General features: G+C 33.2%; 86 protein-coding genes (2 of these 86 cut by a window edge). 60 read left to right on the forward strand and 26 right to left on the reverse strand.

Annotated elements, in window-relative coordinates; translation table 11 throughout:
- The 19 genes from ABID42_RS12055 to ABID42_RS12145 all read left to right on the forward strand — a co-directional run.
- Positions 1 to 1,130: the 3' portion of a hypothetical protein gene (locus tag ABID42_RS12055; protein ID WP_367283866.1), read on the forward strand. The gene continues 151 nt to the left of window position 1, outside the view; the window shows 1,130 of its 1,281 coding nt (coding positions 152–1,281); its start codon lies beyond the left edge, outside the window; it ends in the stop codon at positions 1,128 to 1,130.
- A gap of 26 nt (positions 1,131 to 1,156) precedes the next feature.
- A complete protein-coding gene (locus ABID42_RS12060) occupies positions 1,157 to 1,741 on the forward strand; it encodes an acyltransferase (protein ID WP_367283867.1) in 585 nt (194 codons plus the stop codon).
- A gap of 72 nt (positions 1,742 to 1,813) precedes the next feature.
- Positions 1,814 to 3,091, forward strand: a complete 1,278-nt coding sequence (locus ABID42_RS12065; RefSeq protein ID WP_367283868.1) for a hypothetical protein — start codon at positions 1,814 to 1,816, stop codon at positions 3,089 to 3,091.
- Between the two features lie 45 nt (positions 3,092 to 3,136).
- Positions 3,137 to 4,639, forward strand: coding sequence for a lipopolysaccharide biosynthesis protein (locus ABID42_RS12070; protein ID WP_367283869.1), 1,503 nt, complete (start codon positions 3,137 to 3,139; stop codon positions 4,637 to 4,639).
- Between the two features lie 160 nt (positions 4,640 to 4,799).
- Complete coding sequence (locus tag ABID42_RS12075; RefSeq protein WP_367283870.1) at positions 4,800 to 6,119, forward strand: O-antigen ligase family protein; 1,320 nt, start codon at positions 4,800 to 4,802, stop codon at positions 6,117 to 6,119.
- 79 nt (positions 6,120 to 6,198) lie between these two features.
- Complete coding sequence (locus ABID42_RS12080; RefSeq protein WP_367283871.1) at positions 6,199 to 7,188, forward strand: glycosyltransferase family A protein; 990 nt, start codon at positions 6,199 to 6,201, stop codon at positions 7,186 to 7,188.
- Between the two features lie 9 nt (positions 7,189 to 7,197).
- Entirely contained in the window at positions 7,198 to 8,349 is a 1,152-nt protein-coding gene (locus ABID42_RS12085) for a glycosyltransferase family 4 protein (RefSeq protein WP_367283872.1), read from the forward strand.
- Positions 8,350 to 8,373: 24 nt separating this feature from the next.
- The gene (locus tag ABID42_RS12090; protein ID WP_367283873.1) at positions 8,374 to 9,489 is read left to right on the forward strand and encodes a glycosyltransferase family 4 protein; all 1,116 of its coding nucleotides are present in this window, start codon (positions 8,374 to 8,376) and stop codon (positions 9,487 to 9,489) included.
- Positions 9,490 to 9,524: 35 nt separating this feature from the next.
- Positions 9,525 to 10,181, forward strand: coding sequence for a DUF1919 domain-containing protein (locus ABID42_RS12095; protein WP_367283874.1), 657 nt, complete (start codon positions 9,525 to 9,527; stop codon positions 10,179 to 10,181).
- Positions 10,168 to 11,229: a glycosyltransferase gene (locus ABID42_RS12100; RefSeq protein ID WP_367283875.1), complete on the forward strand. Its 1,062-nt coding sequence runs from the start codon at positions 10,168 to 10,170 to the stop codon at positions 11,227 to 11,229. The genes ABID42_RS12095 and ABID42_RS12100 overlap by 14 nt, the downstream gene beginning before the upstream one ends.
- A 57-nt stretch (positions 11,230 to 11,286) precedes the next feature.
- Entirely contained in the window at positions 11,287 to 12,024 is a 738-nt protein-coding gene (locus ABID42_RS12105) for a WecB/TagA/CpsF family glycosyltransferase (RefSeq protein ID WP_367283876.1), read from the forward strand.
- Between the two features lie 83 nt (positions 12,025 to 12,107).
- Positions 12,108 to 13,421, forward strand: a complete 1,314-nt coding sequence (locus tag ABID42_RS12110; protein WP_367283877.1) for a UDP-glucose dehydrogenase family protein — start codon at positions 12,108 to 12,110, stop codon at positions 13,419 to 13,421.
- 82 nt (positions 13,422 to 13,503) lie between these two features.
- Positions 13,504 to 14,484 carry a UDP-glucuronic acid decarboxylase family protein gene (locus ABID42_RS12115; RefSeq protein ID WP_323699444.1) on the forward strand — a complete coding sequence of 327 codons (981 nt, stop codon included), beginning with the start codon at positions 13,504 to 13,506 and terminating at the stop codon, positions 14,482 to 14,484.
- Between the two features lie 29 nt (positions 14,485 to 14,513).
- Entirely contained in the window at positions 14,514 to 15,572 is a 1,059-nt protein-coding gene (gene rfbB / locus ABID42_RS12120; protein ID WP_367283878.1) for a dTDP-glucose 4,6-dehydratase, read from the forward strand.
- Between the two features lie 11 nt (positions 15,573 to 15,583).
- Entirely contained in the window at positions 15,584 to 16,444 is an 861-nt protein-coding gene (gene rfbA / locus ABID42_RS12125; RefSeq protein WP_367283879.1) for a glucose-1-phosphate thymidylyltransferase RfbA, read from the forward strand.
- A 41-nt stretch (positions 16,445 to 16,485) separates the two neighbouring features.
- Positions 16,486 to 17,019 carry a dTDP-4-dehydrorhamnose 3,5-epimerase gene (gene rfbC, locus ABID42_RS12130; RefSeq protein WP_323261043.1) on the forward strand — a complete coding sequence of 178 codons (534 nt, stop codon included), beginning with the start codon at positions 16,486 to 16,488 and terminating at the stop codon, positions 17,017 to 17,019.
- A gap of 11 nt (positions 17,020 to 17,030) precedes the next feature.
- Positions 17,031 to 17,885, forward strand: coding sequence for a dTDP-4-dehydrorhamnose reductase (gene rfbD / locus ABID42_RS12135; RefSeq protein ID WP_367283880.1), 855 nt, complete (start codon positions 17,031 to 17,033; stop codon positions 17,883 to 17,885).
- A gap of 444 nt (positions 17,886 to 18,329) precedes the next feature.
- Positions 18,330 to 19,724: an undecaprenyl-phosphate glucose phosphotransferase gene (locus ABID42_RS12140; RefSeq protein ID WP_367283881.1), complete on the forward strand. Its 1,395-nt coding sequence runs from the start codon at positions 18,330 to 18,332 to the stop codon at positions 19,722 to 19,724.
- Between the two features lie 350 nt (positions 19,725 to 20,074).
- On the forward strand, positions 20,075 to 21,466 hold the full coding sequence (locus tag ABID42_RS12145) for an undecaprenyl-phosphate glucose phosphotransferase (protein WP_367283882.1): 1,392 nt from the start codon (positions 20,075 to 20,077) through the stop codon (positions 21,464 to 21,466).
- A 47-nt stretch (positions 21,467 to 21,513) separates the two neighbouring features.
- Here the strand turns inward: ABID42_RS12145 and ABID42_RS12150 are convergent, their stop codons facing one another.
- The gene (locus ABID42_RS12150; RefSeq protein ID WP_367283883.1) at positions 21,514 to 22,254 is read right to left on the reverse strand and encodes a tyrosine-protein phosphatase; all 741 of its coding nucleotides are present in this window, start codon (positions 22,252 to 22,254) and stop codon (positions 21,514 to 21,516) included.
- A gap of 300 nt (positions 22,255 to 22,554) precedes the next feature.
- Between ABID42_RS12150 and fucP the strand changes: the two genes are divergently transcribed.
- Both fucP and ABID42_RS12160 read left to right on the forward strand, forming a co-directional pair.
- Positions 22,555 to 23,790, forward strand: coding sequence for an L-fucose:H+ symporter permease (gene fucP, locus ABID42_RS12155; protein ID WP_367283884.1), 1,236 nt, complete (start codon positions 22,555 to 22,557; stop codon positions 23,788 to 23,790).
- A 173-nt stretch (positions 23,791 to 23,963) separates the two neighbouring features.
- Entirely contained in the window at positions 23,964 to 24,989 is a 1,026-nt protein-coding gene (locus ABID42_RS12160; protein ID WP_367283885.1) for a zinc-binding alcohol dehydrogenase family protein, read from the forward strand.
- A gap of 89 nt (positions 24,990 to 25,078) precedes the next feature.
- On the opposite strand, the gene ABID42_RS12165 is transcribed toward ABID42_RS12160, so the two are convergent.
- Positions 25,079 to 26,101: a LacI family DNA-binding transcriptional regulator gene (locus tag ABID42_RS12165; protein WP_323261028.1), complete on the reverse strand. Its 1,023-nt coding sequence runs from the start codon at positions 26,099 to 26,101 to the stop codon at positions 25,079 to 25,081.
- A 274-nt stretch (positions 26,102 to 26,375) separates the two neighbouring features.
- Between ABID42_RS12165 and kduD the strand changes: the two genes are divergently transcribed.
- The 16 genes from kduD (at position 26,376) to ABID42_RS12245 (ending at position 46,067) form a co-directional block, all read left to right on the forward strand.
- Positions 26,376 to 27,146: a 2-dehydro-3-deoxy-D-gluconate 5-dehydrogenase KduD gene (gene kduD, locus ABID42_RS12170; protein WP_367283886.1), complete on the forward strand. Its 771-nt coding sequence runs from the start codon at positions 26,376 to 26,378 to the stop codon at positions 27,144 to 27,146.
- A gap of 42 nt (positions 27,147 to 27,188) precedes the next feature.
- Complete coding sequence (gene kduI, locus ABID42_RS12175; protein ID WP_367283887.1) at positions 27,189 to 28,019, forward strand: 5-dehydro-4-deoxy-D-glucuronate isomerase; 831 nt, start codon at positions 27,189 to 27,191, stop codon at positions 28,017 to 28,019.
- A 100-nt stretch (positions 28,020 to 28,119) separates the two neighbouring features.
- On the forward strand, positions 28,120 to 30,465 hold the full coding sequence (locus tag ABID42_RS12180) for a glycosyl hydrolase family 28 protein (protein ID WP_367283888.1): 2,346 nt from the start codon (positions 28,120 to 28,122) through the stop codon (positions 30,463 to 30,465).
- Position 30,466: 1 nt separating this feature from the next.
- On the forward strand, positions 30,467 to 30,808 hold the full coding sequence (locus ABID42_RS12185; RefSeq protein WP_323698012.1) for a cupin domain-containing protein: 342 nt from the start codon (positions 30,467 to 30,469) through the stop codon (positions 30,806 to 30,808).
- Positions 30,809 to 31,033: 225 nt separating this feature from the next.
- A complete protein-coding gene (locus ABID42_RS12190; RefSeq protein WP_367283889.1) occupies positions 31,034 to 32,560 on the forward strand; it encodes a tagaturonate reductase in 1,527 nt (508 codons plus the stop codon).
- Between the two features lie 71 nt (positions 32,561 to 32,631).
- Positions 32,632 to 34,284 carry a UxaA family hydrolase gene (locus ABID42_RS12195; RefSeq protein WP_367283890.1) on the forward strand — a complete coding sequence of 551 codons (1,653 nt, stop codon included), beginning with the start codon at positions 32,632 to 32,634 and terminating at the stop codon, positions 34,282 to 34,284.
- Positions 34,285 to 34,384: 100 nt separating this feature from the next.
- Positions 34,385 to 35,794 carry a glucuronate isomerase gene (gene uxaC, locus ABID42_RS12200; RefSeq protein ID WP_367283891.1) on the forward strand — a complete coding sequence of 470 codons (1,410 nt, stop codon included), beginning with the start codon at positions 34,385 to 34,387 and terminating at the stop codon, positions 35,792 to 35,794.
- Positions 35,795 to 35,886: 92 nt separating this feature from the next.
- Positions 35,887 to 36,915, forward strand: coding sequence for a sugar kinase (locus ABID42_RS12205; RefSeq protein WP_323261011.1), 1,029 nt, complete (start codon positions 35,887 to 35,889; stop codon positions 36,913 to 36,915).
- Between the two features lie 85 nt (positions 36,916 to 37,000).
- Positions 37,001 to 38,014 carry a class 1 fructose-bisphosphatase gene (gene fbp, locus ABID42_RS12210; protein ID WP_323261010.1) on the forward strand — a complete coding sequence of 338 codons (1,014 nt, stop codon included), beginning with the start codon at positions 37,001 to 37,003 and terminating at the stop codon, positions 38,012 to 38,014.
- A 17-nt stretch (positions 38,015 to 38,031) separates the two neighbouring features.
- Positions 38,032 to 38,706: a bifunctional 4-hydroxy-2-oxoglutarate aldolase/2-dehydro-3-deoxy-phosphogluconate aldolase gene (locus ABID42_RS12215; protein WP_367283892.1), complete on the forward strand. Its 675-nt coding sequence runs from the start codon at positions 38,032 to 38,034 to the stop codon at positions 38,704 to 38,706.
- A gap of 131 nt (positions 38,707 to 38,837) precedes the next feature.
- Entirely contained in the window at positions 38,838 to 40,118 is a 1,281-nt protein-coding gene (locus ABID42_RS12220) for an MFS transporter (protein ID WP_323261006.1), read from the forward strand.
- Positions 40,119 to 40,346: 228 nt separating this feature from the next.
- Positions 40,347 to 41,996, forward strand: coding sequence for a M14 family metallopeptidase (locus ABID42_RS12225; RefSeq protein WP_367283893.1), 1,650 nt, complete (start codon positions 40,347 to 40,349; stop codon positions 41,994 to 41,996).
- Between the two features lie 43 nt (positions 41,997 to 42,039).
- The gene (locus tag ABID42_RS12230) at positions 42,040 to 43,785 is read left to right on the forward strand and encodes a M14 family metallopeptidase (protein ID WP_323261002.1); all 1,746 of its coding nucleotides are present in this window, start codon (positions 42,040 to 42,042) and stop codon (positions 43,783 to 43,785) included.
- A 14-nt stretch (positions 43,786 to 43,799) separates the two neighbouring features.
- Positions 43,800 to 44,339: an ATP-dependent protease subunit HslV gene (hslV, locus tag ABID42_RS12235; protein ID WP_367283894.1), complete on the forward strand. Its 540-nt coding sequence runs from the start codon at positions 43,800 to 43,802 to the stop codon at positions 44,337 to 44,339.
- Between the two features lie 224 nt (positions 44,340 to 44,563).
- Positions 44,564 to 45,199 carry a peroxiredoxin gene (locus tag ABID42_RS12240; RefSeq protein WP_323260999.1) on the forward strand — a complete coding sequence of 212 codons (636 nt, stop codon included), beginning with the start codon at positions 44,564 to 44,566 and terminating at the stop codon, positions 45,197 to 45,199.
- 79 nt (positions 45,200 to 45,278) lie between these two features.
- Complete coding sequence (locus tag ABID42_RS12245; protein WP_323260997.1) at positions 45,279 to 46,067, forward strand: glycoside hydrolase family 25 protein; 789 nt, start codon at positions 45,279 to 45,281, stop codon at positions 46,065 to 46,067.
- Positions 46,068 to 46,152: 85 nt separating this feature from the next.
- On the opposite strand, the gene ABID42_RS12250 is transcribed toward ABID42_RS12245, so the two are convergent.
- The 5 genes from ABID42_RS12250 to ABID42_RS12270 form a co-directional block, all read right to left on the reverse strand.
- The gene (locus tag ABID42_RS12250; RefSeq protein ID WP_367283895.1) at positions 46,153 to 47,346 is read right to left on the reverse strand and encodes a glycosyltransferase; all 1,194 of its coding nucleotides are present in this window, start codon (positions 47,344 to 47,346) and stop codon (positions 46,153 to 46,155) included.
- A 20-nt stretch (positions 47,347 to 47,366) separates the two neighbouring features.
- A complete protein-coding gene (locus tag ABID42_RS12255; protein WP_367283896.1) occupies positions 47,367 to 48,467 on the reverse strand; it encodes a glycosyltransferase family 4 protein in 1,101 nt (366 codons plus the stop codon).
- 111 nt (positions 48,468 to 48,578) lie between these two features.
- Positions 48,579 to 49,871, reverse strand: a complete 1,293-nt coding sequence (locus ABID42_RS12260) for an aminopeptidase P N-terminal domain-containing protein (RefSeq protein WP_367283897.1) — start codon at positions 49,869 to 49,871, stop codon at positions 48,579 to 48,581.
- Between the two features lie 13 nt (positions 49,872 to 49,884).
- Positions 49,885 to 50,649 (reverse strand): class I SAM-dependent methyltransferase, encoded by a 765-nt coding sequence (locus ABID42_RS12265; protein WP_367283898.1) that lies wholly within the window; start codon positions 50,647 to 50,649, stop codon positions 49,885 to 49,887.
- A gap of 134 nt (positions 50,650 to 50,783) precedes the next feature.
- Positions 50,784 to 51,551, reverse strand: coding sequence for a 3-keto-disaccharide hydrolase (locus ABID42_RS12270; RefSeq protein ID WP_323260987.1), 768 nt, complete (start codon positions 51,549 to 51,551; stop codon positions 50,784 to 50,786).
- A 131-nt stretch (positions 51,552 to 51,682) separates the two neighbouring features.
- Between ABID42_RS12270 and ABID42_RS12275 the strand changes: the two genes are divergently transcribed.
- Together ABID42_RS12275 and ABID42_RS12280 are read left to right on the forward strand one after the other, a co-directional pair.
- Positions 51,683 to 52,207, forward strand: coding sequence for a hypothetical protein (locus tag ABID42_RS12275; RefSeq protein WP_367283899.1), 525 nt, complete (start codon positions 51,683 to 51,685; stop codon positions 52,205 to 52,207).
- A gap of 28 nt (positions 52,208 to 52,235) precedes the next feature.
- Positions 52,236 to 52,643, forward strand: coding sequence for a hypothetical protein (locus ABID42_RS12280; RefSeq protein ID WP_323260983.1), 408 nt, complete (start codon positions 52,236 to 52,238; stop codon positions 52,641 to 52,643).
- A gap of 58 nt (positions 52,644 to 52,701) precedes the next feature.
- On the opposite strand, the gene ABID42_RS12285 is transcribed toward ABID42_RS12280, so the two are convergent.
- Positions 52,702 to 52,914: a hypothetical protein gene (locus tag ABID42_RS12285; protein ID WP_367284007.1), complete on the reverse strand. Its 213-nt coding sequence runs from the start codon at positions 52,912 to 52,914 to the stop codon at positions 52,702 to 52,704.
- A gap of 229 nt (positions 52,915 to 53,143) precedes the next feature.
- Between ABID42_RS12285 and hisS the strand changes: the two genes are divergently transcribed.
- From hisS to ABID42_RS12300, 3 genes are all read left to right on the forward strand, one after another.
- Complete coding sequence (hisS, locus tag ABID42_RS12290; RefSeq protein WP_367283900.1) at positions 53,144 to 54,499, forward strand: histidine--tRNA ligase; 1,356 nt, start codon at positions 53,144 to 53,146, stop codon at positions 54,497 to 54,499.
- A 125-nt stretch (positions 54,500 to 54,624) separates the two neighbouring features.
- The gene (locus ABID42_RS12295) at positions 54,625 to 56,028 is read left to right on the forward strand and encodes an energy transducer TonB (RefSeq protein ID WP_367283901.1); all 1,404 of its coding nucleotides are present in this window, start codon (positions 54,625 to 54,627) and stop codon (positions 56,026 to 56,028) included.
- A 54-nt stretch (positions 56,029 to 56,082) separates the two neighbouring features.
- Positions 56,083 to 57,504, forward strand: a complete 1,422-nt coding sequence (locus ABID42_RS12300; RefSeq protein ID WP_367283902.1) for an energy transducer TonB — start codon at positions 56,083 to 56,085, stop codon at positions 57,502 to 57,504.
- Between the two features lie 87 nt (positions 57,505 to 57,591).
- Here the strand turns inward: ABID42_RS12300 and pgi are convergent, their stop codons facing one another.
- Entirely contained in the window at positions 57,592 to 59,238 is a 1,647-nt protein-coding gene (pgi, locus tag ABID42_RS12305; RefSeq protein ID WP_367283903.1) for a glucose-6-phosphate isomerase, read from the reverse strand.
- A gap of 427 nt (positions 59,239 to 59,665) precedes the next feature.
- Between pgi and pyrG the strand changes: the two genes are divergently transcribed.
- The 3 genes from pyrG (at position 59,666) to ABID42_RS12320 (ending at position 65,903) form a co-directional block, all read left to right on the forward strand.
- Positions 59,666 to 61,318, forward strand: coding sequence for a CTP synthase (gene pyrG / locus ABID42_RS12310; protein WP_367283904.1), 1,653 nt, complete (start codon positions 59,666 to 59,668; stop codon positions 61,316 to 61,318).
- Positions 61,319 to 61,538: 220 nt separating this feature from the next.
- Positions 61,539 to 63,389 carry a membrane protein insertase YidC gene (yidC, locus tag ABID42_RS12315; RefSeq protein WP_367283905.1) on the forward strand — a complete coding sequence of 617 codons (1,851 nt, stop codon included), beginning with the start codon at positions 61,539 to 61,541 and terminating at the stop codon, positions 63,387 to 63,389.
- A 528-nt stretch (positions 63,390 to 63,917) separates the two neighbouring features.
- The gene (locus tag ABID42_RS12320; protein ID WP_367283906.1) at positions 63,918 to 65,903 is read left to right on the forward strand and encodes a tetratricopeptide repeat-containing sensor histidine kinase; all 1,986 of its coding nucleotides are present in this window, start codon (positions 63,918 to 63,920) and stop codon (positions 65,901 to 65,903) included.
- 405 nt (positions 65,904 to 66,308) lie between these two features.
- Here ABID42_RS12320 and ABID42_RS12325 read toward each other — a convergent pair whose 3' ends face one another.
- Positions 66,309 to 67,484: a class I SAM-dependent rRNA methyltransferase gene (locus tag ABID42_RS12325; RefSeq protein WP_323260965.1), complete on the reverse strand. Its 1,176-nt coding sequence runs from the start codon at positions 67,482 to 67,484 to the stop codon at positions 66,309 to 66,311.
- Between the two features lie 60 nt (positions 67,485 to 67,544).
- Positions 67,545 to 68,561, reverse strand: coding sequence for a zinc dependent phospholipase C family protein (locus ABID42_RS12330; protein ID WP_367283907.1), 1,017 nt, complete (start codon positions 68,559 to 68,561; stop codon positions 67,545 to 67,547).
- Positions 68,562 to 68,713: 152 nt separating this feature from the next.
- On the opposite strand from ABID42_RS12330, the gene rpsT reads away from it, so the two are divergent.
- On the forward strand, positions 68,714 to 68,968 hold the full coding sequence (rpsT, locus tag ABID42_RS12335) for a 30S ribosomal protein S20 (RefSeq protein ID WP_184131519.1): 255 nt from the start codon (positions 68,714 to 68,716) through the stop codon (positions 68,966 to 68,968).
- Between the two features lie 148 nt (positions 68,969 to 69,116).
- Positions 69,117 to 69,818 (forward strand): RadC family protein, encoded by a 702-nt coding sequence (gene radC, locus ABID42_RS12340; protein WP_367283908.1) that lies wholly within the window; start codon positions 69,117 to 69,119, stop codon positions 69,816 to 69,818.
- A gap of 72 nt (positions 69,819 to 69,890) precedes the next feature.
- Here radC and ABID42_RS12345 read toward each other — a convergent pair whose 3' ends face one another.
- Entirely contained in the window at positions 69,891 to 71,447 is a 1,557-nt protein-coding gene (locus tag ABID42_RS12345) for a DUF5723 family protein (protein WP_367283909.1), read from the reverse strand.
- A 357-nt stretch (positions 71,448 to 71,804) separates the two neighbouring features.
- Here ABID42_RS12345 and pfkA point away from each other — a divergent pair, with 357 nt between their 5' ends.
- Positions 71,805 to 72,779 (forward strand): 6-phosphofructokinase, encoded by a 975-nt coding sequence (gene pfkA, locus ABID42_RS12350; RefSeq protein ID WP_323260954.1) that lies wholly within the window; start codon positions 71,805 to 71,807, stop codon positions 72,777 to 72,779.
- 77 nt (positions 72,780 to 72,856) lie between these two features.
- Here the strand turns inward: pfkA and ABID42_RS12355 are convergent, their stop codons facing one another.
- Together ABID42_RS12355 and ABID42_RS12360 are read right to left on the reverse strand one after the other, a co-directional pair.
- Entirely contained in the window at positions 72,857 to 77,659 is a 4,803-nt protein-coding gene (locus ABID42_RS12355; RefSeq protein ID WP_367283910.1) for a T9SS type A sorting domain-containing protein, read from the reverse strand.
- A gap of 247 nt (positions 77,660 to 77,906) precedes the next feature.
- A complete protein-coding gene (locus tag ABID42_RS12360) occupies positions 77,907 to 82,766 on the reverse strand; it encodes a T9SS type A sorting domain-containing protein (RefSeq protein ID WP_367283911.1) in 4,860 nt (1,619 codons plus the stop codon).
- A 1,015-nt stretch (positions 82,767 to 83,781) separates the two neighbouring features.
- On the opposite strand from ABID42_RS12360, the gene ABID42_RS12365 reads away from it, so the two are divergent.
- Both ABID42_RS12365 and bla read left to right on the forward strand, forming a co-directional pair.
- Complete coding sequence (locus tag ABID42_RS12365) at positions 83,782 to 84,105, forward strand: hypothetical protein (RefSeq protein ID WP_367283912.1); 324 nt, start codon at positions 83,782 to 83,784, stop codon at positions 84,103 to 84,105.
- Between the two features lie 55 nt (positions 84,106 to 84,160).
- A complete protein-coding gene (bla, locus tag ABID42_RS12370) occupies positions 84,161 to 84,916 on the forward strand; it encodes a subclass B1 metallo-beta-lactamase (RefSeq protein ID WP_367283913.1) in 756 nt (251 codons plus the stop codon).
- Here the strand turns inward: bla and ABID42_RS12375 are convergent.
- Positions 84,913 to 85,695 (reverse strand): YdcF family protein, encoded by a 783-nt coding sequence (locus ABID42_RS12375; RefSeq protein WP_367283914.1) that lies wholly within the window; start codon positions 85,693 to 85,695, stop codon positions 84,913 to 84,915. The genes bla and ABID42_RS12375 overlap by 4 nt on opposite strands.
- A 212-nt stretch (positions 85,696 to 85,907) precedes the next feature.
- Here ABID42_RS12375 and ABID42_RS12380 point away from each other — a divergent pair, with 212 nt between their 5' ends.
- Complete coding sequence (locus ABID42_RS12380) at positions 85,908 to 87,356, forward strand: DUF4369 domain-containing protein (protein ID WP_367283915.1); 1,449 nt, start codon at positions 85,908 to 85,910, stop codon at positions 87,354 to 87,356.
- Between the two features lie 302 nt (positions 87,357 to 87,658).
- Here the strand turns inward: ABID42_RS12380 and ABID42_RS12385 are convergent, their stop codons facing one another.
- Positions 87,659 to 90,127, reverse strand: a complete 2,469-nt coding sequence (locus tag ABID42_RS12385; RefSeq protein ID WP_367283916.1) for a hybrid sensor histidine kinase/response regulator — start codon at positions 90,125 to 90,127, stop codon at positions 87,659 to 87,661.
- A 5-nt stretch (positions 90,128 to 90,132) separates the two neighbouring features.
- Positions 90,133 to 90,927 carry an alpha/beta fold hydrolase gene (locus tag ABID42_RS12390; protein ID WP_367283917.1) on the reverse strand — a complete coding sequence of 265 codons (795 nt, stop codon included), beginning with the start codon at positions 90,925 to 90,927 and terminating at the stop codon, positions 90,133 to 90,135.
- Positions 90,928 to 91,190: 263 nt separating this feature from the next.
- On the opposite strand from ABID42_RS12390, the gene ABID42_RS12395 reads away from it, so the two are divergent.
- From ABID42_RS12395 to ABID42_RS12405, 3 genes are all read left to right on the forward strand, one after another.
- Positions 91,191 to 91,508, forward strand: coding sequence for a cupin domain-containing protein (locus tag ABID42_RS12395; protein ID WP_367283918.1), 318 nt, complete (start codon positions 91,191 to 91,193; stop codon positions 91,506 to 91,508).
- A 92-nt stretch (positions 91,509 to 91,600) separates the two neighbouring features.
- The gene (locus ABID42_RS12400; protein WP_367283919.1) at positions 91,601 to 92,098 is read left to right on the forward strand and encodes a hypothetical protein; all 498 of its coding nucleotides are present in this window, start codon (positions 91,601 to 91,603) and stop codon (positions 92,096 to 92,098) included.
- A 294-nt stretch (positions 92,099 to 92,392) separates the two neighbouring features.
- Positions 92,393 to 92,779 (forward strand): VOC family protein, encoded by a 387-nt coding sequence (locus ABID42_RS12405; RefSeq protein ID WP_367283920.1) that lies wholly within the window; start codon positions 92,393 to 92,395, stop codon positions 92,777 to 92,779.
- Between the two features lie 62 nt (positions 92,780 to 92,841).
- On the opposite strand, the gene ABID42_RS12410 is transcribed toward ABID42_RS12405, so the two are convergent.
- Positions 92,842 to 93,795 carry an MBL fold metallo-hydrolase gene (locus ABID42_RS12410; protein ID WP_367283921.1) on the reverse strand — a complete coding sequence of 318 codons (954 nt, stop codon included), beginning with the start codon at positions 93,793 to 93,795 and terminating at the stop codon, positions 92,842 to 92,844.
- A 98-nt stretch (positions 93,796 to 93,893) separates the two neighbouring features.
- A complete protein-coding gene (locus ABID42_RS12415; RefSeq protein ID WP_367283922.1) occupies positions 93,894 to 95,117 on the reverse strand; it encodes a hypothetical protein in 1,224 nt (407 codons plus the stop codon).
- A 630-nt stretch (positions 95,118 to 95,747) separates the two neighbouring features.
- Here ABID42_RS12415 and ABID42_RS12420 point away from each other — a divergent pair.
- From ABID42_RS12420 to ABID42_RS12430, 3 genes are all read left to right on the forward strand, one after another.
- Complete coding sequence (locus tag ABID42_RS12420) at positions 95,748 to 97,568, forward strand: DEAD/DEAH box helicase (RefSeq protein WP_323260924.1); 1,821 nt, start codon at positions 95,748 to 95,750, stop codon at positions 97,566 to 97,568.
- 501 nt (positions 97,569 to 98,069) lie between these two features.
- Positions 98,070 to 101,174 (forward strand): SusC/RagA family TonB-linked outer membrane protein, encoded by a 3,105-nt coding sequence (locus ABID42_RS12425; protein WP_367283923.1) that lies wholly within the window; start codon positions 98,070 to 98,072, stop codon positions 101,172 to 101,174.
- 19 nt (positions 101,175 to 101,193) lie between these two features.
- Positions 101,194 to 102,690 carry a RagB/SusD family nutrient uptake outer membrane protein gene (locus ABID42_RS12430; RefSeq protein WP_367283924.1) on the forward strand — a complete coding sequence of 499 codons (1,497 nt, stop codon included), beginning with the start codon at positions 101,194 to 101,196 and terminating at the stop codon, positions 102,688 to 102,690.
- 103 nt (positions 102,691 to 102,793) lie between these two features.
- Here ABID42_RS12430 and ABID42_RS12435 read toward each other — a convergent pair whose 3' ends face one another.
- The 3 genes from ABID42_RS12435 to ABID42_RS12445 form a co-directional block, all read right to left on the reverse strand.
- Positions 102,794 to 103,813 carry a nucleoside hydrolase gene (locus ABID42_RS12435; protein WP_367283925.1) on the reverse strand — a complete coding sequence of 340 codons (1,020 nt, stop codon included), beginning with the start codon at positions 103,811 to 103,813 and terminating at the stop codon, positions 102,794 to 102,796.
- 156 nt (positions 103,814 to 103,969) lie between these two features.
- Positions 103,970 to 104,713, reverse strand: a complete 744-nt coding sequence (locus ABID42_RS12440) for an ankyrin repeat domain-containing protein (protein WP_367283926.1) — start codon at positions 104,711 to 104,713, stop codon at positions 103,970 to 103,972.
- A gap of 123 nt (positions 104,714 to 104,836) precedes the next feature.
- The gene (locus tag ABID42_RS12445; protein WP_367283927.1) at positions 104,837 to 105,517 is read right to left on the reverse strand and encodes a hypothetical protein; all 681 of its coding nucleotides are present in this window, start codon (positions 105,515 to 105,517) and stop codon (positions 104,837 to 104,839) included.
- Positions 105,518 to 106,032: 515 nt separating this feature from the next.
- On the opposite strand from ABID42_RS12445, the gene ABID42_RS12450 reads away from it, so the two are divergent.
- Together ABID42_RS12450 and ABID42_RS12455 are read left to right on the forward strand one after the other, a co-directional pair.
- Entirely contained in the window at positions 106,033 to 106,710 is a 678-nt protein-coding gene (locus ABID42_RS12450) for a pseudouridine synthase (protein ID WP_367283928.1), read from the forward strand.
- A gap of 328 nt (positions 106,711 to 107,038) precedes the next feature.
- A complete protein-coding gene (locus tag ABID42_RS12455) occupies positions 107,039 to 109,213 on the forward strand; it encodes a S9 family peptidase (protein ID WP_367283929.1) in 2,175 nt (724 codons plus the stop codon).
- A gap of 135 nt (positions 109,214 to 109,348) precedes the next feature.
- Here the strand turns inward: ABID42_RS12455 and ABID42_RS12460 are convergent, their stop codons facing one another.
- Positions 109,349 to 111,013 (reverse strand): hypothetical protein, encoded by a 1,665-nt coding sequence (locus ABID42_RS12460; protein ID WP_367283930.1) that lies wholly within the window; start codon positions 111,011 to 111,013, stop codon positions 109,349 to 109,351.
- Positions 111,014 to 111,271: 258 nt separating this feature from the next.
- On the opposite strand from ABID42_RS12460, the gene ggt reads away from it, so the two are divergent.
- Entirely contained in the window at positions 111,272 to 113,068 is a 1,797-nt protein-coding gene (gene ggt / locus ABID42_RS12465; RefSeq protein ID WP_367283931.1) for a gamma-glutamyltransferase, read from the forward strand.
- A 128-nt stretch (positions 113,069 to 113,196) separates the two neighbouring features.
- On the opposite strand, the gene ABID42_RS12470 is transcribed toward ggt, so the two are convergent.
- The 3 genes from ABID42_RS12470 to ABID42_RS12480 form a co-directional block, all read right to left on the reverse strand.
- A complete protein-coding gene (locus ABID42_RS12470; protein ID WP_367283932.1) occupies positions 113,197 to 113,568 on the reverse strand; it encodes a VOC family protein in 372 nt (123 codons plus the stop codon).
- A 171-nt stretch (positions 113,569 to 113,739) separates the two neighbouring features.
- Positions 113,740 to 115,128: a SulP family inorganic anion transporter gene (locus ABID42_RS12475; protein ID WP_367283933.1), complete on the reverse strand. Its 1,389-nt coding sequence runs from the start codon at positions 115,126 to 115,128 to the stop codon at positions 113,740 to 113,742.
- Positions 115,129 to 115,136: 8 nt separating this feature from the next.
- Positions 115,137 to 115,343 carry the final stretch of an adenine nucleotide alpha hydrolase family protein gene (locus ABID42_RS12480; RefSeq protein ID WP_367283934.1) on the reverse strand. 270 nt of this gene lie beyond the right edge of the window, so 207 of the gene's 477 nt are visible here — the last part of the coding sequence; its start codon lies beyond the right edge, outside the window; its stop codon occupies positions 115,137 to 115,139.

Genomic DNA, 115,343 nt, shown 5'->3' on the forward strand with positions numbered 1-115,343 from the left:
TGGGTAAACAAGTAGCCGTTTCTAAATATGATGGTGAAATTTACGCCCACGATTCTAAAATTTTAATTAGCGATGGAATTGGATATTGTGTATACAATGGTAATGATTTGAGTACTCAGGAAGGAGTAGCAGGACAAACCATTCGATTATCTGTCTTTAATATTGATGATCCACATAAAAAAAAGATTTTTGATGTTTTCAAAGAAAATGTAGAATACAAAACTCTAAAGCTTGATAAAAACTATCCTTGTTATACTCCTGTATGCTTTTTAACAGAAGAAAAAAAAATAAGAGTTCTTTGTAAAGTATATGTTAATCTTGTCCAAAAATGTTATTTCAGAGATTTTGACCCAAAGACAGAAACTTTTTCAGATCCTCAAGTAAGCAAAATTAAGATTAACAGTACAAATGAATTAATAGATTTCGATATTTTAAATGTTAGAAAACATTTAAAATATCTGTTTGGTGAAAAATATCAATTGAGTACCGATTTTATGTTTTTAAGTGCAGAACCACTAAATAAGGGAAATACAAGTTATATGGGTTTAACAATTGGTGTTTTTTCTACAAACTGGATTAAAGATTCAGGTACAACTATTCTTCTTAAGACTAATGATGCAGGTAAGACCTTTGATTTGATAGGTGCTCCAGATGGAAGTAGTATCAAATCAAAATATAACAGCCAATTTGTTGAAGGAGCATTTATATTTAATTCAGAAAATGAACTAATTGCCCTTGGCAGAAATAGTTTAGGTGGCATAATGTATACTAAAAGTACTGATGGTGGATATAAATTTGAAACGCCTTATGCTTTAAATGAAGAATGTAATTTCAATACATTAGCTTCTAAAATGAATTTCATTAAAATTAATAATGGGTATTTATCTGTGTGGAATACAAGAGAAAATTTTGGGAACACTAACAGTAGAACTGTTTTGGAGATTAGATATGGAAGTAATCCTAAAGTTTGTAATAATCCTGTTAAAATCGTTATTAAAAATGAATTTGGATGCCATTACCCTTCTATCTATAAATACAATAATAAATATTATTTAACATATACAACAGATTCACGTAGGTTTAATAGGAATAGTACCGGTGAGATTGCATTTGTGAAATTACCATTCTAGAAAAAATACTTGTTTTGTTCATTACTATGAAAAAATTATTGAAAACAATTATTCCCAAAAGTTTTTTTAAGTGGCTTTATTTATGGAAAGATTCTATTGAATGGTTTTTTCTTAATTCTATAATTTCTTCATTTCCATCTCAAACAATTCGCATAATCATATTGAATTTTATGGGAGCCAAAATACCAAAATCTGTAGCAGTCTATGCCGGTAATGAGTATAGGAATCCATGCGGCTTAGTTATTGGAGAGGGGACAGCTCTTGGGCATAGAGGAATTTTAGATGCTCGTATGGGACTAGAAATTGGGAAAAATGTTTGTTTTGGAACTGAAGTAATGATTTGGTCTTTACATCATGATTATAATGACATAGGGTTTAAAGCTGTTGGAGGAAAAGTTATTATAGAGGATTATGTTTGGCTAGGATCTAGGTGTATAGTTTTACCTGGGGTAATAATTGGAAAAGGAGCTGTTGTTGCTGCTGGAGCAGTAGTTACAAAAGATGTAGCAGAATACACTGTTGTAGGAGGAATACCTGCGAAAGTTATTTCACTAAGAGAAAAAAAAGCTTATAACTACTCTCCAAGTGATTACAAACTACATTTGGTATAATAAAACACAAGTGATATAAATTAGAAATTCTTCTATTGAGAGTTATATTACTTTTTTGAAAAAAATAATTATATGAGTATCATCAAAGATCATAACTACGATTATTATTTAATGTTAAGAAAGAAGTTGAGAATTTCTATTAATGACATTGAATATGATAAAGTAATAGCTCATGATTTAGGTAGAATTGCTTTTCGGCAAAATTATACACAATTAACACGTGAAACAGTAAATCATTTTATCTTTACTATTGATATAAAGCAGTTATTACAGTTAATGACTGAAAATAAACTAGTTATTGTTTATTCAGTAGATAGGAGTGACTATGAATACCAGATAAAGCAAACCCTAGAAGATATTAGCTCCGCAAATGCTTTGTTATTAAGTAGCCTACCACGGAAAATAACTTTTAAGCCGTTTAGAGCCATGTTTTTTTTTATCTACTTCCTATTTAAATTAGGATTTAAAAAGCATGGGTTTAACGTTTTATTTTTTTTAACAAGTAAAATGCTATTTTATAGAAGTGTTCATGAGCAACTTGATAAGTACTTCTCTAACTTTGATTTTTCACAAAAAAAATATGTTTCATTCAATAGTGTTTACACAGTTGAGAACCTATTAACTCAGTTTTTTAATAAAAAAGGTTGTTCAACTTTTTCTCTTTCACATGGTTTTTTTGTCAACTTTAAAAGATTTATACCTTTAGATATCATTAATGGCGAAAATATAGTAGCTGAAAATATATTAGTCTGGGGAGATTCATCTAGAAATGATTTGATTCAGAATTTTGGTGTGCCAATAGAAAGAATTAGTGTAGCTGGAAATCCCAAATATAAATATAAATCAATACATATCAAGCAAGAATTCAGAAAATGTATAGTCTTATTGGGTAGGGTTATTTATCAAGAAGAAAATATTGAAATAATTAATATTATTAAAGATTATGTTAAACAAAATCCTAATATACAATTTGAATTAAAGTTACATCTTTCATTAAATACAGATTATTATAGAAACCTTTGTGAAGGTACTTCTATCTCTGTTGTTGATGGTAAAGAATCACTAACAGAAATATTTACTAATCAAAACTATGATTTTGCCATAGTAAACAATTCTACAGCATATTATGAGGCCATGTATTACGATTTAATTTGCTTTAGATACGAAAAAGCTGAGAACGAAGATTTCTTAGGACTAAATGATAAGTTCAGTGATGTTGAAAGCTTGCAAACTAAAATTAAGTACTTTAAAGAACTAAACACTCAGATTTTGAATAGCTCTGTAGAGTCACTTTTATTATCTACAATAGGTATGGGGATAAATAAATATAAAGAAATTTTGGGAAGCTAAGTATAATGAAGGTATAAAATTATTAATAAAGATATAATGAGTGGAATGAAAAATATTTTTGGAGGAGTAGCATGGAGTTTAATTTGTAATGTGACTAATGCTGTTTATGGTTTTTTATCAGTCCCATTACTACTAAATTATTATGGTAAAGAAAAATACGGATTGATTGGAATCGCTATCTCTGTAAATATCTATTTACGTATTTTAGATATGGGTTTTTCCTCTGGAAATGTCAAATTTTTTTCTTCTTATTTAGTGAAGAACGATTACGAAGGGTTAAAGAAATTGTTTCAATCTAGTTTGTTTTTTTATCTTGTTATAGCACTAGTGAACGGTACAATATTGCTTGGGCTGAGTATCTTTTCCCATGATATTTTTCATTTAGATACAGTTAATGATGCAGTTTTTAAAAAATTATTACTTATTCTGATTATTACCTCGTTCCCAGTTTGGATAGGGAATGTTATGGAACAATTGTTACGATCCAATGAGTTAATAGCTTGGCAACAGCGTATATTGTTAATTACAAAGTTAGCTCAGTTAGTTGTCTTATTTATTACTATATATTTTAAATTAAGTATTCTTGAATTTTTTGCTCTAAATACTCTTTGTTCTGTTATAAATATACCATTTTATATAGTACGTATAAAAAAACTTTCACTAGGAATATCCTTCATTCCAAAGTACTATAAAGAGACTATGGAAGAAGTAATACCATACTGTCTTAGTATTTTCTCATTCGGAATTTTTCAATTCTCTGCTAATTATTTAAGACCAGTATTTTTAGGGATAAAACTAGGATTGACGAGTGTTAGTGATTTTAGAATGATTGAAGGTATTGCTAATTTAATATTGATTTTAGGTTCTAGTTTTGTTGGAGTTATTTTGCCTTATGCAACAAAATCTAAAGAATTAGGTGATAAAGAAAGTGAAATGGAAATAGCTTTTGATGGGACAAGATATATAAGTATTTTTTTAGCGTTAGTAGTTTTTGGTTTTGTTTTGTCATCTAAGGAATTAATAATATTATATGTTGGAGAGAAGAATGTTTATCTTGTGTTTTGGCTTAATTTTTGGATTTTCTCATTACTAGGGCTACATAATTCTGCTTTATCAAGTTTGGTACTGGTAGGTAATTCATTAAGACCAATTGTCTATATGTCTGCATTTTCTACTTTCGTCTCTTTAACCCTTGCTTGGTTTTTAATGGATTATTTTGGAATGGGAGGGGTAATAATTTCTTATGGTTTTTATGTGATATTTCAAATAGGGTACTATTACATCTATTATTATCCTATTAAATTAAAATATGACTCTTTTAAAATTTTCACGAAATCGTTTTTATACCCTGTTTTTGTAATCGGTATCATAAGTTTATTTGTACGGTACTTTTTTACTTTGTATAGCATAACAAACATCTATATACTTATTTTACTTAAAGAAATAATATTCACTTTATTCGCTTTGGTTGTAATTTATTATTTCCTTTTAACAAAAAAAGATACGGCCTATATTAATGCTTTTTTTCTTAAGTTTTTTAATCAGTGATATTTTTTTATTTTACATGCCCTAGTGTGAGTAACCTATATGCGTGTCACACACTATTTGTATATATACTTTGTATGTTCATTCAAAGAACAATTTTAAACGAATTTAAGTAATGCAAGCATTGGTAATTATATTTATATCTTTTTTTATTGTCTATAAAATGTTTACCAAAGAATATGTTGATACATTTATTTGGTTTATGATAGGGATATTATTTATTCCTGATCACTTTATCATGTTTGATTCTCCACCAACAATTTCATCTCGTTTTTTTATTCTATTTTTTTTACTTTTCACTTTAATCAAAACCGAAAATCTAAAAAAGCAATTAGCACTTTACCCACTAAAATATAGTACAATATTTATTTTAATTTGTTTTTTACTAATCGGTTTTTTTGATTCAAGACTTAACTTAAACTTAGCTAAAATATTAAATAGAAGTTTAGGCTTTTTTCTTGATAATTTCATGATTTTATTATTGTCTTTTTTGATGATTAGAAATTTTAGAGATGTTATTAAAACTTATGAAATTTTGCTTTATATATTTTTGATTTTCTCAATTTATGGAGTTATCAATTACATTACGAGGTTGAATCCATACATGACTTTTATTTGTCAAGCCTTTAATGCAAGAGACTTTGCTTTAGATTATATGACGGGTTTAGATGGTCGTTATAGAATCTCATCATTTTCATGGCATCCAATATATTATGGATTTTTATTGAATTTGATATTCTTAATGGGTTTACTTCTTTATAGTATTCTCGAATTAAAACCAATAAGAAAGAGGGTTTATATAGGAATATCAGCATTAGTATTGTTCAATTTATTAATGGTTAATTCAAGAACACCTTTATTTGCTTTTTTAGGAGGTGTTGCTGTATTTTTTATTTGGGGGACTAATTTGAGGAAAAAAATTCAATTTTTTTTTATAGGTAGCATATTTACAATATTTATACTGTCATTTGTGCCTAAAGTTGGAGACTTTATAGACGACTCTCTCAACACATTTTCAAGTAAAGGATCAAGTCTTGAAGGTAGCTCAGTTGAAATGAGAAATGTTCAATTAGCATCATCAATATTTATTTTTAATAGAAATCCTATCACTGGAAATGGGTTTTATTATATAACAGAAAATTTAGGTTTTAAAGGAAGATCGGATGAACGTTCAAGTGATTCATCTTTTGCAGGGTTTGAAAGTTATTTATATAAACTTTTAATTGAACAAGGTATAATAGGTATTGTTGGTCACTTAGTGTTTTTCGGAAGCTTAATATTATATTTTTTATCACATGCTATCTATGCTAAAAATAAAGTTAGAAAACAGTTTGCAGTACTAAATATTGCTATGGTTTGTAGTTTTTTCCTTTTTATTTTTGGAACAGGCGACTTAGGAACATTTAAGTTTTTTATGCCAATAATGGGAATTAATTTAAAAGGATTAGAATATTTAAAATTTTATGAAAAGGATATTATTTAAAGAGATAAAGTTTTAATAGTAAGGGGTCATTTTTGTTTAAAATTTTAATATTAACTGGATAACTTTTTAGAACAATAGCATGGTAGAAAATACTTATAATGGTGGTTTAGCAATAGTTATACCTGCTTACAAATTAGATTATTTAAGAGATACTTTGGATTCTCTTAAAATGCAGACCAATCATAATTTTTCAGTGTATATTGGGGATGATAATAGTCCTTCTGACCTTTGGAATATTGTAAAAGAATTTACATCAGATTTGAATATCATCTACAAAAAATTTGGAAATAATTTAGGAGGAACAGATTTAGTAGCACATTGGAATAGGTGTATTAGTTTAGTAGGAAATGAAGAATGGATTTGGCTTTTTTCTGACGATGATTTGCTTGAACCAAACTGTATAGAATGTTTCTATAATTATATTTCACTGAATCCAAAAGTAGAATTAGTTCATTTTGATGTTAAAGTAATAGATAAGAAAGGTGTTGAAATATTAGATATTCCGGTCAATCGTTTCCCTAAAGTACTTTCAAGTGTTCTTTTTTTTGAAGAAAAAATAAGGGGCAATTTACAGAGTTTTGTTGTAGAATATATATTTAAACGATCTCTTTTTGATAGAGAAGGAGGGTTTGCTAATTTTGATTTGGCTTGGTGTGCAGATGATGCAACTTGGATAAAATTTGCAGCTAAAAGTGGTATATATACTATTGATGAAGCTTTTGTGTACTGGAGATATAGTGGGATTAACATATCTTCACTTACTAATAATCTTACTGTTTTAGAACGAAAGTTAAAAGCTAAGTTAGATTACTTAATTTGGGTCAAGAACTTTCTTCATAAAAATAATATTCAATCGAACTTGGGATATACTGAACTTATTAGGTGGTTTCTGCTTGAGGTTACAGAGAATCGTCAGATTAATTTAGATTATAGAATAAAGTTATCCTTTATACATTCTTATAAATTATTAGGTTTTTTTGGAGGAATTTTCTCCCTGTACTATATTATTTATTTTGAATTTAAAAAAAAGCTGGCAAAGCATATAAAGCAATATTTAAAAAACAAATGATATTTAGATATGAAAAAACAGGTTCTTTATTATACACAAGTTTTTTATTTAGATTGTGCTTTAGAGTATATTAAATTGGCTTCATTTGACTACAGTATAAGTTTGTATATTGAAATATCTCCTGAAGCATTACATGCAAATATTTTTGATTTAACAATAGATTTAGAGCAATACCCCTCAATTGTTAAATATGATGATGTTAAATATGATTGGAAAATAAATTCTTTAGAAAGCTATTTTATAAAATGTGAGGAAGTTTTTTTTGTAGTTCATCCACACAAAAGGAGCTTGAGCTTAAATTCATTCTTCCGTTCATTAAGTTTAAGTTATAAGATACAAAAAACTAAATTTGATTATATTCACTTAGAGGATATTTCATTGAGAACTGTTGGACTATTATTATATTTATTTCTAAATAGAAATAAATTAATTTTAAATGTTCATGATCCCAAAGCACATTCTGGTGAATTTCTTTTTAAAAAAGAACTTTTCAAATTCATTTATTATGCTATGGTAAAGAAATTTATATGTTTTTCTAATTATAGCCAAAGACTATTAAAGAGTCAACTTAAAGACAAACAAATTGAGCATATCAATTTGTTACCTTATAGTTACTATCAAAATTTTGTTAACATTCAAAATAGTAATATTAGAGATAAAATTTCTTTTGTTGGAAGAATATCTAAATATAAAGGTATTGAGTTATTTATAGAAGCGATTAAGATAATAAATGAACAATATCCTAACCAAGAGTATCAAATTGCAGGTAAATTATTAGAAGGCTATAATTTAGATTTTGAAGCTATAAATTTGAAAAATGTAAAAGTGTTAAATCAACACTTATCAAATAATATTTTAGTCGATATAATACAAACTTCAAAATTAGTTGTACTTCCATACTTAGATGCAACTCAAAGTGGAGTTATTATGACAGCTTATGCTCTAAATTGTCCTGTCGTTGTTACACCAGTTGGAGGATTGCCAGAATATGTGATTAATAAAGTAACAGGAATAGTTGCAAATGAAGTTACAGCTCAAGCAGTTGCTGATGCCTTAATTTTATTTTTTAAAAATGAGTTAAGTAAGAATAAAAATGAATTTCAAATGAATGATTTAAAAAACTATAATATAAAACAAATGAAATTGATTTATTCTAGATAATATGTTTATTGTAATTTTTAATATATGAAAAAAATTTTATTCGTTACTTCGAATTTAGGTGTAGGTGGTGCTCAGCAACATTTAATACTTTTTGCTAATTTTTTACTTGATAAAGGATATCAAATACTTGTTCTGAATACAAATACCAATAATGAATTTGCTTACAGATTTAAGGAAGGAGTTGAAGTTATTAATATACCTAGAAAATACAATTTTGATATAAACCCAGCTTTTGAGATTTATAAAATTGCTAATCAAAGACAGATTCACCATATATTCTGCGACAGTTTATTTTCATACATTTATGCTTATAAACTTGCATTGGAAAACGATAATAAAGTATCAGTGATTTTTCATACAACTAATTATGTTGATAATTGGAATTATCTGAAAGATTTATTTGTCAGAATATTTCTCAACAGAAGAGTAAGATTAATTGGAGTATCTGCAAATCAAATTAAGAGACTGTCAAAGGTTTTATTTATTTCATCCAAAAGATTTAAATTAATTTATAATGGTATTGATAAAGAATATTTCAACTTCAATATCAGAGAAGAATTAAGAGTACTGAATCTTCGTAGACAGTTAGAAATACCTCAAGACGCATTTGTTATAGTAAAAACAGCAAGGCTTTATGCTGAAAAAAATCATGAACTTGCTATAAAAGCTCTAAGAATATTAAGAGATGATTATAAACTCAATGCCTACATGATTTTTGTGGGTAATTCTGATGGTAATAGGAAGCAAGTTATTGAGAAATTAATTTTTGAAAATAATTTAAACGACTACATTAAACTTGTAGGTGCTAAAAAAGACGTTAGACCTTATCTAGCAGTTTCTGATATGTTTATATTATCTTCAAAATCCGTAGAAACTTTTTCAATTGCTGCACTTGAAGCAATGGCAATGGGGTTACCTGCTGTTCTGACGAATTTAGGAGGAGCTAATGAGATGATTATGGAAGGACAAAATGGGTATGTTGCAACATTTGAGAATAAAAATGAATATGCTAAAGCTATTGCAAGAGTTATAAAAGGTGAAAATAAACTTAGTAATAAAGAAATAAGTGCATATGTCATTGAAAAATTTGAACTAAATATGACAAACGAAAATTTAGAAGCATTTGTAATGGGTAATTAGCTTGATTTATTTTGGGGACTTAATATCATAATTATATGTGGTTAAAAAAAATTTACAAAAAGAAAAGGGACTCTTTTTATCAACAAAAAAGATCAAAATATTTTGATAAGTTAAATTATTTTATAAATGAAGAAACGACAATTATTTCAAATAATTGTCTAGCAGGATTTATCTATCAAGACTTAAATCGTGCTTACTCTAGTCCAACAGCAGGGTTATATTTTTTTTTCCCAGATTATATTGAATTTTTATCAGACTTAGAATCTAATCTAAAATTACCATTAGTATTTGTTGAATCTTCAAAATATCAAATAGGAAATGATAGATTAAAAAAATCTAAACATTATTATCCAGTTGCTTTATTAGGAGGGAAATTTGAGATACATTTTCTTCACTATGAAACAATTCAAGAAGCTAAATCCAAATGGGAAAGACGTGTTTCAAGAGTTAATTTAAACAACTTACTTGTATTAGGTACAGAATTAGACCTTTGTACTGAAAATGACATTCTTGCCTTTGAAAAATTACCTTTTAAGAAAAAGTTTTTTTTTACAAAAGAAACCTTTCCAACACTCAAATCAACTATAACTATAGAGAGTTTTAGAGAAAATCCGAAGATAGGAGACCCCCTTAGAAATGGAGATATTTTATACAAACACCTATTAACTAAATTTGAAAATGAGGGACTGTAATTTAAAACAAAATTCAATTGCCTTAATTATTCCAGATTTTGATTTTGGTGGAGAAGAGAAACGTGTTCTTTTTTTCGCTAATAGTTATGTAGATTATTTTAAAGATGTTTATTTATTTGCTCCTGAAGGTAAAAGTGTCTCATTATTGGATAATAGGGTAAAGCACATAGTTACAGAAACTCGACACTATAAAAGCATTTTTAAAGTATTACAAATATTAAAAATAAATAAGGTAACTTTTTTACAAGGACACAAAAGAGCAACACTCCCTTATTTAGTAGCAGCAGAAAAGCTATTAGGAATAAAAAGCTGTTTTAACTTTGATAATATTTACTTGGATAATGGCATTAGTAACTTCTTGATGCCTAAAACCATAATTTATCTTTCTGATGTTTTAATGGAACATTATCAGCCTTTTTTTAAAAGACATGACAATACAGTCATTAACATGGGAGGTGATTTTTTAAAGTCTATTGATGACAATGAAAAAAATAAGTTAAAGGAGTTATTTAATATAACTAATAAGTTTACTATCTTAAGTTTAGGACGTTTGTCCAAGCAGAAAAATCAACATCTATTAATCGAAGCTTTAGCTAGAATTTCTGATATAGATTTTGCTGTATTATTCGTTGGAGAAGGACCTTTAGAAAATGAGTTAAAAGAAATGTGTATTTCAAATAATATTATTGATAAAGTTCATTTTCTAGGGCATAGAACTGATGTAAATGCTTTATTATCTATAGCTGATGTATTAGTTCAATCTTCTATTTTTGAAGGGTTTCCTAATGTTTTTATTGAAGCGAGCTCCTTGTCTGTTCCTATAATCGCTACAAATGTAGGATCATCAAAATCTCTTGTTAAAGATAATGGTATTTTGATTCAGTCTCAAGATGCAATAGGCTTATCCAATGCTATTCGAACGATGGCTCAGAATATCTCTGTGTATAAAACAAATGCTGAGCTTCTAAAAGGGAGTACATTTTTTAAGCAATTTCATAAGTCAGAAATGTTAAATGGATATATTGAACATTATAAATTAAGGTGTTAGTATATTATCTGAATTAATTGGATATAATACTCTACTTCATTTAGTAAACCTAAAGAAATGAAATCAATCCAAATTTTAAAAGCCAAAGTAAATATTTTGTCTGTTGAAGAGCTTCATGAAGAAATTAAAGGATTAATTAGAAGCAACAAACAGTCTGTTATAGATTACCTCAACATATACTCTGCAAATATTGCCTATGAGGAAGAATGGTTCGCTAATTTTTTAAACACTTGTTCTATTGTATTATGTGATGGTAAGGGTATTCAATTAGGAGCCTATTTTTTAGGACAGGAGATTCCGCCTCAGATTGCATATAATAGATGGCTTTGGGAATTCTTTTCTTTCTGTCAGTCAGAAAGTTACTCTATTTTTTTATTAGGGGCTAAACCTGGTATATTCTCGAAATCTATTGATGTTATACATTCTAAAGGTTATCAATTATCTATTGATGGTTACCATGGCTATTTTAACAGATCAAATGAAGAAAATGACGAAGTCATAAAGATTATAAATAAATTTTCCCCTGATATTTTATTAGTAGGTTTTGGTATGCCACTTCAGGAAAAATGGGTTATTGAAAATAGAGATAAACTCAATGCCAAAGTTATTATTTTAGGAGGAGCTTTTTTGGATTGGATAAGTGGCTCTGTTAAATTACCCCCCAAAATTGTCACTAAATTAGGATTTGAGTGGTTATACCGTCTTTTTTTAGAACCAAGAAGACTTGCACATAGGTACTTAGTAGGTATCCCTTTATTTTTTTATAGAGTTTTTTTCAATAGGATATTTCATTAATCATTAAAATGCAATTATTATCCTTATATACATTAAACTAACACAATCTAATTATTAGATATTTATACAAAAAAACAAATTTTATGAAAATAGCAGTAGTCGGCACAGGATATGTAGGATTAGTAACTGGTACTTGTTTTGCAGAGACTGGTAATCAAGTAGTTTGCGTAGATATTGATGCAAAGAAGGTTGATAAGATGAAGAATGGTATCATACCTATTTATGAACCAGGTCTTGATGTTTTATTTAACAGAAATACAGCAGAGGGTCGTTTGAAATTCACGACAGATTTAGCTGAGGGGATTAAGGATGCTAAAGTAATTTTCTTAGCCTTGCCAACACCTCCTGGGGAAGACGGTTCAGCCGATTTAAAATATATATTGAAGGTTGCGAATGATTTAGGACCAATTTTAGATCAATATGTAGTCATCATCGACAAGAGTACCGTACCAGTTGGTACAGCAGAGAAAGTTCATGCTGCCATTGCTAAGAATGCTTCAACAGAATTATTCGATGTAGTATCGAATCCAGAATTTTTAAGAGAAGGAGTTGCTGTAGAAGATTTCATGAAACCCGACCGAGTAGTAATTGGTACGAGTTCAGAGAAAGCTAAAGGAGTAATGACGAAATTATATGCACCTTTGGTACGCCAAGGGAATCCTGTTATTTTCATGGACGAACGTTCAGCAGAAATGACGAAATATGCTGCGAATGCTTTCTTGGCGACTAAGATTACTTTCATGAACGAAATTGCGAATCTTTGTGAAATGGTTGGAGCGAATGTAGATGATATTCGTAGAGGAATCGGAACAGATTCACGTATCGGCAAGCGTTTCTTATTTGCAGGAATTGGTTACGGTGGAAGTTGTTTTCCCAAAGATGTTCAAGCATTAGAGAAGACTTCAAAAGATTCTGGCTATGAGTTTCAGATATTGAAAGCAGTAATGACTGTTAATGAAGATCAAAAGACTAGATTAATTCCACATATCAAAGCACATTTTGGCGGAGATTTGAAAGGAAAAGTATTTGGAATGTGGGGCTTGGCCTTCAAACCTTATACAGATGATATTCGTGAAGCACCAGCTTTGTACAATATCAAAGAATTGTTGGCGGAAGGAGCTATCATCAAAGCCTTCGACCCAGAGGCGATGGAGAATGTGAAAGGAGTGATTGGAGATGCAATTACTTATACCAAAGGTCCTTACGAAGCCATTAAAGATGCAGATGCAGTATTAATAATGACTGAATGGCCACAATTCCGTACTCCAGAGTTTGAGGTGATGGAAGTGTTATTGAAAGATAAAGTAATCTTCGATGGACGTAATTTGTATGAATTAGAACAAATGAAGGAATTGGGATATACTTATTATTCAATTGGTAGAGAAACGGTAAAATAATTGTGAGCTTTAAGCTATGAGCTTTGAGATTAGGGAAATAAATAATAAAAAAGCTGATAGCTTAAAGCTTGCTGCTAAAAATATGAAACGAGTATTAATAACAGGTGGAGCGGGTTTCTTGGGTTCCCACCTTTGTGACAGATTTATCAAAGAAGGCTATCATGTGATAGCGATGGATAATTTGATTACTGGTGATTTGAAGAATATCGAACACCTTTTCAAATTACCGAACTTTGAATTTTATCATCATGATGTATCTAAGTTTATCCATGTACCAGGAGAATTAGATTATATTCTTCATTTTGCATCTCCAGCTTCTCCGATTGACTATTTGAAGATTCCAATCCAAACGTTAAAAGTTGGTTCATTGGGTATTCATAACTGTCTTGGCTTGGCAAGAGTAAAAGGAGCAAGAGTATTGATTGCTTCAACCTCAGAAGTTTATGGAGACCCAACAGTTCATCCACAACCAGAAGAGTATTGGGGTAATGTAAATCCAGTAGGGCCAAGAGGCGTTTATGATGAGGCGAAACGCTTCCAAGAGGCGATGACGATGGCTTATCATACTTTCCACGGTTTAGAGACAAGAATTGTTAGAATCTTTAATACTTATGGACCAAGAATGCGCCTGAATGACGGTAGAGTATTGCCTGCATTTATCGGTCAAGCTTTAAGAGGTGAAGACTTAACGATGTTTGGTGATGGTTCACAGACAAGAGCCTTCTGTTATGTAGATGACTTGGTCGAAGGAATTTATCGTTTGTTATTGAGTGATTATGCCCAACCAGTAAATATTGGTAATCCAGATGAGATAACGATTAAGGAATTTGGCGAAGAAATCATCAAATTGACAGGAACAGAACAGAAGTTGATATCATTACCATTACCAACAGATGACCCTAAGCAACGTAAACCAGATATTACGAAGGCGAAAGCAATACTAGGTTGGGAACCAAAAGTGAGTCGTTCAGAAGGCTTGAAGATTACTTATGAATACTTCAAATCCTTATCGAAGGATGAATTATTCAAGATGGCTAATCATAGAGAGTTTGAAAAGAAATAAAAGTATTTAGATTAACGACAGACTTGTTTATGAAGAAACTATTAATCACAGGCGGAGCAGGTTTTATTGGCTCACATGTTGTCAGACTATTTGTTACTAAGTATCACGATTATCAGATTTTCAATTTGGACAAATTGACTTATGCTGGAAATTTGGAAAATTTAAGGGATATTGAAAATGAACCGAATTATACTTTTGTAAAAGGTGATATTGTGGATGCCGGTTTCATTGATGCTTTATTTGCTGAACATCAGTTTGATGGGGTTATTCACTTAGCTGCTGAATCTCATGTTGACCGTTCTATCTCTGAACCAATGGCTTTTGTCATGACCAATGTTGTAGGTACTTGTAATTTATTGAACGCTGCTAAAAATACTTGGAAGGCATCTGGTTATGAAGGAAAGCGTTTTTACCATGTTTCTACGGATGAGGTTTATGGAGAATTACACAATCCAGAAGATTTCTTTACAGAAACAACTCCTTATGACCCTCGCTCTCCTTATTCTGCTTCAAAGGCTTCTTCTGACCACTTTGTAAGAGCTTATGGTAATACTTATAAATTACCAGTTGTGATTACTAACTGCTCTAATAACTATGGTCCAAATCATTTCCCAGAGAAATTATTGCCATTGATGATTCACAACATCTTGAACAATAAACCATTGCCTGTTTATGGAAAAGGTGAAAATGTAAGAGATTGGTTATTTGTGGTTGACCATGCTAGAGCAATTGATACAGTTTTTCATAACGGAGTACTAGGCGAAACTTATAATATTGGTGGCTTTAACGAATGGAAAAATATAGACATCGTTATGTTAGTTTGTAAAACGATGGACAGTAAACTTGGAAGACCAGAAGGTACTTCTGAACAGTTAATCACTTATGTTACTGACCGTGCTGGACATGATTTGAGATATGCCATTGATGCTACAAAAATCATGAATGAATTAGGTTGGAAACCATCTTTGCAATTTGAAGAAGGACTTGAGAAAACAGTAGATTGGTTTTTAAATAACCAAGAATGGCTTGATAATGTTACTTCAGGAAATTATCAAAACTATTACGATTCAATGTACACAAACCGATAAACCAAGAAAAAATGAAAGGAATTATTCTAGCTGGTGGTTCGGGAACCCGTCTTCATCCACTAACATTAGCAGTAAGTAAACAATTAATGCCTGTTTACGACAAACCAATGATTTATTATCCGCTTTCAATTCTGATGTTGGCGGGCATCAAAGAAATCTTAATTATTTCTACTCCTCACGATTTACCACATTTCAAAAAGCTTTTGGGAGATGGTTCGCAAGTGGGTTGTAGATTTGAATATGCAGAACAACCTTTACCAAACGGATTAGCTCAGGCTTTTGTAATTGGAGAAGAGTTTATCGGTGATGATAAAGTAGCCTTAGTTTTAGGAGATAATATTTTCTACGGAAGTGGATTAAGTAAATTACTTCAAGCCAACAACGACCCAGAAGGTGGCGTAGTGTATGCCTACCAAGTCCATGACCCAGAAAGATATGGAGTAGTAGAATTTGATGATGATTTCAATGTACTTTCAATTGAAGAAAAGCCAGTTGAACCAAAATCTAATTATGCAGTACCAGGTTTATATTTCTATGATAACTCAGTGGTTGAAATTGCTAAAAACATAGCACCTTCACCAAGAGGAGAATATGAAATTACGGATGTGAACAAGGAGTACTTGAAACAAGGGAAACTAAAAGTTGGTGTATTGAACAGAGGAACAGCTTGGTTAGATACTGGAACATTTGTATCCTTAATGCAAGCAGGACAATTTGTACAAGTGATTGAAGAAAGACAAGGACTCAAAGTAGGTTGTATTGAAGAAGTAGCTTACAGAATGGGATTCATTGATAAAGAACAACTCAGAAAAGTAGCAGAACCACTGGTGAAAAGTGGATATGGTAAGTATTTACTAGGTTTGTTAGATTAAAAAGATAATCATTTTATAACCAAACACACTAAATTAATTCAATGAAAGTTACTGAAGCTAGTTTAAAAGACGTTTTGATTTTAGAACCTCCTGTGTTTGAAGATGCTAGGGGAGTGTTTTTTGAATCATTCAACAGCATTACATGGGCTAAACAAGGTTTGCCATCAGAATTTGTTCAAGACAATCAGTCTTTCTCTGTAAAGGGTGTCTTAAGAGGTTTGCATTTTCAGCAAGGAGAGTTTGCCCAAGGGAAACTTGTTAGAGTAATTACAGGAAGAGTACTGGATGTGGCAGTTGATATTAGACCTGATTCTCCAACTTTTGGGAAATGGGAATTTTTTGAATTAGATGGAAAATCTAACAAAATGGTTTATATCCCAGTTGGTTTTGCTCATGGTTTTTTAGCTTTAGAAGATAGTATATTCTCTTATAAATGTACCGCAGGATATAATAAAGCATCAGAAGGTGGAATCATTTGGAATGACCCTGTTCTGAAGATAGAATGGCCAGTTGAAAATCCTAATATATCTGATAAGGACTTGATATTGCCAACATTTGAATCGTACTTTATTTAATTGAAGATAATATGAATATTTTAGTTTTTGGAGGTGTTGGACAGTTAGGTCAATGTCTAAAGAAAGTAGCAGATACTCGTGGAATAGAAGGGTTGATTTATTTAGATGAAATTCAAGGTAATATACTTGATAAAGAGTTGCTAAAAGGTCTATTTGAGCAATATCAACCTAAATATGCTATTAATTGTGCTGCATATACAGCTGTGGATAAAGCAGAGGATGAAATAGATTTATCAAGGCTAATTAACAAAACAGGGGCTGAAAATGTTGCTAAAGCTTGTGCTCAATTTCATACAACCTTAATCCATATTTCTACAGATTTCGTTTTTGAAGGAAATCTTGCAAAAGCTTTGAATGAGGAAGATATTGCCGAACCTATCAACGTATATGGCTTGACAAAATTAGAAGGGGAACAAGGGATTTCACAGATTACTAGTCAATATTTTACATTAAGAACTAGTTGGTTGTATTCTGAGTTTGCTAATAATTTCGTCAAAACGATGTTACGATTAGGCAAAGAAAGAGATGAATTAGGGGTTATTATTGATCAAGTAGGTTCGCCAACTTATGCAGTTGATTTAGCTGGTTGTATTTTGGAAATAATTACTTCTAAAAGTGATGCTTATGGTTTATACCATTATAGTAATGAAGGAGTGACTTCTTGGTATGATTTTGCTAAAGCGATTTTTGAATTGGCAAACTGCCCAGTTAAAGTAAAGCCTCTAAAAACAATAGAATATCCTACAAAAGCAACAAGACCTACTTATTCTGTAATGGATAAAAGTAAGATTAAAAGTTCATTAGGAATTCAAATTCCTTATTGGAGAGATAGTTTAACAGTTTGTTTAAAAGAACTTAAATCCTAAACAAGATTGGTGAGTAGGATTATTTAATCTATTCTTTTTATATAAAGGTAAAAATAAAAAAGAAAGCCACCAATCTCTAAAGATGGTGGCTTTTTTAATACTTATTTTATTCTTTAAAAATTAATAAAATAAGTCAGTGCTGCCAAAAGGATGATTAAAGTAATTCGTCCCCATATTTGAAGTGTGTATTTTGATTCATTGTTCATAATGTAAAGAAGGTTAAGATGTGTAAATGATAAACAATATTAAATAGTATTCGAATTTACGATTATTTAAGTTAAATTTATTAGAAATCCCTCATCTATTTATTAAACGGTAACGATTGTGCCATTTTTGTAAATATTCTAAGAAATAATTGTTTTTCATTTTGAGCTAAAAGTTTAAATTCAATTATTGTCATTCAGCATTTATAATTCGCTAACATCCAAATAAATATTTTCTATTATGCCTCAAAGTATAAGTAAAGTGAGCTATTTCAGGTTGTTGTCTGATATCATCGCTATCGTATGTGTTTTTGTATTTTCCTCGTTTATCACTAAACCTGAATTTGAAAAAAGTGATAGCATATTATTAATATTACTTATTATAGGTTGGTACTTTTCTACTAAAATTTCTAGTACTTATGATGATTTTAGAACAGAAAGGTATATAGGAGAATTGTTGTTGATTTTTCAGAATGTGCTAATACAGTCTATTGTTGCTGGACAGGTTTTATTTATTTTGAATAGACATGAATATACTAGACGATTTGTTCTGGCTTACATTATCATTCTATCAATCGTCTTAATTATTAAAAACTACATTATTAAAAAAATACTATTAAAGTACCGTCAAAAAGGTGGGAATATAAAAAATGTAGTTTTTGTTGGTTATAATGAAATTACTTCAAATCTAATATCACAAATTCAAGATAACCCTCATTATGGATTTAAAGTAATTGGTATTATCGCTAAAGAGGAAGAGGGTTATGATTTTGGTGGAAACACTTATTTAGGAGATTTACAGAAATTTCTAACAATGAATGAGGACTATAAAATTGATGAAATCATTATCACTACAGAAGAGATTTCCAATCATTTGATGCAAAAGATATTTGTATTATCAGAAAGAAGGGCGATTAGAACTAAAATTGTTCCAAGTTATATTACTTATTATCCAAGTAGATTACAATTCAAGTTTTTTGGTAATTATCCATTAATCACTTTTAGAAGTGAACCTCTACAAGAATATCATTGGAGATTAGTAAAAAGAGTTTTTGATATTGTATTCTCATTATTTGTCTTTGTATTTATTTTCTCATGGTTATTTCCAATCGTTGCTATCTTAATTAAGTTGGATTCTAAAGGACCTGTATTTTTTAGACAATATCGTTGGGGTAAGGATAATAGGAAATTCAAATGTTTTAAGTTTAGGTCGATGAAAGCTGAAAGTAAGGATGTTACTGAGAAAGGTACATTTAATCAAGCTCAGATGAATGACCCAAGAATTACTAGATTAGGGCAGTTTTTGAGATCATCAAGCTTAGATGAATTACCTCAGTTTATAAATGTTTTATTAGGTGATATGTCAATAGTTGGACCAAGACCACATGCGCATGAACATAATATTCGTACTAAGGATGAAGTAGATAGCTATTTGGTAAGACATTGGATTAAGCCGGGAATCACAGGGTGGGCTCAAGTAAATGGATATAGAGGAGAAACTAAAACTATTGAGCAGATGGAACAAAGAGTAAAATATGATATTTGGTATATCGAAAATTGGTCTCTAGGGTTAGACTTCAAAATTATATTCATGACAGTTTATAATGTAATTAAAGGAGAAGAAATGGCATATTAATTTATTGAGAATTATGGGTTTCAATCATAACAAAAAGCAATACGATATTATGTTGTATTGCTTTTTGTCATTTAAATCAAAATATTGTAATATTTTGATTTTTATTGTGTTTATTTTGTAAATATTTTATTTTCAATGTAAATTGAAATTTAAGGAAAAATAATTCTTTATGGAGTTGTTTATCAGATACTTATAAATTATGCTTTCTTTTTTACATGCTTAAACTCAGTTTTTTAAAACTGTAACACTCTTATAAATATACCGTTTAATAGATTTTTTTGTGACTATCCAACATAGATTGTAAATTTGCCTCATGAGAAATCAATCAATAGCACATTAAATATAAATTTATGATGAAAGACTACTTTGGAAGAGAAAATTATTATTTACGATTACTCACTGATATTTTAGTGTTGTCACTTTCTTTTTATCTGACTTCAGTAGTTAGTAATCGTAATAATTTTATTCACGATAGAGAGGTTTTTGTGATTTTAGTAATAGTTTGGTACTTTTCTAGTAAAATTATTCATGTTTATGATGATTTTAGAACGCTTAAATTTATTGATGAATTTCTACTATTAGTACCAGTTATTGCTATTCAAGCATTAGTTATAATCCTCTTTTTATTTTTTCTTAATGATAGGGATAATGCTCGTAGGTTTGTTGTGGAATATTGCGGAATGCTTTTTTTGTTTCTTGCTATCAAAAAATATTTACTAAAAAAGTTTTTCCAATTCCTTAGAAAAAAAGGTAGAAATACTAGGAATTTGTTAATTGTAGGTAGCTCAGAAATGGGTATTTCGTTTTTTGATTTTGTAAAGAATAATACTCAATTCGGTTATAATCCAGTAGGTTTTATAGATGAAACAAAGTCTGTGTATCTCAACGGTTTGTATAAAGGCAATTTTGAGGAAGTTGATAAAATTATAATTGAAAATAGCATTGATGAAATTGTTGTTGCAATGCCTCAGTTCAATAAACAACAGTTAGATAAAATTATAGCTGCTGGTGAACGAAATGCTATTAGAACTAGAATTATTCCTGATTACTTCAGATTTAGCTCGAATAAATTTAAAATGGGAATGTTCGGTAATTTTCCGATGATTACAGTAAGAGACGAACCTCTGAATCAATTGCATTGGAGACTCATTAAAAGAGCCATTGACTTGATTTTTAGTTTATTGCTGTCGATATTTATTTTTTCTTGGTTGTTCCCAATAATTGCCATACTGATTAGACTTGAATCAAAAGGAAGTATTTTCTTTATTCAAGAAAGATGGGGAAGAAATAGAGAAATCATTCGTTGTTTGAAGTTTAGGACTATGTATAGCGAAAGCAAAGTAATAGTCGATGGTAAATTTCAACAAACTACTGAAAATGACCCAAGGATTACTAAAATCGGTAGATTCCTGAGAAAAACTAATTTAGATGAACTTCCACAGTTTTTAAATGTAATAGGTGGTTCAATGTCAGTTGTTGGACCTAGACCACATGCAGTACAACATAACATTGAAAGTCAGGCTTTGATAAATAATTATGCTTTACGTAACTGGGTAAAACCAGGAGTAACTGGCTGGGCACAAGTAAATGGTTTGAGAGGTGAAACAAAAGATTTCAGTTTGATGAGAAAAAGAGTTGTATTTGATATTTGGTATATCGAAAACTGGACGCCTTGGCTTGATTTTAAGATAGTAATAATGACTGTCTATAATATGTTCAGAGGTGAAGACATGGCATATTAATAGAAATAAAAAAGGCTTGAGAACTAAATTCTCAAGCCTTTTTTATTTTATACTTTTTGATTTAAATGTTTCAATTTTGATATTTTACTGAGAATACTTTTGGACTGTAATACTTTATTTAATATTCTCAAATCTTCTGGTCTGTGTAAATCTGTTCCAAAAAACTCATAGACATTCATATCTAATAATTTATTAGCTACTTCATTGGCTTTGCCTCCATACTGATTTACTAAAGACATTAAGTTTAGCTGTAAATGACAGCCTAATGCTTTTAATTCTTCAAATTTACTAAGGTTTTCACTCAGGTATAAATACCTTTCAGGGTGTGCAATGATTGGTCGATATCCTTTTGTCCGTAAATTAAAAATAGTTGTTTCTAAATTGATTGGGGCTGCCACAAATGAAAACTCTACTAGAATATATTTATCTCCAAAGGTTAATAAATTATCGTTCTCTAATAATCCTGTAAATTGCTCATCAATTTTATATTCTGCTGCTACTTCAATTTCAATGTCAATATTAGCTTCAATGAGTGCTTCTTTTAAGGTTTTTAATCCGTCTTTAATCACTTCAGGCGTATTAGGATATACTTCAGCCATTATATGTGGCGTAGTAACGATTTTAGAGAAGCCTAATTCTTTTAATTTTTGAATACAAATAATTGAGTTCTCAATATTTGTACAGCCATCATCAATTCCAGGAATGAGATGAGAATGAATATCTGTACCAATAAATGAAAAATCTGTGACTTTAGGAGTATCTGATGATTTTTTTAAAAATGAAAACATATCTTTAATTTAAGCTAAGAGCTGCTAGCTTTGAGCCATGAGCTTTTTTGACCTATTGGTTTTGTACTTTGACCTACTATCTTAATTTTTATACAAAAATCTTAATTTAAGAGGCAAAGCTGAAAGAATCATGCTAAAATACCATAAATCTTTGATAATAATGTGAATGATATATGTTTGTAAATGTTTTTTCTTTGTATTATCAAATTATTAATGAAAAAGAAGAGTAGTTTATGATTTTTTCTACTTGTTATAGACGATTCAACATGTATCAATCTTAAACTATTAAAATATTTATTTATGAAAAACAGATATTTAGTACCTTTTATTTTATTGACTACCTTGTTTTTCCTTTGGGGATTTGCACATAATTTAAATCCAATTCTAATTCCACACCTTAAAAAAGCTTGTCAGTTATCTGATTTTCAATCTTCATTAATTGATGGCTCTTTTTTTATTGCTTATTTCATCATGGCTATACCAGCAGGTATGGTAATGAAACGATTTGGTTATAAAACTGGTATCATTGCTGGCTTACTTTTATTTGCTATTGGTGCTTTCTTATTTATTCCTGCGGCTAATACAAGAGTTTTTGGACTTTTCTTGACAGCTTTATTTGTGATTGCTAGTGGGTTAACATTTTTAGAAACAGCTGCTAATCCTTATATGACTGTGTTAGGTGAACCAGAAGGGGCAGCTCAAAGATTAAACCTTGCTCAATCTTTCAATGGTTTGGCAGCTACGATTGCTCCGTTATTAGGAGGACTTTTTATTTTATCTGGCAATACTTTAACCAGTGCTGAAACGGCTTCAATGACGACAGAGCAAATGAGTGTATTTTTAGATGGCGAAGCAGCAACTGTAAAATTGCCTTATTTAATCATCGGTATTATCGTATTATTGGTTGCTGTTTTATTGTACAAAAGTAAATTGCCTGAAATTACTGAAGCTGGGCATGATATTGAGTTACCAACAGGAAGTCAGTCGATTATGCGTCATAAACATTTAATTTGGGGAATTGCTGCTCAGTTTTTTTATGTGGGCGCACAAGTATGTGTATCTAGCTTCTTTATTCGCTATTTAGGGAAAACGGCTGGTATTGATGAAAAAACAGCTGCCAATTATTTATCGGCTGCGCTATTATGTTTTATGGTTGGACGATTCATAGGTACTTTCTTAATGAAATACATCAGTCCAAATATACTTCTAGCCATATACGCTTTAGCAAATATTGTTTTGTTGACTGTAGTAGTTATTTATGGCGGAATGATTTCGGTATATGGCTTGATTGGAGTAGAGTTCTTTATGTCAATCATGTTTCCAACAATTTTCTCTTTAAGTATTCAATCGTTAGGGAAAGAAACTAAAATTGGCTCATCATTAGTAATTATGTCAATTGTTGGGGGAGCAATTTTTCCACTTATCATGGGTAGAATTTCAGATTTGATGAGCATTCAAGTGGCTTATTCTGTTCCATTGCTTTGCTTCTTTGTTGTTTTTTACTTCGGTTGGAAAGGTTCGAAAGTAAAAGCATAAACTTGATTTTTATAAGATAATTACGAAAAACCATATAGGTCTAATCAAATAGTTATTTGTAATGTTTAGTTAAAATCACTGCGAACTCATTTGTTCGCAGTTGAGAGACTAACGTCTTTACAAATGATTTCGGTATAGTTTTTAATCAAGCATAATTAAATATATTAAAATTAGTGAAAACAATTATTCTAAATCAACCTGGTGAGTTTCAGTTAATCTCAAGGGAAATTGATGATAAGTTGGCCGATAACGAAGCGCTTATCAAAATTCATAAAATTGGTATTTGTGGAACGGATTATCATGCTTATCGAGGAAAACAACCTTTTTTTTCGTATCCAAGAGTACTAGGTCATGAATTAGGAGCAGAAGTTATTGCTTTAGGAAAAGCTGTTGATACAAGTGAATTAAGTATTGGTGATAAAGTATCCGTTGAACCTTATCTAAACTGTGGAAAATGCCAAGCTTGTTTGAATAACAAACAAAACTGTTGTGAGAACATCAAAGTAATGGGTGTGCATACCGACGGTGGAATGACTGAGTACGTGAAAATTCCTGCTCATAAATTACACCGTTCAAAGATTTTAGGTTATGAACAATTGGCTTTGGTAGAAACTTTGGGTATTGGCGCACATGCTGTACAAAGAGCAAGTGTTAGGCAGAATGATATTGTGTTGGTGATTGGTGCTGGTCCGATTGGTTTATCTGTCATTCAGTTTGCAAAATTGCATGGTGCTAAAATTGTCGTGATGGATTTTAATGTACAAAGACTTGATTTTGCGAAGGAATTATTTGATACTGATGTTTCCGTTTTGGCAAAAGAAGGTTTCACTGCTGATGATTTAAAAGCTACTTTGAATGGAGTATTACCAACGGTGGTTTTTGATGCTACGGGTAATCCACAGTCGATGATGAAATCATTTTCATATTTAGCTTTTGGTGGAAAATTAGTTTTCGTTGGTTTATTTCAAGGCGATGTTACTTTCTTTGATCCAGATTTTCACCGCAAGGAAATGACACTTTTTGCTAGTAGAAATTCACTTCCTGCTGATTTTAAAATGATTATTAAAAATATGGAAGAAGGAAATATTCAAACACAGGCTTGGCTTACGCATGAAGCAGCGTTTGAAGAATTACCTGATGTTTTTGAATCATGGCTTGATCCAAGTTCAAGAGTGATTAAGGCGATGGTGACGGTTTAGGGGTGAGTTTTGAGCTATGAGCTTTGAGTTGTCAGTTTTGAGCTAAGCTTTAACTCAAGGCTTAAAGCTCACAGCCCAAGCTAAACAACTTATCCAACCACCGACGATTCTCTAATAATCAATTCTGTATAAAGTTTGAATGTTTGATAAGTCGTAGGAATACTTGAAGTCTTTCGCTCAATTAAATCCAACAGTAATTCCGCAGAACGTTGACCCATCTGTAATGAAGGTTGAACGACGGTCGTCAAGGCTGGTTCTAGCATAGAGGCAGCCTTGAGATTTGTAAAGCCAACAATTGAGATTTGTTCAGGAATCGTAATTTTTTTCGTCTTTAAAGTAGCCAAACAACCTAAAGCGAGTCTATCACTTACCGTTAAAATTCCGTCTGGAGGATTCGTTTCAGATAAAAGTTCATCAATGATTAATTCCATATTTTCTGAAGAATAATTGGAGTATTTAATCATGGCTTCATCGACTGGAATTTCATATTTATTAAGCGCAGCGATATAACCTTTTACTCTTTCTTTAGTAATCGATAAATAAGGCGAAGCTGTAATGTGCGCAATTCTTCTTCTTCCTTCACGAATAAGATGTTCCGTAGCAGTAAATGCTCCTTCAAAATTGTCAGAGATTACTTTATGGGTGTTAATTTCATCCGAAACCCTATCAAACAAAACAATTGGCATTCCTTTTTCATGAAGTTCTTTGAGCTGAGAAACATCATTCGTTTCGCCAGCTAAAGAAATCAGCAAACCATCAACTCTTCTTGAAGCAATATGCTTTAGATTGATACTTTCTCTTTCAAAAGATTCATGACTTTGAAAAATTACAACGTGATAACCTCGATTGTATGAAATTGCTTCGATTCCATTAATTACTTGCGAGAAAAAAGGATTGTCAATTTCAGGAACAATTACTCCGATTGACCTGCTTTTGTTCTCTTTTAAGCTCAGTGCAATTGGGTTTGGGCGGTAGTTATACTTTTCAGCATATTCAATAACCAGCTTTTTAGTATCAGGATTAATTTCATAGCTTCCACGCAAAGCTCTTGACACTGTGGAAGTGGATAAATTCAATGCTTTAGCAATATCTTTGATTGTAATCAGTTCCAATGTTTTGTTCTTTGATTTGTACAATTACAAAAGTATGAGTTTTTTATGAGCTAAAAATACCTAAAATAATGATATTCTACTAAAAGTATCAAAATCTATTGAATAAGTATAAAAATGTTTCTGAATGAGAACGTTCCCGATAACGTTTGCATAAAAATATTCCAATATTTACTTGAACGCTGTATTTATTAAGTATAGGTTTGTTCAGGGCTTAGTAGGACTAATTTCTTACTAATTTTTTAAAATCTTGGAATAATTAAAAAAAACGGAACTTATGAGTTTATCATCATTATTTAGTTTAGAAGGTAAAGTGGCTTTGGTTACTGGTTGTGACAGAGGTATCGGAATGGGAATGGCATTAGCTTTGGCAGAGGCAGGAGCAGACATCGTAGGTGCAGCCCTTACCATTGAACCAGAAAATAGTGAAATTGAAAAAGGAGTGAGAAGTTTTGGTAGAAATTTTACAGGTTATAATGTAGATTTAAGTGAGAGAGAAACACTTTATGCTTTTATTAATGAAGTAAAAACTAAACATGGTAATATTGATATTTTGATTAATAATGCCGGAATGATTTTAAGAAATCCAGCAGCTGAACATTCTGACGAATATTGGGATAAAGTTTTATCAATCAATTTGGATGCTCAGTTTATTTTAGCTCGTGAATTCGGTCGTGACATGGTAGCTAGAGGTTCAGGTAAAATTATTTTTACGGCTTCTTTATTAAGTTTTCAAGGTGGTATTAACGTTCCTAGTTATGCAGCTTCAAAAGGTGCAATTAGCAGTGTTGTAAAAGCTTTGGCAAATGAGTGGGCTTCAAAAGGAGTTAATGTAAATGCGATTGCTCCAGGTTATATCGCTACAGATAATACTGCTGCTTTAAGAGCTGATGCTGAAAGAAGTAAATCAATTTTAGATCGTATTCCTGCTGGTCGTTGGGGCGAGCCTACAGATTTCATGGGTCCAGTAGTATTCTTGGCTTCAGAAGCTGGTGCTTATGTAAACGGAACGATTTTAGTTGTAGATGGTGGTTGGATGGGACGCTAATCATCTTATATTTTTATTATTCAATTATTTATATTTAATCCTATGCAAAGTAGATACGAAAGTAGCCCAAAAGAAGTGGCTGGAATGAATACGGAAAGCCTAAGAGCTAATTTTTTAATCGAAAAATTGTTTGAAGCGAACCAAGTAAGTTTAACTTATACTCATTACGATAGAGTAATTACTGGTGGTGTAATGCCAGTTGGTGAAGCGGTAAGTTTACCAAATTATGACGCTTTGAAAAGTGAATACTTTTTGGAAAGAAGAGAATTAGGTATTATCAATGTTGGTGGTGATGGCAAAATTACTGCTGATGGTGAAGCTTTTTTGGTTAATAAATTAGATTGTTTGTATTTAGGAAAAGGCGTTCAGTCTGTTTCATTCGAAAGTATAGATGCCAATAATCCAGCTCAGTACTTTTTGATTTCTTCTCCAGCTCATCAAGCTTATCCAACACGTTTGATGAAAAAAGAAGAGGCTTCGCCAGTGAATTTGGGAAGTAATCTTACTTCTAATGAAAGAACGATTTATAAATACATTCATTTAGATGGTATTCGTAGTTGTCAATTAGTAATGGGTTTAACGGTATTGGCAAATGGTAGTGTTTGGAATACAATGCCTGCACATACACATGACCGTAGAATGGAAGTATATTGTTACTTTGATGTTCCTCAAAATCAAGCAGTATTGCATTTGATGGGACAACCTCAAGAAACACGTCATTTGTTTGTTTCAAATCACCAAGCTATTATTTCACCACCTTGGTCTGTTCACTCAGGTTGTGGCACGGCAAATTACTCATTTATTTGGGCGATGGCTGGTGAAAATCAACTATTTACAGATATGGATTTTGTAGAAATTCCATCTTTAAGATAAGAATATTTAATTTGCTTACCTGTCGGTTTTGTTTAACTATCGAAACCGACAGTTTATTTCACTCTCAAGATTTTATGAAAAATTACAATCTCTATTAACAATGAAAAAAATATTAGGTATCATATTTTGTGTTATCCTGATGGCTTTCAAAAGCGCAGATGATAAAGTAACTGTATTTCTCATTGGAGATTCAACTTGTGCCAATAAAGCTCCAGCAGATAGTCCAGAAACGGGTTGGGGAATGGTTTTTCCAAATTATTTTAATGAGGCTGTTCAAGTGCAGAATCATGCTGTAAATGGCAGAAGTACTAAAAGTTTTATCACTGAAAAACGTTGGGATGCAGTAAGCCAACAATTGAAAAAAGGAGATTGGGTTTTAATTCAGTTTGGTCACAACGACCAGAAGATTAACGACAGTACTCGTTATGCTGCTCCGCAAACAACTTATAGAAATAACCTTATTAAATTTATCAATGAAACTAGAGCTAAAGGGGCAAATCCTGTTTTGATTACACCCGTAATGCGTAGAAAGTTTGATAGTAATGGACAGTTCGTCGATCAGCATGGAGAGTATCCTGCTGTGGTAAAAGCTGTAGCAAAAGAATTTGGAGTAGCCTTTATTGACCTTCATGCTAAAAGTAAGGCAGTGATTGAACAACATGGCGTAGAAGGTTCAAAGAAATTATTCATGCACTACATTGGTGGCGTTTTCGGTAAATTTCCAAAAGGCGTTACCGACGATACACACTTTTCAAAATATGGTGCATCGGTCATGGCTAGTTTAGTAGCCGAAGGAATTGTTGAAGCAAATGTTGGCTTGAAGAGTTTTTTAAAGAAATCAGAATTTCATGAAAAGTATGAATTTGAATTGCCAAAGTATTACACGCCAGTATTCAAAAAAGATACGTTTAATATCATCCGTTATGGAGCAAAGTCAAATGGAATTACTTTAAATACTGAGGCCATCAATCACGCAATTACAATTTGTGCGGAGTCGGGCGGAGGTACAGTTTTAATTCCGAGTGGCTTATGGTTGACAGGCCCAGTTGTGTTGAAATCGAATGTGAATTTACATGTTGCCAAAGGAGCAATATTACAATTCAGTAGAAATATTGATGATTATCCAATCATAGCGACAACTTGGGAAGGCGAAGAAGCTTATCGTTGCCAAGCACCTATTTCAGGTGTTGATTTAATCGATATTGGTTTAACTGGTGAAGGCGTAATTGATGGTGGCGGAGATGTTTGGAGAGCTATCCAAAAACGTAAACAAACAGAACCTCAATGGAAAAAATTGATAAAATCTGGAGGTGTTTTAGATGAAGAACAAAATACTTGGTATCCAAACGAACAATCAAGAAAAGGAGCTAAAGTTGTTGGTGGAACTAAACTTACAAATGGAAAAACGGCTAAAGATTATGAAGATATTAAAGGTTTCTTGAGACCAAACATGTTGAGTCTTACTCGTTGTAAGTTTATTTTATTAGAAAGTATTCATCTGCAAAATTCACCAGCTTGGACAATCCATCCATTACTTTGTGACCATATCACGATGAGAAACGTAGATGTTAAAAACTATTGGTATGCTCAAAATAGCGACGGTGTTGATTTAGAATCTTGCAGAAATGGTATCATGGAAAATTGTACTTTCGATACTGGTGATGATGGCATTACAATTAAATCTGGAAGAGATGAGCAAGGTAGAAAAAGAGGAGTACCCACAGAAAACTTTATCATTAAAGATTGCAAAGTATATCATGCACATGGAGGTTTTGTAATTGGTTCGGAGATGTCGGGCGGAGTAAGAAATATGTATGTTTCTAATTGTTCTTTTTTGGGAACTGATGTTGGTTTACGTTTTAAAACAGCAAGAGGAAGAGGTGGAATCGTAGAAAACATCTACGTTAACAATATTCAAATGACAGAAATTGTTGGTGATGCGGTGTTATTTGATATGTATTACGCTAAAAAAGACCCTATTGCTTTAAATGGAGAATCAGATGAGTTGCCAGAAATGGACGCTCAACCTTTATCAGAAGCAACCCCACAATTCAGAGATTTTTATGTAACTAATATTAATTGTTTAGGTGCAGAAACTGGTATTAAAGTGAGAGGTTTACCTGAAATGAGTGTGAAGAATGTCTTGATTGAAAATGCTGTTTTACAAGTCAATACTGGTTTACTTTGTATTGAAGCGGAAAATATTTCATTGAAAAATGTTACGTTGATAACAAAAGATAAAACGACCATGCAGGTACAGAACAGTAAAAACATAAGTCTTGACGATATTCGCTATGAAAATACTGAGGTACTGTTAAAAATCTCTGGTGAGCGTTCACAAGGCATTAAATTATCGAATACTAATACTTCAAAAGCGAAGAAGGAAGTAGAGTTCGGTAAAAAAGTATCCAAAAACATATATAGCAATTATAGCAATCAAAAATAATATGTTGTCAGTAAAAGAATTAACCTTAGTGACTGATGAACAAGTAGCTTGGGAGGAACTCGGAGGAGGCATTAAAAGAAAAGTAATGTCTTATAACGATGACATTATGCTGGTGAAGGTAGCTTTTGAAAAAGGTGGAGTCGGAGCGATTCATTCTCATCCACATTTGCAAATAAGTTATGTTTCAGCAGGTGCTTTTGAAATCACCATTGGCGACGACAAAAAAGTACTGAAAGAAGGCGATGTTTACTTTGTTCCATCAGAAGTATTACACGGGGCAGTTTGCTTAGAAGCGGGAGAATTGATAGATGTATTTTCACCGATGCGAGCAGACTTTGTGTAAGGAATTAGTGAATTGTGAGTTAGTGATTGTTTTTCTAACACTAGAAATCTCTTCATCTTTAAATACTTTAGTCTAAAGTCTAAAATATTTAAAAGCTCATGGCTCATCGCTCACTGCTAATAGCTAAAAAAAGAATCAAGCATTATTAATTAATATAAATCAATAGTTGGTTGTCGAATTTCACAATCCAACTAAAGTATCCTCTATTAAAGATTTTCAATCATCATGAATACTTCTCAAAATCATAAAAATCTCAGTAAAAGCAACGCTGCTCTTCCTGAATCTTTGTTCAATTTACCTGAAAAGGTATTACAATTTGGAACGGGCGTATTGCTAAGAGGCTTGCCAGATTACTTTATTAATAAAGCCAATCAGCAAGGTATTTTTAATGGTAGAATCGTCGTGGTGAAATCAACTGACGGAGGTGATGCCGAAGCTTTTGAGCGCCAAGATAACCTTTATACCATTTGTGAAAGAGGTATTCAACAAGGAAATGTATTTGAGAAAAATACCATTTCATCTGCTATCAGTAGAGTATTGTCTGCTAAAACAGAATGGGATGCTATTTTAGAATGTGCTAAAAATCCTGATTTACAGATTATTACTTCAAATACTACCGAAGTAGGAATTCAATTGGTGCAGGATGATATTAAGCAAAGTCCGCCAATTTCTTTTCCAGGCAAAGTATTGGCATTTCTTCATGCTAGATTCAAAGCGTTTGAAGGAAGTAAAGAACATGGAATGGTGGTTGTTCCTACAGAATTAATCACTGATAATGGTAAAAAATTAGAAGGTATTATTTTTGAATTGGCACATAGAAATGCACTAGAATCAGAATTTATTGATTGGCTAGAATCATCGGTAACTTTCTGTAATTCATTAGTTGATAGAATTGTACCGGGTAAACCAAGTGCCGAAATAAAAGCCAATATTGAAACTGAATTGGGTTATCAAGATGATTTATTGATTGTTTCAGAAGTATATCGTTTGTGGGCAATTGAAGGGAATCAGAAGGTAAAAAATGTATTATCATTTCATCAAGCAGACGAAGGCGTAATCATTGAACCCAACATTGATTTATACCGTGAATTAAAATTACGTTTACTCAACGGTACACATACTTTGAGTTGTGGTTTAGCCTTTTTAGCAGGTTTCAAAACGGTAAAAGAAGCCATGCAAAATGAAGTAATGTCAGCTTTTGTCAGTAATTTAATGTTGGCTGAAATTGGCTTAGGTATTCCTTATAAAGTAGATGATAAAGTAGCGCAAAGATTTGGTATGCAAGTACTAGACCGTTTCCGTAACCAAAATCTTGACCACCAATGGTTAAGTATTACGGTGCAGTACACGTCTAAAATGCGGATGAGAAATATTCCAACGCTTTTGCAATATCATAAAATTTATCAATGCGTACCTGAATATATTGCTTTTGGATTTGCCGCTTATTTATTGTTTATGAAGGCTGTGAAAGAAGAAAATGGTAAATATTATGGAATTCACGCAGGCGAATATTATCAAATTCAAGACGATAAAGCAGAGTATTTCTTTACAAAATGGGCTAATTTATCAAGTGATGAATTGGTAACATCGGTTTTGAGTGATAAAAATCTTTGGGAAACAGATTTGACAAGTATTACAGGTTTTGCGGAAAGCGTTGCAACGTTTTTAAATCTTATGATTGAAAAAACAGTAAAGGCTTCTTTAAAATCATATCTTAATAAAGGTGAATTGGTTGAGTATAGTAGAGCATAGTCTTACTTTTAAGTTTAATTATTCTGTGAACTCAAAGAATTAAAATTTTAACCAATCATCAAATATTCATCGTGAAAAGAAACGTTTTAAAAATTCATCCGAACGACAACGTGATTGTCGCTTTAGCAGATTTATCGAAAGGTCAGACTGTGGAATTGGATGGTCAGACTTATACACTGACAGAAGATATTGCTGCTAAACACAAATTTGCTATGCAAGATTTTGAAGTAGGAGCAGAGATTAGAATGTACAACGTATTAGTAGGGAAAGCTCAATCATTTATCAAAAAAGGTGGAAGTATCAATATTTTCAATGTAAAGCATGCTGTAGATTCTTTTGAATTACGTGAAAACCATGCCGCTTGGGAAGCTCCATCTTTAACAAAATTTGAAGGCAAAACTTTCAACGGTTATCATCGTGCAAATGGCAGTGTTGGTACGGCTAATTATTGGTTAGTAATTCCATTGGTGTTTTGCGAAAACCGTAATATTGAAGTACTTCGTGAAGCTTTGGTGGATGATTTAGGTTATGCTCGTAAACATGAATATCAAAGTCAAACACATGATTTGATTGCATTATACAAAGCAGGAAAAACTGTTGAAGAAATTTTACAAGCAGATTTACAAAGTCAAGGAGAGAAAAGTGCCAAGCAAAAGCTTTTCCCAAATGTTGATGGCGTAAAATTCTTATTGCATGATGGAGGTTGTGGCGGTACTCGTCAAGACGCTCAAGCACTTTGTGGATTATTAGCGGGTTATATCACGCATCCAAACTGTGCAGGTGCTACAGTATTAAGTTTAGGTTGTCAGAATGCACAAGCGAGTATTTTACAAGAAGAAATCGCAAAACGTGATGCCGACTTCAAGAAACCATTATACATCTTAGAACAACAAAATATTGGTACTGAGTCTGAACTGATGGCTCAGGCATTGAAACAAACTTTTGTTGGATTGATTGAAGCCAATCAAAATACCCGTAAACCAGCACCATTGAGTAAATTATGTATTGGTTTAGAGTGTGGAGGTTCTGATGGTTTCTCTGGTATTTCAGCGAATCCAGCTATTGGTTATACTTCAGATTTATTGATTGGTTTAGGTGGCTCGGTGATTTTAGCTGAATTCCCAGAATTGTGCGGTGTTGAGCAAGAATTAACTGACCGTTGTTTAGACCCAGAAGATGCTAAATTGTTCAGTCATTTAGTAAATACTTATAACGACCGTGCTAAGGCTGTAGGTTCAGGTTTTGATATGAACCCTTCGCCGGGTAATATCAAAGATGGCTTGATTACCGACGCTATTAAATCGGCTGGTGCGGCTAAAAAAGGAGGAACTTCTCCAGTTACTTCGGTTTTAGATTATCCAGAACCAGTAAAAAAAGCAGGATTGACTCTTTTATGTACACCGGGCAATGATGTGGAATCGACAACTGCTGAAGTAGCATCGGGTGCAAACCTTGTTTTATTTACCACTGGTTTAGGAACGCCAACAGGAAATCCTATTGCTCCGGTTGTGAAAATTGCAACAAATACAAAGTTATTCGAAAAGATGTCAGACATTATCGACATCAACACGGGTACAATTATTGAAGGTGAAGAAACGATTGAGGAGGCTGGAGAACGTATTTTAGAATACGCAATAAAAGTAGCTAGTGGCGAAATTGAAATTTGTGCCGTTAGAAATGGACAAGATGATTTTATTCCTTGGAAACGAGGAGTATCTTTATAGGATTGAAAATTGAGTATCGAGGATTGATTTTCAATTTTAAGATTCAAAATCAATCCTCGTTTATTTAATTTCTCAATACTAAATCAAAATTTTAACAAAAATGCTGTACACGAAGACATTCTTAGACGAAGATTTCCTTTTACAAACTGCAACTGCTAGTAAACTGTATCATGAGTTTGCTAAAGAGATGCCAATTATTGATTATCATAACCATTTACCACCAGACCAAATTGCTCAGAACAAAAGTTTTGGAAATTTATCACAGATTTGGCTTTATGGCGACCACTACAAATGGCGTGCAATGCGTGCGAATGGTATCAATGAAAGCTATTGTACAGGTGATAAATCTGATTATGAGAAGTTTGAAAAATGGGCTGAGACGGTTCCATATACAATGAGAAATCCATTGTACCACTGGACTCACCTTGAATTACAGCGTTATTTTGATGTACATGAAATTTTAAATCCATCATCTGCTCGTAAAATTTTTGACGAGTGTTCTGAAAAATTACAGTCACCAGAATATGCCGTTAGAGGTTTATTAAGTAAAATGAATGTAAAAGTTGCCTGTACTACAGATGACCCTTTAGATTCATTAGAGTATCACCAAGCCATTAAAGAGGAAGGAACTTTGGATACTAAAGTATTACCAACGTTTCGTCCAGACAGATTTATTTTAATTGATAATCCTAATTATGCTTCATTCATTGAGAAATTAGGAGTACTTGTCAATACTGAAATCAGTAGTTTTGAAGCTTTAGTTTCAGCTTTGAAAACTCGTGCAGAATTCTTTGCTTCAATGGGAGGAAGATTAGCTGACCATGGTTTGGAGCAAATTTATGCAGCAGATTTCACCGAAGAAGAAGCTAATAAAGTATTGAAGAAAAAAATAGCAGGCGAATCAATCAGTGCTGAGGAGTCTCTATTATTCAAATCGGCAATTTTACATCAACTAGGCGTAATTTATCATGGATTAGGATGGACTCAGCAGTTCCACTTAGGTGCTTTGAGAAATAACAATACTCGTGCAATGCGCTTATTAGGTCCAGATACTGGTTGGGATTCAATCGGAGATTTCTCTCAGGCAGCTTCTTTATCTAAGTTTTTAGGTCGTTTAGACGAATACGACCAATTGGCGCAAACAATTATTTATAACCTTAACCCACGTGACAACGAGTTAATGGCAACCATGATTGGAAATTTCAATGATGGTTCTGTAGCTGGTAAAATTCAGTTCGGTTCTGGTTGGTGGTTTTTAGACCAAAAAGATGGCATGGAAAGACAAATGAATGCTTTGTCGAACATGGGATTATTGAGTCGCTTTGTGGGTATGTTAACAGATTCTCGTAGCTTCTTATCGTTCCCACGCCATGAATATTTCCGCAGAATTCTTTGTAATTTGTTAGGAAATGAAATCGAAAATGGTGAATTACCAAACGATATTGAATGGATCGGTAAAATGGTTCAGAATATCTGTTATAATAATGCAAAGGAGTATTTTAAATTTTAAATAGATGTAAGCTTTGAGCTATTAGCGATGAGAAATGAGCGATGAGTTCTTAAGCTCATGGCTAGAGGCTCACAGCTCACTGCTGATATATCATGAACAAAGTTTGTTGTTTCGGAGAATTATTATTGCGTCTTTCACCAAAAGCTAATGGCGTTTGGATAAAAGAAACCTCAATGCCAGTTTTTGTAGGCGGAGCAGAATTGAACGTGGCTACGGCTTTAGCAAATTGGGGAATCAATGCGAGTTATTTTACGGCATTACCTGAAAATTCTTTAGCGAACGATATTAAAAATTACATAGCTGATAAAGGTATTGATACTTCGGTTATAAATACTTCTGGTGAAAGAATTGGAACGTATTATCTTCCACAAGGTGCAGATTTGAAAAATGCAGGAGTGATTTATGACAGAGCTTACTCTTCATTTGCCTCTTTGAAAGTTGGTCAAATTGACTGGAAAACAGTTTTGAAAGATGTTTCTTGGTTTCATTTCAGTGCCATCAGTCCAGCTTTAAATCAAGATGCGGCTGATGTTTGTTTGGAAGTATTGAAAGTAGCCTCAGAAATGAATATTACTATTTCTGTAGATTTGAATTACCGTTCAAAACTATGGAAATACGGCAAAAAGCCAACTGAAATTATGCCAGAATTAGCACAGTATTGTGATGTAATCATGGGTAATCTTTGGGCAGCCAATACTTTATTAGGGATAGAAATTGACCCATTATTATTAACAAGTTTGGAAAAACAGGATGCTTATGATTATCCAGCACATGGAAAAGCAACTTCCGAAGCCATTCAAAAGGCATTTCCAAAATGTAAATTTGTAGCCAATACGTATAGATTTGATCACAACAAAACGGGCATTGAATATTATACAACTCTTTTTACAGAGGGAAATCAATATCAGTCACCAGTATTTTTTGCTGATTCAGTAGTAGATAAAATCGGAAGTGGAGATTGTTTTATGGGAGGCTTAATTTATGGTTTATCTCAGAAACAAGAAGCTCAAGAAGTAATCAATTTTGCCGCTGCTGCCGCTTATGGAAAACTCCAAGAGTACGGCGATGCAACCCAACAAAAAGTGGAAGCAGTAAAATTAATTCTTGAAAATTACCTTTAGTCATTGACGTTTACGAGTTGTATTCAAAATCAGCTCGTAAACTTGAAATAACCTATTTGTTTAACAATTAATATTGGCTTTTTTTATGAAAAATGAAAACTTAGCTTTACCTGTTGGTATTACTTTAGATCGATTCATTATGCGCAATCAAGAAGCATTTCAATTTGCTTCTGGGGAATTGTCGCAATTATTGAGAGATATTGCTTTGGCAAGTAAAATCCTGAATCGAGAAATCAATCGTGCTGGATTGGCTGATGTAACAGGGCTGTTAGGTTCGCAAAATGTACAAGGTGAAGCCCAACAAAAATTGGATGTCATTGCTGATATTCGTTTTTTGAGAGCCCTTAAAAATGGTGGAGAAGTTTGTGCTATCATTTCGGAGGAAGAACCTGAAATCATTCTGACTGGAAATAATCATGCTAAGTATGTCGTAGCAATTGATCCGCTGGATGGTTCATCGAATATTGATTCTAACGTTTCAATTGGTACAATTTTTTCAATTTTTCGTAGAAAAACACCCATCGGTTCAGTACCTTCTTTAAAGGACTGTATCCAAAGAGGTGACGAACAAGTAGCGGCTGGGTATATTTTATATGGTTCTTCAACCATTTTAGTTTATACAACTGGTAAAGGAGTAAACGGATTTACGTATGATAATTCTTTGGGGGAGTATTTTCTTTCTCACCCACAGATGCAAGTAAATCAAGAAGGAACTATTTTCTCGTGCAATGAAGGTAATTTCTATGATTTCCCTGAATGTATTCAAGAGTATTTGACAGAATGTAAACAAAAAAGATATTCTGGTCGATACATTGGTTCTTTGGTTGGAGATTTTCATAGAAATCTTTTGAAAGGTGGAGTATATTTATACCCTCCAACTCGTCATAACCTTGATGGTAAATTAAGGTTACTTTATGAATGTTTACCTTTAGCTTTTATTATTGAACAAGCAGGAGGAAAAGCTTCGGACGGTAAACAGAGAATTTTAGAAATACAGCCTCAAAATCTTCACCAACGCTCGCCATTATACATTGGTTCGTCGAGCATGGTAGAAGCCATTGAGGAATGCTGTAAAGAAATGGACAAACAATTTTCTTAAAAAATTAAAAAACAAGCATGGCTTTTTTTCAACCCAAAATATTAAATCAATTACTGGCTGATTTTCCAGTAGTTCCAGTGTTTTATCATGAAGACATTGTGTTAACTCAAAATGTAATCAAAGCTTGCTACGATGGCGGGATGCGTGCTTTTGAGTTTACCAATCGTGGAGCAAAAGCCTTAGATGTTTTTAAAGCGATTTACCCTTTTATTCGTGAGAATTGCCCAGAAATGGCATTAGGGATTGGTACTATTTTTACAGTAGAACAAGCTAAAATTTTTATAGAAGCTGGTGCTGATTTTGTTGTTCAACCTGTCATCACAGCAGAAGTAGGAGCTTTTTGTCAAGAAAATGCAGTAGCTTGGTTTCCGGGAGCAGCTACTTTGAATGAGATTTATTCAGCTACACAATTAGGTGCAGAAATCGTGAAGATTTTCCCAGGGAATGTTGTTGGCCCAGGTTTTGTAAAATCAATGAAAGGGCCGATGCCAAACGTGAAAGTAATGGTAACGGGTGGCGTAGAACCTACAGAAGAAAGTTTAAAACAATGGTTCTCTGCTGGTGTAACAGCGGTAGGAATGGGTTCTCAATTATTCCCTGCTAGTTTATTGGCAAGTGCTAAATTTGATGAATTGACTCATACAGTAGCCTCTTTGATGGAATATGTTGAAGGTTTAAAATCTAAAAAATAATCTTTTAAATTAAGTAGTCTATGGAAAATGAATGATGTTTTTTGTGAATAAATCAATATTTCAGACCTGTTCACAATTCATCACTCATCATTCATAACTCTTATTTAGCTTACCTCATTTTATAAAAATTCATGGAAAATACCCTAGGTAAATACCGTTGGAGAGTAGTAGCGTTGCTATTTTTTGCGACCACAATTAGTTATCTTGACAGACAAGTAATTGCTTTGTTAAAACCAACACTAGAAAAAGAATTTAGCTGGACTGAAAGTGATTACGGTAATTTAGTGATGGCATTTCAAGCAGCTTATGCCGTTGGGTTAATGATTTTTGGTGGATTTATTGATAAAATTGGTACAAAATTAGGTTATGCTATCGCTGTAGCTTGGTGGAGTACGGCGGGTGTTTTAACAGCTTTTGCGGGAAGTACTTTTGGGTTTGGCGTATTCCGTTCATTATTAGGTTTGGGCGAAGGTGGAAATTTTCCAGCAGCTATCAAAAGTGTAGCAGAATGGTTTCCTAAAAAAGAAAGAGCTTTAGCAACAGGTATTTTTAATTCTGGTGCTAATATTGGTGCAGTAGCGGCTCCTTTAATGGTTCCGTTTATTTTAGCTACTTTTGGTTGGCAGGTTGCTTTTATCATTACTGGTGGTGTCGGTTTTATTTGGTTAATTTTTTGGTGGATTGGCTATGAATTACCAGCTAGACAAAATAAATTATCTAAAGAAGAATTATTATATATTCAGTCAGATAATGAACCAGATACTTCGCATGAAGAACCAGTAAAATGGGTAAATTTGTTAGGCATTCGTCAGACTTGGGCATTTATTTTTGGTAAAATGCTTACTGACCCAATTTGGTGGTTTTTCCTTTACTGGTTACCATCTTATTTTTCAGAAACTTTTCAATTGGATTTAAAGAAACCAAGTTTAGAATTAATCGTGGTTTATACTGCAACTACCATTGGAAGTATTGGCGGAGGTTATATATCTGGTTATTTAATCAAAAAAGGTTGGCCGGTATTCAAAGCTCGTAAAACAGCGATGTTGAGTTTTGCTATTGCGGTTGTTCCAATCGTTTTTGCCCAATATTGTACAAACATTTGGCAAGCTGTAGTGTTAATTAGTTTAGCAGCTGCGGCTCACCAAGCTTGGAGTGCAAATATTTTTACTACTGCCTCTGATATGTTTCCTAAAAAAGCCGTAAGTTCGGTAGTTGGTTTAGGTGGCATGGCAGGTTCAATAGGAGGGATTTTATTCCCATTAATCGTAGGTTATTTATTAGATACCTACAAAGCGCAAGGAAATATTACTGCTGGTTATAATATTATTTTTATCTTATGTGGTGGTGCATACCTTTTAGCATGGGGAATTATGCACTTGTTTAACCCAAGAAATAAACAGGTAGTCATTTAAAATATTAAATTGGATAATAGTAGAGTGTTTACAGGTATCGCAGCTAATGTGATGCCTGTTTTGTTTTATAGCATTTCCAATGTCATTTCTTCTTATTCATCTTCTGTTTATCTCCTTATAACTGCTAAGTTGGGCTATACATCTAATCTCATAAGATAGAATAGTAAAAGTCGATGCAAAGAAGTATTTTGCGTTAAATTACATTTCAAACAAACTTCATAACAAAATATGAAAAAACTATTCCTTTTATCGGGTTTATTGTCGATTTCATTATGGACATCCGCCCAAAATTCTTACCAAAACCACACACAGCTTTCTGCAAGAATCAAAGCATTGAGTTCAAAATTTGCTTCCAATGTTACTCTTCAATCTATCGGAAAAAGTAAAGGCAATCGAGACATTTGGGCGTTGGCAATCAGTAAAGGTAATGCAAATAACAAACCTGCTATTGCGATTATTGCTGGCGTAGAAGGTACTCATTTAGCAGGAACAGAATTGGCGATACAAATGGCTGAAAAATTGGCTGGAACAAGTACCGATTCTATTGCTAAACTATTAGATTCTAAAACGTTTTATTTTATCCCAAGTGTGAATCCTGATGCTCAAGAACAGTTTTTTGCAAAACTAAAATTTGAAAGAGGAGGGAACGACACAGAAACCGATGATGACCGTGATGGTTATATCAATGAAGATTCTTTTGAAGATTTGAATGGTGATGGAATTATTACACAAATTCGTGTGGAAGACCCAACGGGGAATTTTATCATCAGTAAAGAAGACCCAAGAGTATTGATAAAAGCAGACCCAGCAAAAGGTGAAAAGGGCAAATATTTATTATTGACAGAAGGTATTGATAATGATAAAGATGGTTCTTTTAATGAAGATGGAATCGGAGGTGTGAATATTGATAAAAACATGACTTACGATTATCCAATTTTTACAGCAGGTTCTGGCGATTTTGCAGCTTCTGAACCTGAAACAAAAGCATTGTTAAGCTTTTTGTACAAAGCAAATAACATTTTTGCTGTACTTACTTTTGGACCTGCGAACAATTTAACAGAAGCAATAAAATTTGATAGAAGTAAAACAGCAAAGAGAATAATCACAGGTTTACTTGAAAAAGATGCAAGTGTTGGCGAGCAAGTTTCAAAATTATACAATACTCAAACGGGTTTGAAAGACGCTCCAGTTTTGCCACAAACAAAAGGGAATTTCTCACAAACTGCTTATTTTCATGCAGGACGATTCAGTTTTACAAGTCCGGGTTGGTGGGCGCCCAAAGTACAAGTAGCGAAAGATTCTACCAAAAAAGAAGTAAACCTGTTGACAAAAGCTTCTGATAATGAAGAAATTAAATATTTAAAATGGGCAGACTCACAAAAGCTAAGTAGTGTTTTTGTGAATTGGCAACCAGTAAAACATCCAGATTTTGCGGGCAAAAACGTAGAAGTAGGAGGAATCGCTCCTTATGCAAAAATGAATCCTCCTGTAAGTTATTTAGCAGAATCTGCCAATAAACATTTGAAGTTTGTATCTGCTTTAGCATCTCAAATGCCTGAACTACAAATTGTTGATGTGAATACTGAAACTGTTTCGGCGGGGCTTACTCGTGTTTCTATCAAAGTAATCAACACAGGTTTATTACCAACTTATGCTGAAATTGGAGACAAAGTACGTTGGGTTCAGAAAGTAAAAACTGAATTGAAATTAACAGGAAATCAAGCGATTGTTTCTGGTAAGAAAATTAATTTAAGAAGTGCTTTAGCTGCTGGTGAAACACAAGAATATTCTTGGTTAATCAGCGGAAATGGTTCAATCAGCATTGAAGCGGGTTGTCCAACAACTGGGGCAAAAACGGTAAATGTTAGCTTGAAATAATTGTAAGCTACTTAAACGTTCAATTTAAATTCGAAATAAATCAATGAAAAAATATATCATCTTAATTCTTTTAACCTGCTCGTTTTCAGTTTTTTCTCAAGAGAAAATTCAGAATGATGACCTTACTGGTTTAAGAGCGATTGGCTCACCAGCGAACCCAAAAGTAAAAATGGCTTGGAATCATTATAACGATTACGCCATGATTACGAAATTCTGTCAGGATTTAGCCAAAGCGTATCCCGATTTAGTAAAAGTAGAATCGATGGGGAAATCTTATCAAGGCAAAGAAATGTGGGTATTGACTATCAGTGATACTAAAACCGGCAATGTAGCTAGAAAACCAGGTTTTTATATTGATGGAAATATTCACTCAAATGAAATTCAGGGTACAGAAGTAGCCATGTACACAGCTTGGTATTTGGTTGAAAACTTCGCTTCAGTGCCATTTATCAAGCAATTATTACAAGATAAAGTATTTTATATTACTCCAACAATTAACCCTGATGCTCGTGAAGATTTCTTGAAAAATCCTAACAATGCCAATTCTCCACGTTCGGGTATGATGGCGATGGATGATGATGGCGACGGACAAGCTGACGAAGACAAGTATGATGATTTAGATGGTGATGGCAACATTGTCATGATGAGAAGACGTTCTGCGACGGGTCGTTGGAAAGTAGATCCAGAAAATCCGCAGAGAATGATTCCCGTAAAAGCAGATGAAAAAGGGGATTACGAAATGCTAGGTTATGAAGGCATTGATAATGATGGCGATGGTTTAATCAACGAAGATGTTTTGGGATATTATGACCCGAACCGTGATTGGGCTTGGAATTGGCAGCCAGATTACGTACAACGTGGGGCATTATTTTATCCGGGAACTTTGTCAGAAACACAAAATATCAAAAATTTTATCATGACTCATCCAAATATTGCAGGTGCGCAGAGTTATCATAATAATGGTGGAATGTTCTTGCGTGGACCGGGAGCGGAAGAAGATGCACCTTTTTATTCTACTCAAGATGCGTCGGTATATGATTACTTCGGGAAGATTGGTGAAAAAATGAATCCGGGGTATAAGTACTTTGTGATTTACAAAGATTTATATACTGTTTATGGTGGTGAAATAGATTGGCTGGCTTTAGGAAGAGGAATTTTTACATTCTCTACAGAATTAATGACTTCTTATAAATTATTCAACAAAACTGCCGAAGAAGGTCGTTTCCAAAATAATGAATTTGATGAATTCAGTCGTTTGATGTTGTTTGGCGATGCTTACGTTACTTGGAAGCCTTTCAAACATCCGCAATATGGTGATATTGAAATTGGTGGTTCGAAGAAAAATTATGTAAGAGCGCATCCGGGTTTTTTATTGGAAGAAGATGCTCATAGAAATATGGCTTTTACAATTTTACACGCTTCACAAATGCCGAAATTAGATGTATTAGAAGTAAAGCAAAAAGCTTTGGCGGGTGGTTTTACAGAAGTAACGGCTACGATTGTAAACGAAAAAGTAATTCCAACGCATTCGGCACACGATGTAAAATACAAAATTGAACGTCCCGATTTTATAAGCTTAAAAAATGCAACGGTTGTAGCTGGAATGATTGTTGAAAATGAAGATACTAATCTTACAAAAGAACAAATCAATAATCCACAAACAATAGCTGTTCCTAGCATTCCGGGAATGGGAGTTGTAAAAGTACGTTGGATTGTTAAAGGTAAAAGTGATAAATTTACTGTCGAAATCGATAGTAAAAAAGGTGGACTGGTGTCTAAGACCTTGTAAAATAATTACCTAAAATGGAAAAAATTAGATCTACAACCGTTCTGGCGGTAGTGCATAATGGCGAAGTAGCGATTGGTGCAGACGGACAAGCGACGATGGGAAATACCGTTGCGAAAAATCATGTGCGAAAAATCAGAAAAATGTTAGATGGGAAAATCGTAACTGGTTTTGCGGGTTCAACGGCTGATGCTTTTACTTTGTTGGAGCGTTTTGAAGAAAAATTAAATGCTTATGGAGGAAATATGAAGCGTGCAAGTATCGAATTAGCCAAAGATTGGCGAACAGACCGTTATTTACGCAAGTTGGAAGCTATGATGATTGTGGCTAACAAAGAAGAAACTTTGATTATTTCAGGAACAGGCGATGTGCTTGAACCAGAAAATGGTATTGCATCCATTGGTTCAGGAAGTAATTATGCACTTTCGGCAGCGTTGGCAATGCGTAAACATGCGCCTCATTTAAGTGCGGAGGAAATTGTTCGTGAAGGATTGACCATCGCAGCAGATATTTGTATTTATACGAATCATAATTTTATTATTGAAAAGCCAGTGTAGGTTTTCGGATTTCGGTCGTCGGCTTTCAGATTTCAGCTTTTTAATTATTTACTTTCATCTATAACTAAATCAGAAAGTAGAGTTGAAATCTGTAATCTGATGACCGAGAGCTGAAAGCCGACTCCTTAAAAAAATATCAATTAGCCAGTATCTTGAAACCTTTTTTTTGCTAATCTTGTATTCCAATAGAGTAAGTATTTATAAACTTTAAATTGATTAAAACTATGTCATTAAGATTAGGAGATATCGCACCCGACTTTACGGCGGAAACAACTCAAGGAACGATTAATTTTCATGAATGGATTGGCGATTCATGGGCTTTACTTTTCAGTCACCCAGCAGATTTTACGCCAGTTTGTACGACTGAATTAGGCAAAACAGCTTTATTAAAAGGTGAATTCGAGAAAAAAGGGGTAAAAGTAATTGCAGTTTCTGTAGATGATTTAGACTCACACAATAAATGGGTTCCAGATATTGAAGAAGTAAATGGTGTTAAAGTGAATTTCCCAATCATTGCAGATGCAGACCGCAACGTGGCTACTTTGTATGATATGATTCACCCAAATGCTTCTGAAAAAGCAACTGTTCGTTCGGTATTTATTATCGGACCAGATAAAAAAGTAAAATTAACACTTACTTATCCAGCTTCAACGGGACGTAATTTCCAAGAATTACTAAGAGTGATTGATTCACTTCAATTGACGGCTAACTACCAAGTGGCTACTCCAGCAGACTGGAAAGATGGTGAAGATGTTATCATTACGCCAGCTGTAAAAACAGAAGATGCTGCGGCTAAATTCCCAAAAGGGTTTACAATCATCAAACCTTATTTGAGAACAACGCCTCAACCTAACAAATAATCGTCGAATGATTTAAAATCATTGACTAGAAAAGGCAAGAAGATGAAATATCTTTCTTGCCTTTTTGTATTTTTGTGACATGAATTATCTAAAACTACTAAGAAAGCGTTATCGGTTACTCCCTCGAACTGTAAGGATTGTACTTATTTCTATACTTTTCCTTTTTCTGTCTTTTGTTGTTTATATTAGTCTTCGTCCTAATCCTAATGGCTGGACGAAAGTATCCAAATTAGGAATTACTTTGCCTTTGCGCTATAAAATTCATGGCATTGATGTCTCGCATCATAATGGCGTTATCAATTGGAAGAAAGTAAAAAAAATGAGGTTTTCGGAGGAAGATTTAAAGCTAGGTTTTTGCTTTCTGAAAGCAACCGAAGGTATGAGTCATGCCGACCGCCAGTTTGAAAGAAATTGGGAACAAGTAAAAAAGAGCGGACTAAAACGGGGTGCTTACCATTTTTATATCGCTTGGCGTGAGCCCGTTGGACAAGCTAAAAACTTTATTAATTCTGTAGATTTGGAAGAAGGAGATTTGGCACCAGTATTGGATATTGAACAAAATTCATTGAAACCCGACAAACAAATTATTGAAGAATTAGAAACTTGGTTAGAAATTGTTGAAAATCATTACCACAAAAAACCAATTATTTATACGAATCCCAATTTTTACAAGAAATTTATCAAAGGAAATTTTGATGATTATCCACTTTGGATTGCGGATTATTCAAGAGAAAGTTTGAAAGGTTATAATTCCAATTTATGGTTTTGGCAGCATAATCAGCGTGGCTGGTGTGAAGGTGTAAAAGGTACAGTAGATTTTAATGTTTTTTTAGGTACTCAAGAAGATTTAGAAGATTTGTGTCTCTAAACTTTTAGTAACGAGATATTAATTTTGAGCTTTTTTGATTATAAAAGGCTAAAAATCTCGATGTTCACTACTCATAACTTAAAGCTCAAAAACTATCAAGAATCACTTTTGCGTAATTTTTTGCTTGATTCAAATCAGCAAATTCTTTCATACTTTTTTGATTACCAATTTGTGAATTGCTATTTAGAAGAGCTTCTAATTTATGTTGAAAATCATCTTCAATGGCTTCGTCGATAAGTAAGCCTAACTGTTTTTCAGCTGTAATTTTTCCCATCAAGCCATAATTAAAAGTAATTAAAGGCTTTTGCGCACTGGCTGCTCTTACCATAATGGCACTCATACCGATGTGTTTTTGGTACAAAGCCAAAATATAATCTGATACTTCAAAAAAAGACTGAATATCCTCGTCGGCTACAAAATGGTTGTGAGTAATAACTTGTACGCTGTTTTTTTGCTGGAGTACAGCAAGTTTTTGTTCGAAAATCGATTTTTCTTGTGTATCCCAAGGACCAACAATCAATAAACAAACATCTTTTGCTTTATCCTCAGATAGTTTTGCGAAAGTATCCATTACTGTTGAAATACCTTTTCTATCATCTAAATGCCCAAAAATTAAGAATACTTTCTTACTTTCAGCAATTCCCAATTCTTCCTTTATTAAACGAATAGATTTTGTGTTGGGATAAACTTGTACAGGGTCTGGCAAGAATTTTACTTTGTTGCTTCTCCAATTTTGTTGGATAAAATTAACGGCAAAAGGGTCAAGACAAAATAAAGTACTTAAAGCTTTTCGATGTAAAATGGCTTTAAGCAACAAATATTTACGCCAAAAACTAATCTTTTCTTTTACTGAATTAACAGGATAATTAACCAGTGTTGGTCTAAACAAAATGCCTGAAACTGGACAAATCGGTTTTTGTTCGGTTAAACAAGCCAGTTGAAGATGGTCGAAATACATCATTAAAATGTGAATGGCTTGTAAGTTTTTAGCATATTCAGCGCAGATAGCCCATTCTAATTTTGCTCGTTTGATTACATCACTTTTGCTATTTTTCCAGTCATTATAAGTTGTTTCTGAGGTACTTAACCATTCAATATTTTCTGCTGAAGTATTTTGAATAATTGTAGGATGCTTTTCAAAAAAATCTGGATTCACCAAAACAGCTAAACGAAAATCATATTTCTCATTTAAAAAATGAATTAGCAAATGATACAGATAGCCGGGATGATGTCCGCTGGCATCAGGTTCAAAGATTAAAACTGTTTTTTGAAAAGACATGAGATGATAAGTGTTTGCTGCTACAGAATACTTTTATAAACATTTAAGGTTTGGGTAGCTGTTTTTTCAGCAGAGAAGTATTCCTGACGAATCGTACCTTTTTGAACAAGACTTTTTCTTAAAGCTTCATTCTGAATAATTTCGGTGATTTTACCAGCAATATCTTCTTGATTGTTGGGGTCGAAATACAAAGCCGCATCTTGGGCTACTTCTGGAAAACAGGAAGTATTACTCAAAACCACTGGACAAGCACAAGCAAAAGCTTCAAGGATTGGAATTCCAAAACCTTCGTACAATGAAGGATAAACGAAAGCGATAGCATGTTGATACAAGTAAAAAAGCGTATCGTCGCTCTGAAAACTAAATTGTTTTACTTGGCTTTGTAAATCCAACTTCGCTATAAATTCATGTTCAGTTTTATTGAAATCGCCACCACCTGCACAAAGTAAATGAACGTCTGAATGTTCTTTTAAAACAGAGGCTATTGATGTTACAAAACCAGTAAAGTTTTTATAGTCATTTCTAGCACCAACATATAGCAAGTATTTTTCAGGTGTTTTTACTTGAAAATCTTTTGGCAATTCATGATTTTTGAACGAAGTAGCATGATAAATTACTGCTATTTTTTCAGGCTTGATTTGATAAAACTCTAATAAATCAGCTTTGGTATTTTCAGAAATAGCAATGATTTTAGCAGCTCTGTTCAGCAAATCCTGTTTCTGTGCATGACTGGCATTGTCGATGTGATTTAGGTTAAATCGCTCTTTGATGCAATCGTGATAGGTTAATACAAAAGGTTTTTTCCCTAAATAATTGAGGTAATAATTATGAAAAAAAGTAGGATGAAAAACATCAAATTTACCTCTTTGAAGCTGCATAATACTGTTTAAACGGTTGGTTCTGGAAACCAACATATTCGTAGGCATAAAGCCAAAAATATGTTTAAACTTATTTGGGCGACGAACAGAACTATTTTTTAAATATTCATTATTTGAAAAAGGTAAAGATAATTTTACACCGACACCCATTTCAAGTAAAGATTCCATCAAATCATGAAAATAGCGAGCAACGCCTCCATATCTCTGTCCAGTAAATGCTTGATGGTCGTACAGTATTCTCATATTTATTTTTGATTGAGTTGTGAATGAGTGAATTTTGATAATCTACGTTAATCAAACGTAGATTATCAAAATATTTTTAAGTCACTACTCATCTCAATTAATGCACAGTTCTTAAATCTTATTCATTAAAGCTTCAATTTCATCCGCTTCAATTGGAATATTTGCCATTAAATCGATGTTACCATCTTCTGTAATCAAAATGTTATTTTCTAAACGAATGCCTAAACCTTCTTCACGAATATAAATTCCCGGTTCAATTGTAAAGACCATTCCTGCTTCAAAACGACGGTATTTGTTCCAAACATCATGAACATCAAGTCCTAAATGATGTGAAACGCCGTGCATAAAGTATTTTTTGAATAAAGGAGATTCTGGATTTTGCTTTTCAACGTCTTCACGAGTAAATAAGCCTAAGCCGATAAGTTCTTCTTCAATGAATTTTTCAACGGCTTGCTGATATTCATCCCATAAATTCCCAACAACTAAAATTGATTTAGCAAATTTAAAAGCACGCAAAACCGCATCATAAACCTGACGTTGGCGTGGTGTAAATTTACCATTTACGGGAATTGTTCGGGTCAAATCAGCATTGTAATTGCCATATTCAGCGGCAACGTCTAGTAAAATAACATCACCATCTTTACATGGACGACTGTTCTCGATATAATGCAATACGCAAGCATTGGCGCCAGAAGCAATAATTGGCTGATAAGCAAAACCTTTTGAACGATTTCTTACGAATTCATGTAAAAGTTCTGCTTCAATTTCATACTCAGTAACATCTGGTTTTACAAAATTCAACAATCTCCTGAAACCAAGCTCAGTAATGCGCATTGCTTCACTCAATTGTTCAATTTCAATTGGATTTTTAATTACTCTCAACTGGTGCATCAACGGAGCAAGTCTTTCAAATTTATGCAAAGGAAAATGTTCTTTTGCCCATAAAATGAATTTAGCATCACGAGTTTGAACAACAGAATGATTACGAATATGCTCGTTTGAATTCAAGTAAATATGTTCTGCTTCAAAGACCAAAGTTGTTAAAACAGCCTCAAACTGGCTCATCCAATAAATACTTTGCACGCCTGAAACTTCACGAGCATGCTCTTTTGTGTATTTATAACCTTCCCAAATGGCAATTAATTCTGAGGTTTCTCTCAAAAATAATACTTCTCTGTGCGCAGGATTTGGACTATCAGGAAACAATAAAAGAATAGATTCTTCTTGGTCGATTCCTGAAAGGTAAAATAAATCTGAGTTTTGTTGAAATCCCATCGTCCCATCTGCATTGGTTGGCATCGGGTCGTTAGAATTCAAAATAGCAATAGATTTTGGTTTTAAAAGTTGTGCTAAACGCTGACGGTTTTCAATGAATAGCGAGTTGTTGATGGGTAAGTATTTCATATTTTAAAAGATATTATTTCTGGCACAAATAAATAATTTCGTCTTTAGGCAAGGCAAAACGCATGGTTTGGTCTGGTGGCATATTTACGCCAAACTTATCTTCTGTTACTTTCCAGCCACCTTGTTCTAAGCGTTTGTTATAATCTCTTCCGTAAATTCTAAAATGGTCATCTTGTTTGAAAAGACGCTCACGTTCTTTAGGGTCTGTAATGGTTTTGTCTTCAAAAGTAGTAGCCAAACTCCAATCTTGTGGCGACTGCATAATTGCCCAGCCTGTAGGTTTTAATACTCTTCTCATTTCTCGCATACATTGAATATCGTCTTCAACGTGCTCTAAAACGTGATTACAGAATACTACATCAAAAGTATTGTCTTCAAAAGGAATATGGTGCAAATCCATTTTTACTTTTGCCAAAGGCGATTCAATATCAGCAGTGATATAATCCAGATTTTTCATTTTCTCGAAACGGTCGATGAAACAATATTCTGGTGCTACGTGTAACACTTTCAGTTTTGCTTGAAAGAAATTCGTTTTTTGTTGTAAATACATGTACATCAAACGGTGGCGTTCTAATGCCAAACAGTTTGGACATAAAGCATTGTCTCTTGGCTCTAAACGACCATAAGGAACAAATTTTGAAAACTTAGATTTACATACTGGACAGGATACTCTAGTGCCTCTTAAAAAGATGGCATAGATTTTCATAGCAAAGTGAGAAACTAATTGAAGATATTTACGTGGAATATTTCTGAGTGTCCAGCTAATAATTGATTTCATAATTTAAACTTGAAACGTTTTGGATTCCGTTTTGAATGATTTAAAATGTTACAAACTAAAAAAGGGAATGATTTTTACACAAAGGTAAAAAATCATTCCCAATATCTGATTATCAAAAATCAAGAAGCTGAATACTATATTTCTCTAATCCAAATGTTGCGGTAACTTACCAAATTGCCGTGGTCTTGTAAAGAAATCGGTCCTTTTTCGTGAACAGGGTTCGTTGGTTGCCCAATATAGTTTGTTGCACCTTGAATTTTAGTATGGTTCTGTACAATAACTCCGTTGTGAATAACTGTTACATAAGCAGGAGTTTCAATACCACCATTAGCCGTAAAACGTGGAGCAGTATAGATGATGTCATAAACATTCCAATCACCCATTTTAGACGTAGCATTTACCAATGGAGCCGTTTGCTTGTAAATAGAACCTGCTTGTCCGTTTCTGTAAGTACGGTTTTGATACGAATTCAATACTTGTACTTCATAAATTCCAGCAAAGAAAATACCACTGTTCCCTTTTTGTTGTCCTTTCAAGGTTTCAGGTTCGATTGGTGAACGCCATTCGATGTGTAATTGACAATCACCAAAGTGCTTTTTGGTCGAAATCGTACCTGCACCTTTTGCTACTGTCAGAATACCATCTTTTACATCCCATTTTGCAGCAGAACCGTCTTTCGCAGATTCCCAACTGTCTGCATTTTTTCCATCAAATAAAACGATTGCATCAGATGGAACAGCCCCAGGAGTCACTACTCTTACTTCTGGATCCCAGAATTCTGTCGCTTCTGGTTTATCAGGATTCTTTTGAGTAAAACGGAAATCTTGTGCATTGGCAGAATTCATTGAAAAAGCCGCCAAACTAAGGCTTAAACCCAAAATAAATTTCTTGTTGATCGTCATTGAATTATAGTTTATGTTTATTTTAATTTTAATTTGCGTAAAATAAGCTATTCTTGTTTCTGGATAAATAATCTCATGCTTTATACTGAACGGCAATATTCAAGAATATCTTGCGAAATAATAATTTATTTATGAAAATTACTCAAAGAAATTGGATAAAATTAGCTTTTCTGTGTGGATTTATGCTTTTTGTTAATACTGTTAGTGGAGGGAAAGATGCGCAGGCTGTTTTAGATTTGAATGTAATATTACGAGACAAGAAAATACAATTGGTTAGAAGTCAATTGATTAAAGGTTGGTCGATGCGTGCAAACGGAAGTAATTTTTATATAGAAAGGAATAATGATATTTTTTTGCCACAAACAGCTTTAAAAAGTATTGATAGCAGAGCAAGTGTAGTCACTAAAACGATTGGTAAAAAGAAAGTACTAATGATGAAAACCAAAGCTTTTTTTATGATGACTGTTGAAAAAAAGCTTCCTGCCGATAAAGTCGCAATTATAAGAAATATGGCAAAAGGTGTTTATCAAACCGATTATTATACCATAATTTTATGGCAAGAACATGGTTTTACGTACTCAAAACATACGATTCCCAATAATTTAAAAGATGAATTTCAGGCAATAGAAACCCTAATAGGAGCTAGCTGGCAATGATTTTCTAAAAATATAAACGATAACCAATATGAAACCTGATATTCCTAAAAAAGCTCCCGGTCAAAAATTAGTAAAAAGAATGCCTTTACGCACCAAATGGATTTTGTGTGCCGTAATGGGTTTATTACTTTTTGGTTTTGGTATTTCAGTCGTAGGAACTGCATCAACGATTAGGGCTGAACCTAATGTGCCATTTTTTAGATGGTTTATTTGGGGACTTTATGGTTTGATTATCTCAAGTTTAGGGTTATTCTCGTTTGGGCAAGCGATTCGTTTTAGAGTATTGATGGATATCAATAAGCGTTTTAGCAGACAGGAAAAAGAAATGATGAAACAGATTAAAAAGTTAAATCATTTAGGTGAAGTACTTCGTGGAAAAGAAGATAAGAAAGAGGAGAAAAAAGCTAAAACAGGTGATAAAGATAAAAAAGAGTAAAAAAGAAAACCTCGTCTATTCAGACGAGGTTTAGATCTCTTAGAAGAAATTGTACAAATTACTTCGCAGCCTTCGCAGCAAACTCAGCTTTGATTGCCTCAATATCCACCAATTTAATTTCTGGAGTTTGAGTCAAATGCTTAATTGCATTGATTTTGTTAGTGGCTATAGCCTTGTTTCTTCTGTCTTTTCTTTTTAGTCTTGTAACAGCCATTGCGAACAGAGTTTTAAATTGAGGTGCAAAATTAGGAATAATATCTTTTTGAAACAAACATATAGGCAATTAATAATTAGACTTTAAGATTTGATACTTTAGGATTAGGAGTAAGGTTAAGTAAAAAAACTAGTATCAATCGTCCAGAAGTCTTTCAGTCACTTAGTCTAAGAAGAAATAAAACCCATGAAGTTTCCAAAAACTTCATGGGTTTTGTAATTTTGTAGCCATTGGACAATCCTGTCCGTTTTCACGTTCTCGGGTTTATTGCCCGATTTTATACTCCATGAAACCAAGTTTAGTAAAAGGTACACGAGATTTTGGACCAGATAAAATGGTTCGTCGCAATTATATTTTTGATACAATCAAAGCTGTTTTTCAAAAATTTGGTTTTCAGCCAATCGAAACGCCAGCCATGGAAAACCTGTCAACTTTGATGGGAAAATATGGTGAAGAAGGAGACCAATTATTATTTAAAATCTTGAATTCTGGTAATTTTTCTGAGAAAATTACACAAAATGAATTAGATGAAGGAGCAAAGAAATTAACGTTAAAAATTTCTGAAAAAGGCTTAAAATATGATTTAACAGTTCCTTTTGCTCGCTTTGTAGTAATGAATCGTAATGATTTGGCGATGCCTTTCAAACGTTATCAGATTCAACCCGTTTGGCGTGGCGACCGCCCACAAAGAGGACGTTATCGTGAATTTTATCAATGCGATGCCGATGTAGTAGGTACTGATTCTTTGGTTTGTGAAGCTGAAATCGTATTGATGATTCATGAAGTATTCAAAAATCTTGGTATCAATTTCTCTTTAAAAATCAATAATCGTAAAATTCTTACTGGACTTTCGGAAGCGATTGGAGCGGCTGGACAAGAAGGAAATCTTGCCGTTGCCATTGATAAATTAGATAAAATTGGGAAAGAAAAAGTACTAGAAGAATTAGCTGAAAAAGGATTTTCAACGGAATCTTTGGCTAAACTAGATCCAGTTTTTGGAATTTCAGGAACGAACCAAGAGAAATTTATCAAATTAGAGGAATTATTACAAGATTCAGAAACTGGAAAAAAAGGAATCGAAGAATTACGAGCCGTTTGGAATTTACTTCAATCTTTTGGTCAAACAGAAGAAAATATTGAATTAGACATTACTTTAGCTCGTGGACTTTCGTATTATACAGGAGCGATTTTTGAAGTAAAAGCCTTAGACGTTCAAATGGGTTCTATTTCAGGCGGAGGTCGTTACGATAATTTAACAGGTACTTTTGGTGTAGCGGGTTTATCAGGCGTAGGAATTTCTTTTGGAGTAGATAGAATTTACGATGTTTTAGAGGAATTGAATTTATTCCCTGAAAATAATTCTGTAACGACTAAATTATTACTTTGTCATTTCGGAGAAAAAGAGTTGAATTTTGCTTTGCCACTTTTGCAAAAAGCACGTTTGGCAGGAATCAATACAGAAGTTTATCCTGATGTCAGTAAAATCAAAAAACAATTAGATTATGCTGATAAAAAGAAAATTTCTTATGTCTGCATCATCGGTTCTGAAGAAATGGAAACCGGTAAATTGACTTTGAAAAACATGATTACAGGAGAACAAGAAAAATTGACTTTTGAAGAAGTAATCAGCAAATTACAATAAAACGCTTTCGGCATTAATAAATTTAATATTTGTTAATGCCGTTTTTCTTTAGTGCTACTATTATTTTAATAGATTATTTTTATTTTTGGAGATTGTTCAACCAAATCAATAAAACACTCTCTAAAATGAAACAAGTACTTAATACTATTGTTCTTACCCTCTTCTTTTTTACTTCGTTTGCTCAAAACCCTACAGAGGAAATTGATCCCATTCAAGAATTTATTAGCGCTACTACTCAAGTACCATTCATGGCTAAAGTTGCTAATACCAAAGGAATCGTATCGGTTGCTGTTACGATGAGTGAAAATAATTTGCCAGATAAGTATGAAATAGTTCAGAACTTGACTGATGAATGTGATAAAGAAGCACTTAGAGTAGTCAAATTAATCCACCCTAAATATCTAAAAGATAAATTAGCGGAGAATAAACGAATTGTTTTAGAAGTACCTTTCTTGAATTCTTTCACTGTCTTTTATAGTAAAGGCTACCAAATGGATTATTTTGATAAATATCAAAAAAGACATTTTGGAAGCGAAGCGATGTATGCTAGAAGATATTTGGTAGATACGCTTTCTGGAAGACTTATTGGTAATGTAGAGTATTTTGTCATTAAAGATAAAATGCCATCATTGATTGAGATTTCTAAATTACAGATTGATAGTTCTCAGCAAAACTCTTCAGAATTGATTGACAAAACTGATGCAAACAAAATTTACACACTGACAGCATTTAGCAAGTTTAAATTTCCTGCTCTGAGCCAATCTTATTACAAAAATGGAAGAGCTGTGTATCGAAATTTTAATGATGAAAACTATGAGTACTATCCAAATGGTAGGATTTCATCTTTTCATAAAATAGTAAAGGAAGATAAAATTGTCAAGAATTATACAATAAAATGGCATCCCAATGGACTGATGGCTTCAATTATTACTCATATACCAAATACAAATCAAGAAAACGATGAAGTGGCAGATAAATACCTTGCTGTTTGGGATTCATTAGGAAACCAAATTGTAAAAAATGGTGAAGGTTTCTGTGAATATTGTAAGTCAAGAAATGATGATTCTTTGGCAGAGTCAGGTTTAATAACTTCTGGGGTTAAAGATGGCATTTGGAAAATAAGAGATACAAAGGGGGAAATGGTTTATGAAGAATTTTTTGATAAAGGAGTATTTATCAAAGGGACTTTTTTTGAGAAAGAAAAACGAACTGTTTATCGCATGCAAGATGAACAAGCCTATTTTGAAGGAGGAATGCAAGCATTTTTAAAACATCTGCAACGGAACTTGAAATTTCCTGCTGAAGCTCAACGAGCAAATGCTGGGGGTAAAGTTTATGTACAATTTACAGTTCTTACAGATGGTTCTTTAAGTGATGTTAATGTCATTAAAAGTGTTGGCTTTGGTTGTGACGAAGAGGCATCAAGAGTAATAGAATTGACAAGTGGGAGATGGAATCCTCGTAAGCAAAGAGGGAAAGCCGTGAAATCAAAGATGACTATGCCGATTAGTTTTGTTACGAGTCAATAATTTTTCCAAATGTATATTTTTATGAATTTCAAATAAATTTTAACAACTCTCAAAATGAAAATTACACTTAAAGTTTTTATTTTATTACTCTTCTTTTTTAGCTCTTTTGCTCAAAACCAATCAGAGGAAATCGACCTTATTCAAAAATTTATCAGTGCCACTGTTAAGATTCCCTTCTTAGCACAAGTGGCTGATGTGCAAGGAGATGTGACGGTTCGTATTTCTATGGGAGAAGATAATTTGCCAGTGCGCTATGAAATTGTTAAAAGTCTCAGGAGTGACTGTGATGCTGAAGCCTTAAGAGTTGCCAAATTAATCAACGTCAAAAATTTACAAGAAAGATTAAATGGTAAAAAAAGAATAGCTGTTTCGATTCCTTTTTTTACGTCGGAAAAGGTTTTGTACGATAATGGAGAAGTATTTATGCTTTTTGATAAAGCCAAAAAGAGAGTTTATGATGATGGTGAAACAAAGTATATGGCACGTTATGAGTTAGATACTTTGACAGGAATTATCGAAAAAGGGATAACTTATTACATTTTGGAAGATAAAAAAGCGAAATACCTAGATTTTTCGCCTTTGAGATTAGATTCTCTTGAAAGAGTTAGTCTTTCAATTTGTGAAAAGAAAACAGATGATTTGAAGATTTACCAAAAGACAGCTTTCAATAATTATAATTTCCCTGTTTTTACTAATTCTTTCTATAAGAATGGTCAACTAGAAAGTAGATTGACAGATGATAAAAACTATTTTTTTTATCCAAATGGAAGAATCCAAAAGGTTGTTGAAAAAGATACTTCAAAAGAGAACGATAGCAACATAACATTTACTAAAGAATTTAACTGGCATGCTAACGGACAACTTTTTTATGTAAAAACAAGAAGTTCTTCTAAAGATAAGGAGCTAAATGAAGAAAAATATATTGCAGTTTGGGATACGCTTGGAAATCAATTAGTGAAAGATGGTAGTGGATTGTGTACTTTATATTCTGATAAACTTGAAAATACCATTCAAGAAACTGGACTAATCAAGGAAGGATTAAAAGAAGGAAAATGGATAGGAAAAACTTTGGGAAATAAGATAGAATTTGTTGAGCAATATGGAAAAGGTAAACTAATTGAAGGTATTACTTATACCGAGTCCGACTCGGTAGCTTATAAAAATACAGAAGAAATGGCCGAATTTAAAGGTGGATTCAACGCTTATGCTAGTTTTCTACAAGGAAATCTTCATTATCCTAGAGATGCTCAGATGAAAAATGTTGAAGGAAAAGTTTATGTTCAATTTACCGTTTGTACTGATGGCACCTTGTGTGACTATAAAATTCTGAAAAGTGTAGGATATGGCTGTGATGAAGAAGCTTTAAGAGTAGTCAAAAAATCAAGTGGAAAATGGATTGCTGGAAAACAACGTGGAAAAAATGCTCGCTCAAGATTTACTTTACCAATATCTTATAAACTGACTGGTTCAAGATAGGAATGAAACTAACAAAAAAATCCACGTGAATTGCGCTAAGCTCACGTGGATTTTTTGTTATGGATATTTTAATTTCACAATTCTTACTTATCTCCAAGCCTTGTAAGCATTAATCAAAGCATTTGTTGAAGAATCATGTGAAGTAATGTTTTCTTCGCTGGTAAGTTCTGGCAAAATTTTGTTTGCCAATTGTTTACCTAATTCTACGCCCCATTGGTCGAAACTGAAAATATTCCAGATTACTCCTTGAACAAAGATTTTATGTTCGTACATCGCTACTAAACTTCCTAAAGTTCTTGGTGTTAATTGTTTGAACAAAATAGAGTTTGTCGGACGGTTTCCTTTGAATACTTTAAAAGCTGCCAATTCAGCAATTTCTTCGTCTGATTTTCCAGCTTTTTTAAATTCAGCTACTACTTCTTCCAATGTTTTACCATTCATCAAAGCTTCAGTTTGTGCAAAAAAGTTTGATAACAATAAAGTATGATGGTCCCCGATTTGATTATGAGAAACGGCAGGAGCTAAAAAGTCACATGGCACTAATTTTGTTCCTTGGTGAATTAATTGATAAAATGCGTGCTGACCATTTGTTCCTGGCTCTCCCCAAATGATTGGACCTGTTTGATAAGAAACCTCTTCGCCATCACGTCCTACATATTTACCGTTTGATTCCATATCTCCTTGTTGGAAATAAGCTGCAAAACGGTGCATGTATTGGTCGTAAGGTAAAATTGCTTGGGTGTCAGCCCCGTAAAAATTATTATACCAAATTCCTAATAAAGCTAAAGTAACAGGAATGTTTTCGCTGAAATCTGCGGTACGGAAGTGCTTGTCCATTGCATGAGCACCTTCTAGTAATTCTACAAAATTTTCGAATCCAATTGATAAAACGATTGATAAACCAATAGCCGACCACAATGAATAACGACCACCAACCCAATCCCAGAATCCAAACATATTATCAGCATCAATTCCGAATTCAACAACTGATTTTTCGTTGGTAGAAATTGCCACAAAGTGTTTTGCAACACTTTCAATTGAACCACCATTTGCCAAGAACCAATTACGTGCAGAGTGCGCATTCGCCATTGTTTCTTGCGTCGTGAAAGTTTTAGATGCAATTAAGAAAAGTGTTGTAGCAGGATTTACTTTTTTCAATACTTCTGCAATATGAGTACCGTCAACATTTGAAACAAAATGTAAATTCAAATGATTTTTATAAGGTTTCAAGGCTTCAGTCACCATTACTGGACCTAAATCCGAACCACCAATTCCGATATTAACGATGTCTGTAATGGCTTCGCCAGCGTATCCTTTCCAAGCACCAGAAATTACTTTTTCTGAAAAGCCTTTCATTTTTTCCAAAACAGCATTTACATCTGACATAATTTCTTTGCCATCAACTGCAATCGGAGTATTTGAACGATTTCTTAATGCTACGTGTAAAACAGCACGCTTTTCAGTTTTGTTGATAGTATCGCCAGTAAACATTCTTTCGATAGCATCATCCAATTCGCATTCATTTGCCAACGCTACTAAGATGGCTTTCGTTTTTTCGTTGATTATGTTTTTAGAATAATCCACTAAAATATCTTCAAAACGGATTGAGAATTTATCAAAACGCTCTGGGTCATTAGCGAAGAGTTCTTTTATAGAAGTTGCATCAATTTCAGATTTGTGCTTTGTCAGTAAAGAAAAAGCATGAGTTTGGTCGAAAGGAACAGATTTTAACATAATTGCTTTTGTTATTTTAAAGGAATAATTTCTGGTTATACTGACAAAAGTACAAAAGACTGCTGAATTAGTAGAGATAAAACCTTTAGGATTTTGTTAAGAAGTCGATTAAAGTATTGATAAAAATAACAGAGTAAGCTTTCCTTCATCAGTAAGGATGATTCACAAGATTCTTTAATCAGCTTTTAGTTTTGATGAAACAGAAATTTTAATTGTTAAAAATTTACAAATGTAAAGTGTTGTAATCCAATGATTTATTGGGTTGTTTAACGAAAGTTTTCAGTGTTTATTCAAAAAAAGGCAAAATACTTCCATGAAAATACCCTAACTTTGTATCCCGTAACTAAGGGTTGCGGAACTCCATTCTTCCTCTGTACAATTTTTGTACACATCCTCTTAGAAAAATTCAAACTTCAATTTTATTACAATGTCAGGTAAAGGGCAACCTAAAACCGCAAAATATATTTTCGTTACGGGCGGTGTAACTTCATCTTTAGGAAAAGGAATTATTGCTTCATCATTAGCCAAATTATTACAGGCTAGAGGGCTATCAGTAACTATCCAAAAACTGGATCCATATATCAATATTGATCCGGGAACGTTAAACCCTTATGAGCATGGTGAATGTTATGTAACCAACGACGGAGCGGAAACGGATCTTGATTTGGGTCATTATGAGCGTTTTTTGGGCGTACCAACTTCTCAGGCAAATAACATTACTACGGGTAGAGTTTACTTCAATGTTATTACAAAAGAACGTCGTGGTGATTATTTAGGAAAAACGGTTCAAGTTGTTCCTCATATTACTGACGAAATCAAACAAAATATTCTTTTGTTGGGTGCTACAGGTCAGTATGATATTGTCATTACTGAATTAGGTGGTTGTGTAGGTGATATTGAATCACTTCCTTTTATTGAGGCTGCTCGTCAGTTGAAATGGGATTTAGGGGAGAAAAATACTCTTTTCATTCATCTGACATTAGTACCATATATCGCTGCTGCGGGTGAATTAAAAACTAAGCCAACACAACACTCAGTACGTGCTTTGTCTGAATACGGAATTCAGCCAGACATTATTGTTTGTCGTACAGAACATCCAATTCCACAGGAAATGCGTCGTAAAATTGCACTTTTCTGTAACGTTTCGCCAAACGATGTCATTGAAGCAATGGATGCTGAGACAATTTACGATGTGCCTTTGTTGATGCGTAAAGAGAAATTAGACCAACGTGCTTTGTATAAATTAGATATTTACAATGATAAAGATGCTGATTTAGAGCAATGGAAAAATTTCTTGGGAAAACTTAAAAATCCAACGGAACAAATTACAATTGGTTTAGTAGGTAAATACGTTGAGCTGAAAGATTCATATAAATCTATTGCAGAAGGATTGATTCATGCTGGAGCAGTAAATGAAACGAAAGTAAATGTTGTTTGGATTTCATCTGAAAACTTAGTTGAAGGCGATTATCAAAAGAAATTAGAAAACCTTGATGGTATTTTGGTTGCTCCGGGTTTTGGAGAAAGAGGTATCGAAGGTAAAATCAATGCAGTAAAGTATGCTCGTGAAAACAAAGTTCCTTTCTTCGGAATTTGTTTGGGTATGCAATGTGCTGTTATTGAATATGCGAGAAATGTGGTTGGTTTTGAAAATGCTCATTCATCTGAAATGAACAAAGAAACACCATATCCAGTAATCGACTTGATGGAAGAACAAAAATTAGTAACTAACAAAGGCGGTACCATGCGTTTAGGTGCTTATGCTTGTAAGTTAGAAAAAGGTTCTTTGGCGCATCATGTATATGGAAAATTGAATATTCAGGAGCGTCACCGTCACCGTTATGAATTCAATAATGCTTATTTAGAGCAATTTAAAAATGCTGGTATGATTCCAACAGGAATTAATACAGATTCAGGTTTGGTAGAAATCGTTGAAATTAAAGACCATCCTTTCTTTATTGGTGTGCAGTTTCACCCAGAGTACAAATCGAATGTAGCTAATCCAGCTCCTTTATTTGTTCACTTTGTAAAGGCAGCTTTAAGAAACGCTATTCCTTTGATGAAAGGAACTACTAAGTAACCTTTTATCATTTAAAATGATTTAATTAAAGATAAGTAGTAATTTTGCACCGCTAAAGTCAAAAGCTTTGGCGGTTTTATTTGATAGAAAGTTTTTTATGTTTCGTTCTTATTTTTTAGAGATAGAAACTCTTTGAAAATAAAACCGATACTATTAACAGACAAACGAATTGATGTACGAAAGTACTTAAACTCGAAAAAGACAAATTCAAAAGATAATGATGGACAAAAATCAAGTCACGGGGCTGTTGTTGATAATGGCGATGTTGCTGGGATACCAGTTTTTCCTAGCCCCTAAAGTTGAACCAGAAAAAGCACCTGAAAAAGCAAAAGTAGCTCAAACTTCCACAGCAGCTAAAGTTACAACGGTTGATTCAGTCGCTTTAAAAGCCGCTGCTGGCGATTTTGCATCGGCTGCTATTGGTACTGCACAAGAGCTTGTGTTAGAAAATAAAGACATCAAAGTGGTTTTCTCTACTTTAGGTGGTAAAGTGAAACAAGTATTATTAAAGAATTACGAAACGTACAATTCATTTGCAGCGCAGAAAAAAGAACCTCTTTTGATTTTTGATGAGGCTTTTGATAAAATAACTTTCGACCTTCCTACTACGAAAGGAAATGTTGATTTAAACAAATTGTACTTTACTACTTCTTCTAAAGGCGGAGTAGCTGCTGAAGGACAAGCACAAAAAGTAAGCTTTATCTTAAATTTAGCTAACGGACAAAGTATTGAACAAACTTATACTTTAGCTGGCGAAGGTTTCTTGTTAGACCAAGACGTTAAATTACAAGGTTTGGATGGTTTGTTGAAAAACGAATCCGTTAAATTGAACTGGATTGAGAATGTTCGCCCAACTGAAAAAGATTTAACAGAAAACCGTAAGGCAACTGTTAATTACTTATTGAATGAAGATGAAGAATTTGACCAATTGGCTGAAACACCAACAGGGTCAAAAGAAGAATCTTTAGAAAAACCTGTAAAATGGGTTTCTTTCAAAAAGAAATACTTCCTTTCTGGTTTTATCACTAAAAATGCTCCAATCCAGAAAGCGAATATCGTAGCAACTGCCAACGAAACAGATTCTTTAAATATCAAGACTTTAAGAGCTAACATGGATTTAGATTTAGCAGACTTAAAATCTGGAAAAGGGAATTATCAATGGTACTTCGGTCCAAACGATTATAACCTTATCAAAAACGTAGCGCCAGGTTTTGGCAAAAACGTAAAATTGAGTTATGATATTTTCCTGCCAATTACTCGTTATGTGTTTGTGCCGTTATTCAATGTTTTAGAAACAGTATTTAATAACTACGGTTTATTAATCATTGCTTTGGTTTTAATTATCAAATTTGCTTTACTTCCACTTACTTATAAATCGTATGTAAGTATGGCAAAAATGAGAATTCTACAACCAGAATTGAATGCTATCAAAGAAAAAGTAGGAGATGATGCCGCAGCGCAACAACAAGCACAAATGAAATTGTATGGTGAAGTAGGAGTGAGCCCACTAAGCGGTTGTATTCCTGTCTTAGCGACGATGCCAATCTTGATGGCGGTGTTTATGTTATTCCCGAACTTGATTAACTTGCGTCAGCAGTCATTCTTGTGGGCAAATGACCTTTCTACTTTTGACTCTATCGCTACTTTACCTTTCAGTATTCCATTATACGGAAATCATATCAGTTTGTTTACTTTGTTAATGACGGTCTCAAGTATTGCTTACGGTTATTATAATAATCAAAATACACCAGACCAGACTGGTCAGCCGATTGACATGAAGAAAATGGCATACATCACACCAGTAATCTTTATGTTTGTGATGAACTCACTTCCAGCAGGTATGAGCTTCTATTACTTCGTTTCTAACTTAGTGACTATCGGACAACAAATTGGTATTCGTAAATTTGTAGATGAAGATAAAATCAAAGCAGTTTTAGAAGAAAATCGTAAGAAAATTGCAGCGGGTGGTGTGAAGAAATCTCGTTTCTCAGAGTATATTTCAAAGCAAATGAAAGCTGTTGAGGAAACACAAAAAGCTCAACAAGCTGACCCGAAGAAAAAGAAAAAATAAAGATTAAATAAGTATTATCATGAAGGCTTAGAAAATTGTTTAACAGCATTTTCTAAGCCTTTTTTGATTGAAGTAAATTTCGAAATTGATTTACTTTCCTAATTTTAGGGGAAGTAAATAGTATTTATTTGTGAAATTTATGAGGATATTAATTAAGATTTCTAACAACTTGAAAAGCAATATTTTAACAAAATAATCTCTTCTGAAAAAAATAAAAAATGTCCTTTAACCTGTCTTTTCGGGATTGAAGGGCATTTTTCTGTTTTTACCAAATTTGAATGATTTGTTCTTAATTACCTTTTTAATGTTGGTATGATAATAGTATGATAAAACTCATAGAAAAAAATAACGATTAGCCTTGTAGCTTTAAGCCATTCTGTATAAGTTTATTATTAAAACATTGTCAAAGTATATTAAATGATTGCTGATTAAAGAGTTAAAAACTTATATTCTTAATTCTTTTTTGTTTCACAACAATAGTTTCGCCTTATGTTTTTCTTGAAATAACACACGCAAATTAAAGTTTATATGGGTAAACCTACCATTTACAAATCTGGGTTTCATACAAGAAATATGGTTAAAAAAGGCTTCTTTTTTATATTGGGATTAATGTTGTGTTTTTCCTTAGTTTGTCATGCTCAAACAGGTCGTTTGAAAACCTTGCAAGAGAAACTCAGAACTGCTAAACATGATACCGACAGAGTAAATACATATTATTCCCTTTCAAGATATTACTGGAATAAAAATGCAGATACTGCCCTTTTTATGGCAGAAAAATCGCTTGTTCTTGCTCAAAAAAACCATTTTGATAAAGGAATTGCTTTGGCATACCTTACAAAGGGAGTGTCTTTAGTTTCGAAAGGACGTTTGCCAGAAGCACTCGAATGCCTTTTTCAAAGTCTTCGCATGAGTGAAAAATTAGGATTGATTGGTCTTTCTCAGAATGTTTTTAATAACATTGGTATTGTGTATGCCGACATGGAAGATTACAATAATGCTCTTTTTTATTATAAAAAGGCTTATAATATTGCGCTTCAACATAACTATCCTACCTTCAATGAATTGGTTAATATTGGTGAAGTATTTAAGTACAAAAATCACGCTGATTCTACAATTGCTTACAATCAAAAAGCCCTTAAAATTGCCCAAGCAGCGAAAGATACCTTTGGAATTATTGTTACATACTACAATATTGGTGAGAATTACATTGCCCTAAAAAACTATCAACTCGCCCAAAATTACCTTAATAAAGCATTGCCTTTAGCCGTGAAAATGAACGATGACGAAGGTATCACTTATTGTCATAGTGCTTTTGCTTTGGTTTATTATCATACTGGAAAATATAAAAAGAGCCTAGAATATGCCCAAATGGCATTGAAAGAAAATAAGAAAATTGGGATTAATGAAATCTCAAAGCAAGTGTATAATGTATTGTATTTGATTCACCTTAAACTTGGGAATTATAAAGAAGCACTGCAAATTAGGAATTTGGAAGTAGCCTTGAAAGATAGCCTTAGCGGTGTCGAGAAAACAAGGGCTATCACAAAAATTCAATCTGGTTATGGTCTTGAAAAGCAGCAGCAACAAATTAATTTACTGAAAAAAAGTGCCATTATTAAACAAGAAGAATTAAAGAATACCGAGCTAAAACGGAATTTGATTACTGCGGTAGCTTTATTCTTATTGGTACTGGCTTTGCTTTTGGTGAAAAACTTTGTTGATAAAAAGAAGCTTATCAAGCAATTAGAAGAACAAAATAGAGACATCAGTAATAAAAATCAACATTTAGAAGAATTGATTCTAGTAAGAAATAGGATTTTTTCTATCATTGCGCATGACCTTCGTGGACCTGTTCATTCTATTTCAGGAATGATGGATATGTTGAAAACTGAAAGTATGGATGAGGAAGAAAAAGAATATTTTATCGAAAAAGCTTCCCAGAGTCTTAATGTAACAGCCAATTTGCTTGATAATTTATTGTATTGGGCAAGAAGCCAAATGGACGGTATGCAAGTAAATACCATTGCTTTTGATATTCAGCAGGTGATTCAGCAAAACATTGCTTTGATTGAAGCAAGAGCTACTGAGAAAAGCATTAGGGTTTTTAAGGAAGAAGGAAAGGATTCGCAAATGGTTTTGGCTGACCAAGCGATGATTGATATTGTAATAAGGAATTTGGTTGAAAATGCTGTGAAGTTTTTGAAAGCAGGGAATAGTGTAAGCATTGCTACAGAAGAAAAAGAGGATAAACTTATTGTATCAATTAAAGATGATGGACAGGGAATTTCACTAGAGGCTCAATCTAAAATCTTCAATAAATATACTTCTTATTCAAGCTTTGGTACTGCTCAAGAAAAGGGCAGTGGTTTGGGGCTTTTGTTGTGTAAAGAGCTTGTAGAGAAAAATCATGGCAATATCTGGTTCGAAAGCAAACCAGATGAAGGTACAACTTTCTTTTTTACTATACCATTGAAGAAAACGAGTGATTTAGCGGTAATGACAACAAGCTACTAAAAATACATTTTGAATTAGATTAGACTTTTTTTAAAGTTGTTAAATCTTAAAACTAATCTAATTCAGAATTTTATTTGGTTTTATGTAGATATTTGATGAATAATCCAAACGAAACCTATCTCCGAGATAGGATTTTCCATCTTTTTGATAGGTCGTCCCATCTCCGAGATAGTTTTTTATCTTTTTGATAGGTCATCCCATCTCCGAGATAAGTTTTTTTATCTTTTTGATAGGTCATCTCATTTTCGAGATAGATTTTCCTATCTTTTGATAGGTCGTCCTTTCTCCGAGATAGGTTTTTCCATCTTTTTGATAGGTTGTCCTATCCCTGAGATTGCAAAAAGAGTCGCAAACTTCACTAGACCGAAGTTTGCGACTCTTTTTATATTCAGACAAAGCTGTTATTTATTCCACATAAAGTACTAAGCCTTTTAAATAACTTCCTTCTGGATGGAAGAAATTCACGGGATGATCTGCGGGTTGTGTAAGATGGTGCAATACTTTTGCTTGTCGTCCAGCTTCTAAAGCAGCCGAAACAACAGTATTGTAGAATAACTCTCTATCCACCACTTGCGAGCAAGAGAAGGTAAATAAAATGCCTCCTTTGGCTAATCTCTTGAAACCTTCTGTGTTCAATCTTTTATAACCTTGAATCGCATTGTGACGAGTCGCTACGTTTTTAGCATAAGCAGGCGGGTCAAGTACGATAAGGTCGTAAAATTGGTCGTTAGCTTTCAAATACTTCATCACATCTTCCGAATATGCTTGATGGTTTAAGTCTTGAAAATTATTGGCTTCAATATTTTGAGTAACCAAATCAATTGCCTTTTGAGAAACATCTACTGAATGCACTAATTCAGCCTCAGCACCCAAAGCATACATCGAAAACCCACCTGAATAACAGAATGAATTCAATACTTTTTTACCTTTAGAATATTTCGCTAATAAAGCTCTGTTATCTCTTTGGTCGAGGAAGAAGCCCGTTTTCTGTCCAGTTTCCCAGTTAATCATAAACTTGAAACCATTCTCCAATACAGCGTGAGGCACAGCACATTGTCCGTACAAATAACCATTTTGCACAGTAGCGGCAAACTGATTAGGCAATGTTTCATGAGATTTATTGTAGATAGCCAACAATTTGTCACCATAAACTTTTTGAAGTGCTACTGCAATTTTCTCTTTTTCAAGATACATCCCAATGCTATGGGCTTGGAATACAGCCACACCATTATAAAAATCGATGATTAAACCCGGACAACCATCGCCTTCGCCATGAATTAAACGGTAACAATTAGTAGTTTCGAAATCAATTAGTTGACGAACCTGATAGGCTTTTTGGATTTTATCAAACCAAAAACTTTCATCTGATTCGGTTTCTTGAAAAGAAAATATTTTTACAGCGATACTTCCTTCGTGATAATGACCTGTAGCAAGATAATTTTTGTGCGAATCTAGCACATCAACCGCTTCGCCATCCGTAGGACTGCCAATGATTTTTGCAATAGCACCCGAAAAAATCCAAGGGTGAAAACGTTTTACAGGATTCTCTTTTCCTGCTTTTAAAATAATTTGTGATTTCATACTGTAAAATTACAGATGAAAATCGTTTTAATGTTTATTCATCGTTCATTTTAACATGAATCAATTCTCATCCCGTACTTTAAAGAGCTTTTGTAGCCAAGTTTTTTGTTCTTTAACGTCAGCTTCTTTTTCTTGCTCAGTAGGTTGATGAAGTAATTTTTTTAAATCTGGCTGACCAGCATCTATCCAAGCAGTGTACCAAAAATCCCCAATCATTTTAATAGAACGACGCATTTGTCTTTCTACCTGATGATTCAACATTTCATGATATTGTTTAGAATACTCTTTTGAATAGGTTTTAATTGTGATACCATTTCGTTCTTCGATACTGTATTTTTTACTTGGTTTGGTAGCAATATTTAGCTTTTGTTCAAAAATAAAGACTGAATCCAAGCAGGCATTAGCATTTCGAACGGCTTCCCAAGTTCTTTTACTGATTGATTTTTCATAAGTAGCTGAACCTACAAAGAAATCATATTCATCTGAAAAGCTTTCAGGCAAACGTGATTCCCAAAAAGCATGAATACCGATTTGGTTTGTTTTTTGTCCATTATAATTTGATGAAGTATGTAATGGCACATTAGCATCGGCAATATAATGACCAATTTCAGCAGAGATTTTTAATATTTTAGCAGTATTTTTTTCTTGAAAAGCCTTCGTCAACTGAAACTTCATGAATTGAATATGCCAAGGTACAATGCCATGTTTCATCAAACTATCTTCCGTAAACTTTTCAACGGCATCATTCCAATAATGCGGTAGTTTATAAGTAGCACTATCGCCGTAAGTATCTAAATCTATATAGTGTTTTGGGGCTTCATCTTTCACAGCATAGCGTCGGCGGTCGGGAGCAACCGCATTTTCTACAATATAATATAGGTTTGTTTTGTAGAAAGAAATCATTTCTGGAGGCAAAGTGAAAATCGCTAAACGATTGATTCGCTGATGAGCGTAAAAACCCCATTTTGTGCTATTAGGAGTATTGGGGCTATGTTTTGATGTTAAATGTAATGAATTGCTAAGGACAAATTGAGCTTGAAAAGCTGAAAACAAGAGGAAAATGAAGCTTATAAACATTTTTTTCATAGGAATAAACTTTAGGTGAAAAAATCTAATTATATCAAATTTGAAAGTTTTTGTAAATATGCACTTGTATTATCTTAAAAAAGATGTACCTTTGCACCTCAATATTAGAAAATCAGAAAACCAATATTATTCGGGAAATAAACATGGCAAATCACAAATCATCATTAAAGAGAATCAGAGCCAACGAAGCAAAAAGACTACGTAACCGTTATCAGCACAAAACTACCCGTACAATGGTAAAGAAATTGCGCTTGACACACGACAAGGTAGTTGCTACTGATCTCTATAAAAAAGTTTCTTCTGCTCTTGACAAATTAGCTAAGAAGAACATTATTCACAAGAACAAGGCTTCTAACTTGAAATCTAAGTTAGCAAAGTTAGTGAATAAAATAGCTTAATATAGCTTTGAAATATTCATAAAAGAAGACCTTTCTGAAAAGTTAGGTCTTTTTTTTATGCCCAAAATTTTGAAGAAAATGTTTTTAGTTTTAATTTAGAATTAAATAATAATTGAAAATAAAGACTACAAACAAAATAAAAACACCTATGAAAAACTACGAAAATACACATCTCAATATCAAATCTTGGGCAGAAGAGGATAGACCCCGTGAAAAATTACTCTTGAAAGGTAAAGCCGCTTTATCTGATGCTGAATTATTAGGCATTTTAATTGCCACGGGCATTCAAAAAATGACAGCCGTGGATATTGCCAAAGTAATCCTACAAAGTGTTCAGAATGATTTGAATCAATTAGGACGACTTTCGGTAAAAGATTTAGCCAAATTCAAAGGAATTGGTGAAGCCAAGGCTATTACTATTGTTAGTGCTTTAGAATTAGGAAGAAGAAAGAAAGAAACAGAAACAAGTACTCGTCCAAGAATCAAATGTTCTGAAGATGCTTATGAAGTATTGAAGCCTCACTTATCTGATTTATCACATGAAGAATTCTGGATTATTCTTTTGAATAGAGCTAACGACGTGATTAAATGCCAAAAAGTAAGTAGCGGAGGTGTTTCAGGAACTATTGCCGACCCCAAAATGATATTCAAAATAGCATTGGAACACTTAGCAAGTGGAATTATTTTAGCTCATAATCATCCTTCTGGTAATCTAAACCCAAGTCAAGCAGATAGAGATCTTACCCAAAAACTAAAAGCCGCTGGCAATAGTTTAGACATTTCTGTACTAGATCATTTGATTTTCACAGACAAAAAATACTACAGTTTTGCCGACCAAGGAGTAATGTAATTATCAATTTTTAGCGATAAGTTGTGAATTTAATGTGTTGATAATTAAACTTTTAAGCCTATTCCATTAAGCTTATTTTTTCCAAAACATCAGGATTTCTTTGAAGCTTTTTCGAGAAGAATTTTCATAAAAGCAAGCATTAGGGACAGTAGGAGGGCGACGAAAAATTGGAATACTTGCTCCGAAGTAAAGGTCGAGTCCACGAGGTTTGCCGATATTTAAAATACTTCCAAGGTTATCTGTTCCTAAAAAAATAGGACCAAGACGAGCCGCTAAACCAAATGAAAAAGTACTATAATTATCTAACAGTGCAAAAGGCATGGCTACTTCTGCCCATTTTGTTTCCCATCTTGGTGTTACTGCCAATAATGAAGGAGATTTTATTCCAACAGAATAATCGCTTCGTAAAGCTTGTGTCCAAACACTGTTGATGTAAATATTATTTTTATAGTGATAATCAAAGTTTACGCTTAAAGCTGTAGGCAAACTACTATTGAATAAAGTTTTTGCTTGTGCATCATTCAAATTAAGTGAATTATTTAAACGAGAAAAAGCATCATCAAAATCAGCTATTTTTTTGAAATCAGCAGAATTAAAAACTTTATTAGTAGCATTTACTTGCCAGTTTTTAACATAGTTTGGGTTTGCATATTTTAGCCCACCAATATCAATTAATGAAACTCCCAAGCGATATTTATATTTATTTTTACTTGGGTCTAATTTCAAGATTCCTTTTTCTCGATAAGTAAATTTTTTGAGATTAGGGCGATACTCATAAACAAAGCCAATATCAAGTCCCCAGCCACTTCCTGCCGAATTATTTCCGAATAACCAGCTTGGTGAAAATCTTGCATTTTCATAAGAGCCGTTTTGAGTGTATCCGTATTTTGCAATAATATTATTGAGTTGTAGTAATCGCTCGTCAGGATTTGCTGGGTCTTCAATGATATTATAGTTGGCATTATCAACCATTAAATGGGCAGAGTATAAACCCACTAAACGTTTTATCGTTCCTCCAATTTTTACAAAATCTTCTTCTTCATCAAATAAAACTTGTCCAAATGTTAATCCTATTTCTACAAAACTATTAGTATTGAATGCAGTACCATTGAGGCTGACCAGTTTATTTTCAAGATCTTCGTTTTTAATCCCAGTGCGAATAAAATCAGCGAATTGACTTTCCATCCCCGTGAAATTAATCCCAGTTCTAATTCTTGTAGATAGTGCAAAAGCTTGTTGGTCATTGAGGTTAATCATAATAGATGGGCCACGTAGGTCATCAATACTGTGCATGTGTTTTTTTCCATTACTCTGGTTAGCAGCTAAATATTCATCTTTATAAATGATATTTTTAGTTACAGGGTTTCTGTATTCGCTAGAAACTGTATTGGAAAATAACTGGAGGACAGAGTAAGGGGCATCCCAATTGGTAAAATTATTAGTCAGAAATAAATCGTTCCCTATTAAATTAACATAAACTTTATACCTAGAATCTGCTACATTAGCTGGATTTGAGTAAAGTGTGTTTGTCCCTGTATAATTACTGCCAGAAATACCTAACCATTGTTGTGCTACTCCTCGAAAAGGAAATGATAAATAAATAATAAAAAGAAGTACTAATCTAAACATGGAATGGTAGTTGAAAAGCTAAGAAATTACCTCTAAAGAAATCGAAGAGATAAATTAATGGTTAAATAATTTTGCAAATATACCGCTAATACAAATTACTTCTTGACGATACAGATTTTAGCTTTAAAATATTTTGTTTCTTTGTGAAAAATCAATGAGTTCAATTTAATATTGAAATATTCACATAAATTACCATTTATGTTTTATTTAACTGTAATTTTTTGAAAAAATCTTAGAAACATCACTTATAAACGATAAATTTGTAAGGTTTTGCGTAAATGAATGATGATTTATGTCATTCATGTTAACCTAATCGCTACTATTAACCAAGTTTACTAAAATACAATCTTTACCAACATGAAAAGAATTGCGGTATTTACTTCAGGAGGTGATGCACCAGGTATGAACGCTTCAATTAGAGCGGTCGTTAGAGGAGGACTACATCATGGAGTCGAAATTTTTGGAATAATTCGTGGATACAATGGAATGATTAAAGGTGATATTATTCCACTAAATTCACAGTCAGTAAGTAATATTATTCAACGTGGTGGTACTATTTTGAAATCTGCGAGAAGTAAAGAGTTTATGACTCCAGAAGGAAGAAAAAAGGCTTATGATCAGTTGAAATCACACGGCATTGAAGGATTAGTTGCTATCGGAGGAAACGGTACTTTTACGGGAGCTGAAATCTTCTATAATGAATTTCAAATTCCAACAGTAGGTGTTCCGGGAACAATTGATAACGACCTTTATGGTACTGATTTTACAGTTGGATACGACACGGCTGTAAACACAGCTTTGGATGCTATTGATAAAATTAGAGATACAGCCGATTCTCACGATAGAATTTTCTTTATTGAAGTAATGGGTCGTGATTCAGGTTATATTGCAATTCAATCAGGTATTTCGGGTGGAGCAGAATCAATCTTGATTCCAGAAGAAAGACAAACTGTTGAAGACGTGGTAGAAACTTTAAAATCGGGCTTCAATAAAAAGAAAACTTCTTCAATTGTTATCGTAGCAGAAGGAGATGAAGAAGGGAATGCTGCTGTAATTGCTGACAGGATCAAGCAAACGATTGATGTGCCTGTTGATATTCGTGTAACGAACTTAGGACATATTCAAAGAGGAGGTAGCCCAAGTGCTGCTGATAGAATCCTAGCAAGCCGTTTAGGTTTGGGTGCTTTAGAAGGACTTTTGGATGGACATAAAAATGAAATGGCAGGAATTGTAAATGATGAATTAATTTACACTCCTTTCCACGATACAATTACGAAAAAGAAGATTATCAATACTGATTTATTAAGATTAGCTGGTATTTTAAGTAAATAATATTAGTTTTTAATCAGTCTTTAAAATCCTTACAAAACAAAAAAAGCTGGAAGAGATTCCAGCTTTTTTTGTGTCTTTTACTTCTTCCTCAATTTCAAAGTCTTCTTAAAATCATCTTTTTGTAACATCAAAAAGTACTCTCCGCTTGGATACGTTGAAATATCAATTATTTCCGAATATTTTCCTTTTGTTTTGATGACTTTCTGAATCATCGTTTTTCCTAATATATCATAGAGATATAATGAAATAGGCTGATTATCATTATTAGTAAATTCCAAAGTGAACTGTCCTTCATTCGGATTAGGAAAGGCATTTAGATAAACATTGTTCCAATAAGTATTAGGTTCATTGGCTGTTACTAGATTCACTGTTACCGATTCTGTGGTTGACGAGCACCCATTCGCAGTAATGATTACATTATAAATTCCTGCCTCTTTGGCTGTGAAAGTATTAGTAGTTGCCCCCGTAATAATAGCATTGTCTTTATTCCATTGATAGCCATAAGTAACATCTTGTGTTACCGATAATGTTACATCCGTATTTTGTAAAATATCCGTTGTTCCACTTTTACTGATGGTTGCTTTTACAAGTTTTATTTCATTGATAGTATGAATATTAGTAGTATCTACACATCCATTTGCATCAGTTACAACAGCAGCATAATTACCTTCTTTTGAAATACTAATAGTATTTGTTTTATCAGTTAAAAGCGTATTTCCAAGTTTCCAAGAATAAGTAAAAGGAGCGAGTCCAGCACTTACCGAAGTTGTCAAAGTTTTGGTACTTCCTTCACAGAAGCTTTTATCTCCTGATATGGTAGCAATTGGTAAAATGTTTTGTGTTACTATTACAGTGTCTGCGGTGTTAACACATCCGCTATCACTTTTTAAAACAATAGCATATTTCCCTGACTTTGCTACAGTAATACTTTTGTTAGTGCCAACAACGTTTTTACCTTCTAACCATTGATAACTTTTTGCATTGTTACTGTTTACAGAAAGTACAGTACTATTCCCTTCGCAAAAATTGGTTGAGCCTGTAATGTTACCTGTTGGTAAAGGGTTTTTGTATATATAAAGGTGTGGCCGTTGCATAATACATCCTTTATCACTTTCAAGGAATAGTGCATACTCTCCCTCTTTTGTGATAGTAATGCTTTTATCTGTACTAATAATCTCCCCGTTCCAATTTAACCATTCATAATACTTAGTATTTTTACCATTAACTGTTAATGTAGTGCTTTGTCCTTCACAAAATTGTTGCTCTCCTGTTATTTCGTAAGTTGGACTTGGGTTTATAACAACAGTGGTAGCCGCTAGCGTACTACTGCACCCAAACTCACTCGTTAATTCTACCTGATACTTACCTTCTTGGTTTACAAATAAATTATTTGCTTTAGAGCCAATTTCTACATTATTTCTTTTCCATTGATAGCTCACCTTATCTTTAGTTATGGCGATAAGCGTTGTACTTTCTCCATGGCAAAGGCTATTGTTACCAATAATTTCACCAGTAGGTAAAGGATTTTCATAAATGGTAAATATTTCAGAAGTGTTTGTACATCCTATATTGTTTTTCATGAGAATCGTATATTTCCCTCTTTTAGTAGCAAGAATGAGATTGTTATTAGAACCTATACCTATCATATTTTCTCCTTCAAACCATTGATAGCTTGCGGTATTATTTGTAGTGGCAACCAACATAGTTCCACCGCCAGTACAGAAATGATTTATTCCTGAAATACTTCCTGTAGGGATAGCCGATATCGTTATTTCAACAGAATCTTTTGAGGTAAGTTTTGGAGAGCTTGAACTGATTTTTAACCAATACTTTCCACTCGGAATACTTGAATTTGGTACAAAAGATGAAAAGCTTTTCTGATTCACTAAAGTGAAATTATACTTTGTTTTAGTGCTAGAAGTTAAAGTAGCCGATAATACATTGTTTTCATCAAAAGAGCCTTCTATTGTTGAAAGCACTTTGACGCTATCTCCTAAGCAGATTTCATTTTTGGCTACTTTATTCGTTAAAAGGTTTGGACGAACTGCTAAACTAAAAACAGTTTCATCACTTATACAGCCATTATCATAACAACGAGCTGAATATGCTGTAGTTACTTTTGGATTGACTGCTAAGATGTTAGTACCTGAAATTAATTTATTATTTACTTGTTCTGTAGCACTATTCCAATTCCACATTACATTATTACAGCCTTTTGCTTCTAAATTGATAGACTGCCCAACATCAATTGTTTTTATAGTATTATTAGTAAATTCTGGTTTTGTAATTGAACCACATGGATTCACTCGTAAAGTTCCTTCATAAGATTTTAGCCAAAATTTTCGCTGACTATCTATTTCCATGTTGTCAGACATAAATTTTGGGAACGAAACTATCTTTTGCCATGTATTATTTTTGAGGGTAAATATTTCACTTTCATAATAGTTTGTGTTTACATACAGATTATTCTCATCATCAAAACAGATATCATTAATTGTACCTTGCGAATAACTAGCAAAAGTATTTGACGGATAGTTTGTCCAAGTTTGTCCATCATATTTCACAATACCTTTATCATATAGTAACCAAAGGTTTCCTTTTTTATCAAGCTTGATTTTATTAATTGTCGTCGGAATAGCACTTGTATTTTTATTATTAAAGTGTGTTATTTCCTTAGTAACAAAATTATAACGGCTTACTGCATAAGTATTTGTAGTATATAAATATGAAAGAAACCAAATGTCTGTTTTGCTTACTTCCATCTTATGGAAATAATTTCCATTGCCATCAAATTGATAGAACGTTTTTACAAGGTTTTTGCTATCTATTTGGGCTACTTTTTCTCCATAGCTAATAATTCCATGATTGATGTCAAAGTGAGTAATATTCAGTACTAAACCTTGAAAATCTAACTCTCTTGATGATAACAATTTCATTGTTTTTGAGTCAAACTGTTTCATCTCGTAAACAGAAGCGGGAAAGCCTCCAACATAGTTTTTTCTTTTACTGATTGTCATAATTACCCAAAGATTTCCTAACGTGTCCACATCGATGGCTTTGATAGCACTCCCTATCACTTTGTTGGTACTTTCAAATCCATATAATACAGCTTTGGCACTATCTGAATTGATTTTCACAATTCCTTTTTCAGAAGACTTAAAAACACTATTGCCGATTGGAATAATTCTGGATTTTGTTACTCCAAAATTTGGTGTATTATCATTGTTAAGATATTTCCATGTGTTTGATGGTAAAAAATTTCCAGTTTTAAATGGTAGGGTAAAGGTTCTTATTACTCCTTTTGGAAAATCATATACTAAATCTTTTTTAGGGTTGATGGTTTCAAATTTCAAGTAATACTGTGTATTCGCTGCTAAATTTTCAAGCGAAAATGAATTGAATTGAATATCATAATTACTTGGAAGAATGGTTCTTTCTATGATTGGATTACTGAAGTTTTCATTTTTAGAAACGGTAAGCTTTGATTCGTAACTTTTATTATAATCTCTAAAATAGAAGGGGATTGATAACTGTAAACCATAAGTGGATCCGTAAACGCTATATACATCGTAAGAAAGAGGACCTAATATTACTCTTCTGGATTCAGACCAACTTCCTTTTACATTTCCATTGATAGCTCTTACCCTCCAATAGAAATGATCAAAGATTAGAGATTGCTTAGAAGGAGTAATTGTAAAAGAATTAGAGGTAGTAGTTATATTTCGATTCATCGTAAAGTTTGGGTAATTACGACTCTGAAAATCTGCAAAATCAATTTCATAGGAAGTTGCACCATCAACAGGCTCAAAGGTAAAAGTCATCTCATTGTCTGGATTTACCTCTTTAATATCATTAAGGGGTGTTAATAATTTAGGGGTAGGGAGTGCAGTATTGGGTATCTCTATGGCAACAGTATTCGACCAATCAGAATTTCCTAGTCTGTTTTTTGCTTTAATTCTTAAGTAATAAGTTTTATTCCTTAATACTTTTCCATATTCAATTACATTAACATCGCTAGAATCAGAAGTAATGATTTTGGAGAAATCTTCCGTTTCCGAAACCTGGTAATAATATTTTTCTGCCGAAGTAATTGGATTGAAAATGTAGTAACCTCCGTCAATATTTTTACTACCAGTAAGTGTGATGGATGACATAGTACTAATTTTATTCAAATAGGTAGCTGCATAATTTTGCATTAAAGCTCTACAAAGTGGATGAAAAGTAAGTTCTATCTCACAATAACTCATAATAGTCCCTCTTTTTACTTCTAGCGGTCCAGTATAACAATCTCCCTCTGCTGAATAACAATAATCTATTACTCCACCGGGCCAATTACAGTTTTGTGTATGCGGAGAACCAAAGTTATGTCCTAATTCATGGGCTTGTGTAGCAACATTGCCCCAAGGTGAAACATTGAATTGACCAGCAGCTACACCACCTGCACCATAAAGTACTTTTGTGGGTAAATACATAGCGTGGTTGAATTCAACATTTTTTAATACTCCTTTATTTTGTTCATTTATTAAAGTGGACAATAAACTGAATATGTCATTTACACCACGATAGGGGTCAGTAAGGGTGTCTTTTCTGATATTGATAAAGCTTACAACCAATTGCGTATTAATTTCAGCTTCATAGATTTTAGAAAGCCTTTCAATTGCCTTGATGACTTCATGTTTTATTAAAGTACTATCTTTTTTAAATAACAGATAAGTATCCGAATCTATATCTACAGCAATTCTGGAAACATAAAATTCATTAGCAGACTTACGGGCTTGTTGTTGTTTTAGCCAAGTGGGTGCCATTTGCATGGCTTTGATAGTACTTTCGGGTAAAACGCTTTCGTTTACACCGCAAGGGATTTGTTTTTGTTGTGCCAATAGGTTTTGACTTAGAAAAAACAACAGTAACAAGAATGTAGAGATTCTCATAGGGGGTTGATTAAGAGTTTAATTGTATGAAATGATTGATTGTTAGTGTTATTGTTGATTCGGGTTAGAAACAATCTTGTAAATCATTAAAGATGACGTTTAATCTTATTTTATTATCACAAGTTAATTTTGTTGTAAGCTAGAATGTTTAAACTCGGATAAGAAGGGTTTTTTAATATTTTATCTATACGTAATCTCACTTCTTTCTCAATTTCAAAGTCTTCTTAAAATCATCTTTTTGTAACATCAAAAAGTATTCTCCACTCGGATACGTTGAAATATCAATTACTTCCGAATATTTCCCTTTTGTTTTAATTACTTTTTGAGTCATCGTTTTTCCTAATATATCATATAGATATAATGAAATAGGTTGATTATCATTATTGGTAAACTCCAGCGTGAAATGTCCTTCATTTGGATTAGGAAAGGCATTTAGATAAACATTGTTCCAATAAGTATTAGGTTCATTGGCTGTTACTAGATTCACTGTTACCGATTCTGTGGTTGACGAGCACCCATTCGCAGTAATGATTACATTATAAATTCCTGCCTCTTTGGCTGTAAAAGTATTGGAATTTGCGCCAGTTATTGTAGCATTGTCTTTATTCCATTGATAGCCATAAGTAGCATCTTGTGTTACCGATAATGTTACATCAGTATTTTGTAAAATATCCGTTGTTCCACTTTTACTGATGGTTGCTTTTACAAGTTTTATTTCATTGATAGTATGAATATTAGTAGTATCTACACATCCATTTGCATCAGTTATTACAGCAGTATAATTACCTTCTTTTGAAATACTAATGGTATTTGTTTTATCAGCTAAAAGCGTATTCCCAAGTTTCCAAGAATAAGTAAAAGGGGCTAGTCCAGCACTTACCGAAGTTGTCAAAGGTTTAATACTTCCTTCACAGAAGCTTTTATCGCCTGATATGGTAGCAATTGGTAAAATGTTTTGTGTTACTATTACAGTGTCTGCAGTGTTAACACATCCGCTATCACTTTTTAAAACAATAGCATATTTCCCTGACTTTGCTACAGTAATACTTTTGTTAGTGCCAACAACGTTTTTACCTTCTAACCATTGATAACTTTTTGCATTGTTGCTGTTTACAGAAAGTATAGTACTGCTACCTTCGCAAAAATTGGTTGAGCCTGTAATATTACCTGTTGGTAAAGGATTTTTGTTTATTTGAAGATACGCCAGCTGAATTTTACACCCTTTATCACTTTCAAGTAATAATCTATAACCTCCTGATTCTTTGATAGTAATGCTTTTGTCGGTACCAATTGTTTCGTAGTTTATGCCTAACCATTTATCCCATTTATAGTACTTGGTATTTTTACTATTAACTGTTAATGTCGTGCTTTGCCCTTCACAAAATTGTTGCTCTCCAGTTATTGTGCCACTTGGGTTTGGGTTCATAACAACAGTGGTAGCTGCCAGCGTACTACTGCACCCAAACTCACTCGTTAATTTTACCTGATACTTACCTTCTTCGGTAACCAATAAATTATTTGCGTCAGAGCCAATCGCTTCATCATTTCTTTTCCATTGATAGCTTACCTTATCTTTAGTACTGACGCCAAGAATTGTACTTCCTCTATTACAAAGACCATTATTACCAATAATTTCACCAGTAGGTAATGGATTTTCATAAACGGTAAATATTTCAGAAGTATTTGTACATCCTATATTGTTTTTCATGACAATCGTATATTTTCCTCTTTTAGTAGCAAGAATGGTATTGTTATTAGAACCTATCATATTTTCTCCTTCAAACCATTGATAGCTTGCTGTATTGTTTGTATTGGCAGTAAGAGAAGTACTACCGCCAGCACAGAAATTATTTGTTCCTGAAATACTTCCTGTAGGTAAAGCTACAATTGTTATTTCAACAGAATCTTTTGAGGTAAGTTTTGGAGAGCTTGAACTGATTTTTAACCAATACTTTCCACTCGGAATACTAGAATCTGGAACAAAAGATGAAAAGCTATTCTGATTCACTAGCGTAAAATTGTACTTTGCTTTAGTACTAGCAGTTAAAGTAGCCGACAATAAATTGTTTTCATCAAAAGAACCTTCTATAGTTGAAAGTACTTTAATACTATCTCCTAAGCAGATTTCATTTTTGGCTACTTTATTAGTTAAAAGGTTTGGACGAACGGCTAAACTAAAAACAGTTTCATCACTCATACAGCCATTATCATAACAACGAGCTGAATATGCCGTAGTTACTTTTGGATTGACTGCTAAGATGTTAGTACCTGAAATTAATTTATTATTTACTTGTTCGGTAGCACTACTCCAATTCCACATTACATTACTACAGCCTTTTGCTTCTAAATTGATAGACTGCCCAACATCAATAGTTTTTACATTATTGGTGAAATCAGGTTTTGCAATAATACCGCAAGGACTTACTACTAAATTACCAATATAATTGTTTAACCAAAACTTTCCTTGTTTGTCTATTTCCAAAGAATAGGAATAATAGGTTGGAAATTCAGCTATCTGTTTCCATACATCATTTTTGAGCGTAAATATTTTACCTTGGGAAAAATTTGTATTTACATATAGATTGTTTTCATCATCAAAACAAATATGGTCAATATAGTTATTAGTAAAAGTGTCTGAACGATAGTTTGTCCAAGTTTGCCCATCGTATTTTACAATCTCATTATTATTTATTAACCATAGATTTTGTTGTTTATCAAGTTTAATTCGGCTAATCAATGACGGAATATGACTATTATTTGTATGGTTATAATGTATGACTTCTTTAGTCGTAAAATTGTATCTACTTAATGTGTACATATATGCTGATGTATGAATATCTACACTATCTGTATAGGTAAGAAACCAAATATTCGTTTTACTTACTACAATACTTGCAAGGGAAGAACCCTCCTCGATATTAAATTTATAGAAAGGTTTAACAAGATTATTATCTATTTTAAATATTTCTGCTCCTGCAATTATTAAACCATAATTAATATTTAAACTAAAAAAATAAGGCATGGATTCCTCAAACTGCAATTGTCTTGAAGACAATAATTTCATAGTTTTTGAATCAAATTGTTTCAAGGCATATACCAAAGTTGGATATACTCCTATGTACTTATCCCTTTTACTAATAGCCATAATAGCCCAAATATTACCTAATGAATCAACATCAATAGCTTTGATAACACTCCCTATTTCTTTATTTGTAGTTTCAAGATTGTACAATATTGGTTTAATATTATCTAAAATATTATCAGTATTAATTTTTACAATTCCTTTTTCAGTGTACTTGAATATACTATTATTTGTTACAATGTTATTAGATGAATTCACTCCTATATTTGGAATATTGTCTTCAGTAAGATATTTCCATGTTTTTGAGGGTTGAAAATTTCCTGTGTTAAATGTCGTCGTAAATGTTTTTAATACACCTTCGGGAAAGCCATAGATTAAATCTTTTTTAGGATTGATGGTTTCTAGTTTTAAGTAGTATTCTGTATCGGCAACCAAATTTTCAAGTAAAAACCCCTCGTGTGATATGTTATAACTGCTTGGAACAATAGTCTTTTTTGTAATTGGAAAACTGAAATCCTTATTTTTAGAAACAGTAAGCTTATACTCATAACTTCGATCATAAACATTATAAGTAAAAGGTATAGATAGTTGTAGATTATTAGTTTGGTCATACATAGGTTGTACATCTTTAGAATTAGCAGCCATAATTACTCTTCTTGTTTCAGACCAATGCCCTTTAATATTTCCATTAATGGCTCTAACTCGCCAATAAAAATTAGGATAATGCGACAAGCTATCAGGAATAATAAGAAAATAATTAGATGTATTAGTTATGAAACGACTCATTGATAAATTCAAAAAACTCATAGCTTCAAGTTCATAGGAAGTTGCACCTTCAATCGGCTCAAAAGTAATAAGCATCTCTTTAGTTGGGTTTACTTCTTTAATGTTATCAAGCGGAGTTAATAATTTGGGTACGGTAAGTATATTACTGGGTATTTCTATGGCAACAGTATTCGACCACTCAGAACTTCCTAGTCTGTTTTTTGCTTTAAGTCTTAGGTAATAAGTTTTTTTTCTTAATACTTTCCCATATTCAATTACATTAACATCACTAGAGTCTGAAGTGATGATTTTGGAGAAATCTTCCGTTTCCGAAACTTGATAATAATACTTTTCAGCCGAAGGAATTGGATTGAAAATGTAGTAACCTCCGTCAATATTTTTACTACCAGTAAGTGTGATGGATGACATAGTACTAATTTTATTCAAATAGGTAGCTGCATAATTTTGCATTAAAGCTCTACAAAGAGGATGAAAAGTAAGTTCTTGTCTCTCACAATAACTCATGATTGTTCCCCTTTTTATATCTAAAGCACCAGTATAACAATCACCTTCTGCAGGATAACAATAATCTATCACACCACCAGGCCAATTACAGTTTTGTGTATGCGGAGAACCAAAGTTATGTCCTAATTCATGCGCTTGAATACCAACATTACCCAATGGTGAAACATTGAATTGACCAGCAGCTACACCACCTGCACCATAAAGTACTTTTGTTGGTAAATACATAGCGTGGTTGAATTCAACATTTTTTAATACTCCTTTATTTTGTTCATTTATTAAAGTGGACAATAAAGTGAATACATCATTTACACCACGGTAAGGGTCAGTAAGGGGGTCTTTTCTGATATTGATAAAGCTTACAACCAATTGCGTATTAATCTCAGCCTTATAAATTTTAGAAAGCCTTTCAATCGCTTTGATGACTTCGATTTTTATTAAAGTACTATCTTTTTCGTATAATTCATAAGTATCCGAATCTATATCTACAGCAATTCTAGAAACATAAAATTCATCTGCAGATTTACGGGCTTGTTGTTGCTTCAGCCAAGTGGGTGCCATTTGCATGGCTTTGATAGTGCTTTCGGGTAAAACGCTTTCGTTTACTCCGCAAGGAATTTGTTTTTGTTGTGCTAATAGGTTTTGACTTAGAAAAAACAACAGAAACAAGAATGTAGAGATTCTCATAGGGGAATAGATTAAGAGTTTAATTGTATGAAATGATTGATTGTTAGTGTAATAATGAATACTGGATAGAAAGTGCACTTTAATAATTTTGTAAAATTAATTGGAATTTTTGAATGTTTTCTTATCCGAGTTTAGTCTAGTTTCTTTTATTTTTTTGGATGATTGTTTTTAGGATGAATAGCCATTATCCGTTTTAAAGAAGGTGTATTTTATACTTTTTCTTGTCAGCAAAACTTTTTCGCAAACTAGCGATATACTTTTTCTTGTTAGAAAAATTTCTTCGTAAACTAGCGATATACTTTTTCTTGTTGGAAAAACTTTTTCGTAAACTAGCGATATATTTTTTCTTGTTGGAAAAACTTCTTCGTAAACTAACAATAGACTTTTTCTTGTTGGAAAAACTTTTTCGTAAACTAGCGATATACTTTTTCTTGTTGGAAAAACTTCTTCGTAAACTAACAATAGACTTTTTCTTGTTAGAAAAACTTTTTCGTAAACTAGCGATAGACTTTTTCTTGTTGGAAAAACTTCTTCGTAAACTAGTGATAGACTTTTTCTTGTTGGAAAAACTTTTTCGTAAACTAGCGATAGACTTTTTCTTGTCAGCAAAACTTTTTCGCAAACTATTTATGACTTGTTTCTTGTCAGAAAAAATGTTCAGTAAACAAGAAAAATTGACTGAATGGTAAATAAAAGTAGGAATGTTCACTACACTGTGTCAGTTGATTATTGAGGAGGGCAATTGCTTTGTTTGTTTCAATTATTTACTTTTAAGGAAAAACGTGAATAATTTTGTATTTACGAGTTAGTTGTAAACGTATGACCGAACTCAAACTCAAATATAATCTTGACTTTTTGACAAAAGCTCATAATAAAAGTTCATTACATAAAATAGAAATTTTATCAGGGAATTTATGAGTTTGCTTTTACTTTAATGAGCATATAACCACTTTATTTTTCAATTGATGTAACTAAAAGTATCAATTTTATTCTGAAAACTCTGTGTGTCATTATTATGGAAAATAAAATATCTTCTTTACTAGAAGTATATCCCAATAGTGTTAAATGGACTGATTTAGTAGATTTTATCAGCTTTGATGAAAGACGTTCTGCTATTGACTGCTTAGTTACTAATACTATTGGCGTATCTGAGGGTTTTATCGAATTCACTCCAAACAACGAACCACCTTTAAGAGAAGAAATCCTCTGTTGGATTTGGGCAATTCGACCCGATTTATCAAATGAGCTAGTTACACTTGATATAAGTGAAAACTTTAGGGTTCTTTTGCATTCATATATCAATAACAATATGGAAGAATTTTGGAATCAAATTAGTTAATCTTTACCATTATCTTGTATCAACAGACCAATCACAAATAACCCCAAACCCTCAAATGAAACCTTGTCTCAAAATCCTATTTATCATCCTAATCTCTATCACAAACTTTAAAAGTACTGCTCAAAAACAATCGGTATTTAAAGCTAAAGTGATTTATAAATCCAAAGATTTAGTGATTACTCAAATTGATAAGAATGCTTTTGAACATACTTCTTTTAAACAAACCAATGATTTTGGTTATGTTCCTTGTAATGGGCTTATTGTTAGAAACAGTAATGAAGTAATTATTTTTGATACGCCAACCAATGATAAAAGTTCGGAAACGTTAATCAAATGGATTAAAGAAAAGCTTCATTGTAAAATCAACGCTGTTATTCCAACGCATTTCCATGATGATTGTCTGGGAGGATTAAAGGCATTTGATGAAAATGGTATTCCTTCGTATGCCTATTTCAAAACAATAGCATTGGCTAAAGAAAATAATTATGTTGTTCCCAAAAATAGCTTTAGTGATTCCCTTATTTTAAAAGTGGGCAATCAACATATTATCGCAAAGTTTTTTGGAGAAGGACATACCAAAGATAATGTAATAGGATATTTCCCAAGCGAAAAAATCATGTTTGGTGGTTGTTTAATCAAAGAATTAGAAGCAGGGAAAGGGTATTTAGGCGATGCAAATGTTGCAGAATGGTCGAATACGGTTGAAAAAATTAAAAAGAAATATCCAAACGTAAAAACAGTAATTCCCGGACATGGAGATTATGGAAATATCGCTTTGTTGGATTATACTATTAAGTTATTCAAACCCTAACAATAACCCAAAACCTTATAAACACAATAGCCTAATATTTCGTGAATCAGATGATAGCCTTCATAATATCCTGCTTCGCTAGGAATGATTAAACTATTAAAAGTAAAAGTTCTTGCTTTTGATTTGAAGGCTGTACTAAAAGGTGTAACTGTTAATCCTGCTTTTTCAAAACATCCTATGGAACGTCTTTGATGAAAGGCGGAGGTGAATAAAAGATATTTTGTGCCTAATTGTGGATTTTTCTGGAGAATTTCTGCCGTATAAATAGCGTTTTCTCTGGTATTTCTGGCTTTGGTTTCTAAGATTAAATCACTTTTCTTAACGCCCAATTCTTCTAAAAGTTGAGCAGTTTTTAGGTTTTCGTCTGATACATCATTTCTGATAATCGTCAAATCAGTATTGCCACCCGTTATTAATATCTTTTTGATTTTTCCTTGTCTATAAAGTCGGAGAGGCTGAATAAACCTATCAGCAGTTTTATCCACAAATATTTCCTGTGGCGTTCCTTCTTTATTACTAATCATTCCGCCTGTTAAGACAATCCCAACATCATAAGGCTCAGTAATATTTTCTGGCGAAGTAGGAGGGATTTCCCATAACAAAAAGCCTTCATTCACAATAAAGTCGTTTCCAAATACAAAAACCATGATGACGCCAATCTTCAAGAGTTTGTTTTTGCGTTTGATATTCTTAGTAAACATTGCCCAAACCAATACCAGAAGCGTAATGGATAAAGGCATTAATACATAAAAAAGTACTTTTGAAAGAAAGTAAAACATAAGTTTAAAGGGATATGTTGATTGATAGAAAAAAATCGTTATTGCTTTTTAGAAAAGCATTTGAGATGAAATTATCTAAGTTTTGTTTACAAAACTACTAAATACTTTTTCTTAATGTTTTCCTAAAGTAACTTTGGCTAATATTGCATCATTTGTCAACTTAAAAATAAAAACGCTTAATTTTTAAAATATTGAAACAACAATTAAACCCAATGAAAAGATTATCTCAAATTTTACTCCTACTATTTATTACAACCTTCTCTCAGCAGCTTTTAGCACAAAAGACTGAAGGTTTTTCTATCAAAGGAAAAGTAAAAGGTATTAAAGATACCACCGTTTTTTTAGCTCATTATTTTGGTTATAACCAACAAGTGATAAAAGATACTGCTAAAGTAGATTCAGAAGGAAGTTTTCATTTTAAAGGAGAAAAGACTTTACCAGAAGGCTTGTACTTGGTTTCTTTGCCAAAAGGCAAGTATTTTGATATGATTATTGGTAATCAAGAGTTTTCGTTTGAAACAGATACGGTTAATTTGATTCGTAAAATGAAAATTGTTGGTTCGAAAGAAAATGAGGCTTTCTTTAAATTTCAACAGGAGATGTCCGATCGTTTTGATGAAATGAAAGCTTTGGAAGCGGAGGCAAAAAAAGGAAAAACGCCAACAGTTGAAGCCAAAATCAAGAAAGCACAGGCGGCTACAAGTCAATTTCAACAAGAATGGCTTAAAAACAATGCGACATTGTTTGCAGGAAAATTAATTAAATCTTCACAAGAACCAGAAATTCCTGCATATCCAAAGCCAGTACTTACCAAAGCAGATACCGCAGCGATGTATCAATATCAATTTCAATATTACAAAGCACATTTTTGGGATAATATTGATTTGAAAGACGATAGAATGATGCGCACGCCTTTCTTGCAGAAAAAATTAGAACGTTATTTTGATGATTTAACGGTACAAACTTCCGATTCTATTTCAAAAGAAGCTGATTTTGTGTTGGCAAGAGCCACAGCGAGAGACGTAAGAAGATATGTGATTTATAAAATCTCTAGTCAGTACGAAACACCAAAAATCTTAGGAACAGATGGTGCTTTTGTACACATGGCAGAAAAATATTATATCGGCGAACCAGTATTGTGGGATACTTCTACCGTTAGAAGAATGAAAGAAAGAGTGGCAATTCTTAAACCACTTTTGATTGGTAAGCGATTCCCTGATATGTATTTGACGGATACTTTGGGTAAAGAAATCGAAATTCCAAGAATCCCTGCTGACTATACTGTAATGTTTATTTATGACCCAGAATGTAGTCATTGTCGTGAATCTGCTCCTAAATTGAAAAAGGCATATCAGAGTTTAAAAACTAAAAATGTAAAAGTTGTAGCAGCTTCAATTGATAGAACATCTTCTAAATGGAAAGGCTTTATCAAGGAGTTTAAATTAGAAGATATTATCAACGGCATTGATGTTCATAAGAATCCACAAACTGGAAAAGAAGAGTATTATACAGACTTTAAAAATACTTTTGATGTATATGCTACGCCAGTAATTTATGTGTTGGATAAAGAAAAGAAAATCATCGCCAAACGCTTACCAATCGAGCAAGTAGAAGATTTTATTGATTTTACTCGTAAACAAAAAATGGCTAAGAATAAGTAAGAGTTAGTTGAGTGATGAGTTTAAATACTGATTAATTTCACAACAAGAGTTGTCACGAATTTTAAAATCATAAAAAAGCGGTCAAAATTTACTTTTGATCGCTTTTTTGTGATAGATGAGTAAGTAATTCCATCTTTCTCACAGCCCAATCTATCTAAAAGAACCGTCAATCCATCTCGGAGATAGGTTTTCTCATCTTTTTTACACAACTTCCCGTACAAAACCGACAAAAACCGTACATTAAAACTCTCTTGATTTTACTAGCTTTTCGCCTTCCTTGAATCTCCCAATGCTTGTTGATACTATTGCTCTACTTTAGCTAGAATTTCATCTTTCCATTTATCAAGCTTATCCTTAACATCCTGCATTTTAAATGGCTTACTGATATAATCATCCATGCCAGCAAGTATTGCTTTTTCACGGTCATCCGTAAGTGCATTGGCTGTAGTGGTAATAATAATTGGTCGGATATTTTTAGGATATTGCTCAACAATAATTCTGGTAGCTTCAAAACCATCCATTTCTGGCATCATTACATCCATAAATATCAAATGGTATCGTTTCTCCTCCATTGCCTTCAATGCTTCCAAACCATTTTCAGCAATATCTGCCATGTATCCCATTTTTTCTAATACTCTTTTTAGAAGCTTTTGATTGATAGAATCATCCTCCGCTATCAGAATATTAATTGGTAAAGATGGCGCAACTTCCTCTACAGCATCTATTATTCGAGGGGCCGATTTTGTTGATTTGCTCAGAACCTCCTCTATGGCTTTCAAGATTTGGCTATGTCGGGTTGGTTTATTTAAGATGGCTTCAAATAACCTTGTATTCTCTTTTAAAGACAATAAATGATGATTACCTGATGAGCTAAATAAAATCACAGGTAAGTCTTTACATAATTCTTTAATGATATTAGTAACTTCAATGCCATCTTTCACAGGCATTAGCATATCAATGATGACCAAATCATAATCTTCCTTTTCAATAGATGCCAATGCGTCCTCGAAATACTCAAACGTTGTGGCATTCATTCCCCAGATACTGCATTGAGCTTTCAGAATCTTTAGGTTGGTTTTATTATCATCAAGAATTAATACTTTTTTATTTTTAAGCGAAACTTTTTCTGTATTGATATTGATGGTATTATACTTTTTGACACTTTTATGGGCTCTTGCTTTGATATGAAAAATAAATGAAGAACCTTTTCCTACTTCACTTTCAACTCGAATGCTTCCGCCCATCAAGGTAATTAAACGTTGGCTGATGGCTAAACCCAAGCCTGTTCCACCATATTTACGAGTAGTGGAAGAATCAACCTGAGAGAAACTTTCGAACAATCTATAATACTTCTCTTTAGGAATACCAATTCCAGTATCTTTTACGGTAAATTCTAATTTATAGAAATCGTCGTCTTCTAGTCCTAAATTTTTAACGTTTACTTGTATTTCGCCTTTTTCAGTAAACTTTATGCCATTACTTACCAGATTAATCATGATTTGTCTGAGTCTGGTAATATCGCCTTCTATTTCCAATGGCACGGTTGGTTCGATGAAATAGAGTAAATCAAGCCCTTTATTATTGGCATTGACAGACAGTAAATCATAGGTTTCTTCAATGACATTGTTAATATATAAAGGTTTGTTTTCTAACTCTATTTTGCCAGATTCAATTTTAGAAAAATCAAGAATATCATTAATAATCGTAATAAGGGCTTCGCCACTGATACGAATCGTTTCTACATAATCAATTTGTTCTTCGCTGAGTTCGGTATTAGTCAGTAAACTTGCCATACCAATTACGCCGTTCATCGGTGTCCGAATTTCATGACTCATATTGGCAAGAAAATCAGACTTCGCTTTATTTTGGTCATCAGCAATTCTTCTTTTTTCTGCTAATTCTGTATTCAGTTCATACAATTGTTCATTTGCCAAATGCTGAAAAGTAACATCTGTAAATACCCATAAACGTCCTTTAATATTCTCAGAAATCGTTGGCACACAGGATACACTCAACACCGAAGTAATAGGATTTCCAAAAATCCATTTCCAATGATGTATCTTTTGTCCGGGTGTTCTAAATAGCCTCATCCCTTCCTGAATAATTTCATCTTTGTTGGCGGCAGTATTCCTTAATTGCTGCATTGCCTCAGCAATGGCAACAGGATGATTTCTTTCTTTAGGAATATCCAGAATCTCAGCCGCTTGGCTATTTACCCAGCCACCTTTTCCAACATCATCAACAAATACAATTCCTTGAGGAATGGTTTCAAGAATAGCATTGAAACGAGTAGTGAGTTCTTCAATTAAAAAGTAATTTTGAATAATAAAGGCAGTCTCTTTTAGTCCGACTAAAGCGTATTCTAAAAATTTCAATAATTCATCTGACTTGAGTTCTTCGTCAATCAATAATAGTACAGCGCCAACAAAACCAGATTCACTCAAAGGAATAAACACGACTTCCTCTCCCTCTTCTTTTGGGAAGGCATTATCTGTATCAAAAACAATTTGGTTTTTTTCTAAAAGTGTTAATACCAATGTTGCATTATTAAACCTATTTAGAAAATGTTCGGAAGTATTAGCGTGTTTTCTAACGGTAAGTTTATCTTCCATTCGTACAAAAGCGGCGGCTTTTGCATGAGCATGTTTTTTGATAAGATTTGTAGCCCGAGTATAAATGACTTCGAAGTCTTTTTCTTTTTTAATAGGATAAAGACCTATTAAAAAATTGACAGCCTCGTATGTCCAGTCAATATTTTTTTGCTTATCCAAAATGATTAAATAAAGTTTTTTACTGAATTGATAATCTCATCTGGGGCACTCATGTGGGGGAAATGGCCATAAGCATTTACTACTTCAAGCTTACTTTTAGCAATCTGTTTATTAAGATATTCTGCTACGTCTAAAGGCACAGCAATATCTTCTTTAGCCTGAATAAGTAAAGTGGGCTTATCCAATTTTGGTAATTCGCTTCGATAGTCGGATTGAAAAATAACTCTTGCTACCGACTGTGCAATATCAGGTCTGATAGCATTTAAGCTAGCAGCAAAGTTCTCTGCTAAATGTGGATTTTCTGGATTTGCCATCGCAGCCGCCGAAAAACCACTTACCCATGCAAAATAATTATTCGCCATGGTATCAAATAGAGCATCTAAATCTTGTTGCTCAAAACCTCCGATATAATCAACATCATTCAAATATCTCGGAGAAGCACCAACTAATATCAATTTAGAAAAAAAATCTGGTTTTTTTGTGGCTGTCAATAAACTAATCATCCCGCTAACCGAATGCCCAACCATGATAGCATTTTTTACATCATAGTCAGTACAAATATCAATCAGGTCATCAACATAAGCTTCAAGGCTATCGTATTTGTTAGGGCTGAAAGCTTCAGGGTCTGAACTACCACCACCAACATTGTCAAAAAGAATTACTCTATAATCAGCCAGAAAAGCTGCAGATACTTTAGTCCAAGCATTTTGGTCAGTTCCAAATCCATGAGCGAATATAATCGTTGGACCATCTAGTTTACCTACTAGTTTTACATTGTTTTTTTTAGCGGAATTCATCATTAATAAAGTACGGATAATTAGGTTTTAGGAAATGGAGATTTTATTAAAAATACGATAAACGGTTGTTTAAAAAGGCGGGAAAAATTATATATGCTTGTTGTGACAAACAACTATTTACAAAAATAGTTATGATACGCAAATAATAATCTAATTTTCAATATTTAAACATTATTTTTAGAAATAATAGATTAAACGCTGGTTGAAATACTCCTTTAATCAAAACTGTAGAGAGCATTTTACTAAATCTTTAAACAAAAAAGAATATGATTGAAATTACAAGTATAGCACAAAAGGAAATTATTAAAGGGTTCAAAGCAAGGTTTATCCATACTGATAACCTAACCTTAGGTTACTGGGATGTTGAAGAAGGCGCTGTATTACCCTTACACTCGCATTTCCATGAACAAGTAACAAAAGTTTTAGAAGGAAAATTTGAATTGACCGTTGGTGATGAAACCAAAGTATATGAAGCAGGTTATGTAGCAGTAATTCCTTCCCATGTAATTCATGGTGGTAAAGCACTTACTCCTTGTAAATTATTTGATATTTTTAGTCCTGTCAGAGAAGATTATAAGTTATAGATATTGAGTAATATGCTCATCTTTCTTTTAGGTCGTAGGTGAATAAGTGAATGAACCTACGACCAATTTAGCCAAATAAAACCCTCAAGAACATGAAAAGTTTTATTACATTATTCATTTTAACATTACTCAACATCAATTCGATTGAGCAAAAGAGATTTGAAGAAGTACAAAAAATATCAATTCAAGAAGCTGAATTAATTTTGGGACAACAAGCTAGTTTGAAAGAGCAAACTTCTGGCATTAAAAATGAAGTTAATTTCTTTAAAAGTACTTTTGTAGCCAATGAAATTGATGCACAAACCAATAAACTTGGCCACTTATATTACACATACGAGACATATAAAAATGCTGAAGAAGCCAACAAACTGATACAAAGTTTTATGCAATCCAATCAAAATCATCATGGTTTTGAACGCTTTAAAGATTTCGGAGATGAAGCTTTTATCATAACAGACCAAACGAATTTCATTACTTTTATCTCCACCAAAGCAAATAAAATGATTAGACTTAAAGTCAACAAAGTGACCTCTAAAACATCAATACTTGCGTTAAAAAGAATAGCCAATAAGTTGATGAATACTGTTTGATGAATAAGTTTAGTCTGATTGTAGATTATTATACGACAAAATGATAAAGAGCATTTCACTTGTATTATTTGCATATACTTGAAACCAAAAATAAGTCAATTAAAATAAGCCATAAATTTGCAGTAAGCTATAAAATTTTCTAAATTCAGCTTATTAGATAATTCTCCCTTTCTTTTATCTCCTTTACTTTAGAACCTTCTTGATGTTTATTTATTATCAGTGCTTTAATTGGTTAAAACGATAAATTTTGGTTAAAAACAATAGAATTTTCATTAAACCTTAAATACTGCTAACATGGAAAAATTAAGTGGCACAACCAATGCTTTGAACTGGTTCGAAATTCCAATTACTGATGTGGAAAGAGCAAAAAAGTTTTACGAGACGATTTTCGATATTGAGATGATGCACATCGAAATGATGGGAATGCAAATGGTGATGTTTCCTTCCGAAAGTCCAAAGTCAAGTGGGGCATTGGTACAAAGTCCTTATCATACCCCAAGTACAACAGGTGCTATTATTTACTTGAATGCCAATCCAGATTTACAATTGGTATTAGATAAAATAGAAAGTGCTGGTGGTAAAATTACAATGCCCAAAACCAATATCGACGCTGAAACTGGCAATATGGCATTTTTTATAGATACAGAAGGCAATTTACTTGGATTACATTCTGGACAGTAATTTATTAGATTAAGATTTCGCTCTTCTGCCCAATAATAAGTAGAAGAGCGAAATATGTTTTTTTACAACTCAAATCTCTTCCCTTGTTCCGGAAAAATAAGATTTAATCCTAAAGTATTTTGTTCGATTAATTGTTTTTTGATTTTTACTTCATTCACTGCTGGTGGTTTTAAATGTGTAATGATGACTTTAAAGCCTTTTAATGCTTCTTTTCCTGTCAACTTACTTAATTTATTCATTTCTTTCATCAGCCAATTTGGCGTAAGATGTCCGAATAAAAACTTATCAGCTTGTTCGTTTGGAAATGAGACTTCAATAAAAATACCTTTCAATTGTTTTTGCTGAATGAGTGGTGCAATTTCTTTCCAAAGTAAAGCCAATTTATCACTTTTCTCTACTTCATCTGGACCAGTATCGCCCAAATACAAAGCATAATTATTTTGGTTTTTAATTAAGAAAGCAGTGCTTTGATAAGGATTCACGTGACTTAGTGCCAAAGCTTTCACCATCATAGAAGTACTGGTGATAGCGCTTTCTTCTCCAGTCTTTAACGTTTGAAAATGATATTTTTTCAACGGAAAACCTTTTCCTTCATCTCCAAAATTAGCCCAAGTTTCATCGTTGAAATAATGATTTTGCATCATCTCCATACATTTTTGTGTAGCATAAACTGTTTTGGAAGAATCACCAGGAGAATTAATGATTAAACCTGAAACATGGTCGAGGTGAGCGTGTGAAATGAAATAACCTTTGATGTATTTTCTAAGTACTTCACTAACAGAAATGTTGAATACTTTATTTTGTACAGCTTTTTCTATGCCTGCATAAACAGTTCCAGCATCTAAACATACATAATCGTTTGTAGAAATAGGAGCGAGGAGGTAGGCGGAAAGGTTTTTTTCATCAGTTCCACCTTTTACGCCCAAAGGTACAACTTGAAAGGTCGCAGGCTGCTTTTGTTGTGCAAAAAGCTTTGCGGAAAATAATAGAAAGCAAATTAAAAGACGATAATACATATTTGAAAATTGGTTTGCTGAATAATTGAAGAGATTTAAACATAAAAATACCTCCTTCTTTTCAGAAAGAGGTATTTTATGGATTAAGATTTTAAAAACTAAAGTATTTTATAAATATCAACAGCGTCAATTTTATCCTTTAACTCTTTAATATTGATACTTGATTTAATGGCTGAATCTTTCTTTTTCTTTTTAGCACCCAATTCTTTAATCAAATCATCATAAACCATTTGAGCTGAACGTTCACCTACGGCTTCAATAATATTATTACTTTTAGCAACATTGATTGACTGCTTCACTAAATCAAAGTAACGGTTTTCTAAATCAAAATATTGGTCATGAATACCAATAAAACGATTGCATAAGTTTTGTAAATAATCTAAATTGTTGTTGACATGACGAATATCTAACTCAGTTTGTAACATATCTGTCAAATTCGTTTTACCATCTTTTTGCGTGTATTTACTTTCAATATCGCTAATTCTTTTCTTTACATAATCCGTAGAAAACTCATTGACCATATAATTGAAGTAATCATCTAAAGATTCCTCATTTCTTATATCTCTTGGATTGTACCCAATTTTTTGAACATCTTTTTTGAATTTTTCAAGTAAATCTAATTGTAATGCTTCTAACAAAGTAACAGTTTGTGAGCTCGCATTTGCATTGGTTAAATTGGCTTTATCTAAAGCATTATAGAAGCCTGTGTAGCGTTGAAGCTCTTTTTCAAATTCACGAATTTTATCAAAATTCACTTTTTTGTCTTGTACTCCAGCCGCATAAGCCACATTTACTGCTGCTGTAGAAAGATTGACAGCCTGCGAAGCATAAGGAATTAAGCCTACGATTGGGCTATCTTTCAAACTTTTTAGTACCGTCATGAAACGTTCATTTTTCTCTTTTTTGCTGAAAATGGCTTTGTTTTGAGCCGTTTTCATAATTACTTCTTCAAAAGAAAAACCTAATGGGCCTTTTTCTACAGAACTCAATTTCTTAATATAACCTTGATAGTCTTGATTGATTACTTGAGATTTTAAATCAATAATATCGTCGCTCAAAATTTTATAAACCTCAGCACTTTTTACCAAGTTTGTTCTAATTTTTTCCCATTTAGTTTTGTCGCTTATTGATTGATTTTTTGAAATATCAGTTAAAGAACGACTTTGCATTTCTAAACGACTTTTCAAATTTTCATTTTCACTTTGTAGTTTACCAAGTGAGCCTTGAATATTAATAAATACTGAATCAGAAAATACTTGAGAGAATCCTGCATAAGTACAAAACAGATAGCTGATAGCAGTTAATAAGATTGTTTTTTTCATGAAATAATACAAAATGTTATTTTTAATTAAATGCTTAGGTATTGTGAAATATTGGTTAAAGTTTTCACTTATTTCTCAAAAATCTATTTGGTTCTGTAATAATTTTTGAAAAGCGAATAAGGTTAATAGCTATTTTAGTGAAAACTTGGGTATTTACAATTTATTTATTTTTCATAAAAGGGCTTTTAATGAAAGATAGCAGCTATTTGTGCTAAATAACCGGAATTGTTTTTTTTATTTTCTAAAAAAAATGCAAGAAACACTTGCGAATAAAAAAGATTGACGTACCTTTGTGGAAAATTAGTACAAAAAACATCCGCACGTCTCTGTGTACGTTTCGTTGGATACGAAACTATTCTTCTCAGGAACTTTTTACAGTTCTAAGTCGGTCTCCCAGAGCTTTAACGGATGTTCAGGCATCATTAAAGCAATTATTTCAAATCAATTACAAATTTAGTCTCAGGAACGAGTGGAGCATCAGGTCGATGCCCTCAATCTTCTTCATGTCGTTTGGTAGGCTATACAAACAAAGGCAACGAAATCATTGAAAGCAACTTATATTAAGAAATCGGTTTCCCAAAGCTATTTCTTTAGGTTTGTTTGCGTCTTTGAAATCGTTTTAGAAAAATCATGAGTGAAATCACAAGATTAAGATTCGATGAACTTTCCGTGTCGGAAGACATCAAAAATGCAGTAAAGGACATGGGGTTCGAAACTGCTTCACCAATCCAATCAGAAGCAATTCCTTATTTATTAGAAGGTCGTGACGTAATCGGACAAGCGCAAACTGGTACAGGTAAAACTGCAGCATTTGGTATTCCGATGATTGACAAAGTTATCGCTTTCGATAAATATGTACAAGGTTTAGTACTTTGCCCAACACGTGAGTTGGCTGTACAAGTAACTGAAGAAATTAAAAAATTATCAAAATACAAAAAAGGCGTTTGGGTAACTACTGTATTCGGTGGTGATTCAATCGAACGTCAAATTAAGTCTTTAAAAGCAGGTGCAAACATCGTTGTTGGTACGCCAGGACGTGTTATCGATTTAATCGAAAGACGTGCTTTGAAACTTGAAAATGTTAAAATGGCAGTTCTTGACGAAGCAGATGAAATGCTAGACATGGGCTTCCGTGAAGATATCGAAAGTATCTTACAAGAAACTAACGAAGACCGTCAAACAGTTTTCTTCTCAGCAACGATGTCTAAGCCTATCATGGCATTAACGACTCGTTATCAGAATAATCCTAAATTAGTGAAAGTAGTGAAAAACGAAATTACTAATGCTAACATCGAACAATTATACTTTGATGTAAAAGGAAAAGCGAAATTAGAAGTAATGACTCGTTTGATGGATTTACATACTGTTAAATTAGCTTTAGTGTTCTGTAACCAGAAGAAAAAAGTTGACGAAGTTGTAGAAGAATTAGTATTACGTGGTTATGCAGCTGAAGGTCTTCATGGAGATTTACGCCAAGCACAACGTACTAATGTAATGGCTAAATTCCGTTCAGGTGTTGTAAATATTTTAGTAGCTACTGACGTTGCTGCTCGTGGTATTGATGTAAGTGATGTAGATGCAGTATTTAACTATGATATTCCATTAGATGAAGAATATTATGTACACCGTATCGGTAGAACTGGACGTGCTGGTAAATCTGGTAAAGCATTTACTTTAGTAGTAGGTTCAGAACGTAACCGTTTGCGTGACATCATGAATTACACTAAAGTTAAAATTGACAAAGGTGTTATTCCATCGTTCTCGGATGTAGTAGGAGTTAAAAAAGGTATGTTTATTGAACGCCTTCAAAATACTATCCAAGCAGGTGATTTAGAATTGTTCGGTGATGTTTATGCTTCATTAGAACATTCAGGATTTACTGCTGAGCAAATTATTGCTGCTTTAGTAAAAATGAATATGGGTGTTGCTAAAAACGAATTCGCTGACGAAAACTTAGACGGAGAAGCAGAACGCAATGCACGTAGAAATGATCGTGGAAACGACCGTTTCGGAAGTAGAGATGCTGGTCGTGGTGGAAATCGTGAATCAGGAAATCGTTTTGGAAACAGAGAAGGGGGTAGCCGTTTTGACCGTGGTAACTCACGTGATGACCGTTCTTCTGGTGGTCGTTCAAACGACCGTCAACGTTCTTTTGAAGATCGTGGCCCTCGTACAGACAAAGCTGGTAAACCATACCGTCAGGATGCTAACATGGTAAGAATGTTTGTAAACATTGGTTTTGATGAAAAGATTTCTCCTGCTAATATCGTAGGAGCTTTCGCTGGAGAGTCAGGAATTCCTGGAAACACTTTAGGTCAAATCAATATTTTCGATAAATATTCATTTGTTGACGTTCCGAAAGAATACGCAACTACTGTATTGAACCGTATGGAAGGTGCTTCTATCAAAGGGAAAAGAGTAAATGTTGAGATTGCTAAACCAAGCAATTAATCTCAATAAATTAATAAATACTAAAAGCCACTGTGAGAAATTGCAGTGGCTTTTCTATTTATTGGACTTTGCCTTTTTTAAAAGTAAAAAAGACAGAGAAAGTACTCAGAATATTAGATAATACTATTTATTTAATGCTTATGATGAACAATGAATACGTATAACTACTTGACCACCCCAAGTTAGGCTATGAAATAATATTTGGCTATAAGTAATAATAACCATATAATGAACGGTTGTTTTAGTGGTTTTCTGGATAAATCTTCTGTGATATTGTTTTTTTACTAAAGATGATTGTTGAAGGGAATTATTGGAATATGTGAAATAATGGTATTTATTTTTCTTTTTGTTGTATTTATTTTATTTTTATGCCTATATGTTAAAAAAACTGTTGCTTTAACAACAGTTAATACATATTTTCACATACTGGTTTTGTTAACCATTTGTTAATAATCAGTAACGTATAAGTAATAACCATCAACAAATTAACCCCTTTATTGCATGAAGAAGAGACTTCTACTTACCATGCTGTTGGTCTTCAGTGTGAGCATACTTTTTGCTCAGAGTAAGATTACAGGAAAAGTTACAACGTCTGAGAATGGCTCCGAGCTACCAGGAGTAAGCGTATCTGTTAAGGGTTCTACTCGTGGAACTACAACAAATGCGAATGGCGTGTTCACAATCAACGCTTCACCAAGTGAAACATTGGTATTTACTTTTGTAGGCTTTAAAGCTACTTCAGTAAAAGTAGGTAAATTAAGCACAATCAACGTTCAATTAGACCAAGACATTTCTGAATTGAATGAAGTTGTTGTTGTGGGATACGGTACTCAAAGTAAAAAAGTGATTACTGGTGCTGTAGCTTCTGTTTCAGGAAAAGAAATAGCTTCACAGCCATTACAGTCATTCGACCAAGGTTTGCAAGGTCGTGTATCGGGTGTTAACATTACTACACCAAATGGTGTATTGAATAATGCTCCAGTGATTCGTGTACGTGGTACATCTTCAATCAACCAAAGTTCATCTCCTTTAATCGTTATTGATGGAATGCCAATTAACTCTGGTGATGTTTCTGCTGGTGGTTATACCGTAAACAACCCGCTTGGAGATATTAACCCGTCAGATATTGAATCGGTTGAAATTCTAAAAGATGCTTCTGCTACAGCTATTTATGGTTCGAGAGCTGCTGCAGGTGTAATGTTGGTTACTACTAAAAAAGGAAAAGAAGGTAGAGCTAAATTAACTTATGATACTTGGGTGGGTTCTACTCAAGCATTCAGAAAGTTTAAAATGTTAGATGCTCAGCAGTTCATGGATGTTAAAAATGAGGCTTCTAAAAATGCTGGTTTGGCTAATCAATTTTTCCCTTCATACAATGCTGATGGAAGCTTAGTGAATACTAATTGGTATGACTATGTTTACCAAACGGGTATTTCTCAAAGCCATAACTTGAGTTTGAATGGTGGTAATAAAGATACTAAGTATTCATTCTCTGTTGGTTATACTGACCAAGATGGTATGATTAAGAAAAATACATTTAGTCGTATGACAGGACGTATGAACGTATCTCATAGATTAAATGACTTTATTACGATAGGTTCTAATATTACTTATGCAAACAGCTTTAACCAATCGCCAAATACTGGTACAACTGGAGCTTTCTCTACAGGTGGTTTAGGTCGTTTACCAATGGTTTTAGCTCCAAACATTGCTCCTTACAATGCTGATGGTTCATACAACATCAACAAAGCAGGTAACAATATGGGCTTAGGTAATAACTTGGTTGGTCCTGGTGGATACTATAACCCAATTCCAGATTTGGATTTAAGTAAATTTACTTCTGAAAATGCGCACTTAATTGCTAATGTTTTTGCTGATGTTAAATTGTACAAAGGCTTAGTATTCAGAACATCTTATGGTATGGACAATACTCAGGTTGAAGATATCAGCTTTAGTAACCCTGTTCATGGTGAAGGTGGTGGAAGTAATGGTATTGCTACTAATGCTTACACAAACATCAAACAATGGAATTTCCAAAACTATTTGACATACGATTTCGATGTAGCAAAAAATAACGTTACAGTAGTTGTAGGTACTGAATCTCAGAAATTTACAATTAACCGTTGGGGTGCTTCAAGAAACAACGTATCAGATCCATTCTTTACTAGTTTCCAAGGTAGTTTTGTGAATAATACAGTAGGTAGTAACTATCAAACTCAAAATGGATTAATGTCTTATTTTGGACGTTTGAACTACGATTACGACAAGAAATACATTGCTTCATTCACATTACGTCGTGATGGATATTCTGCTTATGCTTCTGGCAATAAATGGGGTAACTTCCCTGGTGCATCTTTGGGATGGCGTTTATCTGAAGAAGAATTCTGGAAAGGCTCATCATTAGCGAATACAGTAAACGAATTGAAATTACGTACTAGCTGGGGTCGTGTTGGTAATACTGGTGTAAGTGATTTTGCTTCATTGAGTTTATTTGGTTCTGGTTTATATGGTTCTTCTCCAACTTGGGTGTTTGCACAAGCAGGAAATCCAAACTTGAAATGGGAACAAAGTACTAAATTAGATATTGGTTTGAGCTATGGTTTATTCAATGACAGAATTTCTGGAGAAATTAACTATTACAAAAACGATATTTCTGATTTAGTTTTAGCAGAGCCACAAGCTCCTTCACGTGGTGTACCGAACAACTCAATCAACACAAACATTGGTTCGATGGTGAATAAAGGTTGGGAATTTACTTTAAATGCTTTAGTATTAGAAAAGAAAGGCTTTACTTGGAATGCTAACTTTAACATCTCAGCTAACTCTAATGAAGTACTTGCTTTGGCAAATAACAATGCTGATATCATTGCTCAAACTGGTGGTTTAGAAAGTTCAAACATCGTTCGTGTTGGTTATCCAGTAGGTAGTATTTTCGTAGTAGAAACAAGAGGTGTGAATCCTGTAAACGGACAACGTATTTTTGTAAATGCTGCTGGTAAAGAAGTACAATATTCTCATCCAGGAAAATGGACTTATGTTGATGGTAGTGGTACTGCTCCTGCTATTACTGGTTCTGACCGTAAAGTTTGGGGAACAGCTTTCCCAACTTTCTTCGGAGGTTTAGACAATACTTTCAAATACAAATCATTTGATTTAGGAGTTTTCTTACAATTCTCAGGTGGTAACTATATTTACAATGGTACAAAAGCGGGTCTTCGTGACCAACGTGCTTGGAACAACCACACAGAGATCTTGACTCGTTGGCAAAAAGAAGGTGATATTACTAATGTACCACGTTTAGTATTTGGTGATAACATCTCTAATGGTTCATCTACTCCAATTTCTGAAAACGTAGAAAAAGGTGATTTTATCCGTATGCGTAATATCTCAATGGGATATACTTTCAAGAAAGGTTTATTAGAAAAAGCTAAAATCTCAAGTGCTAGATTATACGCTCAAGTACAAAATGCTTTCATTATTACTGGATATTCTGGTGCTGACCCTGAAATTTCAACAAACCGTAACTCGAACATTGCTCCTGGTGTTGACCGTAACTCTACACCTCAAGCACGTACTTACACAGTTGGTCTATCAGTTAGTTTCTAATTTTAAAATTGATTTTAAGATGAAAAAAAATATAAATAATACTTTTAAAAACACAGGGAAAACCATCAAAATATCGATGGCTTCTATCATGATGCTAACAGCTGTGTTAGCTTGTGATGAAAAAAGTTTGCTTGAACCAACTCCGATTACATCTTTATCTGATTTACAAGCATTCTCAACTCCTGACCGTGTATTGGCTCAAGTGAATGGTTTGTATTCAAGTACAAAATCGGGGCAACTTTATGGTGGTCGTTATTATATCTATAACGATGTACGTGGAGAAGAGTTTTTGAACGTAACATCAAACGGTGTTACTGCTTTACAAACTTGGAACCATACTAACAACTCTTCATCAAATGAGCCAACAAACATGTGGAATGCTGCATATTTAGCAGTTAACCGTGCTAACTTGTTTGCTGAAGGTTTAGATAAAAACGCTGGTGTTATTGATGCTACTTTGGCAACACAATACAAGGCCGAAGCTAGATTTTTAAGAGCTTTGATTTACTATTCTTTGGTAAATACTTATGCTCAACCATATACTAAAGATGCTGGTGCAAGCTTAGGTGTACCTTTGCGTTTGACTGGCGAAGTTGGTAGTGGTAATAATAATTTGAAAAGAAGTACGGTTGCTGAAGTATATACTCAAATCATTTCTGATTTAACTTATGCTGAGCAAAACCTTCCTGCTACTTATGCGTCGGCTGCTTTGAACACTACTCGTGCTCATAAAAACAGTGCGATTGCCATGAAAGTACGTGCTTATTTAACAATGGGTAAATGGGCAGATGTCGTTACTGAAGCTAATAAAATTGTATCAGCTACTGCTCCATTTAAAGCAGGTACTGGTGTAGCGAATGCTTTACAAGCATCAGTTGCTTCGGTTTTTGCAGCACCATATACAACGGTTGAATCTATTTTCTCATTTCCAATGGGTGATAACGACTTACCAGGTACTCAAAATGGTTTAGCTAGTTATTATTTACCATTAATTGGTATTGGTGACTTCTCATTAAACCCTGCTGGTATTTTAGGAAATGCAGCTTTCAGTGCTACTGATGCTAGACGTACCAATTTTGTGAAAAATGATTTTGCAAGTGATGCTGGTCGTTTCCGTCTAACTAAATATCCAACGGGTCCTGTTCATAAAGATTTTGTTCCAGTATTACGTTATGCTGAAGTATTGCTTAACCTTGCTGAAGCGAAAGCTAGATTAGCGGGTGCAAGCGTTGATGCTTCGGCATTAGCTTTATTGAATGCTGTTAGAGGTCGTTCAACTACTGCTTATACAGCTGCTGATTTTGCTACAGGAACTGATTTAGTAAACGCAATTTTGACAGAAAGAAGAATTGAATTCTTAGGTGAAGGTTTCCGTTCAATTGATTTGCAACGTAATAATTTACCACTTCCTGCTAAAGCGAATATTGCTGCAATTCCAGTAACATCGCCAGCTTATATTTGGCCAATTCCGCAATCGGAAATTAACGTAAACAAAGATTGTGCTCCAAACCCATAATCTGGTTTAATAATTAATATAAAAATGCCCAGTTGAAATCATTCAGCTGGGCATTTTTGTGATAATACGATTCTTAAAATTGCTCTATTCGTTAAAGAAATCATTATTGATTCGCTAATTCTAATTTTGCAAAAAAGTCTTCAAACATTAAGTAAGTATCTAAATGATTGTAAACTCTAATATTTCTGCCTTTATGATTATACTCGTAAGCTCCCTGCTTGTTGATTTTTGGTGCTAATTTAATTACATACTTACTAGATGATGGATCAGCTTCAAAAGATGATTGCAGAGCTGTTAATAATACTAAAGGGCTGTCACCTAATACATAAGTTTCGCCAATATTATAATATGGTTGGATTCTCTTCATTAAATTCTCTAAAATCGTAACCAAATAATTTCCAGTTTTTCCTTTAGATTTTACTTTTGTCAGTAACTGATTATATGAAATCAAACATTGACGATAAGCATTTCTTGGTACTTGCCAGATAGAAATATTTGATTTATTGAAAATAACTGCTCCTGCCGAAATATCTATTTTAAGGTTATATTCAGGGTCAGAAAAATTGGGAGGAGGTAACGCTAAATCGTTATATTCTGGACCGCCAATCCAAACTAATGTTAATTTATTCGCAATTTGTGGATTCGTTAAAACTGCTGAAGCAATCTCTGTTAAACCTGCTCCACAAAGTATATATAAAGGCAATTTAGTATCCGTCCGTAAAGCTTCTTGGATAATAAAATTCACTGCTTCATCTTTTACAGGCGTACTATCATTTAGCATGGCAGTATTTGAACCCGCAAAAACAGGAATATTGTTTTTAACAGCCATTACTTGCAATAATTCTTTTGCTTTACTTGCCGCATTCTCTGCTTGTGTTTTAGAAGGGTCGAAACCATCTCCCACACTTAAATGCGAACCAATAATTCCTCTTATTTCTACAGAAGGAGAGAGTAAAAGATGTGCAAGCTGGAAGAGTCCGTCAGGGTCGCCACTGAAATCATTATCAACAATTACCCGCATTCGTGGTATTACAGCATTGTTATTCGTAACATTCTGTGAGAATAGCGTGGAAGGGACTATTAATAGAAGCATTAATAGTAAAAGATTGTGTTTTTTAAGCATTGTTTTTCATGGTTTAACAGATTGATTAGAAAGTCAAATTTACATTGCTTTTTCTAACTAAATTAAATCCATGAAAAGGTTTTCTTTTTTCTTGTCTTTTGGGCTGTTTAAATGACTGTAGAGATAAGTCTAAGGAGGGCGAAATACAATGTTTTGTTAATTGCTTAAATATTTATTAGGGACATTCTTAGGGAAATATTCAGTCCCATATTCTGCTTTTAACAATAAAGAGACTACTTTATAAATTTGTTGCTCCGTTCTTTGAAATTGTCTAAGTAATCCCATCATGGCATAACTTATTGGATTTACAGAAGGAATAAATGTTTCCCATTCATAACCTTTTCCCCATATAAGTCCCTGTACTGTTAATGATAAGTCTGCATTTTGTGAAACAAGATATTCCATTACATCGAAGCAAGCATTTGCATGTTGATTAACGGTATGGAAAATTGGGCTTTGTCCTCCAAATCCGTAATTGTCAAATCCAGCTTTGTTATTGATGTCAATTCCATGATTTACAAGAATTTTAGCAGATGACAAATGATTATATTCTGCACAAATATGTAAAAGGGATGCTTCATACAGAGGAGTAAAAGTGCAGTCTAATGAATATTTTTTGTGTAATAATGTTTTGTCATTAGTCAGAAGTTTGTCAAGTGTTTTTGCATCATCAAGTAAAACGGACAATAATACTTTGTCGTCAAATTTTAAACCATAATCTACAAAAGCTTTGATGCAGTCTTTGAATTGAGGACTTCGTAAATACATGTTTATCATTTCATAAACAAGAGGTTTGTCTTTGTGTATTAGGTTTGGGTCAATACCATTTTCAAAACATTCCTTAATTCCTTCTACTAAGTGAATCTCAAAGTCTCCAATAATTTTTTGTAAATAGTCCATTTGAAATTATTGCTAAGATGACCAATTAAATAATGTTCTAATTTATTGGAAAGTACTTACACTTGCAGACTGAGTCTGCGTCAAAAAAAGGCTTGGAACAGCGAGGGTAAAGTGGCTACAGATTTATTGAGAAAATTTGGCTTCAATTTTTGTCTTTTGAAATTTCCAACTTTCAGTAAGTGTAAATAAAAATTCACTTGCTTTTAACATATTGTATGTGAAATCTACTTTTTGGTCAATGGCAAAGAAGTCAAACTGTCCAATTTTTGTTAATATTTTTCTATTTTCAGTTGAGTTTATCTCTGTCTGTAAAAAAGAGTGTTCCTTACTAAAATGAATATATCCTGAGGTGTTTACATATAGATTATAGATACCTGGGAAAACTTCTTTGTTAAGCTTTTCAACAAGATATTTGTCTGTCATTTTATTACCTTTAAAATCTTTGATATTACGAATATGAGTGTCATCTAAATATTTTAAAAAAAAGTCGTCGTGGTCTTTTACTAAAGTTGCAGCATAAAACCTTAAACAATTGTCCACTTGAAGACGGATTAAAGGAACAGCAGAAATATAATTGTTATTATTTGCTAAAGTAATAAAACCATTCATTAATGATATTGCTCTATTAACTATTGCACAAATAAATATGTCCATTGTATAGATATGACTATTTTCTCTACCAATGTTAAGGAAAATTTCTGATTCTTTAATAAAGAGTTTTTCGAGGGCAATTAAATTTTGAAAGAAACTCTCCAAATCCTCTTGTGTTACGTTTTTATTTCTGTTTACTTTTTGGTGTTCCATATAATATGTTATTAACTCATAAATATACGCATACTCACGTTTTTTCCTAAAAGTATACAATGTCAATTAATAAACCAATTGCCTAATGACTCTATCCATTAGTTTTAATAATTTAGTTTTACGGAAATTAAATGACTGAGGAAACGAACCTCAAAAATGGGAGAGTGATAAGTGAAATTTTTCAGGGGTGAAAATATATTTTTCTACCTTACAAAATAATTTTTCAGGGGTTAAAATATATTTTTCTACCTTACAAAATAGTTTTTCAAGGGTTAAAAAGTTTATTTCTACCCTACAAAATAGTTTTTCAAGGGTTAAAAAGTTTATTTCTACCTTACAAAATAGTTTTTCAAGGGTTAAAATATTTATTTCTACCTTACAAAATAGTTTTTCAATGGTTAAAATGTTTATTTCTACCCTACAAAACTCTTTTTCAAGAGCGAAAATATAAATATTTCAATAATTCATTCCTTGAAATTCTTGTATCTTGCATTTAAAAATCTTCTGTCAACCCAATGACTTTCAGAAATCGTCTTCAATATTTACTAGTTAAACGTCTTCAAATTTCTAATAAAATGGCTTTATCGCTGATTCAATCAGGAGAGATAATCGTCAATGGTTTGGTGGTCAATGAGAATATAATTATCGAAATGGAAGATGAAGTAATCTACAACCATTCAATCATCAAAGAAGGTAAAAAGATGATTTACTTGGCTTTCTACAAAGCTCGTGGCATCGAAACAACGCTTAATACAGATATTACAGATAACTTAAAAGCTCTTTTGCCTTTTGAAGATATTTTCCCTGTGGGTAGATTGGACAAAGAATCAGAAGGATTGTTATTATTGACAAACGACGGTCGCCTTTTTGATAAAACCCTTCGCAAAGAACATCAAACCGAAAAAGAGTATTTGGTGACGGTCGATAAAGTAATTGATGAAGAATTTATCGCCCGAATGTCTGGCGGAATTAAAATCATGGGTAAAACAACTTTGCCTTGTCAGCTTGAAAAAATCAATGACTTTACTTTTAAAATCATTCTGGTACAAGGACTGAATCGACAAATCAGAAGGATGTGTTACCAATTGCATTATGAAGTATTGGAACTTATCAGAATTAGAATTGGGAATGTTACTTTAGGAGATTTACAACCCAATGAATATAGGATGTTGGATAGGAGTTATGAATTATGACATAAGACCTCACCCCCGACCCCTCTCCTGTTGAGAGGGGAGACTTCGACCCCAAAGTCTGCTCCCCTTCTCTACAGGAGAAGGGGCTGGGGGATGAGGTTTTAACTACGATTTAAACCAATCTCTATCAGCTTTATATCTTCATTTAAAGAGTTAGTGAGTTCTATAAACTTATGTATAAACCATAGTTCAAAAGGAGAGGGGTTGGGACAATAGTCGCTTTAAAATGAGTTTACTTACTCAAATTACTCCAAATCTTTATTCAGCAATTCTCATCATAAGCAAAATGTTTTTCTTATTTTCGTCTTTCATTCATCAATTAAAAATCATGAACAAAAAACACTTCACTAAACTATTGCTAATCCTGATACTTATTCCCGCAGGATTGTTCGCACAAGGCATTAATTGGGATACCGACGGCACTTCTTATACGCTTTTGGAAGGTAGCCAAATCTCAAGAGTAAGTCTTCCCTCTTTACAAAAAACTACGATTGTTACTGCTGATTTATTGATTCCTAAAGGACAAACAAAAGCTTTGGCTATCAGAAGTTATGCTTTTTCTGAAGATGCAAAAAAGGTGTTGATTTACACCAACAGCAAAAGAGTATGGCGACAAGATACTCGTGGCGATTATTGGGTACTTAATTTGGCTACCAAAGAATTCAAACAATTGGGTAAAACAATGCCAGAATCATCATTGATGTTTGCGAAATTCTCGCCAGATGGTTCAAAAGTAGCTTATGTTTCAAAACATAATATTTATGTAGAAGACCTTGCTACTAACAAAATCAAAGCTTTGACGAAAGACGGAACGACGAAGTTAATCAACGGTACTTTCGACTGGGTTTATGAAGAAGAATTTGATTGTAGAGATGGTTTTCGTTGGAGTCCAGATAGTAAATCAGTTGCTTATTGGCAGATTGATGCGAATACCATTCGTGATTATTTTATGTTGAATACTACAGATTCTACTTATTCGCAAATCATTCCTGTAGAATATCCAAAAGTAGGAGAGAAGCCTTCGGCTTGTAAAGTAGGAGTAGTTGATATTGCTACAGCCAAAACAATTTGGATGAAAGTACCGGGTGAATCGACCAACAATTATATTCCAAAAATGGAATGGGCTGGTAATTCATCTGAAATCATTATTCAACAATTACCACGCAAGCAAAACGAAACAAAATTGATGCTTTGTAATATCAAAACAGGAGAAGCAAAAACATTTTATAGTGAATCTGACAAAGCTTGGGTAAATGTAAATAACCGTGGCGGAGAATCTGTAGGTTGGGATTGGTTGAAAAATGGCAAAGATTTTATCTGGCAATCAGAAAAAGATGGTTGGAATCATTTATACATTGTTGGAAAAGATGGCAAAGAGAAATTGATTACTGTAGGCGACTATGATGTGATTAATTTATTAGCTTTCGATGAAACATCTAATGTTATTTATTTCACGGCTTCGCCAGAAAATGCTACGCAGCAGTATTTATATAAAACTACTTTAGACGGAAAAGGTAAAGCTGAAAGAGTATCACCTTTGAACCAAGCGGGAACGCATAGTTATAATATTTCTCCTACAGGTAAGTTTGCACAACATCGTTTTACAAGCTCAGTGGTGAATCCAGTAAGTGAAATGATTTCTTTGCCAGAACATAAACCATTTAACGAAGCAGAGAGTATTGATGCGAAAATTGCAAAACAAAAACCAAGAAAAAATAAAGTAGAATTCTTGAAAATCAAAACGGAAGATAATATCACTGTAGATGCTTGGATGGTAAAACCTTATGATTTTGATTCTACTAAAAAGTATCCAATTGTATTTATGGTTTATACAGAACCAGCTTCGGCAACGGTGAAAGATACTTATTCGGCAGGTTCAAATGGATTATACAGTGGCGATATGGCGAAAGATGGTTATATCTATGTTTCGATTGATGGACGTGGAACGCCTTCACCAAAAGGACGTGAATGGAGAAAAGCGATTTATCGTAAAATTGGTCAAATCAATATCCGTGACCAAGCGATGGCAGCCAAAGAATTATTGAAAAATAAATACATCGACCCAACAAGAGTAGCGGTTCATGGTTGGAGCGGTGGAGGTTCAACTACTTTGAATTTACTTTTCCAATATCCAGAAATTTATCAAACAGGAATTGCAGTTGCTGCGGTAGCGAATCAACTTTCGTATGATAATATTTATCAAGAAAGATACATGGGTATTCCACAAGAAAACCGTGAAGATTTTGTAAATGGCTCGCCGATTACTTATGCTAAAAACTTGAAAGGAAATTTATTGTACATCCACGGAACAGGTGATGATAACGTTCATTATCAAAATGCAGAACAATTAGTCAATGAATTAATTAAATATAATAAACAATTTCAGTTCATGGCATATCCAAACCGTTCGCATGGAATTTATGAAGGCGAAGGTACTCGTGCCCATTTGAATACTTTGTTTACTAATTATTTAAAACAATATTGCCCTCCGGGAGGAAGATAGGTAGCAGTTATGAGTTTTGAATTATGAAGTAACATCATTTGGTTGCATATTATTTCAAACAAAAACACCTGATGGATTTTAGTCTATCAGGTGTTTTTTGTTTATTGAGATGTTTATATTAACAACAACCCAAAGCTAAATCACTGAACCTTTAATTCCTTCAAGCAGACCTTTCCATAGCGTATAAAAAAAAGGTTTGTTTGGGAGTCTTCTGTAATTGATTTTAGCGATTCTAGCAGGTTTTTTTCTAATGGGATTACTTTCTTTGATGACAAAAGTATTGGCGATAAAAGAAAGTAATTTCCGTTTTTTGAATATGCCTTTCTTCGGTGGAAATTTATAAATCATTACATTCAAATCTTCGTACAACATCGTTGTCGAACCCGTCAATCCAAACTTATTTCCGTTCATCTTAAACGCAAAATACGAAATAAAACCTTCTTTTGCTTTTGCCATCACCAAAGCCTCCGTTACCTGATTTACATTGGCTATTGCCATATTCAATACTTTTCCGCTACAAGTAAAATCTCCTTTTTGTGCTGCTACATTAAAGTTGAAATTGATATTTACATTGGCTTTGTCCATTAATTTTCCTTGTAACAAAACTAAGCAATGCGGATTTTTTTGTAATTGAATAGAGTCATTCGTAAAGTTGAATACTTTACCATTCGTTTGGGCAAATATCACGTTGCCTACTAATCTGGTTTCTGGATTATATTCAGAATAAGTGATTTTAAAACGACTCAATGATATGGTATCAATCATAAATTTAAGTTGCCATTTCCTAAATGCTTCATGTGGGAAAGGGCGATACTTGGCTCTCGGTGGGATTCTAAAAATACGGGTATCAGTAAACACATTAATCTTTCCCTGATTAATAAAAAGGTTGTTGGCATAAATCTTTTTTTCTTCAAAAAGTTTGAATAAATCAATTGCTTCCAGCTTAATATCTTGACAAACAATCTTTATTCTGTCGTCGCCATGAGTTTTGTTACCGTAAATTATTGGTTTAAAAAGAGGGTCGAATTCAAGATGTTTAATTGATAATAAGCGTGATTTAGTAGAGAAAAGCAATTCCCTGATTTTAAATTTATTTAATGAATCCTCAGTAAGTATTTCTAGTTTTTCTAGCTTAAAAATACATTCTTTCATGTAATAAAATCGATTTTTATCATTATGTGATGCCGAATCTATTTGTAAATCAGAGAGTTCAATGTCTAAATGTTCTACTTTGCTGGTTCGAGGAATTTCAGGCTTAGAGTGGTCTGTATAAGTAAAGTTTATATTGTCTAAACTCACTTTATCTACTGAAAATGATTTTACAAATTTTGAAAGAATAACATGAAATGGCGCAGCTGTTTTAAAAGAATTATAAACCTGTTTTTGATGAGTAATTTGTATGATTGGCTCTTTGATACTGATAGATTCAAGGTTTAGTTTTGATGAGAAAACAATTTTCCAAGGTTTTATTCCCTTCAGATGGATTTCTTTTATTTCGGCTTGATAAATATTGTCAGGCATCTGTTTATTACTTCTTAGCTGACTGTATAATGTTGAGTCAGCCTGACAAGTTACTCCTGATAATTTGGCTTCGCCTGTAGTGAAATCATACTGGATATTTTGAAAATCAAGATAGTATAAGTTATTAGTAGCTGTTAAAACAGCATGTTGAATGCGTTTTGTTAATAAAGGCTTTAATCCCCATAATCCAATAATCGTCAGCAATACCAAAAGCCCAATCAAACCATATAGGCAAATGATTAGTGCTTTTTTAAAATAGCTATTTGAGGTTGGTTTCATTGGATGTTGTGTAAAGAACGAATACTACAAAATAGTAAATTCTCATGCCAGTAAATAACAGCTTAAAAGCGATGATTGTTTGTGCAAATAGCACCACAAAATGTGATTTAACCAAAAATAATATTATCTATTAATATAAGTGGATTAGGTTTTTGGAAAATTACAGAGTGTGAAAATGATTTTATCCTATCGTGTTTACATATTTTAATTGCTTAAATTCTTCGAATTCTGTAAATTGAAAATAAAAAATCAACAAATATGAATTCAAAATATTTACTTACTTTATCAATATGCTTTTTAGGTTTGGTCGCTTGCAAAACTACGCAACCCAACTCGCAGAATATTACTCTTCAAAAACCTGCTGAAAATCAAGGCTTTTATCAATTTACAAATGAAGACCCGAATGCCTCGCCATTCTTTGCCAAAAAAGCTTCTGTTTATGGTAAAAATGGGATGATAACAGCTACTCATCCTGTAGCTTCGCAAGTGGGTGCTGATATTTTAAAACAAGGTGGCAATGTGATTGATGCCGCCGTGGCGACACAATTTGCTTTAGCTGTGGTGCATCCTGCAGCTGGAAATATCGGTGGTGGTGGTTTCTTGGTTTATCGTGATAAAAATGGGCAAAGTTATACCTTAGATTATCGTGAAAAAGCGCCTGAAAATGCCAGTAGAGATATGTATTTAGATGAAAATAAAAATATAAAAGCTGGTCAACCAAGTTGGGTAGGGCATTTAGCTAGTGGAACGCCTGGTTCTGTAGATGGTCTAGAACAAGCTCATAAACGTTTTGGTAAACTTTCGTGGAAACAAGTATTACAACCAGCGATTGATTTAGCAGAAAATGGCGTAAAACTAACAGCCAGAGAAGCCAGAGGTTTAAATAATGTTAAAGCAGATTTGTTGAAATATAATCCAACGAAGAAGTACTTCATGAAAACCGACACGGCTAAATGGAAGGAAGGTGAAATATTGATTCAGAAAGATTTAGCTAAAACGCTTCGATTGATTCAGGAGCAAGGAAGAAAAGGTTTTTATGAAGGTGAAACTGCTAAATTACTTTTAGCAGAAATGAAAAGAGGAGGAGGAATTATCACTCAGAAAGATTTAGATAATTATCATGCTGTTTGGCGTGAAGCCGTAATTGGGAAGTACAAAAACTTGAAAGTGATTTCTATGCCACCGCCTTCAAGTGGAGGAATAGCTCTTTTACAATTATTGAAATTTGTAGAACCTTATCCACTCCAAAAATGGGGTTGGCATAGTGATTCTACCACACAAGTAATGATTGAAGCAGAGCGCCGTGTGTATGCTGACCGTTCAAAATGGTTGGGCGACCCAGATTTTGTAAAAGTACCCCAGAAAGAATTATTAGATGCTGAATATTTAAAGAAACGCTGGCAAGATTTCCAATTTACTCAGGCAACAGATAGTAAAATTGTAAAAGGCGGAGATATTATTGGTTACGAAAGTCCAGAAACTACGCATTCATCTTTTGTTGATAAAGAAGGAAACGCCGTTTCGATTACCACTACTTTGAATGGTTCTTATGGAAGCAAAGTAGTAGTGGATGGAGCGGGTTTTTTAATGAATGATGAAATGGACGATTTTTCTATTAAACCAGGAGTACCAAATGTTTATGGATTAATCGGAAATGAAGCCAATGCCATTGCTGCCAATAAAAGAATGCTTTCTTCAATGACACCAACAATCGTAGAGAAAGATGGGAAATTACTGATGGTTTTGGGGACTCCGGGTGGTTCAACCATTATTACTTCAGTTTTTCAAGTATTTTTAAATGTTGCTGAACATCAAATGTCGATGCAACAGGCGGTTGATGCACTTCGTTTTCATCATCAATGGATGCCCGACAGAACTACTTTTGAAGAAGGAGCTTTTACCGAAAAAACCTTAATTAGAATGCGAGAAAGAGGTTATAAACTAGATTCACAAAAAAATACGATTGGTAGAATGGACTGTATTTTGGTTTTACCAGATGGTACTTATGAAGGTGGAGCGGATGTTAGAGCAGACGATACTGCTGTAGGTTATTAATTAATGTTTGAAATAATATAATCTAAGTATTTATAAACCTATAAGGATTTTAAGGTAAGGGTTTCATTACTAGATAATTATGTAAATAATCCTTATGGGTTTAATTCAATAGTTTAGCATACTTGTTCCTAAATATGTTGATCAAATAGAATGACATTTCCGTCAGGGTCAGTTACAAAAATACTTGCAGGGCCAGTCGTTTGTTCATCGGCTTCGGAGGCTAATGCAATATTTTTACTTTTTAACTGTCGCTGAATTTCTCTGACATCATCAAATTCTTCTAAAGTACTCGCATTTTCATCCCAACCCGGATTAAACGTCAAAATATTGCCTTTAAACATTCCTTGGAAAAGCCCAATTAAGGCGTTCCCATTTTTCATGATAAGGTAATTTTTTGAAAGGTCACCTGCAAAAACCGAGAAGCCAAGGTTTTCATAAAATTGTTTTGAAGTTTCAAGGTCTTTAACACTTAAACTTACTGAAAATGCACCTAATTTCATGGTTGTATTTTTTATATTATAGTTATTATCAAAGCATTAACTCCTTGAAATTACAATTATTAAAAATAACATATTATTTCAAGAATAAAAATAAACAAAGAAGCACGTTCTTGTAAAACGTGCTTCTTCTTTTGTGGTTTGCTGATGAAAGTTTATGCTTGTAATTCAAAATTAGCTTTGGGCTTGTATTCTTCTTTTGAATGCTTTTTTAACGATAAAGTAAATAATCAAAGCTGATAATACGCCAGTTAAAAAATCAGTTACAGGAACCATCACGGCGGTATAAATCATCATTGAAAATTCAAATTTGCCTAAATGTTTTATTTCTTTAATTTCCGAAGGCTTAATCATATTGGTTGAGACCCAAACCAATATTCCACCAATACATGCCATTGGGATGAGCTCAAGATATTTTGCTAAATAATATGCCATAGATAATTTCAAAATTGCTTTGAAATAACCTGCCAATGGCGTTTGTGCGCCAGCTTTAATACTTGTTGCGGTTCTAGCTAAAGCACCTGTGCATGGAAAACCTTGTAACAGCGGTGTAATGATTTGTACTAATCCTTGCCCGAAAAATTCTTTGTCTGGATTAAAAGGTGTTCTGTCATTATTGGCTAATTTATCAGCCATTGATGAACATAGAATACTTTCAACGCCCGAAACAAATACAATAGCAGCTACATAATAAACGATGTCGATGATGACTGAACTATTCAACGCTGGTAAAATGGGCATTGTGAATTTGAAAAAATTATTTGGAATAGAACCATAAAGGTCTTTTACCAAAATAATGTTTTTGTCTTGAAGTACTGTGGCGGACAGTACCGTAGCTGAACTCATTGCAATGACTGGTCCAGGAATGAAAATTGAAATTCGTAAAAGTATTTTGGTTAAAGCGAAGGTCATAACGCCTAATAAAATCGACCAGCCGTTAATCAAATGTAAATTATTAAAAGCAGTACTGATATTATGGATGAATCCTCCACTTAGACTTTCTTCTTGTCCTCCTAATAAGTCAGAAAAAGACTCAATACCCAAAATGTCTTCAAGATTTGTGAGTGCAATCACTAAGGCAATACCTACAGTAAAACCAACAATGATTGAATTAGGTACGAGTTTGGCAAATCTGCCAAAGCCAAATATACCCATAATGATTAAGATTATACCCGCTATGATGGATACCAAGATTAAAAAACCATGAGCCGTTTCGAAAACCCCACCATTACTTGGACCATACTTCGTCATCAAGCTAGCAATCACTGGAATAAAAGCAGCAGTAGGACCATAAACCTGATATTTTGAACCACCGAATGTTCTACCAATTGTACAAGCTAAAGCTCCTGCAACAATACCATGTTCGGGACGCATGCCCATTGCCATCGCAAAACCCATTGCCATCGGGATGGCGGTCATTGCTACAATCAAACCTGCACTGAAATCTCTGTAAACAATTGTTAGCCAGTTTTCCTTTGTTAGGTCTTCCCAACGTGAATCAAAAAAAGTAAAGAACAATTTAATTCTCCCTAGCGGAGTAGTTGGGAAGGTTTTCTTATTCATGGCTAATGTTAGTTAAAGAGTGCTATTAATTGTTCATGTTCGGTTTGTTCGATGTCATTGTTAATATTTACTTCTATGATTTTATAGGATGATTTTTTGAGAAGAGGAGTAGGGTCAAATGCTCGTTTTGACATTTTGAGCTGGTAGTTTTGGGCAATATAGATTTCATCAACCTTGTTGGCTTCAAGGAAAGTCTTTATTGCATTTTTATTATG

Source organism: Arcicella rosea, assembly GCF_040543805.1.
Classification (GTDB): Bacteria; Bacteroidota; Bacteroidia; order Cytophagales; family Spirosomataceae; genus Arcicella; species Arcicella rosea.

Bases quoted from the DNA above. Each gene is read 5' to 3' on its own strand.
- rpsT (WP_184131519.1), top strand. From the start codon at position 68,714: ATGGCAAATCACAAATCATCATTAAAGAGAATCAGAGCCAACGAAGCA.
- ABID42_RS12395 (WP_367283918.1), top strand. From the start codon at position 91,191: ATGATTGAAATTACAAGTATAGCACAAAAGGAAATTATTAAAGGGTTC.
- ABID42_RS12400 (WP_367283919.1), top strand. From the start codon at position 91,601: ATGAAAAGTTTTATTACATTATTCATTTTAACATTACTCAACATCAAT.
- ABID42_RS12150 (WP_367283883.1), bottom strand. From the start codon at position 22,254: ATGTTTTCATTTTTAAAAAAATCATCAGATACTCCTAAAGTCACAGAT.
- ABID42_RS12405 (WP_367283920.1), top strand. From the start codon at position 92,393: ATGGAAAAATTAAGTGGCACAACCAATGCTTTGAACTGGTTCGAAATT.
- ABID42_RS12275 (WP_367283899.1), top strand. From the start codon at position 51,683: ATGAAAATTACTCAAAGAAATTGGATAAAATTAGCTTTTCTGTGTGGA.
- ABID42_RS12230 (WP_323261002.1), top strand. From the start codon at position 42,040: ATGAAAAAATATATCATCTTAATTCTTTTAACCTGCTCGTTTTCAGTT.
- ABID42_RS12470 (WP_367283932.1), bottom strand. From the start codon at position 113,568: ATGAAATTAGGTGCATTTTCAGTAAGTTTAAGTGTTAAAGACCTTGAA.
- rfbB (WP_367283878.1), top strand. From the start codon at position 14,514: ATGAAGAAACTATTAATCACAGGCGGAGCAGGTTTTATTGGCTCACAT.
- ABID42_RS12365 (WP_367283912.1), top strand. From the start codon at position 83,782: ATGGAAAATAAAATATCTTCTTTACTAGAAGTATATCCCAATAGTGTT.
- fucP (WP_367283884.1), top strand. From the start codon at position 22,555: ATGAAAAACAGATATTTAGTACCTTTTATTTTATTGACTACCTTGTTT.
- ABID42_RS12090 (WP_367283873.1), top strand. From the start codon at position 8,374: ATGAAAAAAATTTTATTCGTTACTTCGAATTTAGGTGTAGGTGGTGCT.
- ABID42_RS12380 (WP_367283915.1), top strand. From the start codon at position 85,908: ATGAAAAGATTATCTCAAATTTTACTCCTACTATTTATTACAACCTTC.
- ABID42_RS12440 (WP_367283926.1), bottom strand. From the start codon at position 104,713: ATGGACTATTTACAAAAAATTATTGGAGACTTTGAGATTCACTTAGTA.
- ABID42_RS12220 (WP_323261006.1), top strand. From the start codon at position 38,838: ATGGAAAATACCCTAGGTAAATACCGTTGGAGAGTAGTAGCGTTGCTA.
- ABID42_RS12420 (WP_323260924.1), top strand. From the start codon at position 95,748: ATGAGTGAAATCACAAGATTAAGATTCGATGAACTTTCCGTGTCGGAA.
- ABID42_RS12475 (WP_367283933.1), bottom strand. From the start codon at position 115,128: ATGAATAAGAAAACCTTCCCAACTACTCCGCTAGGGAGAATTAAATTG.
- ABID42_RS12065 (WP_367283868.1), top strand. From the start codon at position 1,814: ATGAGTATCATCAAAGATCATAACTACGATTATTATTTAATGTTAAGA.
- ABID42_RS12190 (WP_367283889.1), top strand. From the start codon at position 31,034: ATGAATACTTCTCAAAATCATAAAAATCTCAGTAAAAGCAACGCTGCT.
- ABID42_RS12280 (WP_323260983.1), top strand. From the start codon at position 52,236: ATGAAACCTGATATTCCTAAAAAAGCTCCCGGTCAAAAATTAGTAAAA.
- ABID42_RS12140 (WP_367283881.1), top strand. From the start codon at position 18,330: ATGCCTCAAAGTATAAGTAAAGTGAGCTATTTCAGGTTGTTGTCTGAT.
- ABID42_RS12205 (WP_323261011.1), top strand. From the start codon at position 35,887: ATGAACAAAGTTTGTTGTTTCGGAGAATTATTATTGCGTCTTTCACCA.
- ABID42_RS12260 (WP_367283897.1), bottom strand. From the start codon at position 49,871: ATGAAATACTTACCCATCAACAACTCGCTATTCATTGAAAACCGTCAG.
- pgi (WP_367283903.1), bottom strand. From the start codon at position 59,238: ATGTTAAAATCTGTTCCTTTCGACCAAACTCATGCTTTTTCTTTACTG.
- ABID42_RS12270 (WP_323260987.1), bottom strand. From the start codon at position 51,551: ATGACGATCAACAAGAAATTTATTTTGGGTTTAAGCCTTAGTTTGGCG.
- ABID42_RS12295 (WP_367283901.1), top strand. From the start codon at position 54,625: ATGAAACAAGTACTTAATACTATTGTTCTTACCCTCTTCTTTTTTACT.
- kduD (WP_367283886.1), top strand. From the start codon at position 26,376: ATGAGTTTATCATCATTATTTAGTTTAGAAGGTAAAGTGGCTTTGGTT.
- ABID42_RS12410 (WP_367283921.1), bottom strand. From the start codon at position 93,795: ATGTATTATCGTCTTTTAATTTGCTTTCTATTATTTTCCGCAAAGCTT.
- radC (WP_367283908.1), top strand. From the start codon at position 69,117: ATGAAAAACTACGAAAATACACATCTCAATATCAAATCTTGGGCAGAA.
- yidC (WP_367283905.1), top strand. From the start codon at position 61,539: ATGGACAAAAATCAAGTCACGGGGCTGTTGTTGATAATGGCGATGTTG.
- bla (WP_367283913.1), top strand. From the start codon at position 84,161: ATGAAACCTTGTCTCAAAATCCTATTTATCATCCTAATCTCTATCACA.
- ABID42_RS12105 (WP_367283876.1), top strand. From the start codon at position 11,287: ATGAAATCAATCCAAATTTTAAAAGCCAAAGTAAATATTTTGTCTGTT.
- ABID42_RS12450 (WP_367283928.1), top strand. From the start codon at position 106,033: ATGACTTTCAGAAATCGTCTTCAATATTTACTAGTTAAACGTCTTCAA.
- ABID42_RS12425 (WP_367283923.1), top strand. From the start codon at position 98,070: ATGAAGAAGAGACTTCTACTTACCATGCTGTTGGTCTTCAGTGTGAGC.
- ABID42_RS12300 (WP_367283902.1), top strand. From the start codon at position 56,083: ATGAAAATTACACTTAAAGTTTTTATTTTATTACTCTTCTTTTTTAGC.
- ABID42_RS12460 (WP_367283930.1), bottom strand. From the start codon at position 111,013: ATGAAACCAACCTCAAATAGCTATTTTAAAAAAGCACTAATCATTTGC.
- ABID42_RS12225 (WP_367283893.1), top strand. From the start codon at position 40,347: ATGAAAAAACTATTCCTTTTATCGGGTTTATTGTCGATTTCATTATGG.
- ABID42_RS12180 (WP_367283888.1), top strand. From the start codon at position 28,120: ATGAAAAAAATATTAGGTATCATATTTTGTGTTATCCTGATGGCTTTC.
- ABID42_RS12110 (WP_367283877.1), top strand. From the start codon at position 12,108: ATGAAAATAGCAGTAGTCGGCACAGGATATGTAGGATTAGTAACTGGT.
- ABID42_RS12390 (WP_367283917.1), bottom strand. From the start codon at position 90,927: ATGATGAATTCCGCTAAAAAAAACAATGTAAAACTAGTAGGTAAACTA.
- ABID42_RS12360 (WP_367283911.1), bottom strand. From the start codon at position 82,766: ATGAGAATCTCTACATTCTTGTTTCTGTTGTTTTTTCTAAGTCAAAAC.
- pfkA (WP_323260954.1), top strand. From the start codon at position 71,805: ATGAAAAGAATTGCGGTATTTACTTCAGGAGGTGATGCACCAGGTATG.
- ABID42_RS12145 (WP_367283882.1), top strand. From the start codon at position 20,075: ATGATGAAAGACTACTTTGGAAGAGAAAATTATTATTTACGATTACTC.
- uxaC (WP_367283891.1), top strand. From the start codon at position 34,385: ATGCTGTACACGAAGACATTCTTAGACGAAGATTTCCTTTTACAAACT.
- ABID42_RS12255 (WP_367283896.1), bottom strand. From the start codon at position 48,467: ATGAGAATACTGTACGACCATCAAGCATTTACTGGACAGAGATATGGA.
- rfbA (WP_367283879.1), top strand. From the start codon at position 15,584: ATGAAAGGAATTATTCTAGCTGGTGGTTCGGGAACCCGTCTTCATCCA.
- ABID42_RS12435 (WP_367283925.1), bottom strand. From the start codon at position 103,813: ATGCTTAAAAAACACAATCTTTTACTATTAATGCTTCTATTAATAGTC.
- ABID42_RS12430 (WP_367283924.1), top strand. From the start codon at position 101,194: ATGAAAAAAAATATAAATAATACTTTTAAAAACACAGGGAAAACCATC.
- ABID42_RS12265 (WP_367283898.1), bottom strand. From the start codon at position 50,649: ATGAAATCAATTATTAGCTGGACACTCAGAAATATTCCACGTAAATAT.
- ABID42_RS12245 (WP_323260997.1), top strand. From the start codon at position 45,279: ATGAATTATCTAAAACTACTAAGAAAGCGTTATCGGTTACTCCCTCGA.
- ABID42_RS12100 (WP_367283875.1), top strand. From the start codon at position 10,168: ATGAGGGACTGTAATTTAAAACAAAATTCAATTGCCTTAATTATTCCA.
- fbp (WP_323261010.1), top strand. From the start codon at position 37,001: ATGAAAAATGAAAACTTAGCTTTACCTGTTGGTATTACTTTAGATCGA.
- ABID42_RS12240 (WP_323260999.1), top strand. From the start codon at position 44,564: ATGTCATTAAGATTAGGAGATATCGCACCCGACTTTACGGCGGAAACA.
- ggt (WP_367283931.1), top strand. From the start codon at position 111,272: ATGAATTCAAAATATTTACTTACTTTATCAATATGCTTTTTAGGTTTG.
- ABID42_RS12250 (WP_367283895.1), bottom strand. From the start codon at position 47,346: ATGTCTTTTCAAAAAACAGTTTTAATCTTTGAACCTGATGCCAGCGGA.
- ABID42_RS12070 (WP_367283869.1), top strand. From the start codon at position 3,137: ATGAAAAATATTTTTGGAGGAGTAGCATGGAGTTTAATTTGTAATGTG.
- ABID42_RS12185 (WP_323698012.1), top strand. From the start codon at position 30,467: ATGTTGTCAGTAAAAGAATTAACCTTAGTGACTGATGAACAAGTAGCT.
- ABID42_RS12075 (WP_367283870.1), top strand. From the start codon at position 4,800: ATGTTTACCAAAGAATATGTTGATACATTTATTTGGTTTATGATAGGG.
- ABID42_RS12080 (WP_367283871.1), top strand. From the start codon at position 6,199: ATGGTAGAAAATACTTATAATGGTGGTTTAGCAATAGTTATACCTGCT.
- ABID42_RS12345 (WP_367283909.1), bottom strand. From the start codon at position 71,447: ATGTTTAGATTAGTACTTCTTTTTATTATTTATTTATCATTTCCTTTT.
- ABID42_RS12375 (WP_367283914.1), bottom strand. From the start codon at position 85,695: ATGTTTTACTTTCTTTCAAAAGTACTTTTTTATGTATTAATGCCTTTA.
- ABID42_RS12445 (WP_367283927.1), bottom strand. From the start codon at position 105,517: ATGGAACACCAAAAAGTAAACAGAAATAAAAACGTAACACAAGAGGAT.
- ABID42_RS12115 (WP_323699444.1), top strand. From the start codon at position 13,504: ATGAAACGAGTATTAATAACAGGTGGAGCGGGTTTCTTGGGTTCCCAC.
- ABID42_RS12415 (WP_367283922.1), bottom strand. From the start codon at position 95,117: ATGAAAAAAACAATCTTATTAACTGCTATCAGCTATCTGTTTTGTACT.
- hisS (WP_367283900.1), top strand. From the start codon at position 53,144: ATGAAACCAAGTTTAGTAAAAGGTACACGAGATTTTGGACCAGATAAA.
- ABID42_RS12095 (WP_367283874.1), top strand. From the start codon at position 9,525: ATGTGGTTAAAAAAAATTTACAAAAAGAAAAGGGACTCTTTTTATCAA.
- ABID42_RS12060 (WP_367283867.1), top strand. From the start codon at position 1,157: ATGAAAAAATTATTGAAAACAATTATTCCCAAAAGTTTTTTTAAGTGG.
- pyrG (WP_367283904.1), top strand. From the start codon at position 59,666: ATGTCAGGTAAAGGGCAACCTAAAACCGCAAAATATATTTTCGTTACG.
- ABID42_RS12320 (WP_367283906.1), top strand. From the start codon at position 63,918: ATGGGTAAACCTACCATTTACAAATCTGGGTTTCATACAAGAAATATG.
- ABID42_RS12330 (WP_367283907.1), bottom strand. From the start codon at position 68,561: ATGTTTATAAGCTTCATTTTCCTCTTGTTTTCAGCTTTTCAAGCTCAA.
- ABID42_RS12085 (WP_367283872.1), top strand. From the start codon at position 7,198: ATGAAAAAACAGGTTCTTTATTATACACAAGTTTTTTATTTAGATTGT.
- ABID42_RS12215 (WP_367283892.1), top strand. From the start codon at position 38,032: ATGGCTTTTTTTCAACCCAAAATATTAAATCAATTACTGGCTGATTTT.
- rfbD (WP_367283880.1), top strand. From the start codon at position 17,031: ATGAATATTTTAGTTTTTGGAGGTGTTGGACAGTTAGGTCAATGTCTA.
- ABID42_RS12325 (WP_323260965.1), bottom strand. From the start codon at position 67,484: ATGAAATCACAAATTATTTTAAAAGCAGGAAAAGAGAATCCTGTAAAA.
- rfbC (WP_323261043.1), top strand. From the start codon at position 16,486: ATGAAAGTTACTGAAGCTAGTTTAAAAGACGTTTTGATTTTAGAACCT.
- hslV (WP_367283894.1), top strand. From the start codon at position 43,800: ATGGAAAAAATTAGATCTACAACCGTTCTGGCGGTAGTGCATAATGGC.
- kduI (WP_367283887.1), top strand. From the start codon at position 27,189: ATGCAAAGTAGATACGAAAGTAGCCCAAAAGAAGTGGCTGGAATGAAT.
- ABID42_RS12455 (WP_367283929.1), top strand. From the start codon at position 107,039: ATGAACAAAAAACACTTCACTAAACTATTGCTAATCCTGATACTTATT.